The sequence below is a fragment of the Hyphomicrobium sp. genome (assembly GCF_019753045.1).
Taxonomy (GTDB): domain Bacteria; phylum Pseudomonadota; class Alphaproteobacteria; order Rhizobiales; family Hyphomicrobiaceae; genus Hyphomicrobium_B.
The window spans coordinates 115,343-212,923 of sequence record NZ_JAIELN010000014.1; the positions used below are offsets into that span (position 1 = coordinate 115,343).

Annotated in this window: 156 protein-coding genes, 2 tRNA genes and 1 pseudogene (2 of these 159 only partly in view); 38 read left to right on the forward strand and 121 right to left on the reverse strand. The window is 60.1% G+C overall.

What is annotated here, in order from left to right:
* The 3 genes from K2Q04_RS16210 to K2Q04_RS16220 form a co-directional block, all read right to left on the reverse strand.
* A protein-coding gene (locus K2Q04_RS16210) for a PDR/VanB family oxidoreductase (RefSeq protein WP_291165735.1) crosses the window boundary here: on the reverse strand, window positions 1-219 show its 5' end (the start). Its footprint begins 744 nt before the window's first position; 219 of the gene's 963 nt are visible here — the first part of the coding sequence; the start codon lies at window positions 217-219; its stop codon lies beyond the left edge, outside the window.
* The gene (locus K2Q04_RS16215; protein ID WP_291165736.1) at window positions 216-818 is read right to left on the reverse strand and encodes a dimethylamine monooxygenase subunit DmmA family protein; all 603 of its coding nucleotides are present in this window, start codon (window positions 816-818) and stop codon (window positions 216-218) included. Before K2Q04_RS16215 ends, K2Q04_RS16210 begins: the two co-directional genes overlap by 4 nt.
* A gap of 101 nt (window positions 819-919) precedes the next feature.
* On the reverse strand, window positions 920-2,713 hold the full coding sequence (locus tag K2Q04_RS16220; protein ID WP_291165737.1) for an APC family permease: 1,794 nt from the start codon (window positions 2,711-2,713) through the stop codon (window positions 920-922).
* A gap of 443 nt (window positions 2,714-3,156) precedes the next feature.
* On the opposite strand from K2Q04_RS16220, the gene K2Q04_RS16225 reads away from it, so the two are divergent.
* Window positions 3,157-3,900 carry a hypothetical protein gene (locus K2Q04_RS16225; protein WP_291165738.1) on the forward strand — a complete coding sequence of 248 codons (744 nt, stop codon included), beginning with the start codon at window positions 3,157-3,159 and terminating at the stop codon, window positions 3,898-3,900.
* A gap of 14 nt (window positions 3,901-3,914) precedes the next feature.
* Window positions 3,915-4,685 (forward strand): GntR family transcriptional regulator, encoded by a 771-nt coding sequence (locus K2Q04_RS16230; RefSeq protein WP_291165739.1) that lies wholly within the window; start codon window positions 3,915-3,917, stop codon window positions 4,683-4,685.
* On the opposite strand, the gene K2Q04_RS16235 is transcribed toward K2Q04_RS16230, so the two are convergent.
* From K2Q04_RS16235 to K2Q04_RS16250, 4 genes are all read right to left on the reverse strand, one after another.
* Complete coding sequence (locus K2Q04_RS16235) at window positions 4,673-5,935, reverse strand: ABC transporter substrate-binding protein (protein ID WP_366935762.1); 1,263 nt, start codon at window positions 5,933-5,935, stop codon at window positions 4,673-4,675. The genes K2Q04_RS16230 and K2Q04_RS16235 overlap by 13 nt on opposite strands.
* Before the next feature lie 265 nt (window positions 5,936-6,200).
* Window positions 6,201-7,157: a dienelactone hydrolase family protein gene (locus tag K2Q04_RS16240; RefSeq protein ID WP_291165741.1), complete on the reverse strand. Its 957-nt coding sequence runs from the start codon at window positions 7,155-7,157 to the stop codon at window positions 6,201-6,203.
* 345 nt (window positions 7,158-7,502) lie between these two features.
* Window positions 7,503-7,892, reverse strand: coding sequence for a hypothetical protein (locus K2Q04_RS16245; protein ID WP_291165742.1), 390 nt, complete (start codon window positions 7,890-7,892; stop codon window positions 7,503-7,505).
* A gap of 215 nt (window positions 7,893-8,107) precedes the next feature.
* Window positions 8,108-10,408 (reverse strand): tetratricopeptide repeat protein, encoded by a 2,301-nt coding sequence (locus K2Q04_RS16250; protein ID WP_291165743.1) that lies wholly within the window; start codon window positions 10,406-10,408, stop codon window positions 8,108-8,110.
* A 380-nt stretch (window positions 10,409-10,788) separates the two neighbouring features.
* On the opposite strand from K2Q04_RS16250, the gene K2Q04_RS16255 reads away from it, so the two are divergent.
* The gene (locus K2Q04_RS16255; protein ID WP_291165917.1) at window positions 10,789-12,399 is read left to right on the forward strand and encodes an arylsulfatase; all 1,611 of its coding nucleotides are present in this window, start codon (window positions 10,789-10,791) and stop codon (window positions 12,397-12,399) included.
* A 42-nt stretch (window positions 12,400-12,441) separates the two neighbouring features.
* Here the strand turns inward: K2Q04_RS16255 and K2Q04_RS16260 are convergent, their stop codons facing one another.
* Window positions 12,442-13,356 (reverse strand): LysR family transcriptional regulator, encoded by a 915-nt coding sequence (locus tag K2Q04_RS16260; protein ID WP_291165744.1) that lies wholly within the window; start codon window positions 13,354-13,356, stop codon window positions 12,442-12,444.
* 128 nt (window positions 13,357-13,484) lie between these two features.
* Here K2Q04_RS16260 and K2Q04_RS16265 point away from each other — a divergent pair, with 128 nt between their 5' ends.
* The 7 genes and pseudogenes from K2Q04_RS16265 (at window position 13,485) to K2Q04_RS16295 (ending at window position 17,499) form a co-directional block, all read left to right on the forward strand.
* Window positions 13,485-14,084 (forward strand): glutathione S-transferase, encoded by a 600-nt coding sequence (locus K2Q04_RS16265; protein ID WP_291165745.1) that lies wholly within the window; start codon window positions 13,485-13,487, stop codon window positions 14,082-14,084.
* 29 nt (window positions 14,085-14,113) lie between these two features.
* Window positions 14,114-14,728, forward strand: coding sequence for a pyridoxamine 5'-phosphate oxidase family protein (locus K2Q04_RS16270; RefSeq protein ID WP_291165746.1), 615 nt, complete (start codon window positions 14,114-14,116; stop codon window positions 14,726-14,728).
* 768 nt (window positions 14,729-15,496) lie between these two features.
* Window positions 15,497-15,742: a hypothetical protein gene (locus K2Q04_RS16275; RefSeq protein ID WP_291165747.1), complete on the forward strand. Its 246-nt coding sequence runs from the start codon at window positions 15,497-15,499 to the stop codon at window positions 15,740-15,742.
* A pseudogene (locus K2Q04_RS16280) lies at window positions 15,739-15,921 on the forward strand (hypothetical protein); the annotation flags it as partial. The gene K2Q04_RS16275 and the pseudogene K2Q04_RS16280, both read left to right, overlap by 4 nt.
* Window positions 15,922-15,997: 76 nt before the next feature.
* Complete coding sequence (locus tag K2Q04_RS16285; protein ID WP_291165748.1) at window positions 15,998-16,273, forward strand: XRE family transcriptional regulator; 276 nt, start codon at window positions 15,998-16,000, stop codon at window positions 16,271-16,273.
* Window positions 16,274-16,277: 4 nt separating this feature from the next.
* On the forward strand, window positions 16,278-16,553 hold the full coding sequence (locus tag K2Q04_RS16290) for a hypothetical protein (protein WP_291165749.1): 276 nt from the start codon (window positions 16,278-16,280) through the stop codon (window positions 16,551-16,553).
* Window positions 16,554-16,593: 40 nt separating this feature from the next.
* On the forward strand, window positions 16,594-17,499 hold the full coding sequence (locus K2Q04_RS16295) for an alpha/beta hydrolase (RefSeq protein WP_291165750.1): 906 nt from the start codon (window positions 16,594-16,596) through the stop codon (window positions 17,497-17,499).
* Between the two features lie 40 nt (window positions 17,500-17,539).
* Here K2Q04_RS16295 and K2Q04_RS16300 read toward each other — a convergent pair whose 3' ends face one another.
* The 5 genes from K2Q04_RS16300 to K2Q04_RS16320 form a co-directional block, all read right to left on the reverse strand.
* Entirely contained in the window at window positions 17,540-18,424 is an 885-nt protein-coding gene (locus K2Q04_RS16300) for an alpha/beta hydrolase (protein WP_291165751.1), read from the reverse strand.
* A gap of 213 nt (window positions 18,425-18,637) precedes the next feature.
* Entirely contained in the window at window positions 18,638-19,672 is a 1,035-nt protein-coding gene (locus K2Q04_RS16305; RefSeq protein ID WP_291165752.1) for a 2-oxoglutarate and iron-dependent oxygenase domain-containing protein, read from the reverse strand.
* A 45-nt stretch (window positions 19,673-19,717) separates the two neighbouring features.
* Window positions 19,718-20,785 (reverse strand): putative urea ABC transporter substrate-binding protein, encoded by a 1,068-nt coding sequence (locus tag K2Q04_RS16310; protein WP_291165753.1) that lies wholly within the window; start codon window positions 20,783-20,785, stop codon window positions 19,718-19,720.
* The gene (locus K2Q04_RS16315) at window positions 20,785-21,621 is read right to left on the reverse strand and encodes a hypothetical protein (RefSeq protein ID WP_291165754.1); all 837 of its coding nucleotides are present in this window, start codon (window positions 21,619-21,621) and stop codon (window positions 20,785-20,787) included. Before K2Q04_RS16315 ends, K2Q04_RS16310 begins: the two co-directional genes overlap by 1 nt.
* Before the next feature lie 86 nt (window positions 21,622-21,707).
* Complete coding sequence (locus tag K2Q04_RS16320) at window positions 21,708-22,673, reverse strand: LysR family transcriptional regulator (protein ID WP_291165755.1); 966 nt, start codon at window positions 22,671-22,673, stop codon at window positions 21,708-21,710.
* A 429-nt stretch (window positions 22,674-23,102) separates the two neighbouring features.
* Between K2Q04_RS16320 and K2Q04_RS16325 the strand changes: the two genes are divergently transcribed.
* Window positions 23,103-23,537: a DUF992 domain-containing protein gene (locus K2Q04_RS16325; protein ID WP_291165756.1), complete on the forward strand. Its 435-nt coding sequence runs from the start codon at window positions 23,103-23,105 to the stop codon at window positions 23,535-23,537.
* Window positions 23,538-23,682: 145 nt separating this feature from the next.
* On the opposite strand, the gene K2Q04_RS16330 is transcribed toward K2Q04_RS16325, so the two are convergent.
* Window positions 23,683-23,871 carry a hypothetical protein gene (locus K2Q04_RS16330; protein ID WP_291165757.1) on the reverse strand — a complete coding sequence of 63 codons (189 nt, stop codon included), beginning with the start codon at window positions 23,869-23,871 and terminating at the stop codon, window positions 23,683-23,685.
* 403 nt (window positions 23,872-24,274) lie between these two features.
* Between K2Q04_RS16330 and K2Q04_RS16335 the strand changes: the two genes are divergently transcribed.
* From K2Q04_RS16335 to K2Q04_RS16350, 4 genes are all read left to right on the forward strand, one after another.
* A tRNA-Pro gene (locus K2Q04_RS16335) sits at window positions 24,275-24,350 on the forward strand.
* A gap of 102 nt (window positions 24,351-24,452) precedes the next feature.
* On the forward strand, window positions 24,453-25,808 hold the full coding sequence (locus K2Q04_RS16340) for an RtcB family protein (RefSeq protein ID WP_291165758.1): 1,356 nt from the start codon (window positions 24,453-24,455) through the stop codon (window positions 25,806-25,808).
* Window positions 25,809-25,949: 141 nt separating this feature from the next.
* Window positions 25,950-26,333, forward strand: coding sequence for a VOC family protein (locus K2Q04_RS16345; protein ID WP_291165759.1), 384 nt, complete (start codon window positions 25,950-25,952; stop codon window positions 26,331-26,333).
* A 69-nt stretch (window positions 26,334-26,402) separates the two neighbouring features.
* Window positions 26,403-26,714: a hypothetical protein gene (locus K2Q04_RS16350; protein WP_291165760.1), complete on the forward strand. Its 312-nt coding sequence runs from the start codon at window positions 26,403-26,405 to the stop codon at window positions 26,712-26,714.
* A 139-nt stretch (window positions 26,715-26,853) separates the two neighbouring features.
* Here the strand turns inward: K2Q04_RS16350 and K2Q04_RS16355 are convergent, their stop codons facing one another.
* On the reverse strand, window positions 26,854-27,213 hold the full coding sequence (locus K2Q04_RS16355; protein ID WP_291165761.1) for an SPW repeat protein: 360 nt from the start codon (window positions 27,211-27,213) through the stop codon (window positions 26,854-26,856).
* 367 nt (window positions 27,214-27,580) lie between these two features.
* Here K2Q04_RS16355 and K2Q04_RS16360 point away from each other — a divergent pair, with 367 nt between their 5' ends.
* The 3 genes from K2Q04_RS16360 (at window position 27,581) to K2Q04_RS16370 (ending at window position 29,689) form a co-directional block, all read left to right on the forward strand.
* Entirely contained in the window at window positions 27,581-28,411 is an 831-nt protein-coding gene (locus K2Q04_RS16360) for a cytidylate kinase-like family protein (protein ID WP_291165762.1), read from the forward strand.
* 49 nt (window positions 28,412-28,460) lie between these two features.
* Window positions 28,461-29,183: an SDR family NAD(P)-dependent oxidoreductase gene (locus K2Q04_RS16365; protein WP_291165763.1), complete on the forward strand. Its 723-nt coding sequence runs from the start codon at window positions 28,461-28,463 to the stop codon at window positions 29,181-29,183.
* Between the two features lie 71 nt (window positions 29,184-29,254).
* The gene (locus tag K2Q04_RS16370; RefSeq protein ID WP_291165764.1) at window positions 29,255-29,689 is read left to right on the forward strand and encodes a CBS domain-containing protein; all 435 of its coding nucleotides are present in this window, start codon (window positions 29,255-29,257) and stop codon (window positions 29,687-29,689) included.
* Between the two features lie 554 nt (window positions 29,690-30,243).
* Here the strand turns inward: K2Q04_RS16370 and K2Q04_RS16375 are convergent.
* A tRNA-Asn gene (locus tag K2Q04_RS16375) sits at window positions 30,244-30,318 on the reverse strand.
* A gap of 378 nt (window positions 30,319-30,696) precedes the next feature.
* Here K2Q04_RS16375 and K2Q04_RS16380 point away from each other — a divergent pair.
* Entirely contained in the window at window positions 30,697-31,446 is a 750-nt protein-coding gene (locus tag K2Q04_RS16380; RefSeq protein ID WP_291165765.1) for a TMEM165/GDT1 family protein, read from the forward strand.
* A complete protein-coding gene (locus K2Q04_RS16385) occupies window positions 31,443-31,664 on the forward strand; it encodes a hypothetical protein (protein WP_291165766.1) in 222 nt (73 codons plus the stop codon). The genes K2Q04_RS16380 and K2Q04_RS16385 overlap by 4 nt, the downstream gene beginning before the upstream one ends.
* Before the next feature lie 165 nt (window positions 31,665-31,829).
* Here the strand turns inward: K2Q04_RS16385 and K2Q04_RS16390 are convergent, their stop codons facing one another.
* The 49 genes from K2Q04_RS16390 to K2Q04_RS16630 form a co-directional block, all read right to left on the reverse strand.
* Entirely contained in the window at window positions 31,830-33,047 is a 1,218-nt protein-coding gene (locus tag K2Q04_RS16390) for a site-specific integrase (protein WP_291165767.1), read from the reverse strand.
* A 295-nt stretch (window positions 33,048-33,342) separates the two neighbouring features.
* The gene (locus K2Q04_RS16395) at window positions 33,343-33,747 is read right to left on the reverse strand and encodes a hypothetical protein (RefSeq protein WP_291165768.1); all 405 of its coding nucleotides are present in this window, start codon (window positions 33,745-33,747) and stop codon (window positions 33,343-33,345) included.
* Between the two features lie 303 nt (window positions 33,748-34,050).
* On the reverse strand, window positions 34,051-35,322 hold the full coding sequence (locus tag K2Q04_RS16400; protein WP_291165769.1) for a hypothetical protein: 1,272 nt from the start codon (window positions 35,320-35,322) through the stop codon (window positions 34,051-34,053).
* A 253-nt stretch (window positions 35,323-35,575) separates the two neighbouring features.
* Entirely contained in the window at window positions 35,576-35,776 is a 201-nt protein-coding gene (locus K2Q04_RS16405) for a DUF2158 domain-containing protein (RefSeq protein WP_291165770.1), read from the reverse strand.
* Between the two features lie 11 nt (window positions 35,777-35,787).
* Window positions 35,788-36,084 (reverse strand): hypothetical protein, encoded by a 297-nt coding sequence (locus K2Q04_RS16410; protein ID WP_291165771.1) that lies wholly within the window; start codon window positions 36,082-36,084, stop codon window positions 35,788-35,790.
* A complete protein-coding gene (locus K2Q04_RS16415; RefSeq protein ID WP_291165772.1) occupies window positions 36,081-36,320 on the reverse strand; it encodes a hypothetical protein in 240 nt (79 codons plus the stop codon). Before K2Q04_RS16415 ends, K2Q04_RS16410 begins: the two co-directional genes overlap by 4 nt.
* Entirely contained in the window at window positions 36,320-36,478 is a 159-nt protein-coding gene (locus tag K2Q04_RS16420; protein ID WP_291165773.1) for a hypothetical protein, read from the reverse strand. Before K2Q04_RS16420 ends, K2Q04_RS16415 begins: the two co-directional genes overlap by 1 nt.
* Before the next feature lie 82 nt (window positions 36,479-36,560).
* Entirely contained in the window at window positions 36,561-37,364 is an 804-nt protein-coding gene (locus tag K2Q04_RS16425; protein ID WP_291165774.1) for a thymidylate synthase, read from the reverse strand.
* A complete protein-coding gene (locus K2Q04_RS16430) occupies window positions 37,364-37,618 on the reverse strand; it encodes a hypothetical protein (RefSeq protein WP_291165775.1) in 255 nt (84 codons plus the stop codon). Before K2Q04_RS16430 ends, K2Q04_RS16425 begins: the two co-directional genes overlap by 1 nt.
* Entirely contained in the window at window positions 37,618-37,950 is a 333-nt protein-coding gene (locus K2Q04_RS16435; RefSeq protein WP_291165776.1) for a DUF3310 domain-containing protein, read from the reverse strand. Before K2Q04_RS16435 ends, K2Q04_RS16430 begins: the two co-directional genes overlap by 1 nt.
* Window positions 37,856-38,179, reverse strand: a complete 324-nt coding sequence (locus K2Q04_RS16440) for a hypothetical protein (RefSeq protein WP_291165777.1) — start codon at window positions 38,177-38,179, stop codon at window positions 37,856-37,858. The genes K2Q04_RS16435 and K2Q04_RS16440 overlap by 95 nt, the downstream gene beginning before the upstream one ends.
* The gene (locus K2Q04_RS16445; RefSeq protein ID WP_291165778.1) at window positions 38,176-38,490 is read right to left on the reverse strand and encodes a hypothetical protein; all 315 of its coding nucleotides are present in this window, start codon (window positions 38,488-38,490) and stop codon (window positions 38,176-38,178) included. The genes K2Q04_RS16440 and K2Q04_RS16445 overlap by 4 nt, the downstream gene beginning before the upstream one ends.
* Window positions 38,490-38,813 carry a hypothetical protein gene (locus tag K2Q04_RS16450; protein ID WP_291165779.1) on the reverse strand — a complete coding sequence of 108 codons (324 nt, stop codon included), beginning with the start codon at window positions 38,811-38,813 and terminating at the stop codon, window positions 38,490-38,492. Before K2Q04_RS16450 ends, K2Q04_RS16445 begins: the two co-directional genes overlap by 1 nt.
* A complete protein-coding gene (locus K2Q04_RS16455; RefSeq protein ID WP_291165780.1) occupies window positions 38,810-39,085 on the reverse strand; it encodes a hypothetical protein in 276 nt (91 codons plus the stop codon). The genes K2Q04_RS16450 and K2Q04_RS16455 overlap by 4 nt, the downstream gene beginning before the upstream one ends.
* Window positions 39,082-40,074: an ATP-binding protein gene (locus tag K2Q04_RS16460; RefSeq protein ID WP_291165781.1), complete on the reverse strand. Its 993-nt coding sequence runs from the start codon at window positions 40,072-40,074 to the stop codon at window positions 39,082-39,084. Before K2Q04_RS16460 ends, K2Q04_RS16455 begins: the two co-directional genes overlap by 4 nt.
* Window positions 40,061-40,312, reverse strand: coding sequence for a hypothetical protein (locus tag K2Q04_RS16465; protein WP_291165782.1), 252 nt, complete (start codon window positions 40,310-40,312; stop codon window positions 40,061-40,063). The genes K2Q04_RS16460 and K2Q04_RS16465 overlap by 14 nt, the downstream gene beginning before the upstream one ends.
* A 22-nt stretch (window positions 40,313-40,334) precedes the next feature.
* A complete protein-coding gene (locus K2Q04_RS16470) occupies window positions 40,335-41,105 on the reverse strand; it encodes a DUF2312 domain-containing protein (protein ID WP_291165783.1) in 771 nt (256 codons plus the stop codon).
* Window positions 41,106-41,233: 128 nt separating this feature from the next.
* Window positions 41,234-42,433: a hypothetical protein gene (locus K2Q04_RS16475; RefSeq protein WP_291165784.1), complete on the reverse strand. Its 1,200-nt coding sequence runs from the start codon at window positions 42,431-42,433 to the stop codon at window positions 41,234-41,236.
* The gene (locus tag K2Q04_RS16480; protein ID WP_291165785.1) at window positions 42,430-42,657 is read right to left on the reverse strand and encodes a hypothetical protein; all 228 of its coding nucleotides are present in this window, start codon (window positions 42,655-42,657) and stop codon (window positions 42,430-42,432) included. Before K2Q04_RS16480 ends, K2Q04_RS16475 begins: the two co-directional genes overlap by 4 nt.
* A 10-nt stretch (window positions 42,658-42,667) precedes the next feature.
* The gene (locus K2Q04_RS16485; protein ID WP_291165786.1) at window positions 42,668-43,138 is read right to left on the reverse strand and encodes a hypothetical protein; all 471 of its coding nucleotides are present in this window, start codon (window positions 43,136-43,138) and stop codon (window positions 42,668-42,670) included.
* Window positions 43,125-43,388 carry a hypothetical protein gene (locus tag K2Q04_RS16490; RefSeq protein WP_291165787.1) on the reverse strand — a complete coding sequence of 88 codons (264 nt, stop codon included), beginning with the start codon at window positions 43,386-43,388 and terminating at the stop codon, window positions 43,125-43,127. Before K2Q04_RS16490 ends, K2Q04_RS16485 begins: the two co-directional genes overlap by 14 nt.
* A 1-nt stretch (window position 43,389) precedes the next feature.
* The gene (locus K2Q04_RS16495; protein ID WP_291165788.1) at window positions 43,390-43,887 is read right to left on the reverse strand and encodes a hypothetical protein; all 498 of its coding nucleotides are present in this window, start codon (window positions 43,885-43,887) and stop codon (window positions 43,390-43,392) included.
* 146 nt (window positions 43,888-44,033) lie between these two features.
* The gene (locus tag K2Q04_RS16500) at window positions 44,034-44,279 is read right to left on the reverse strand and encodes a hypothetical protein (protein WP_291165789.1); all 246 of its coding nucleotides are present in this window, start codon (window positions 44,277-44,279) and stop codon (window positions 44,034-44,036) included.
* Window positions 44,276-44,605 carry a hypothetical protein gene (locus K2Q04_RS16505; protein WP_291165790.1) on the reverse strand — a complete coding sequence of 110 codons (330 nt, stop codon included), beginning with the start codon at window positions 44,603-44,605 and terminating at the stop codon, window positions 44,276-44,278. Before K2Q04_RS16505 ends, K2Q04_RS16500 begins: the two co-directional genes overlap by 4 nt.
* 118 nt (window positions 44,606-44,723) lie before the next feature.
* The gene (locus tag K2Q04_RS16510) at window positions 44,724-45,416 is read right to left on the reverse strand and encodes an outer membrane beta-barrel protein (RefSeq protein ID WP_291165791.1); all 693 of its coding nucleotides are present in this window, start codon (window positions 45,414-45,416) and stop codon (window positions 44,724-44,726) included.
* Window positions 45,417-45,441: 25 nt separating this feature from the next.
* Entirely contained in the window at window positions 45,442-45,759 is a 318-nt protein-coding gene (locus tag K2Q04_RS16515; protein WP_291165792.1) for a hypothetical protein, read from the reverse strand.
* An 8-nt stretch (window positions 45,760-45,767) separates the two neighbouring features.
* The gene (ssb, locus tag K2Q04_RS16520; RefSeq protein ID WP_291165793.1) at window positions 45,768-46,262 is read right to left on the reverse strand and encodes a single-stranded DNA-binding protein; all 495 of its coding nucleotides are present in this window, start codon (window positions 46,260-46,262) and stop codon (window positions 45,768-45,770) included.
* Between the two features lie 13 nt (window positions 46,263-46,275).
* Entirely contained in the window at window positions 46,276-46,464 is a 189-nt protein-coding gene (locus K2Q04_RS16525; protein ID WP_291165794.1) for a hypothetical protein, read from the reverse strand.
* A complete protein-coding gene (locus K2Q04_RS16530) occupies window positions 46,461-46,742 on the reverse strand; it encodes a hypothetical protein (protein WP_291165795.1) in 282 nt (93 codons plus the stop codon). Before K2Q04_RS16530 ends, K2Q04_RS16525 begins: the two co-directional genes overlap by 4 nt.
* Window positions 46,739-47,251, reverse strand: coding sequence for a hypothetical protein (locus K2Q04_RS16535; RefSeq protein WP_291165796.1), 513 nt, complete (start codon window positions 47,249-47,251; stop codon window positions 46,739-46,741). Before K2Q04_RS16535 ends, K2Q04_RS16530 begins: the two co-directional genes overlap by 4 nt.
* Window positions 47,238-47,672, reverse strand: coding sequence for a hypothetical protein (locus K2Q04_RS16540; protein ID WP_291165797.1), 435 nt, complete (start codon window positions 47,670-47,672; stop codon window positions 47,238-47,240). The genes K2Q04_RS16535 and K2Q04_RS16540 overlap by 14 nt, the downstream gene beginning before the upstream one ends.
* Before the next feature lie 49 nt (window positions 47,673-47,721).
* Window positions 47,722-48,243 (reverse strand): macro domain-containing protein, encoded by a 522-nt coding sequence (locus K2Q04_RS16545; RefSeq protein ID WP_291165798.1) that lies wholly within the window; start codon window positions 48,241-48,243, stop codon window positions 47,722-47,724.
* Window positions 48,244-48,248: 5 nt separating this feature from the next.
* A complete protein-coding gene (locus K2Q04_RS16550) occupies window positions 48,249-48,545 on the reverse strand; it encodes a hypothetical protein (RefSeq protein ID WP_291165799.1) in 297 nt (98 codons plus the stop codon).
* A 7-nt stretch (window positions 48,546-48,552) separates the two neighbouring features.
* On the reverse strand, window positions 48,553-48,969 hold the full coding sequence (locus K2Q04_RS16555) for a hypothetical protein (RefSeq protein WP_291165800.1): 417 nt from the start codon (window positions 48,967-48,969) through the stop codon (window positions 48,553-48,555).
* Between the two features lie 25 nt (window positions 48,970-48,994).
* The gene (locus K2Q04_RS16560; RefSeq protein WP_291165801.1) at window positions 48,995-49,687 is read right to left on the reverse strand and encodes an exonuclease domain-containing protein; all 693 of its coding nucleotides are present in this window, start codon (window positions 49,685-49,687) and stop codon (window positions 48,995-48,997) included.
* 102 nt (window positions 49,688-49,789) lie between these two features.
* Window positions 49,790-50,440: a hypothetical protein gene (locus K2Q04_RS16565; RefSeq protein ID WP_291165802.1), complete on the reverse strand. Its 651-nt coding sequence runs from the start codon at window positions 50,438-50,440 to the stop codon at window positions 49,790-49,792.
* Window positions 50,437-50,631 (reverse strand): hypothetical protein, encoded by a 195-nt coding sequence (locus tag K2Q04_RS16570; protein WP_291165803.1) that lies wholly within the window; start codon window positions 50,629-50,631, stop codon window positions 50,437-50,439. Before K2Q04_RS16570 ends, K2Q04_RS16565 begins: the two co-directional genes overlap by 4 nt.
* Entirely contained in the window at window positions 50,628-51,023 is a 396-nt protein-coding gene (locus K2Q04_RS16575; protein ID WP_291165804.1) for a hypothetical protein, read from the reverse strand. The genes K2Q04_RS16570 and K2Q04_RS16575 overlap by 4 nt, the downstream gene beginning before the upstream one ends.
* On the reverse strand, window positions 51,016-51,252 hold the full coding sequence (locus K2Q04_RS16580; RefSeq protein WP_291165805.1) for a hypothetical protein: 237 nt from the start codon (window positions 51,250-51,252) through the stop codon (window positions 51,016-51,018). Before K2Q04_RS16580 ends, K2Q04_RS16575 begins: the two co-directional genes overlap by 8 nt.
* Window positions 51,245-51,415, reverse strand: coding sequence for a hypothetical protein (locus K2Q04_RS16585; protein WP_291165806.1), 171 nt, complete (start codon window positions 51,413-51,415; stop codon window positions 51,245-51,247). The genes K2Q04_RS16580 and K2Q04_RS16585 overlap by 8 nt, the downstream gene beginning before the upstream one ends.
* Window positions 51,416-51,607 (reverse strand): hypothetical protein, encoded by a 192-nt coding sequence (locus K2Q04_RS16590; RefSeq protein ID WP_291165807.1) that lies wholly within the window; start codon window positions 51,605-51,607, stop codon window positions 51,416-51,418.
* Complete coding sequence (locus K2Q04_RS16595; protein ID WP_291165808.1) at window positions 51,604-52,020, reverse strand: hypothetical protein; 417 nt, start codon at window positions 52,018-52,020, stop codon at window positions 51,604-51,606. Before K2Q04_RS16595 ends, K2Q04_RS16590 begins: the two co-directional genes overlap by 4 nt.
* Window positions 52,017-52,223, reverse strand: a complete 207-nt coding sequence (locus K2Q04_RS16600) for a hypothetical protein (RefSeq protein ID WP_291165809.1) — start codon at window positions 52,221-52,223, stop codon at window positions 52,017-52,019. The genes K2Q04_RS16595 and K2Q04_RS16600 overlap by 4 nt, the downstream gene beginning before the upstream one ends.
* Entirely contained in the window at window positions 52,220-52,558 is a 339-nt protein-coding gene (locus K2Q04_RS16605) for a hypothetical protein (protein ID WP_291165810.1), read from the reverse strand. Before K2Q04_RS16605 ends, K2Q04_RS16600 begins: the two co-directional genes overlap by 4 nt.
* A complete protein-coding gene (locus K2Q04_RS16610; RefSeq protein ID WP_291165811.1) occupies window positions 52,558-53,697 on the reverse strand; it encodes a RecT family recombinase in 1,140 nt (379 codons plus the stop codon). Before K2Q04_RS16610 ends, K2Q04_RS16605 begins: the two co-directional genes overlap by 1 nt.
* Window positions 53,697-54,086, reverse strand: coding sequence for a hypothetical protein (locus tag K2Q04_RS16615; protein ID WP_291165812.1), 390 nt, complete (start codon window positions 54,084-54,086; stop codon window positions 53,697-53,699). Before K2Q04_RS16615 ends, K2Q04_RS16610 begins: the two co-directional genes overlap by 1 nt.
* A gap of 34 nt (window positions 54,087-54,120) precedes the next feature.
* Window positions 54,121-54,297, reverse strand: a complete 177-nt coding sequence (locus tag K2Q04_RS16620) for a hypothetical protein (protein WP_291165813.1) — start codon at window positions 54,295-54,297, stop codon at window positions 54,121-54,123.
* Complete coding sequence (locus K2Q04_RS16625; protein ID WP_291165814.1) at window positions 54,294-55,382, reverse strand: PD-(D/E)XK nuclease-like domain-containing protein; 1,089 nt, start codon at window positions 55,380-55,382, stop codon at window positions 54,294-54,296. The genes K2Q04_RS16620 and K2Q04_RS16625 overlap by 4 nt, the downstream gene beginning before the upstream one ends.
* A gap of 264 nt (window positions 55,383-55,646) precedes the next feature.
* On the reverse strand, window positions 55,647-56,381 hold the full coding sequence (locus tag K2Q04_RS16630; RefSeq protein ID WP_291165815.1) for a LexA family transcriptional regulator: 735 nt from the start codon (window positions 56,379-56,381) through the stop codon (window positions 55,647-55,649).
* Window positions 56,382-56,548: 167 nt separating this feature from the next.
* Between K2Q04_RS16630 and K2Q04_RS16635 the strand changes: the two genes are divergently transcribed.
* The 17 genes from K2Q04_RS16635 to K2Q04_RS16715 all read left to right on the forward strand — a co-directional run bounded on the left by K2Q04_RS16635 (window position 56,549) and on the right by K2Q04_RS16715 (window position 69,156).
* Entirely contained in the window at window positions 56,549-56,899 is a 351-nt protein-coding gene (locus K2Q04_RS16635; RefSeq protein WP_366935764.1) for a YdaS family helix-turn-helix protein, read from the forward strand.
* Between the two features lie 121 nt (window positions 56,900-57,020).
* Window positions 57,021-57,686, forward strand: coding sequence for a GcrA family cell cycle regulator (locus tag K2Q04_RS16640; protein ID WP_291165817.1), 666 nt, complete (start codon window positions 57,021-57,023; stop codon window positions 57,684-57,686).
* On the forward strand, window positions 57,644-58,036 hold the full coding sequence (locus K2Q04_RS16645; RefSeq protein ID WP_291165818.1) for a hypothetical protein: 393 nt from the start codon (window positions 57,644-57,646) through the stop codon (window positions 58,034-58,036). Before K2Q04_RS16640 ends, K2Q04_RS16645 begins: the two co-directional genes overlap by 43 nt.
* Window positions 58,037-58,173: 137 nt before the next feature.
* Window positions 58,174-59,520 carry a hypothetical protein gene (locus tag K2Q04_RS16650; RefSeq protein ID WP_291165819.1) on the forward strand — a complete coding sequence of 449 codons (1,347 nt, stop codon included), beginning with the start codon at window positions 58,174-58,176 and terminating at the stop codon, window positions 59,518-59,520.
* Between the two features lie 915 nt (window positions 59,521-60,435).
* Window positions 60,436-61,899 carry a DnaB-like helicase C-terminal domain-containing protein gene (locus tag K2Q04_RS16655; RefSeq protein ID WP_291165820.1) on the forward strand — a complete coding sequence of 488 codons (1,464 nt, stop codon included), beginning with the start codon at window positions 60,436-60,438 and terminating at the stop codon, window positions 61,897-61,899.
* A complete protein-coding gene (locus K2Q04_RS16660) occupies window positions 61,896-62,564 on the forward strand; it encodes a hypothetical protein (protein WP_291165821.1) in 669 nt (222 codons plus the stop codon). The genes K2Q04_RS16655 and K2Q04_RS16660 overlap by 4 nt, the downstream gene beginning before the upstream one ends.
* Complete coding sequence (locus K2Q04_RS16665) at window positions 62,561-62,812, forward strand: hypothetical protein (RefSeq protein WP_291165822.1); 252 nt, start codon at window positions 62,561-62,563, stop codon at window positions 62,810-62,812. Before K2Q04_RS16660 ends, K2Q04_RS16665 begins: the two co-directional genes overlap by 4 nt.
* Window positions 62,809-64,437, forward strand: coding sequence for a hypothetical protein (locus K2Q04_RS16670; RefSeq protein ID WP_291165823.1), 1,629 nt, complete (start codon window positions 62,809-62,811; stop codon window positions 64,435-64,437). The genes K2Q04_RS16665 and K2Q04_RS16670 overlap by 4 nt, the downstream gene beginning before the upstream one ends.
* Window position 64,438: 1 nt before the next feature.
* The gene (locus K2Q04_RS16675; protein ID WP_291165824.1) at window positions 64,439-64,960 is read left to right on the forward strand and encodes a hypothetical protein; all 522 of its coding nucleotides are present in this window, start codon (window positions 64,439-64,441) and stop codon (window positions 64,958-64,960) included.
* Between the two features lie 8 nt (window positions 64,961-64,968).
* A complete protein-coding gene (locus K2Q04_RS16680) occupies window positions 64,969-65,427 on the forward strand; it encodes a hypothetical protein (protein ID WP_291165825.1) in 459 nt (152 codons plus the stop codon).
* Window positions 65,428-65,429: 2 nt separating this feature from the next.
* Window positions 65,430-66,353, forward strand: a complete 924-nt coding sequence (locus tag K2Q04_RS16685; protein WP_291165826.1) for a bifunctional DNA primase/polymerase — start codon at window positions 65,430-65,432, stop codon at window positions 66,351-66,353.
* 69 nt (window positions 66,354-66,422) lie between these two features.
* Window positions 66,423-66,665, forward strand: a complete 243-nt coding sequence (locus K2Q04_RS16690) for a hypothetical protein (protein ID WP_291165827.1) — start codon at window positions 66,423-66,425, stop codon at window positions 66,663-66,665.
* The gene (locus K2Q04_RS16695; protein WP_291165828.1) at window positions 66,662-67,111 is read left to right on the forward strand and encodes a VRR-NUC domain-containing protein; all 450 of its coding nucleotides are present in this window, start codon (window positions 66,662-66,664) and stop codon (window positions 67,109-67,111) included. The genes K2Q04_RS16690 and K2Q04_RS16695 overlap by 4 nt, the downstream gene beginning before the upstream one ends.
* 32 nt (window positions 67,112-67,143) lie before the next feature.
* Entirely contained in the window at window positions 67,144-67,455 is a 312-nt protein-coding gene (locus tag K2Q04_RS16700; protein WP_291165829.1) for a hypothetical protein, read from the forward strand.
* 70 nt (window positions 67,456-67,525) lie between these two features.
* On the forward strand, window positions 67,526-67,705 hold the full coding sequence (locus K2Q04_RS16705; RefSeq protein ID WP_291165830.1) for a hypothetical protein: 180 nt from the start codon (window positions 67,526-67,528) through the stop codon (window positions 67,703-67,705).
* 70 nt (window positions 67,706-67,775) lie between these two features.
* Complete coding sequence (locus K2Q04_RS16710; RefSeq protein WP_291165831.1) at window positions 67,776-68,720, forward strand: site-specific integrase; 945 nt, start codon at window positions 67,776-67,778, stop codon at window positions 68,718-68,720.
* Window positions 68,671-69,156, forward strand: a complete 486-nt coding sequence (locus K2Q04_RS16715; protein ID WP_291165832.1) for a hypothetical protein — start codon at window positions 68,671-68,673, stop codon at window positions 69,154-69,156. The genes K2Q04_RS16710 and K2Q04_RS16715 overlap by 50 nt, the downstream gene beginning before the upstream one ends.
* A gap of 380 nt (window positions 69,157-69,536) precedes the next feature.
* Here K2Q04_RS16715 and K2Q04_RS16720 read toward each other — a convergent pair whose 3' ends face one another.
* The 26 genes from K2Q04_RS16720 to K2Q04_RS16845 form a co-directional block, all read right to left on the reverse strand.
* Window positions 69,537-69,722 (reverse strand): hypothetical protein, encoded by a 186-nt coding sequence (locus tag K2Q04_RS16720; protein WP_291165833.1) that lies wholly within the window; start codon window positions 69,720-69,722, stop codon window positions 69,537-69,539.
* A gap of 199 nt (window positions 69,723-69,921) precedes the next feature.
* Entirely contained in the window at window positions 69,922-70,404 is a 483-nt protein-coding gene (locus K2Q04_RS16725; protein WP_291165834.1) for a DUF6557 family protein, read from the reverse strand.
* Window positions 70,397-70,786, reverse strand: a complete 390-nt coding sequence (locus K2Q04_RS16730) for a hypothetical protein (protein WP_291165835.1) — start codon at window positions 70,784-70,786, stop codon at window positions 70,397-70,399. Before K2Q04_RS16730 ends, K2Q04_RS16725 begins: the two co-directional genes overlap by 8 nt.
* A complete protein-coding gene (locus K2Q04_RS16735; protein ID WP_291165836.1) occupies window positions 70,783-70,995 on the reverse strand; it encodes a hypothetical protein in 213 nt (70 codons plus the stop codon). Before K2Q04_RS16735 ends, K2Q04_RS16730 begins: the two co-directional genes overlap by 4 nt.
* Window positions 70,992-71,315 (reverse strand): hypothetical protein, encoded by a 324-nt coding sequence (locus K2Q04_RS16740; RefSeq protein WP_291165837.1) that lies wholly within the window; start codon window positions 71,313-71,315, stop codon window positions 70,992-70,994. Before K2Q04_RS16740 ends, K2Q04_RS16735 begins: the two co-directional genes overlap by 4 nt.
* A gap of 115 nt (window positions 71,316-71,430) precedes the next feature.
* Complete coding sequence (locus K2Q04_RS16745) at window positions 71,431-72,090, reverse strand: hypothetical protein (protein ID WP_291165838.1); 660 nt, start codon at window positions 72,088-72,090, stop codon at window positions 71,431-71,433.
* Between the two features lie 6 nt (window positions 72,091-72,096).
* On the reverse strand, window positions 72,097-72,411 hold the full coding sequence (locus tag K2Q04_RS16750; protein ID WP_291165839.1) for a hypothetical protein: 315 nt from the start codon (window positions 72,409-72,411) through the stop codon (window positions 72,097-72,099).
* On the reverse strand, window positions 72,380-73,792 hold the full coding sequence (locus K2Q04_RS16755; protein ID WP_291165840.1) for a hypothetical protein: 1,413 nt from the start codon (window positions 73,790-73,792) through the stop codon (window positions 72,380-72,382). The genes K2Q04_RS16750 and K2Q04_RS16755 overlap by 32 nt, the downstream gene beginning before the upstream one ends.
* Window positions 73,789-74,115: a hypothetical protein gene (locus tag K2Q04_RS16760; protein WP_291165841.1), complete on the reverse strand. Its 327-nt coding sequence runs from the start codon at window positions 74,113-74,115 to the stop codon at window positions 73,789-73,791. The genes K2Q04_RS16755 and K2Q04_RS16760 overlap by 4 nt, the downstream gene beginning before the upstream one ends.
* Window positions 74,102-74,254 (reverse strand): hypothetical protein, encoded by a 153-nt coding sequence (locus K2Q04_RS16765; protein WP_291165842.1) that lies wholly within the window; start codon window positions 74,252-74,254, stop codon window positions 74,102-74,104. Before K2Q04_RS16765 ends, K2Q04_RS16760 begins: the two co-directional genes overlap by 14 nt.
* A complete protein-coding gene (locus K2Q04_RS16770; protein WP_291165843.1) occupies window positions 74,254-74,625 on the reverse strand; it encodes a hypothetical protein in 372 nt (123 codons plus the stop codon). Before K2Q04_RS16770 ends, K2Q04_RS16765 begins: the two co-directional genes overlap by 1 nt.
* Window positions 74,626-74,695: 70 nt before the next feature.
* Window positions 74,696-74,953: a hypothetical protein gene (locus tag K2Q04_RS16775; protein WP_291165844.1), complete on the reverse strand. Its 258-nt coding sequence runs from the start codon at window positions 74,951-74,953 to the stop codon at window positions 74,696-74,698.
* A 279-nt stretch (window positions 74,954-75,232) separates the two neighbouring features.
* Window positions 75,233-75,535, reverse strand: coding sequence for a hypothetical protein (locus K2Q04_RS16780; RefSeq protein ID WP_291165845.1), 303 nt, complete (start codon window positions 75,533-75,535; stop codon window positions 75,233-75,235).
* 10 nt (window positions 75,536-75,545) lie between these two features.
* The gene (locus K2Q04_RS16785; protein ID WP_291165846.1) at window positions 75,546-75,695 is read right to left on the reverse strand and encodes a hypothetical protein; all 150 of its coding nucleotides are present in this window, start codon (window positions 75,693-75,695) and stop codon (window positions 75,546-75,548) included.
* A gap of 12 nt (window positions 75,696-75,707) precedes the next feature.
* Entirely contained in the window at window positions 75,708-77,174 is a 1,467-nt protein-coding gene (locus K2Q04_RS16790) for an AAA family ATPase (protein ID WP_291165847.1), read from the reverse strand.
* 163 nt (window positions 77,175-77,337) lie between these two features.
* Window positions 77,338-79,041: an ATP-binding protein gene (locus tag K2Q04_RS16795; RefSeq protein ID WP_291165848.1), complete on the reverse strand. Its 1,704-nt coding sequence runs from the start codon at window positions 79,039-79,041 to the stop codon at window positions 77,338-77,340.
* A 100-nt stretch (window positions 79,042-79,141) separates the two neighbouring features.
* Entirely contained in the window at window positions 79,142-79,771 is a 630-nt protein-coding gene (locus K2Q04_RS16800; protein WP_291165849.1) for a hypothetical protein, read from the reverse strand.
* Window positions 79,772-79,922: 151 nt separating this feature from the next.
* Window positions 79,923-80,141 carry a hypothetical protein gene (locus K2Q04_RS16805; protein WP_291165850.1) on the reverse strand — a complete coding sequence of 73 codons (219 nt, stop codon included), beginning with the start codon at window positions 80,139-80,141 and terminating at the stop codon, window positions 79,923-79,925.
* A gap of 120 nt (window positions 80,142-80,261) precedes the next feature.
* Window positions 80,262-80,474, reverse strand: a complete 213-nt coding sequence (locus tag K2Q04_RS16810; RefSeq protein WP_291165851.1) for a hypothetical protein — start codon at window positions 80,472-80,474, stop codon at window positions 80,262-80,264.
* Entirely contained in the window at window positions 80,471-80,755 is a 285-nt protein-coding gene (locus tag K2Q04_RS16815; protein ID WP_291165852.1) for a hypothetical protein, read from the reverse strand. Before K2Q04_RS16815 ends, K2Q04_RS16810 begins: the two co-directional genes overlap by 4 nt.
* A complete protein-coding gene (locus K2Q04_RS16820) occupies window positions 80,752-81,132 on the reverse strand; it encodes a hypothetical protein (RefSeq protein ID WP_291165853.1) in 381 nt (126 codons plus the stop codon). The genes K2Q04_RS16815 and K2Q04_RS16820 overlap by 4 nt, the downstream gene beginning before the upstream one ends.
* Window positions 81,133-81,135: 3 nt before the next feature.
* Window positions 81,136-81,492: a hypothetical protein gene (locus tag K2Q04_RS16825; protein ID WP_291165854.1), complete on the reverse strand. Its 357-nt coding sequence runs from the start codon at window positions 81,490-81,492 to the stop codon at window positions 81,136-81,138.
* The gene (locus K2Q04_RS16830) at window positions 81,489-81,749 is read right to left on the reverse strand and encodes a hypothetical protein (RefSeq protein ID WP_291165855.1); all 261 of its coding nucleotides are present in this window, start codon (window positions 81,747-81,749) and stop codon (window positions 81,489-81,491) included. The genes K2Q04_RS16825 and K2Q04_RS16830 overlap by 4 nt, the downstream gene beginning before the upstream one ends.
* A complete protein-coding gene (locus tag K2Q04_RS16835) occupies window positions 81,749-82,303 on the reverse strand; it encodes an HD domain-containing protein (RefSeq protein WP_291165856.1) in 555 nt (184 codons plus the stop codon). Before K2Q04_RS16835 ends, K2Q04_RS16830 begins: the two co-directional genes overlap by 1 nt.
* 14 nt (window positions 82,304-82,317) lie before the next feature.
* Window positions 82,318-82,632 (reverse strand): hypothetical protein, encoded by a 315-nt coding sequence (locus K2Q04_RS16840; RefSeq protein WP_291165857.1) that lies wholly within the window; start codon window positions 82,630-82,632, stop codon window positions 82,318-82,320.
* A 92-nt stretch (window positions 82,633-82,724) separates the two neighbouring features.
* On the reverse strand, window positions 82,725-82,967 hold the full coding sequence (locus tag K2Q04_RS16845; RefSeq protein ID WP_291165858.1) for a hypothetical protein: 243 nt from the start codon (window positions 82,965-82,967) through the stop codon (window positions 82,725-82,727).
* A 232-nt stretch (window positions 82,968-83,199) separates the two neighbouring features.
* On the opposite strand from K2Q04_RS16845, the gene K2Q04_RS16850 reads away from it, so the two are divergent.
* Window positions 83,200-83,604, forward strand: a complete 405-nt coding sequence (locus tag K2Q04_RS16850) for an aspartate 1-decarboxylase (RefSeq protein WP_291165859.1) — start codon at window positions 83,200-83,202, stop codon at window positions 83,602-83,604.
* Here K2Q04_RS16850 and K2Q04_RS16855 read toward each other — a convergent pair.
* The 30 genes from K2Q04_RS16855 to K2Q04_RS17000 form a co-directional block, all read right to left on the reverse strand.
* Window positions 83,577-83,777, reverse strand: a complete 201-nt coding sequence (locus K2Q04_RS16855) for a hypothetical protein (protein WP_291165860.1) — start codon at window positions 83,775-83,777, stop codon at window positions 83,577-83,579. The two genes, K2Q04_RS16850 and K2Q04_RS16855, sit on opposite strands and share 28 nt — an antisense overlap.
* Window positions 83,777-84,223, reverse strand: coding sequence for a hypothetical protein (locus tag K2Q04_RS16860; RefSeq protein ID WP_291165861.1), 447 nt, complete (start codon window positions 84,221-84,223; stop codon window positions 83,777-83,779). The genes K2Q04_RS16855 and K2Q04_RS16860 overlap by 1 nt, the downstream gene beginning before the upstream one ends.
* 11 nt (window positions 84,224-84,234) lie before the next feature.
* Window positions 84,235-84,474, reverse strand: coding sequence for a hypothetical protein (locus tag K2Q04_RS16865; RefSeq protein WP_291165862.1), 240 nt, complete (start codon window positions 84,472-84,474; stop codon window positions 84,235-84,237).
* Complete coding sequence (locus K2Q04_RS16870) at window positions 84,471-85,037, reverse strand: hypothetical protein (RefSeq protein WP_291165863.1); 567 nt, start codon at window positions 85,035-85,037, stop codon at window positions 84,471-84,473. The genes K2Q04_RS16865 and K2Q04_RS16870 overlap by 4 nt, the downstream gene beginning before the upstream one ends.
* A 148-nt stretch (window positions 85,038-85,185) precedes the next feature.
* A complete protein-coding gene (locus K2Q04_RS16875; protein WP_291165864.1) occupies window positions 85,186-85,422 on the reverse strand; it encodes a hypothetical protein in 237 nt (78 codons plus the stop codon).
* Between the two features lie 11 nt (window positions 85,423-85,433).
* Window positions 85,434-85,841 (reverse strand): hypothetical protein, encoded by a 408-nt coding sequence (locus K2Q04_RS16880; protein ID WP_291165865.1) that lies wholly within the window; start codon window positions 85,839-85,841, stop codon window positions 85,434-85,436.
* A 191-nt stretch (window positions 85,842-86,032) separates the two neighbouring features.
* Window positions 86,033-86,407, reverse strand: coding sequence for a DUF3085 domain-containing protein (locus K2Q04_RS16885; RefSeq protein ID WP_291165866.1), 375 nt, complete (start codon window positions 86,405-86,407; stop codon window positions 86,033-86,035).
* 101 nt (window positions 86,408-86,508) lie between these two features.
* Complete coding sequence (locus tag K2Q04_RS16890; protein WP_291165867.1) at window positions 86,509-87,411, reverse strand: ParB/RepB/Spo0J family partition protein; 903 nt, start codon at window positions 87,409-87,411, stop codon at window positions 86,509-86,511.
* A gap of 157 nt (window positions 87,412-87,568) precedes the next feature.
* Window positions 87,569-88,537: a DUF932 domain-containing protein gene (locus K2Q04_RS16895; protein WP_291165868.1), complete on the reverse strand. Its 969-nt coding sequence runs from the start codon at window positions 88,535-88,537 to the stop codon at window positions 87,569-87,571.
* An 80-nt stretch (window positions 88,538-88,617) separates the two neighbouring features.
* Window positions 88,618-89,022, reverse strand: coding sequence for a hypothetical protein (locus K2Q04_RS16900; RefSeq protein ID WP_291165869.1), 405 nt, complete (start codon window positions 89,020-89,022; stop codon window positions 88,618-88,620).
* 4 nt (window positions 89,023-89,026) lie between these two features.
* Window positions 89,027-89,581 carry a hypothetical protein gene (locus tag K2Q04_RS16905; RefSeq protein WP_291165870.1) on the reverse strand — a complete coding sequence of 185 codons (555 nt, stop codon included), beginning with the start codon at window positions 89,579-89,581 and terminating at the stop codon, window positions 89,027-89,029.
* Window positions 89,582-89,641: 60 nt separating this feature from the next.
* A complete protein-coding gene (locus tag K2Q04_RS16910) occupies window positions 89,642-90,034 on the reverse strand; it encodes a hypothetical protein (RefSeq protein ID WP_291165871.1) in 393 nt (130 codons plus the stop codon).
* 51 nt (window positions 90,035-90,085) lie between these two features.
* Window positions 90,086-90,460, reverse strand: coding sequence for a hypothetical protein (locus K2Q04_RS16915; RefSeq protein WP_291165872.1), 375 nt, complete (start codon window positions 90,458-90,460; stop codon window positions 90,086-90,088).
* Between the two features lie 151 nt (window positions 90,461-90,611).
* Window positions 90,612-91,064, reverse strand: a complete 453-nt coding sequence (locus tag K2Q04_RS16920; RefSeq protein ID WP_291165873.1) for a hypothetical protein — start codon at window positions 91,062-91,064, stop codon at window positions 90,612-90,614.
* 189 nt (window positions 91,065-91,253) lie between these two features.
* On the reverse strand, window positions 91,254-92,165 hold the full coding sequence (locus K2Q04_RS16925) for a hypothetical protein (RefSeq protein ID WP_291165874.1): 912 nt from the start codon (window positions 92,163-92,165) through the stop codon (window positions 91,254-91,256).
* An 81-nt stretch (window positions 92,166-92,246) separates the two neighbouring features.
* Window positions 92,247-92,801, reverse strand: a complete 555-nt coding sequence (locus tag K2Q04_RS16930; protein ID WP_291165875.1) for a hypothetical protein — start codon at window positions 92,799-92,801, stop codon at window positions 92,247-92,249.
* Window positions 92,798-93,199 carry a hypothetical protein gene (locus K2Q04_RS16935; RefSeq protein WP_291165876.1) on the reverse strand — a complete coding sequence of 134 codons (402 nt, stop codon included), beginning with the start codon at window positions 93,197-93,199 and terminating at the stop codon, window positions 92,798-92,800. The genes K2Q04_RS16930 and K2Q04_RS16935 overlap by 4 nt, the downstream gene beginning before the upstream one ends.
* Entirely contained in the window at window positions 93,196-93,342 is a 147-nt protein-coding gene (locus tag K2Q04_RS16940; protein WP_291165877.1) for a hypothetical protein, read from the reverse strand. The genes K2Q04_RS16935 and K2Q04_RS16940 overlap by 4 nt, the downstream gene beginning before the upstream one ends.
* 105 nt (window positions 93,343-93,447) lie before the next feature.
* Window positions 93,448-93,585: a hypothetical protein gene (locus tag K2Q04_RS16945; RefSeq protein ID WP_291165878.1), complete on the reverse strand. Its 138-nt coding sequence runs from the start codon at window positions 93,583-93,585 to the stop codon at window positions 93,448-93,450.
* Window positions 93,578-93,871: a hypothetical protein gene (locus K2Q04_RS16950; RefSeq protein WP_291165879.1), complete on the reverse strand. Its 294-nt coding sequence runs from the start codon at window positions 93,869-93,871 to the stop codon at window positions 93,578-93,580. Before K2Q04_RS16950 ends, K2Q04_RS16945 begins: the two co-directional genes overlap by 8 nt.
* A gap of 337 nt (window positions 93,872-94,208) precedes the next feature.
* Window positions 94,209-94,466 carry a hypothetical protein gene (locus tag K2Q04_RS16955; RefSeq protein WP_291165880.1) on the reverse strand — a complete coding sequence of 86 codons (258 nt, stop codon included), beginning with the start codon at window positions 94,464-94,466 and terminating at the stop codon, window positions 94,209-94,211.
* Window positions 94,459-94,698: a hypothetical protein gene (locus tag K2Q04_RS16960; protein WP_291165881.1), complete on the reverse strand. Its 240-nt coding sequence runs from the start codon at window positions 94,696-94,698 to the stop codon at window positions 94,459-94,461. The genes K2Q04_RS16955 and K2Q04_RS16960 overlap by 8 nt, the downstream gene beginning before the upstream one ends.
* Window positions 94,695-94,958 (reverse strand): hypothetical protein, encoded by a 264-nt coding sequence (locus K2Q04_RS16965; RefSeq protein ID WP_291165882.1) that lies wholly within the window; start codon window positions 94,956-94,958, stop codon window positions 94,695-94,697. Before K2Q04_RS16965 ends, K2Q04_RS16960 begins: the two co-directional genes overlap by 4 nt.
* Window positions 94,955-96,076, reverse strand: a complete 1,122-nt coding sequence (locus tag K2Q04_RS16970; RefSeq protein ID WP_291165883.1) for a DUF6878 family protein — start codon at window positions 96,074-96,076, stop codon at window positions 94,955-94,957. Before K2Q04_RS16970 ends, K2Q04_RS16965 begins: the two co-directional genes overlap by 4 nt.
* Window positions 96,069-96,428 carry a hypothetical protein gene (locus K2Q04_RS16975; RefSeq protein ID WP_291165884.1) on the reverse strand — a complete coding sequence of 120 codons (360 nt, stop codon included), beginning with the start codon at window positions 96,426-96,428 and terminating at the stop codon, window positions 96,069-96,071. Before K2Q04_RS16975 ends, K2Q04_RS16970 begins: the two co-directional genes overlap by 8 nt.
* Before the next feature lie 11 nt (window positions 96,429-96,439).
* Window positions 96,440-96,667: a hypothetical protein gene (locus tag K2Q04_RS16980; RefSeq protein WP_291165885.1), complete on the reverse strand. Its 228-nt coding sequence runs from the start codon at window positions 96,665-96,667 to the stop codon at window positions 96,440-96,442.
* An 11-nt stretch (window positions 96,668-96,678) separates the two neighbouring features.
* Window positions 96,679-96,897, reverse strand: coding sequence for a hypothetical protein (locus K2Q04_RS16985; protein WP_291165886.1), 219 nt, complete (start codon window positions 96,895-96,897; stop codon window positions 96,679-96,681).
* Between the two features lie 163 nt (window positions 96,898-97,060).
* Window positions 97,061-97,288: a hypothetical protein gene (locus K2Q04_RS16990; protein ID WP_291165887.1), complete on the reverse strand. Its 228-nt coding sequence runs from the start codon at window positions 97,286-97,288 to the stop codon at window positions 97,061-97,063.
* Between the two features lie 32 nt (window positions 97,289-97,320).
* Window positions 97,321-97,527, reverse strand: a complete 207-nt coding sequence (locus K2Q04_RS16995) for a hypothetical protein (RefSeq protein WP_291165888.1) — start codon at window positions 97,525-97,527, stop codon at window positions 97,321-97,323.
* A gap of 9 nt (window positions 97,528-97,536) precedes the next feature.
* Window positions 97,537-97,581 carry the 3' end of a hypothetical protein gene (locus K2Q04_RS17000; protein ID WP_291165889.1) on the reverse strand. It continues 174 nt past the right edge of the window, so 45 of the gene's 219 nt are visible here — the last part of the coding sequence; its start codon lies off the right edge, out of view; its stop codon occupies window positions 97,537-97,539.

Below are 97,581 nucleotides of genomic sequence, written 5' to 3' on the forward strand. Positions count from 1 at the left end.
GCTGATTTGATAGCTCGACGTATCCGAGGGCGCTCCCATGAGCGAATAGGGATTACGCAAGAGACGGTCGCCAGCGTGCATGACGACCGAAATGTGAGATCCACCCGAAAACTCCGACAGCGGAGCATTGTCAACATCGACGAAGCGAAAGCGCTTGATGCGGTTCGCCACACGTTCCACCTCGGCGACCCGAACGCGCCGTAGAAGAGATCCACTCATTGGTACAGCGCCTCCGTCGGCGGGATTTCACCAGGAACTTCCGCGTCGATGCACACGCCTTGGAACGCGGCAAGCCGACGGGAGTAGTGGTCGCGCACCAGCAGTGTGAGGCCGCAATGGGTGCATTTCACCGGGTTCGTCGTGACGTTCTCGATGTAACCCTTGCAATGGACGCATTGAACGCGCCGCATGAGCGAGCCGCGATGCTCGGTGCGGATAGACAAGTGGTCGATCGAGAAATCGAGGCCCGCCTGCACGACGAGGCCGATGAGAGGTTCGGAACCGGCCGCGTAAAGGCGCAGGCCCATGGGTGCCGTTTCAAGAAGTTGCCGCAGACGTGCGATGCCATCGGCAAGAGTTGGCTGAATTTCGACTGCAGCCGGCGCAAGATCGCGACTGAGCGTTTGGGTTTCGGTAGCAGACAGGCTGTCCGCCAGAATGATGGTCGTCCGCTCCGCAAAGGCGCTGTCGGCGCGCGAAAACAACTCGGTGACTGCCGCCGCACCCGCTTTGTCACAGACGATGATGTTGCGTCGCGCGTTGAGATCCGGGCTGAGACCCGGATAGATTGGCCGGCTTTTGATAGTGCTTACCGTCATCAATTGCTCCCTGAATCCATCAGGCCACATGCCCGGGACCTGCGGAAAGTGATCAGAGCAGATCGGAGCGGAGGAGGAAACCGCCCCGATCTGCAATTTCTCTAGGCAGGCAGCTGGAAGAACCAGTTCGACACCAGGACTACGAGCAAGCCAGCCACGAGAACAAGATAGGGAAGCACCCCGGCCTTCCGCGTTTTCAAGTCGCCCTGCGTCAGGCCCAGATCCTCCAGCATGTGGGCAGGAAAGACGCCTTTATCCTGCACGTAATGGCGGAAGCAGAACACCGGAATGATCAGCGATGCGGTGAACAGGCCGGCCCACAATGCGACGGGATTCCAGACCTTCGCTCCCGCGCCCATGAAGACGGCATTGACGAACGCGAACACCGCGCCGATGGCAAGCACGAAGCTCGGTGCGCGCCACGGACGATGGACGCCGGCGTTATCGATGCGGTGGATCCAACCTGAATTGAGGTTCAGGAAGTTGAAGATGATGTAACCGCAGTTCGAAACGGCGAGGATGAAGAAGAAGCTCGTAGCGTCTGCACAGGCGATCGCGAGGACCGCGAGGTTGATCACGAGATCGGTCCACATCGCGCGCGTCGGTGCACCGTGTTCATTAACGTGGCTGAGGTAGCGAGGCAGCCAGCCATCGCGCGAGCCCTGATAAAGGGTGCGCGATGATCCGGCCATCGCGGTCATCAGGCACAACATGAGCGCCAGGATCATGAGCATGACGAGCAGGCTCGTGAGCATTCCGCCGTGGCCGACCATGTTGGCCATGGCCGCAGCGACACCGGAACCATCGACGATCGACGGCTCGAGCATACCCTCGAGACCCAAAACCCCTTGGAAGGTGAAGGGCACGAGCGTGAAGAGTACGAGGCAAAGCAGACCCGAATAGAAGATCGCCTTGAACGTATCGCGGCCCGGATCGCGGAATTCGCTCGTGTAGCAAATCGCCGTTTCAAATCCGTACGTGGACCACGCGGCGATGAACATGGCGCCGAGAATGAGCGTCCAGCCCGCGATATCCCAATGGCCCATTTCCGGAGCATAGGCCGCTTTCAGCGGCTCGAGCGGCGTGAAGTTCGACCAGTTGATCTGGCCCGTGATGATCGGCACGATGCCGACGATGAACATCGGAATGATCACCGCGAGGCCGATATATTTCTGAACGCTGGCGGTGCCGAGAATGCCTCGGTGCTGAATGGCGAACGTGATCAGCATGAGCACCGCGCCGATGAAGAACGCGGCGTTGAAAGAGAACGACACGGGTCCGAGAGTTCCGTGGAAGAGGGACCAGTTGCGGATCTCCGGCGTCAGCGCAGCAATGGCATCCGTTGAAAGGAGAGCTGCGACCGCGTCCGCTGCCGTCTTGCCGTGATTTGCTGCGAGCCACTCGGCGACGCGAGGAGAATCGAGCGGGATCGACGCGGCGTGGGCACTGACCCAAGCGGCGACTTGCGGCGCATCAGCCGGTGGGACGGCTGCCAGAGAGTTCAGGATGTAGGCGGCTGCGATCGAGCACCCGAGCGAGAGCACGGGCGACCACGCGAACCAGTTGCACCAGACGGACAACGGCGCGATCAGCTTGGAATATCTCACCCATGCCGCTGCGCCATAGACCGAGGCGCCGCCCGATTTGTTCGGGAAGAGTCCGGCTATTTCTGCGTATGTGAAGGACTGGATAAGCCCCATGAGCATCGAGACGAACCAAACGAGAAAGGCAACCTTTCCCGCTACGCCCGCGATGCCGCCGATGGAAAACAGGACAAGAGCTGGGACGCCGCTGGCGACCCAAAACGCTCCCCTCCAGTCGATGGCTCGGACGAGTTTGCCGGACGACGCGTCAAACGCGCTACCCGCAGTATGCACTCCAGTATCTATGGCCATGATCGCTCCAGCTGAGCCTGCTCATTGATAAATCTTCGTGCAGTGATCGATCCCCGAGCTAGGCGCAGAAGCGCGGCCGCCGCGTGAAGCAAAAAAGCACGATCCCCCGTCGGGCCCGGCATTGGCGTGACGCAAGCAGATGGTTTTGCGACATAAACCAATTTAAACCAGTAATTACCGCAATTAGCCCAACACGACCATGTTACGGAGTGACGAATTACCCGCAAGTCAAAAAAATCACCAAAAAGAAACGACACTGATCATTTCGCAGGCACAAAATCCAGATTTCATCGATATTAAACGCAGTTAGCCGCAATATCGCAGGTGCGAACCTACTTTGGCTGGCATTGGTTGAATTCGGTTGCATTCTGGTTTCGAGGAAGGCATCTTTTTTCCCAATTGGGGATGGGCAATTTCCTCCGAAATCTGAATTGCAGGCGCGCGTGGCTGAGATTGAGATGTGGACGGATCAGAGCCTGCAGGCCTTCGCGGCAATGGCACGCTTACAGATCAATGATGCTGCACGCTTGTGGCTTCGCGCAGCGGCAATCGTCGAGGCTGCCCCGTCTCCGGCGTCATCGCTCGCTGCGAGCCGTTCGAACGTCGGCGTCGCGCACACCATCCTCGGCAACGCAAACGAAGCCCGCCACGCCTTTCGCGAAGCGGAGAAGGGTTGGCGGCTGGTTGTTGCCGGCATCGCGACGCTCGACATCCCAATGACCGGCGCGACCTCGTTTCACTTCCGGCTCGCAACGAAGGTCCCGCACGCGCTGATCGAAGCGCGCCGCCAGCGATATCGTCAGCTTGCGGAAGCAGCACTCTCCATCACCCGCTTCAATCGTCTCCTCATCGATGCTGGCGATCCGGCGTCCGAAATAGTGACGCTTCAGGCGCGCGACCTGAGGGCGATGCTGAGGGAGATCCTGGGCGCAAGTTCGCCCGAAGTTCGCCTGCTCGCGACGGCTGCTGAGCAGGCAGCGGACGCATCTGTCTTTTCGAGCTACGCGGCGAAAGCTGCGGATTTCGCGAATCGACAGCATACGCTTTCGACGGCGCTCTCCGAGGATTGTGCGGCTTTGGAAACCGCCGTCGCGCTTACCGCACTGCTCGGGCCCCAGACATTTTCCGCAGTGCGTCATCTGCGGGAAACCGAAAAGGCCCGTTCTGAAATTGGAATGCAACATTAGCTTGAGCTGCAATCATGTCTGATACCTACGACTTCGAAGCGCCTCCCTGGATCGACGATGTCACGCGCCATCCGCTCGTCACGCCGCGGGTGAAGGAAATCGCCACGAGGCTGTTCGCTCGCTTTGCGTCGGGGGAATATCCGTTCGGAACGCGAATTCCGGCCGAGCGGGACTTGGCCGATGCGTTCGGTGACAGCCGGGCGACGATACGTCAGGCGCTTGAGTTCTTGGCCACATACGGGATCGTCGCCCGCCGTCCGGGAAGCGGCACGTTCGTTTCATATCAACGAAAGCGCTCGTCTCACGACAGCAGGGATGAGCGCACCTCGTCGTTTCCTGGCGTCGACCAACTCGTCGAGACCGCGTCGCCGTTCGCGATGAATATAGCGAGTTCCATCCTGGCGCCTGAGATGACGCGCCTCGCAACCATTTACATGTCGGCGCGAGACGTCGCCGATCTCCAAAATCAGCTCATCCAACTCGAAGCGATCGTCACCGAATCCGACACGTTCGCGATATTGGAAGAAGAATTCATGATGGCCATCGCCCGCGGCACGCATAACTCGCTGGTCGTCGCGATGTACGCAATTCTGCATGAGGTACGGCGCCATCCGCAGTGGGCGTCAGCCCGTCGGCAGGCACTGACGCCGGCGAAAATCAAGAGCATCCAGCTGATGTTCAGGTCGCTCTACGATGCGATCGAGCGGCGAAACGTCGAGACGGCCGTCGAGATCATCAGACTCTACTTCGCCAACGCGCACGAAGACATGATCTACGAGTCCTGAGCCGTCAAACGATCGAGTGTCTCGGCAGACGCGGCGAGGTGTTCGCGCTGATCCCACATCAGGTTCATTGACCGCATGTGCTTTACGAGGGTCGACCGGTGTTTTGACCACCAGTCCGCGATCGAGCCGAACTCTTGAATCCGCGCCTTGCCATTGACGATCGCGACGACGGGCCATTCTCCGACGAGCGCGTTATCGATCCCGAACAGATCTTTTCCCCACCATCGGGCTTCGCCGAAAGCGTGCGGACCGATGCCGCCGACCTTCATCGCCGCGAGAACGGAGAACGGCTCGAAGGTGCGCGCACGCTGCACGGCTGATTTCCAAAGTTCCAGCGTCGAGGCGTATTCCCACGACACCGCGCTCCATGTTCCCGGGAAGCGGCGGCAAAACTCGTCGTAGAATTTGCCGGGATCTTCGAAGTTCGTATGGCCATCGTTGAGGCGAGGATCGTCGAAGTCCGGAAACTGGAAGATGAAGCCTTCCATGAATTCGACGCTCGTGCGCCGGATGAGCTCCGGATAGTTGTCGCACGTGCACGACAAAAGGCGGCCGCGGAAGCCGCGTTTGAATGCTTCGATCGTAAGCGAATGGACAAACGGCTCATACGCCGTATCCCAACAGAGGATATCCGGCCTTTTCGCCATCAGTTCGTCGACGATCGGCCCGAAATCGCTCGTTTCCGGGTCGAATACGCGCTCGGCGACAAGCTCGATGCCGGCCGCTTCGAAGGCCGCTCTGTAGGTGGCGATGGACGGCAGGCCGAGAAGATCGCGCTGCGCACACAACGCCGCCGTCTTGAGTTCCGGATGGTTCCGCCTCAGCCATTCGACGCCGGTCACGTTGTAGATTGGATGGACTTCGCTCGGCGCAACAAGCGTCGGCACGTCCGGCGACAGATCGCTCGGCAGAAGCGTCGCGACGAGCATGCGATGCTGGCTGATGAGCCGTCGGACTTCAGCCGTCAGGTCGTTGCCGCCGATCATGAGGATGAGCTTCACGCCATCCTCCATGATTAGCTTCCGTGCGCCTTGAAGCGCCAGGTCGGGCTGATAGTTGGTGTCGAACTGGACGAGTTCGAGCTTGTACTTCCGGCTGCCGATCTTCAGGCCGCCGGTCGCGTTGATCCGCTCGACCCAAATGAGACTGCCGTTGAATCCCGGCAGTGCCCAGGCTTTGAGTGGTCCTGTCAGCGGAGCGAGGATGCCGATCTTCAGAACCGTTTGTGAACCGAGTCCGAAGTCCCTCATTGCAACCGCCAGAGCCGATGCGACGGCGCTCCTGGGTCTAACGGCCATGGCCTGGCTTTACCGGGCTAGAAAACTGTCGAAACACTGGGTCAACTTCTTGGCGGCTTGCCGGAGCCGTGCGCTGCCGCGCCGGCGTTCACGGAATTTCACGAACGAACGGTCAGGCTAAGGCCGGAGCTACAGCTTGTCGATAGGTCCAGATGCCCAACCCCCCACCGGACCGCATCGTCGTTGCAGCGAACAAACAGGGGAGCGGGGCGCGCCGCTAGCGTGTCGCCCCGGTGGTGGCGATTGCCGAAGTCTCGACCGGCGGTGACGACGGCTGATGCTCTGCTGCGACTTCCAGCTGACCGCCACGAACTTTCGTTAGGAAAGCATCGAGACTTGGACCCCAGATGTCCCAGCCTTGGCGATCGTCGGCGATGGAATGGCCGTCGTTGCCATAGGCGGGAAGAATATGCTCTTCCGCGTTGCCGCCCGCGCCGTTCCAGGCTTGCGCCAGTTCCTGCGCGAGGGCCGGGCCGAAATAGCTATCGTTCTCGGAATAAAACCAGATGCTCGGCTCGCGCGCCGTGCCTCCGTATTTGTGCGCCGCCGCGACCAGGTCCGGCTTGCCGCAAATGGCGTTGGACCGTCCGTACGCGTGACCGCCGCGGCCCCCGGCGAAATTCACGACGGCCTGCACCTGCGGAAGATTGCGTGCAGCCAGAGCCAACGACGCCCATCCGCCGGTCGAGATACCGGCAACAATCGTCGCCTTCTGCGCGATGAACGGCTGTTGGGTCATGTAATTGACGGTCGCGGCGATATCGTCGGCAGCGATGTTCCCGGACGCGTAATGGTTCGGTTGCTGGCAGGTGCCGATGGATTCCGAGAGAGCGCCGCCGGTGGCGCCGTGACCGCGACGCTGCGGAAGGACGACGACGTAGCCGCGTTCGACGAACCAACGGGACAGCCAGTAGTAAACCGGCATGGCGACGGCAAGGCGCGTCGCTTCGTCGGTACCGTGATTGATGACAACGAGCGGATGTTTCTTATTGGGCTCCGACGCTTCGTCGTCGGGGCGGAACACAGTCGCGCGCAGCGAGCGGCCTTCTTCACCGCTCGGCAAGATCCAAAGCTGCTCGCGCATCCGCGAACCCTCGGGCCCGAAAGCGCCGAATTGCTGCTCGGCCGCGTTCGCCGATCCGCAGAGTGCGAGGGCCAACATCATTGCGGCCATCAAAATTTTTTGCGTATTCACAAGTTGGCCCGATCTGTCCGGCAAGCGGGACAGAAAAATTCCCCTTACGAAAGTCATTAAAAGTTCCCCGCGCCACCGCGTCTTTGTGTTGGCATTGGAAAGCCGTATGACGCGCGCGTCAAGAGCACAGGCGACACACCCCGATGTCATGCACCGAAGCCCGTATTTGCTGATCATTTTTGATCTGCGGCGTTGCTGACGCGGCGACGGACGGTCGCACAATCTCCTCATTTCGCCGCCGCTTGCGAACGCGGCCGATCACACAAAAAGGAAGCGCCGGGACATGGCCCGGCGCTCGTGATCGCTATTCGCTAGACGACCGGTTTACCACCAGCACACGCCGATGCAGTAGCCGTACCGCGGATGGCGCCGGTAAGCCGGCTGATACGAGTTGTAATAATAGTGCCGGCGATACTGCTGGTGATGGCGATAGTAATAACGGTGGCGCCAATACCGGTCGCGCCAATGCCGATGCCGCCAGCCGCGATGATAGCCGTATCCATTGTCCCAACGGCGATGGTGCCTGTAACCGCAGTGGCGATACCCGTTACGCCACCAGCAGCGATAACGGGCCTGTTGAACAGTCGCAGATTGCTCTGCCTTCAGCGCCGAAATGTTGGTCGTAAGTATCGCGGCGCGCGCCTGCGGGGCATTAGCCCCAAATGCAATGGCCATCGCGCAGCTCAGCGCGATGAGCGAAAGCAATTTTCTCATATGCTGCTCCCCTCCCAATCGTCAGAAGATAGCCACGCGGACCTTTGTGCCCGCTCCGTGGATAGATCGTCCTCGATACTGCATTTGGGACATGTCCGTACAACCCCAATCCGCCCAAACCGATGCCGGTCGAAGCTGCTTGTCGGAACGGTGTGGCATGTTCGCGTCACCACGGAAGTTCAGCGCAGCGCGGGAAGGGGGGCTCGACAGCCCAACTAGCGAGTCCGTTGCCTCAGTTCTCCGAGCAGCTGCATGACATCTGAACGGTCCGGTTCGAGGTGATTTAGGAGTTCGGTGCGGGCGAGCGCCGATGCATTGTCGCCGTCCTCGATCTCGTAGGTCGCGAGAGCCCATAAGATATCGCGATCGTACGGGTGACGCGTGAGAGCGCTCTTCAGCGTCTCTACTGCTTCTCGCGGCTTGCCGGTATCGTGAAGTGCGACCCCATAGACGTAGCTGAAGCGCGGTTCTTCGGGAGCAAGCTCAGCGGCCTTCGCAAGAGCGGCCATCGCTTCGGGCAGGCGCTTCTGACGAATGAGACTAAGACCGAGGGCATGCCACAGCCCGCCGGAACGGGGATTTCCGCCGAGCGATTTGCGTAACACCGCTTCAGCACCATTCTCGTCAGCCCGCTCTCTCTTCAGCTCGGCCGATGCGATGACTGCCGGGACGAAGGTCGGATCGATCTCGATCGCCTTTGCGTAGGCAGCTCGGGCGTCGTCGGGCTTGCCGCGATCGCGATAAAGTGTGCCGAGATTGGTTTGCGACTCTGGCCGTTCCGCATTGAACAATTGGGCATCGATATATTCGGCGAGCGCCTTCTCGAACGAGGCGCGATCATCGGTCGACAAATTCTGTTCCGCTTCTCCGGCAATGGCTCGAGCGGCATCCATACGAACCAGGCGGGTCTCATCCCTCAGCAAAGGCGCGAGTAGCGACCGGCGCGTCTCTGGGGGCGCCCCGGCAATCACCGACACGGCCGCCGCTCGAATTTGGGGATCATCGATTTTCAAGGAGCTCGCCGCGAAGTCCAACACCTGAGGCGAGGGAAATCGTCGAAGCCTCGCAATCGCGCTTGCGCGCGCGATGGGCGCCTCCGAGCTGGCTTTGGCAATTCCGATCAAGCCGAGTTGAGCGCCAGGAGCTCCCCAGTCGCCGCGATCGAACGCTTCAGCGAAATCTTGGAAGCCCGGTTTCGGCGAACGATACCATGCCTTGACGGCATCCATGGCCCATTTGGCGTTTTTGTCGGTATGACATTGATTGCACGCGTTGGGCGTTCCGAGCTGCACCGTTCGATCGGGTCGAGGAATGCGGATTGAATGATCGGGGCGCCTGTCGATACCCATGTATGTGGTGGCCGGCATATGGCATGAGGCACATTCAGCGCCCTTTGAATTCGGCGCGTGGTGATGATGCGCACTAACGTCAAATCGTTCGGGCGCATGGCACTGCCCGCAAAGCGCATTTCCGGTTTGGCGTAGCTTCCCCGTGTGGGGATTGTGACAGTCGGAGCAGGTGACGCCTGCGGAATGCATGCGACTCTCGAGAAACGATCCGTAATTGTAGACCTCGTCGCGCTGTTGGCCGTCGACATGATAGAGCCCGTCTTCCAGCAGCGACGGCCGGAAGGCGTCGAACAAGCGGCCAACGCTTCCAGGATCATCCGAGAACTGTTGGCGCCGCGAATGGCAGCCCGCGCAAACATGAATCTCATTGGCCGATGTACGAGGCACCGAGCGTTTAGCCTGCCCGGTGGCATCCATTGGCCACGTCACGCCTTTGCGCTCGTCGAAGTTTTGCGCAAATCCCTTGCCGCGCTGATCGGACTGCTCCCATCCGTTTGACTTCGTCGCCCAAGCCACATGGTCCGAGCCGGGCCCGTGGCAGGCTTCGCAACCCACGCTGATCTCGGACCAGGTTGTGTGAAAATCACCGCTCGCCTGATCGTAGTTTTTCTTGAGATTGGTCGAGTGGCACCACGCACACTGGTAGTTCCAATTCTGATCGATGCCGGTCCAATGGAGCGGATCGCCGGCCTTCAACTTGCGGTCTGGATAGAGCTGAAACCAGCGCTGGCCTCCGGCTTCCTTCGAGCGCGCATCCCACGCAATGCCGAGCGCTTGAATGCGCCCTCCTGGAAGCTTGATGAGGTACTGCTGTAGCGGCCAGACGCCAAATGTGTAGCTGATCTCGAAATCGCCGAGCGCCCCGTCAGGCCCGTCGGTCCGTACCCAAAACTTGCCGTCAGTTTTGTAAAATTTGCTCGTGACGTTTTCATTGCTGAACGTAGTGCCGTCGAAGCGTCCAAGAACGGTATGCTCCGTCGCCTCCTGCATAGCCACTGCGTGTTGCGAGCTGAGCCAGTCTTTGTGCTCTGCTGCATGACATTGCGCGCATCGGTCCGATCCGACGAAATCGGGATGCGCAACCGGATCGGCCGGTTTCGCCAGCGCTTCTTCCGCATGTGAACCCGGCGATTCAAGGCTGAAACTCACCGCCGCAAATAATGCCATGCAGGTCAGGATCGGCCATGAAATTCTTGCAGCGCATCGCCACTGAATAGAACACGCCGAGTGGTTCATATCGCATCCGAGCATAAGACTACGGCCACGCCTGGCTGCACCATTGCCGCCGACAGATATGATAATCAGCACACTGTATAGAACCTATTTACGAACTAAATCGGCGTCGATTGCGCGCGTGCGTGAACTTGGGCAGCTTCGACTCTCGGTGTGCGGGCAGGTGCGTTGCATCCTCGGTTGAAGGAGCGCCAGACATGCATATCTCTCAAAAAATCGGGATCGGTTTCGTCACGCTACTGTGTGCGCTGCCAGTGGTAGGCTCGCAGGCCCCGGCACAGCAGATCTCGGTGCCAGTGAGCAAGCCCAACATCATGTTCATCATGGGCGATGACATCGGCTGGATGCAGCCGAGCATCTACCATCGCGGCGTGATGGTTGGCGAAACGCCGAACATCGACCGCATCGGCAAGGAAGGTGCGATGTTCACCGACTATGTGGCCATGCAGAGCTGCACCTCCGGTCGCAACGCCTTCTTCACCGGCATGTATCCGCTGCGAACAGGCATGATCCCTCCACAACTGCCCGGCAGCCCATCCTTTCTGCAGCCCGGCACGCCGGCGTTGGCCAAGTTCCTGATCGACCTTGGCTACACGACAGGCGAATTCGGCAAAAACCATCTGGGCGATCACACAGCAGCGCTTCCAACAGCACATGGCTTTCAGGAGTATTGGGGCTATCTCTATCACCTCGATGCCATGCAGCAGGTGAGCTTCCCGGACATCAACAAGAATCCAGAAACCCAGACCGTCGCGCCGCCTTGCCGCAACACGCCGATCCCCGGCATCGCGGAGGTCCCGGGCGCAGTGGACCCCAAGACCACGACCTGTCTGACGCCGCCGCGGAATGTGCTGTCGTGCAAATCTGCCGACGGCACGGAGCGCAACCAGATGTGTGCCGATGAGGGGCCGCTGACGCTCGAGCGTTCCAAGACGGTGGACGAGGAAATCTCGGACAAGGTGGTCGACTTCCTCGACCGCAACGACCCGAAGAAGACCAACAAGCCCTTCTTCGTCTGGTACAACCCGGCCCGCATGCATGTCGTGACCGTGCTGTCGCCGAAATATGAAGCCATGGTGGGCGAGCGCGGCGGCAGGGACTGGGGCGTGAACGAAGCCGGCATGAAGCAGCTCGATGACAACATCGGCGTTGTCCTCAAGAAGCTTCAGGACATGGGCCAGCTCGACAACACCATCGTGGTCTTCACCACCGACAACGGTGCTGAAGCCATCAGCTTCCCGGATGGCGGCGTTACTCCCTTCAAGGGCCAGAAAGGTGAGGCTTGGGAGGGCGGCTATCGCGCGCCGATGGTGATCCGCTGGCCGGGCGTGATCAAGCCGGGCACGGTCAACAACCAATTGTTCGCGGCCCTCGACTGGGTGCCGACGTTGGTCGACATTGCAGGCGGGCCCAAAGGGGATGGGCTGAAGCAGCAGATCGAGGCGGGGCAGTATCCCGGAATCGTCAAGACGACACTCGACGGCTTCGACCAGACCAACATGCTCGAAGGCAAATCCGCAAAATCGGCACGTGACTTCTTCTTCTACTATTCAGGGGCGACGCCGTCGGCGGTGCGCTACAAGAATTGGAAGATGTACTACACCATGTCTCAGCCCGGCCCGGCCGGCTGGATCATGCCGTTGATCCCGTTTCACTTCACCTTGGTCCAGAACATCAAACGCGATCCGTTCGAACAGGCGGTTGGCGTCGACCAGAAAACGGCGATGAGCCTCGGCGGCGCATTGGGCGCTCCGGCAACCGCATTCCAGTACGATTGGAACATGCTGCCGATCGGCCAACAGCTGTGGCTGCACCACCTTGAGTCCTACGACAAGTTCCCGCCGCTGCAGGCACCCGAGTCCTACAACCTCAGTGGAATTCTGGATCAGGTTAAGAAAGCTCACGCGAGCCATCCGAGCGACTAGCTGATTGACACGAGCGCGATGTGACGAAGAGGGCGCTCCGGCTTAGCGGACAGGGCGTCCTTGCGTCTTGCGCAATGAGGCGCCCGGCAATAGCCGCAGCTTCTCGGCTGCAAACGTCACGAATGACCGCACACGAGCGTTGCTTGAAGACGTCGGGCTATAAACGAGCTGCACCGGGATTTCGGTGTCCTCGAAGCGATCCAGGATGGGCAGCAAACGCCCCTCGCGCAACGCGTCCTCTGCCTGATAGGAGAGAACGCGCGTGATGCCGATGCCCGCAGTCGCCGCAGCAACGGCCGCGTCGGCTGTATTTACCGACAACCGGGAGCGTACGCGTATAGCCTTGCGTCCATTGCGGCGGCTTCTGAAAATCCAGCGCGTTCCACCAGGAAGATTGGCAAACGTTACGCAATCGTGCTGGGTGAGGGCTGCAGGTGCCGATGGCGTGCCGCAACGCTCCAAGTAGGCCGGCGACGCGCAGGTCACGAGGCGCAACGAGCCCACGCGCGTCGCAAGAAGCGCGGAGTCAGGCAACTCGCCAATGCGAAGCGCAGTATCGATTCCCTCCTCGAGAAGGTCGACCACGCGATCAACCAGCAAAAGACGTGCATTGATGCGCGGATACTCAGCCAAGAACTGCGCGAGCAGCGGCACCACATACATCCGTCCGAAGAGTACGGGCGCCGTCAAGGCCAGGTCGCCCGATAGCTCGTCTGCTTGGCCGGCAATGCGTCGCTCCGCCATTGCGATCGTATCGAGGACACTGCGGCATGTATCCAGGTATTCGCTGCCGGCTGGCGTCAGCACCATCTGCCGCGTCGACCGACGAAGCAAAGTGCAGCCGAGGTGTGCTTCGAGCTGAGAGATCATTCGGCTGAGGTTTGTGAGCGGTTCGCCGAGCGCTCGCGCCGCAGCCGACAGACTACCGGCCTCCGTCACCGCTACGAACGCAGCCATGGCACGTAGTCGATCCACGTCAATTCTTCCGAAAAATGGAAATATCCTTACTGAACTTACCCACTAGCAGAAATAGCCAGGATGCGGGAGTCTATGTGGAGTGACTTCCGGCGGGAGGATTTTGGGCCATGACGACGAAACTCTACGACCTCGAGCTTTCGGGGAACTGCTACAAAGTTCGCCTTCTCGCCAGCCTGCTCGGTGTTCCGTTGCAGATTGTGCCAGTCGATTTCCTTGCCGGCGAACACAAGAAGCCGCCATTGGTCTTGCTCAATCCATTCGGCGAAATCCCCATCTTCCAGGATGGAGACGTGGTCCTGCGCGACAGCCAAGCCATTCTCGTCTACATCGCACGCAAGTGGGGCGGAGAAAGCTGGCTGCCGATCGATCCGGCCGGACTGGCGCGTGTTTGTCAGTGGCTGATGACCGCCGCGAATGAAATCGCGCGCGGGCCGAATGACGCGCGCCTGCATGATAAGTTCGGCTACGATCTCGACGTCGATCTCGCTCGCAAGAAGGCGCGTCGAGTTCTCGCTCTTTTGGAAGCGCACTTGTCGAACCAGCAGTGGTTGGCCATGGGCCGTCCGACCGTCGCCGATATCGCATGCATGCCTTACGTCGCCTTGGGCCACGAGGGAGGTGTGCCGCTCGACGACTTCCCCGCGATCCGCGCCTGGGTCGACCGCATAAAGGCACTTCCGGGTTTCATAGGAATGCCTGCCATCTGATTTCTGCACGCATTTGAATGGGTGTGAGGATGATCAGCCACGCGTCCGATGTTGCGTTTACTTCCGCCGTGAAAGCCGAGCAGGTGAAGCGAGGCTCGCGCGAACAATACGAGGCGGTGGAGAGAGGCCGGGGTTGGCCGAGTACAGTCACGCCTGATCTGGCTGCGTTCCTAACGACCGCGCGCTCATTTTACCTTGGGACGGCAAGCGCGGCCGGCCAGCCCTACATCCAGCACCGCGGTGGACCGCCAGGTTTTTTGAAAGTCATCGATGACCGCACGCTGGGGTTCGCCGACTTCTCCGGCAACCGCCAATATATTACCGCAGGGAACCTCGCGGAGAATCCGCGCGCCTTCATCTTTCTCATGGACTACGCACGCCGTCGGCGAGTTAAAATCTGGGGCAGCGCGCGGATCGTCGAGGATGATGATGCCCTGTTGGCGCAGCTGCGTCCGGCTGAGGGGAATGCGACTGCTGAATGGGTCATTTTGTTCACGATCGAGGCGTGGGACCGCAATTGCCCGCAGCACATCCCGCAACTCATTCCGATAGAGGAGGCAGCGGCGGTGGTGCAGCAGCTCCGGCAGCGCATCGAAGAGCTCGAGAGCGAACTCGCGCGTGCAAATGGTAAGCGGGGCGAATAGATCTTCGATGATCTCTGCAGCGAGTCGGTTGAGAAAGATTGTCGGTAGCCGTCAATGAAATTGGCAATAAGCGTCAATTAAGTTGACGCCAGTCGTCAATGTCGCCGAACCGATAGTGGCCTGAAATAAATAGGCCCGCGTCAAATGAAGCACGAGCCAGCTTTCTGCGATTGCTCTTTTGCGATCGACTTGACTTCGCCACCATCAGAAACCAATTTTCCGCCAATGAACGGTTCGACACAGGGCATCGATCGACTTACACGCGGCGTGCGTCATGCCCGTGCGCGTGTCGGCATGCGGTCCCGCGCGGTCCCGCGCGGGTCAGTTCGTGAAAGTGCTTTTGGCCGCGTTGATCTTGGTTGCGGGCGTTCCGATTTCGGCTTTGTACGCGAGACCTCACTTCGACGGCCAGAAATCCCACGTCGGAGAGAGCGCTGCAAAATCCGTTGATGTCGCGGCGCAAAGCAGCTCCGACGCCGACACCTCACCAATTGGTGGGTTGGAGGATCACCCTTGTAGTTGCCCGTGTCTCCTCCATGCATTGCCGACGCGGTCTTGTTATGAGTCCGCTTACTTTGCCGGTACGCGCGTCAGCTATGCGGCTTACTTCGATACGCTCGGGGCGTCCTGCGAGCCGGATCCCCTTCACAAACCACTTCGGTTTGGCATCAGCGCGTAAGCGCTTACATATCCTCCGTCATCTGAAAAAATTGAAGCTTGGGCGTTCGCTCTGAAATCAGCGCGGCGTTCGGCATGGATTGTCTCGTTATGAAGCGACTTGGTCTCGTCGCCGGCGGCATTCTCGTCGGCACGTTCGTCGTCGGTGTGTTCTTCTTTCCTAAGGGCGCTTTTCAGCTCGGTTTGAAGAATGTCGTCGGATCGGAATCACAAGCTCAACCCGCACATGCGGCGAAAGAGGATGACCACGGGCATGATCACTCGTCGGCGCATGAGAGCAGTGGTGAGCCAGAGGGCGCCCATGAGAGCGGGCACGGGAGCGGCCACGAGAAATAGTCGTCCGCTTGCCTGACGGCATGCGAGAGGATCTGGAGAAGCTGAAGCATTTGCCGGTGTCGCTGCCACCCGACAGCTCCGGCAAGACAGCCTCCGTCCTTCTCGAACAGGTCGCGAGCTTCGCCTTCACCGAAGGTCCCAATCAGATCAGTCGCGAGAACGGGAAAAGGCGCGTCGTCGATGATGAGTAAAGCACAAATTTCAGCGGCTCGATTTAACGCCCGACGATCCGCATTCGAACCTGAGGAGCGCACATTGCTCGAGGCAAACATCGATGAAAGGTGGAACTCGCGCCTCGATGACGCGAGGAAGCTGGTGGCGGCGCAAATTGTGGAGTCGGTCAAGACCAAGTGGGGAACGGCCGTTGCGCTAGAGGCAGCAACGGGAATTTGCCAGACGGAGATTTCTCGCATCCGTCACGGAAAATTCGATCGGTTCTCGCTTGAGCGATTGGTTCGTCTGCTTTGGATCGTCGATCCCGATGTGGACGTGGAACTGGAGCTGAAGGTCGTCCCCAAAGCGGACGGTTGACACTGTGGACTGGCGCGTCAGCCTCTGCGCTCCCATTCCCGTCCCCCTTTACAGTCCACCGGCTTCGCCGCCTCCGGTTCGCGACGTACGCTCTCTGTTCTTCCTCGTAGCCATCATCATCGTGCGTCTCAGAAAGCTTGCGACAATGTTGGATGCGCGCGAGATTGAGACCAACATCGGCACGATGTTGCTGCTCGGGGAGGCCAGAGCGGACCACGAGATGATCGACGGAATGCGCTCACGTCCGCGCCGCAAGATCGTTCTGCGGCTCGACACATGATTGCGCGCGATAGCTCCAGACGGTTCACACAAGGTGATACATGCGCCCATTCTTTCTCACCCTCTTCCTTGGCCTGCTCGCAACCTCGGCCGCCGCTGAGAGCCTATCCTATCCGTCGAATTTCACGACCCAGGAGATTACGACCAATGGGGTCACAATCCATGTCCGAACCGGTGGTGCCGGTCCCGCAGTGCTGCTTGTGCACGGTTACGGCGAGACCGGGGACATGTGGGTGCCGATGGCAACCGATCTCGCGCACGATCACACGGTCATCGTTCCCGACCTGCGCGGTCTCGGACTATCATCGAAGCCGGCCGGGGGCTTCGACAAGAAGACGCAAGCCGGGGACCTCGCAGGCGTCCTCGATCAGCTTCACATCGAGCGAGCCGAGGTCGTTGCGCACGACATCGGCAACATGGTCTCCTACGCGTTCGCTGCCCAGTATCCAGCCCGCGTGACGAAGCTGGTCGTCATCGACGCGCCGCTGCCCGGTGTCGGTCCTTGGGAGGAAGTTCTCAAGAATCCCTTGCTTTGGCACTTTCGCTTTGGCGGACCAGACATGGAGCGGCTGGTTGCGGGACGGGAGCGAATCTATCTCGATCGCTTCTGGAACGAGTTCTCCGCGACGCCCGCACGCTTTACCGAGGCGGCGCGTGAGCATTACGCAAAGCTCTACGCGTTGCCTGGGGCCATGCATTCTGGCTTCGCCCAGTTTGCGGCCTTCGACCAGGACGCCATCGACAACAAAGCGTTCCTGGCAAAAGGCAAGCTCGATATGCCGGTTCTGGCTGTCGGAGGCGAGAAGTCGTTCGGGCCGATGATGGCGACCGTCATGCGATTTGCGGCCCTCGACGTTCGCGAGGCCGTAGTGCCGAACTCCGGTCATTGGATCATGGAGGAAAATCCCGACGCAACCATTCGCATCGTCCGCGAATTCCTACAATGACAGCCGTCGCCTAACGCCCGGGTGCTCCGTTGCGACGATGTCAATCGGTGAAGAACTGCAGAAGAGCCGCGAGCGTCGCCTGAGGCGCCTCCTCGGGAATGAAGTATCCGCAATCGAACGCTTCGCCCTCGAGGAGGCCGCGCGTTTTATCTCGCCAGCATGCGAGTACATCGAACTGGCGTCCCACTGTACCGCGGCTTCCCCACAGCAGGAGCATGGGCGCCATGATCCGATGCGATGCGAGGTCGTCTGAGCGGTCGTGCTCCAGATCGATGGTCGCCGCCGCGCGATAGTCCTCACACGCAGCATGGACAGCGCCCGGCGCGGTGAACGCCGCTACGTAGGCAGCCATAGCTTCATCGGTAATCGCCCCGTCGCTTTTGCACCAGCTGCTCAAGGTTCTGCGCAGGTAGAATGCGGCGTCCGCGCCGATGAGGCGTTCGGGCAGATCAAAGGGCTGAATGAGAAAAAACCAATGGTAGTAGGCCTCGGCGAAGTCGCGGTTCGCGTTCGCGTACATGGTTGCCGTCGGTGCGATGTCGAGGACAGCAAGCCGGAGGATGCGCTCGGGATGATCGAGCGCAAGACGGTGTGCGACGCGACCGCCGCGGTCGTGCCCAGCAAGGCAAAAGCGCTCGAAGCCGAGTGCCGACATCGCACGTACCTGGTCTACGGCCATCGAGCGTTTCGAATAATTAAGATGGTTTGGTCCCTCCACGGGTCGGCTCGAGGCGCCATAGCCTCTGAGATCAGTGGCAACCACGGTGAAGCGCTCTGCCAGAGGTTCAGCGATCTTGTGCCAGCAAACGTGCGTCTGCGGATAACCGTGCAGCAATAGAAGCGGCGGTCCGGAGCCCTTGTAGCGCGCGAATATTCTCACGTCGTCGCCGACGTCGATCAGTTCTGATTTGAAGCCGTCAAACATGGCTGCTCGATAATATTCCGGCCGGCAGGACAACATTAGTCCACGGACCGCACATGACCCAGCCCTATTTGCCATAAGCTCGTCTATTGCGACGCGCGAAGGCGGCGCTGATCTTCCGCCGCACCCGAAATTCGCGCGTAGTCTTGCTCTTGCCTAGTCATCCGAAGATTGAGAGCGCCGCTACGACTTTTGATGAACCCTTGACGTCTTCGGTCAATATTTCTGCCGGGCTTCCTGTCCGAAGGACGACAACGGCGCCGATCCTTCGGGCAACACGATCTCACCGCGCGCACGACGCTCTTTCAAATAGGTGAAGCTCTGCATGGTCTGAGCAAAGAGGTGTTCACCTGCCTTCAGAGAAGCGCGCAGCGGTTTGTCTCCGGTCGCGTAACGCAGCAATGGAGCGACAACCGTGTCATAGTCGGCCGCGAAAAATAGCGGAAACGAATAGCGCTCTTCTGACACTTTTCGAACGCGATGCGAAGTTGCGGTGAACTCGCCATTCGTCCAGATCTCCATCATATCGCCGATATTGACGACGTAGGCGCCCGGGAGGGGAGGAGCATCGATCCATTCGCCGGCGCCGTTCATGACTTCGAGTCCGGGGCTCGTCGATCTCAACAGCGTAAAGCACTCGTAGTCGGTATGAGCTCCGATTCCGGGGCGATCTTCAGCGCTCGTGTCGAAAGGATAATGAATAAGCCGCAACTGACTTGGCGGCTTGGTAACGTATTGATCGAAGAACGTCGGCTCTTCGCCGATTGCCATCGAGAAGCCCCGCAGTAGGACGCGGCCCAAAGCGAAGACCGCTCTGTAGTAGTCGTCGACCGCCTTGGCGAAACCCGGCAGTTCCGGCCATTGATTAGGTCCGAGAAGCGGATTGCCTGAAACAAAGTCCGGATCGTCGGCCGGCAAATCCATCGAAAGATCGTAAGCCTCTTTCTTGTCTTTCGTTCCGGATGCGAAGACCTCTTCGCCCTCCGGAACGTAGCCGCGATGACAACGCGAGTTGCCGATGTAGACTTTCATTTTCTCGTCGTGCGGTAACGCAAAGAAGCGCTTGGTCGCATCGAGAACACCGTCAAAAAGCGATTCATCAATGCCACCACCGGCGATGTAGACGAAGCCGACTTCGCGAGCCGCCTTTCCAAGCTCTTCGGCAACCGCCTTCTGCTCGGCAAGCGTACCGATGCGGAGCTTGGTGATATCGACGATGGGGATACTCGAGAAGTTTTCCGACGTGCTCATCTCTTGCCTCGTAAATCCTTTGGATAAGAAACCTGATCGCTGTCCCTAAAGCTTGTTGTCGGCGGCGAGCTGCATGAACGTATCGTCAAGCCGGAGCTTTACGTTCGAGGCGTCGCCGAGCGTCTTCCCTGGAAGCGCGATGCCGATCGCATCCTTGGACTTGGCGCCATTGCCCATGAGCTGATGATCGAAACTGAAGCTGCGGATGAGATCCATCGCTGTCGTCATTTCCGGCGAGCGGATCGACTTCGCGCCAATGGCGGGATCGTAATAGAACGCTGTCGTCTCGATTTGCGAGTTGAGGCTCTCGACCGTCGTTCCAGAGAGGTCGGCCATGAACTTGCGAGCTTCCTTGCTCTTCTCGTCATTGCCATTGATGACGGCGAGCGTCTCGAACCAAGCCCCTGTGAGCGCCTTGCCGAATTCGGGATGGTCGTTCAGGACCTTGGTGTTGACGAGTAGCGCGTCGACAAGTTCGCCGGGCATTTCGGTTGACTGATAGACGATGCTGACATTGGGCTGTTTCTTCAGCTCAATGAAAGCTGGATTCCAAGCAACGACAGCATCAACGTCTGACGTCTGAAAGGCCGCGACAAAGTCCGCGTCTGAAACATTCTGCAGCTTCGCGTCGTCGATATTCATGTGATGCGCCGAGAACGCGCGGGCCAACATGTAATGCGAAATGGAGAATTGGACTAAATTGATCTTCTTGCCCTTGAGATCGGCAAATGTCTTATTCGCACCCTTGAGGACTATCCCGTCATTTCCGTTCGAATAATCGCCCAGGATCGGAATGGTCGTGTCGACACCTCCGGCGGCGGGTATGGTGAGGGCGTCCATCGTTGTCGCAGCGACGGCATCGGCTTTGCCGCCGGTGAATTGATTGATCGACTCGATGTAGTCGTTGACCTGCACCAGCTCGATATTGATGCCGTATTTCTTCGCCCACTTTTGAAGAATGCCGGCATGTTGTGCGTAGGGCCAGGGAAGGTATCCGGTATAAATAGACCACGCGACCTTGAAGGTCGGCTCGGCGCGCGCCGGATGCGCTGAACCGGCAAAAACAAGTACAGACGCGCAAAAGATGAGACGAAGGATCGAACGGATTGTCATCAGGCTCTCCCTGCCATTGATCGAAAAAAGGAAGGCGCCCCTTCGTCGTGTTCCTGCCCTGATGAATTTTGTTGTGGAGTGTCGACTTCGAGGTCGATGATCTTCCAGTTTCGCACTGACGCTTTTCCGGCTCCGGTGATGTCCGCAATCGCGATACTTTCACCGTCGATCGAGAACGATGGCGCGAGATCCGCATTGACGCGGAATGGGAGGCTGGATCGATCGATCAGCCACGAATCGCCACGCACGCGGCCCAACGAGATTTCGCAATCCAGCAGTATCCGCGCTTCTTCAGGCGAGCAGGCACTCACGAGCTCGACGAGCGAACTTCCGTGGGGAAGCGCTATCGCGCGGTTGCGCGCGTACATGAAAACATCGCCGATCTGGACAAGAAATCCTTCGATGCCCTTCAAGTCTTGCATTCGCGCAGCGAAGTGCGGACGAGTGCGTGGCGATGTTTGATGCCAGTGCTCGATGTAGGGAATGTCTCGGCCGCGCTCGACGAGAACGCTGTCGGAAAAACTCAGGTAGCCGGCATCCGCTGTGTCGCTCGCGCACTGATAATCCATCATGCGGCGCCATTCAAAGGCGTCGCCAGCCCTCGCAAACCGGCCCGCGAAGCCCTCTTGCCGCGCCAGCCATTTGAAATGATCGGGCTGCAAGTCATCGAGGCAAGCGACGCCATCAAACGATGGCGGATTGTGCGGTTGCCGCAGATCGGCGAACAGGCTCGGGCCTTGCAGCCATGCGACGAACGTTGTCGTATCTTTTCGACCGTCCGGCCAGGCGATCAGCGAGCGCTCCCACAAGCCGAGCGTATCTTTGACTTCAACCATCTGCGCCCCACGAAAGATAAGGCAGCATGACATCGGTAGGGGATCGTCAGAAGCCGCCGCATATCGATGCGAGCCATAGATGAAATCTATGGCTCGACGTGCCCCGCTTCATATTCCGGAGTCGTCGGCTTCAAATTCGCGTCTGTCATGTCGAGAAGCGCGCGTGCCGGCGCACTAAGCTTTGCGTCGCGCGTGATCAGGAATACATGATACGTCGGCAAAATAGCCGGATCGAGCATCGGCCAAAGTTCGCGGGCCTCGACGGCCTCAGCCGCAACCGCCGTCGGTAGAAAGCCGATCCCGATGCCGATTTGAATAAGACGCTTCACCTCGTACAGCGTCTCCGCAGACGCGCCTGCGCGTTCACCGAGCCCATACCGTTGGCGAAAGTCGGTGAGTTCCGCGGGCTCATCCTTTCCCGTTAGAACGAAAATCTCGTCGGCCAGAATTTCCGGTTCGAATATCCCTTTGCCGAATGCGGGATGTCCTCTGCCACAATAAAGCTGCTGCCATTCACGCGTCAGCGGACGATAGCAAAGCTCCGGACTAGCGACTGCGGCGCAAGCAATTCCGATATCCGCGCTGCCGTCCTTGACCGACAGCACCACATCGCGCCACGGCGCAATATCGAGACGAATCTCAACGTCAGGATTGATTTGATGGAAGGCGACCATCGCCTGGTCGAATTCGGGCGAGACGAGATCTGAAATTACGCGCACGTTTACAAGCCCCTGCAGATTCGCCGAAGTCCTCGCAACTTCGCCGGGGAGGCCCGATATCAAAACCTCGATTTCCTCGGCAGACTTGAGGAAGGAGCGCGCGGCAGGCGTCAACGCGACACCCCTTGCCGTTCTGACAAAAAGCTTGGCTCCGACGTGATCTTCGAGGCGTTTGAGGCCCGCACTTATTGTCGGCTGCTGCTTGTTGAGCGCGCGTGCCGCGGTGCTGATACCGCCGGACCGCACGATGCCGAGGAACAACTTGACGAGGTTCCAATCGAGGTTACGGGCGAAGAGCTGACCGTTCTTTGATACGCGTAGTCCGTCGGCCATGTAGGACAGCTTATCCTGTGCGTTAGCGCATCCGAGCAGCTCGGATCATGTGCGGCCAGATGCTCTCATCGTGGTCGAGCGCCCACGCAGAGTGACGCGAGCAAACGCTCAAGTGAATGCTCCAACTTTTGGCAATTGATGGATCACGTCAAGCTCAATGCTTGTGCAAAGGACGCCTGATTTTCATGCATCAAATCTGCTTCATTGGGTTCGCCGGAAGCTCGAAAATAAATTCGGGATTTAATTCGGCGTGGCTATTTCATTCGTGTGCACCATAGCTGCGGTAAGCGCTTCCGGAACGTCGCTATCATTAACGCTCAAGCCGCAGCGAAACAAAAAGAGAGATCAGACTCGATTCTTGGGAACGACGACGTGCCGGGGCCGTTGACCGACCATCACCCAAGGAGAGGACAAATGAAAACCGCGATAATGCTGGCGCTGTCGCTTTCAATCGGCACAACCGCGGGCTTGGCAGCGGCCTCGAAGCTGGAGCATGTCGGTGATTTGATCTGTACCGTTGGCGACCAAACCCCAAAAGCCGGCATGATCTGCGTCTTCCGGAACAAGAACACGGGTCTGGAAGAAACCTATCAAGGCAGTCTATCCAATGCAGGCGGCGCAAAGTCAGTAACGCCCAAACGCACTTTGCTTTGGTCCGTAAATGCAAAGCCTACGGTCGAACTCAAGCCGGGCGTCCTTGCACAGCGTTATGAAGCGCCAGAGAGCGAGCAGAACAACGCAAAGTCTGTCGAAGGAGAAGTGAAGCCGGGCGTGTCTCTGAGTTTGATTACGGATAAGAACGACGATCTGTCGGCGCTGGCGACGCTTAGCATGGAGCTGAAACTTATTTCCGCGCCGACTTGAGGCCGCAATTTATGCATGGCCGCCGTCGCAATGGGCCACGTTGATAATCACCGTATAGCGGTCGCGATGTCCGCTCTCAATCGAAAGCGGACGCAGTCGACCCACGTGATAAGCGAAGGGCACACTCAAGGTTCGCTCTTGAAGTTCATCTGACGAGAAAGAAATACATTCCCAGCAGGAGTACCGCCATGAATGCTAGGAACATTCTCGCGATCCGCAGCGCGCTTTGGTAGAAGCGCACATGCTCGTCAAAGTCTTGGGTGTCGGGAAAATGACCCGTAGCACCACGCCGCTCACCCTCACGTTGCAAAATACCCAGAGCAGAATCAGCCATGAAATCACCTCCCAAAAAATTGGTCTGAATTTTCCGTGCCGTTTCGCGCAGGTGAAGGCTAGGAGTTCACAGGGCGGAGTAAGCAAGTTCAGATTTGGGAAATATGAATTTCGGCAGTGCAGTGAGCAATGTCTTCGCCCCGTCTCTGATGGCGAGATTGCCAGTTTCCGGGTCGTTATTCAATGCACTCAGTAGACGCTCGAAAGAAAAACTCAGACCAAGATCTCGCACGCGTTGTGCGCGTCATGGGTCGATCGATATCGCAGGTCGTTCGGAAAAAATAAAAAGTCCGGTTGCGAAATTCTTTGAACTAGTTTATCCGCTCACGCCATGAATCGCCGACCCATACATCCGACGAGTAGACCGGCACGCTACCAAGCGTGATCGGTTAATTGCGTTTCGTCGGGATGTAGCTCAGGGCGTAGAGCATCCGGTTTGGGACCGGAGGGTCGCAGGTTCAAATCCTGTCATCCCGACCAATTGCTTCCGTAACTCCAACTGTGGAACAGCCGTTTTGTACGAGCTGTTTGCGCGTTCGAGTCATGCCGGAAGCCCACTTTTTTGATCGTGGAGACCTTCGTATGACTGAGAGAGCAGATCCTTATAAGGCCCGAGCGCGAGAGCTTGCCATCGCAGCAGGTTATGCGGACCCCGACATCAAAGTCGATCGCGGCCCAGAGCTGAAGCCGTGGCCCGCATGGTGCGCCTTTCGCAAGGCTGCGCGCGATGAACAGTTGGCACGCGAAGCTGCCGACGCAGCGAAGTCGATTGCAAATCTTCGCCCTCAGGACGCCAAGTATCGTGATGCGCCGATGCGGATCATCGGCACGCATGATGATGCGACGGTCGCTCAGATGACCAACTGTATGAGCGTCGGTAACGTCGTCGCCGGCGTCGTCTGCGCTGATGGCCATCTTGGCTATGCCCAACCGGTGGGTGGTGTTATCGCCTACGAAAAGCAAATTTCGATCTCGGGTGTCGGTTTCGACATCGGGTGCGGAAACATGGCAGTTCGTCTCGATACGCCCTTTGCGGCGATTGAGGACAAGATTGGCGACATCGCTCGGGATATTGCGAAGGTGATCTCGTTTGGCGTCGGTCGCACCAATGCAGATCGCGTTGAACATGATCTTTTCGACGATGGCGACGCGTGGAAGACGTCGGATATGGGTGCGTATCGGCAGAAGGCTGTTGCTCAACTTGGCACGGTCGGGTCGGGAAACCACTATGTCGATCTTTTGCGCGACGAAGACGGCTTCGTTTGGATTGGCGTTCACTTCGGCTCGCGCGGCCTCGGCCACACGAGCGCGACGCGCTACCTGAAGGCCGCTGGCGGACAGGATGGCATCAACGTGCCACCCGCGATCGTCGACGAAGATTCCGAGCTCGGGACGCGCTACATCGCGGCCATGGAACTCGCGGGCCGGTATTCGTACGCAGGCCGGGAGTGGGTCGTTGAGCGCGTGCGTCAGATCATCGGCGGCCACGTCACCGATCTCGTTCACAACCATCACAATTATGCTTGGCGCGAGACGCACGACGGCAAGGATCTCTGGGTTGTCCGCAAGGGCGCCACCCCGGCGTTCCCCGGCCAGCGCGGCTTTGTCGGTGGCTCGATGGGTGATGATGCCGTAATCCTCGAAGGCATCGACAGCTCCGAAGCAAAGGCGTCGCTTTACTCCACGGTCCATGGCGCCGGACGCGTCTTCGGGCGCAAGGAAGCAAAACGGCGGTTTTCGCGTCAGCAAATGGATGAATGGTTGCGGTCGCGCGGTGTCACGCTCGTCGGAGCCGATTTGGACGAGAGCCCGATGGCCTATCGCCGGTTGGATGAGGTGCTTGCGCATCACACCGATAGCGTCCGCGTGCTGCACAGGCTCACACCGTTCGTCGTCGTCATGGCCGGAGACGGCGAGTTTGATCCGTGGAAAGATTAGAAGCGAAAAGCCCTCGGCGCTTCGGCGCCGGGGCTCGATTGCAGGCCCGCAGGGCGTCGCCGTGCTCGCAACCACTGGCGATTGAAACGGACTACCTCCGCGCCCAGATGACTCTCGTCGCCTGCCGAAGGAGCCCCCGTGATGGCTGCTCAATTCAATCACACCATCGTCTGGTCTTCGAACCAGGGAGCCTCAGCCAAGTTTCTGGCCGAGATGCTGGGGCGACCGGCGCCGACCCGCTTCGGCCGCTTCGACGTCGTCGAGCTAGACAATGGCGTCTCGCTCGACTTTGCCGACGCCGAGGACCCGATCCGGCCACAGCACTACGCCTTCCTGATTGGCGAAGCTGACTTCGACGCTGTCTTTGACCGCATCAAGGATCGCGGCCTCGACTACTGGGCCGATCCAAGGGGCAATCGGACCGGCGAGATCAACAACAACGATGGCGGACGCGGCGTCTATTTCCGCGATCCGGACGGTCACGTCCTCGAAGTGCTCACGCGGCCTTACGGCAGCGGTGGCTGAGCGAAGGGGGCCAACCGCATCGGCTATGACGCCGATATCAACGCAATCACTTTCCAAGTTCGCGGTGCAATGTTGAGCAAACGCAGCTGCGAGAAAGCCCGGCTGACCAAAGGCCGGGTGCCGGGTATCTTTCCAGCGTTACTCGTTTCTTTGCGTCGTCGCCGCGATGCGTGGCGAATTGGAGGAGTTTTCATGCTGGGTAAAATGTTGGTCGTCGCCGGTGCGTTAAGCGTGCTGGTCGTATCCGCTGGTCCAATCGTGGCGAAGGAGAAAGCGAAGAAAACACCGGCCAAGCCACATATCTATTCGCAAGTGGAATGCACAGGCATGAAAAAAATGCATTGGGATGATGCAACGCAGACGTGCCAGAAAAACAAGTGACAGGTCGGCAGCGGAGTAGTCCGTGCCGCATAAATTTTTTAAACGCGCCTCATGTTTCCAGAGGCGCGTTGTCTCCGTTCAGCAGGAGAGGCATCCACGGGGTTGGCTCGCGAACAGGCCGCTCCCTCGTTCTCTGATGTCAGGCACTCAAATGCCCGGAGGCGTGTTCGTTCGCCGACCACAGTGACAGCACAATCGCGGCGATGCCGATCACGACGCTCGTTCGCGTCGCTGTTGCATTGCCGCTGAAGCCTAACACCCATGGTGCTATGATCAGCCAAGCGCCCAAGACGGCACTGATCCATTCCTCCCAAACGCGAAAGGCAAACAAAGCCGCTAGAGCTAGCAACGCGATAACAGCCCCGACGATGTGTGCATTCAGTGCAGCGTTGGTGTCCGCTGCATAGTTTAGCGCCCAAGGCGAGATGAACAGTGCTATTCCGAGCAGGACGTTGACCGAGTCCTGCCAGTCGTTTGTGATGTTTTGCCTTGTATCCATTGCCAACTCCTCTGGTTGACGTCGCGAGTCCCACCAGGGGAATTCGCGTCTTTGTATTTGAAGTAATTGGCCGTCTAACGCCTTCAAGGACACGGCAGCCGGAACCGCAAAATTTGATCGATCGCGCCGGCGTTACCGCACTGCAATACGCTCGCTATGTACGATGCGGTCTACTCGGGTGAGGTGTCAGTAACCTTGTCAAAGACACTCCGTACGCGTTGCGATGGAGGAAACAACGGCCTAAAATTTCCCCGATTGGATTCATTGGGCGGCGAGCGCGAGCTCTAAGTACCCGTAATGCTGTTTGGGAGGCCGTTGGGTCGACCAGGCACATCCTCCGGCACGCGATGCCGCAAAGGAGGATACAATGGCTGTCATTGCCATGACGCGCGAAATGGCGACGCGCGGAAGTGAAGTTTCTGTGAGCCTCGCAAAGCGATTGGGGCTTTCTATTGTTCACCATGAGATCGTCGAGCACGACATCGCCGAACGAGCCGGCATGCCGGAAAGCGAGGTGCATCGATTTCTCGAAGGCGAGACATCGTTGCTGGAGCGGTGGACTCTCGATCGCAAGCGAATGTCCCGGTATACGGCTCAAGAGATTTTGGAGCTGGCGCTAAAGGGAAACGTGCTGATCAGGGGCTGGGGCGCCACTTATCTCCTGAAATCCGTTCCGCATGTCATTTGCGTACGTATCTGCGCGCCGATGCTATTTCGCGAAAGAGTGCTCATCGAGCGGCTCGGCGTTGGTATCGCCGAAAGCGCACGGCGTGAAATCGAGCGCAGCGATGCTGCTCACAACGGAACAATGCAAAAGCTTTTTGGCATCGACTGGGAGGATCCGTCGCTCTATGCGATCGTGCTCAATACCGAACGGGTCCCGGTGGAAGACTGCGTCGAACATATCGTTCGCCTGGCAGAGAGTTCTGCATTTCAGGAGACCGCGCGATCTCGCAATATCCTAATGGACCAGGTTATCCTGTTTCGCGCGCGGGCCGCCATGGATCGACAGTTCGGCACCAAGTCCGTTCAAAATTGCTTTGACGTGCATGTTTTCAGCGGCAAGGTGCTGCTCACGGGAGCAACGATGGATGAACAGATGATCGTCGATGCGGTGCGTTTACTGCAAGGCGTCGAAGGTGTGACAACGGTCGAGAGCAGGGTTGCCCACGTTGCTTTCGTTCCGCATGCCGACTGACAGCTGATCTGCTGGCCGAGCAAGAAACATAACGTCAAAGGAGATGGCCATGGCGAGCAGGTTGGACGGCAAATTTGCTCTTGTCACCGGGGTTAGTAAGAACGGACAGATTGGGTTTGCCGCATGCCAAGCGCTTGCTGACCTTGGCGCGAGTCTCGCAATCGCGGCCCGCAATCGAACTAATGTCGAGGCACGGGCGGCCGAGCTAGGCTCAGGTGGTACTCGCGTTCTGGCGCTGGCCGCAGATCTCACCAACGAGCAAGAAGTGAACGAGGCGATCGATCAGATGATCCGGGAGTACGGTCGCATCGATATTCTGGTGAACTTGGCGGGTGGTCTCACGCGTTACAAGCCGGCTGTGGAGCACTCCTTGGATGACTGGCAGTATGAGATGAACAACAATCTTTTGTCGTCATTCTTGTGCTCGCGAGCCGCCTTTTTGCGCATGCGGGATAGCGGGGGCGGAACCATCATCAACTTCGCGCGTGCCGGGCTGCCGCAGGCCAATATGGTCGCCTACAATTGCGCCAAGGCGGGCATCGAGGCGCTTACAAGAACGCTCGCACTCGAAGGCCGTGACGTTGATATCCGGGTCAACGCTGTGGCGCCAGGACTCGTAGATACGGAATCCAACATCGCCGCAATGAAGCCCAAAGACCTTAAGCATTGGGCGAAACGCGGTGATGTTGCCCAAGCCGTGGTGTTTCTGGCGAGTGACGCATCCGCCGGAGTGACAGGACAAGTCCTGGCAGTCACTGGATGGGGCATTTGAGCCGCCGTAACGGCTGCAGTTTTTGAGATACCCGTTGTCGGTTGCCGCAAGATGTCGAGAGGTGACGCACGATGGCAACCGTTCGCGATGTGCTCGATCAGAAAGGGCGCGGAGTCTATCATATTCATCCAGATGCTTCCGTGCTGGCCGCACTCGAGATGATGGCGGAACATCAGATTGGCGCGTTAGTTGTCATCGACGGTGGCGATCTCACAGGGATCATCACCGAACGAGACTACGCTCGAAAGATTGTGTTGAAGGGACGGACCTCTCCTCGGACGCTGGTACGGGAGATCATGGCGACGACCGTCATCTGCACCCGGCTGGATCAAACCGTCGAGGAGTGCATGGCTATCATGACCGCGAAGGCCGTTCGCCATCTCCCCGTCCTTGAGCACGCGACGGTTATCGGATTGGTTTCGATCGGCGATCTGGTCAAAAGCGTCATTGCAGATCAAAAGTTCATTATCGAGCAGCTCGAACTTTACATTAAAGGCGGCCGCTGAAACGACGAGCGGGTGCGCAAGGGAGGCGGCCCGATCGGCAGCCGTCACGTAAATGCGGGCCGATGTCGAGCCGAAGGCATACCGGCCGGTTCGTCGGAAGCGTGTGGTGCGTGTGGGAGAGCCGAGATGCAAATCGAAGAAACAAAAGGTCGGTTTGGGTTTCACTTTTCAGCAGGCGATGACGACGCCCATCCGGCAGCGGCTTTCGTCCAAATCTATGTGAAATCCAGCGCCATGAGCCGTGTGGCTGACCTACCCATTTCTCCGCATATGAGGACGGCAGCCGAGATTGATCGTTTTGTCGACGATGCGATATTGGCTCTGGAAGCGGTCCGAAACGATGCGAAAAGTGCGCTCGCGACGAGCCCGCCGTGACAGGGATCCGGTTCGGATCATTGGCAGTCGATCGATGGACCCGTTCGAAGTTTGTGCTTCACCGGGCCAAAAATCCTCTCGCTTTCGAACGCTTGGTGGCGCTGGCGCAATCTTAGACGAGGAGAGGGAGAGCGCTTCAGGAATGAAGCCTTAACTGGCGGCCCGTCAGTACGAGCTATTGGCTCCGCGGGTAGGATTCGAACCTACGACCATCCGATTAACAGTCGGACGCTCTACCACTGAGCTACCGCGGAATGCCGAGAAGCGCCCCGCATAGCAGAACGTATCCGCGCTGGCGAGGCCTCAAGGCTATTTTCTTTAGTGCCTTCAACGGCGCCAAGCGGCGACAAGAGGAAGCACATAGGTGGAAGGCGACGACCAAGCGGAAAGTAGTGGCACGCGCTGGTCTTCAGTCCATCCGACTGGGCGGGTTGGTAGCCTTCTTTGATGGGGTGCGCAAGGGGCGAACGACGCATCCAAAGGGAATTCACGAGCGAACTCCGCGACCTGCGCAACTTTGCCTGCGACAGCTCGACGGGTGGCTTTCATGCTAGGATCGTTCGCGCACCGAGGCGGGCCAACGGCAGATGCTCGCCGGCATCCGGGGCCACTAGTGATGGAATGCTTTTTCGATGAGTAGTTTCTCGATTGTCTGGCCCGCGGTCGCCACGGCCTTTCTAGCCTCGCTGGTGGAAGCGGTTGAAGCCTTCACCATCGTCCTCGCGGCCAGCACGTTCCAAGGTTGGCGTCCTGCAATACTCGGGTCCGTCGCAGGATTGGCAACGCTTGCGGCCATCGTGATCGCGCTGGGACCGGTGCTCAGCGTCTTTCCCATTCACGCGCTGCAGTTCGTGATCGGTGTGCTGCTTCTATTGTTCGGCATGCGATGGTTGAGGAAGGCTATCCTGCGTGCCGCGGGCATCATCCCGCTGCACGACGAAGCCATCGCCTTCACCAAGGAAACATCACTCATTCGCGACGAAGCCGCGCGCCAAAAATCCCGGCTCGATTGGATTGCGGGCGTGACGTCGTTCAAGGCGGTCTTGCTCGAAGGTCTCGAGGTCGTTTTCATCGTCATCGCGGTCGGCTCGGTCCGTGACATGCTTTGGCCGGCGAGCGTCGGCGCGTTGGCAGCCTGCGGCCTCGTCCTTCTGATCGGGCTCGCCGTTCACAAGCCGCTGTCGCGCGTGCCCGAGAACGCGCTGAAATTCGGCGTCGGAGTCATGCTGTCGGCGTTCGGCGTGTTTTGGACGGGAGAAGGGCTCGGCATCGCGTGGCCCGGAGAAGATCTGGTGATCGTCGAATTCGTGGCCGTGTTTTTGATCACCGGCCTTGCGCTCGCGGCAGTGCTCCGACGCGCAACAGGAAGGGTTTCCCAATGAAGACGATCGGCGAAATTTTCCGCAGCCTCATCGGCCTTTTCCTGGACGACGAATTCCTCGCCATCGCAATCCTCGGCGTCGTTGCGTTAACGGCCTTCCTGGCCATCGGGCTTGAAATCCAGCCGAGGTGGGCAGGGTCATTCCTGCTGATCGCAATCGTTCTGGTTCTGGTTGGAAGCGTGTTGCGAACGGCCTGGAACAACGCGCGGCGCGACTGATCCGCGAATTGCGGTCGAGCAGCGATGAAACCGCCAGTTTCCGTCAGGAGACAGCACGTCCCCGTCCGTTGAAACTTATCAATTTTCTATGAAGATTTTTGGAGGCCACGCCCGGAATTGAACCGGGGTACGCGGATTTGCAGTTCGTTTCGGTAAAAAGCATAACTATTTGCTTTTTAACGATTTTTTGTGTTTTTCAGAACGCCCCTGTCGGACATTTTGTCGGACATTTGAAAGGCGATCGCCAGCGGGTACGGCCACCTTGGCCTCAGCTGGGGCGGCCAAGCGCACCTTGCGACGGCCGCCGTTGGTCGGAATATGCACGGCCTCGCTCTGGGCGAGGCGTTGATGCAACGCATCCTTGGCGAGGAAAGCATAGCAGCGTTCGGTGACCTTGACGGACGAATGCCCAAGCCACTTGGCGACCTCCTCCATGGGCATCTTGCGATCCTGCAGCAGGCGGCAGCCGCAGGTGCGGCGGAGATCATGCCACTCAAGGTGGTTGGTGATGTTCGAGCGCTGGGCGGCGACCTGCAGGCCTTCCCAGAACGTGCTGCTGTTGGGCGAGAAGCGCTCGCCGAGCTGGGTTGTGAAAACGTACGGGGAGTTGCGCCGGGCAGCCCAGAGGCGCTTCAGGATGGCCAGGGAGCGGTCCTGCAGGGGCACGAAGCGGGCGCGACGGCCTTTGGCCACCTCCGCCCGTACATGCACCTCACGGGCCTTGAAATCGACATCCGTCCATTCCAGCGCGCACTGCTCCTCTTTCCGTAGCCCGGTGTCGATCGCCACCGCAATCGCATCGTGAACGCCAGGGCGGCAGTTGTTGAGGATGAGGAACTCTTCATCGTGCGTCAGATAGCGCTCGCGCGGCGCCCCGTTCTTGAGGCCGGCCTTGGAGCGGGCCTTGATGAATTCGGTGACCGGATTGACGAGCGTCCATTTCCACTGGACGGCATAACCGAAGAGGACGCTAAGGCAGGCGAGGTCGCGCCGGATGGTGGAATTGGTGACCTCATCCTCCTCGCGCCGGTGAACCTCGAACTCCATCAGCTTGGCGCTGTCGATCTTGCGGATCTCGAGGCCGTCGAAGACGGCGAGGAGGTTGTCGAGGGAGCAGAGGTAGCGCTTGGCGGATTTGGGCTTCAGCGTCGGGAAATGCTCGCGCCCGAACCGCAGGACGGCGGCATTGAAGGAATGACTTTGAATTTCGCCCCAGTTGCTGGCCTCGAGCTCCTCTAGGAGCTTGTCACGACGCTTTTGAGCTGTTCGATAATCTCGCGTCTCGAGAGGCCGCTGAATCTTTTTGCCCTTGACCCTCTTCTCGAACCAGTAATGGTCGCCCCTTTTGTAGATATAGGCTGAAGGACGAGGCTTGTGTGGCATGGTGTGAGCTCTTTCTGGCGCTCTGCCCACCAGGGGAAGAACGACTCGCTCGCGACCACGTAATAGACCCGCTCCCCGATTTTCAGTTGTCGAGCGCCGGGGATTTTGCCGTTCGCGATCTGCTGCTGCCAGAATCGCTTACTGAAGGGCGTCAGTTTGGCAAGCTCCGCTGGCCGCAGATCTCGGCCCGCACGTTCGGGGTTTGGCTCATACATATCCATGGCGGAGCTCTGAAAGTTAAAAATCCTGAAACTTTTCGCGGCCAAAAAGGTCCAGGCACAAAGTCTAGCAGGACTTAACTTTTGGATCTAGCCTCAACCGCAGCTTGTCCCTCGGGCGTATGCTTCAGGACCCGGTTCCAGCGGCTGACGACGGCATTTTTCGTGAACGGCTGGTGAAAGCGGCGGCGCAGGTTCTTGGCGATGCGGGAGCCAGCCATCCGGCCATAGTTGCGGATGACGTAGGCGTCGGCCTCGGGGCTCCAGGTCAGCCGGGAGGTGCCGCCGTAAAGGCGCTTGTGCGCGGCCTTGAGGGCGGCGGCGACCGTTTGGCGTTCCCAGTAGAGCAGGCGGTTTTCGCTGCCGTCATCGTAGCTGAGGACAACGACGACGCGGGCCTTGGCGATGTGATCGAGCTTGAGCGGCCGGCCTTGGCCGTAGCGGCGGCTATCGAAAAAGGAAACCTTTTCATGCCGACCCATGTCGTCCTCGAAGCTTCAGAAAAAAGCCCGCCCGAGCTTCCTGACCGGTGGCTCGGGCGGGCAAATCAAGACCCCTAAAGAACAGGTCATCTTGCGGGTCCTGAATTTCGAGCCTTCAGGTGCTAGGGAGCGTCCGTCTGTTGCTCGAAATGGAAAAGTGGGGCTACTGACCTTTGACCCGCCCCGAGGCCATTCTTTCCTGTGTCAGCTCAGTTTCGAGGGATCGGACGGTTCCCCTCTCTTGCACTCGTCACCCTCCACGTCGCGCGCCGCTTCATCGGATGCCGTCCCGTGCCCAAGCTCTTAGAACTGGATCTTCAGGCCGCCCATGAAGAAGTCGGCATTCGATCCAGCAATGTCGTAGCGGCGATAGTCGACGTAGAGATCGGCCGCTGCTCCATCGAGATGCTGGACGGCAGCGAAGCCCCAATATTTGAGACCAAGGTCGATGTTGCCGAAATCGCTGTCGGCGTATTCGGCAAAGACCGTGGTGGCGCCAACCGGCAACCACTGCTCTTCCGCACCCGCCTGCACCGTCCAGGCCGTGATGTCGCCGATGGCGTCACCGGTGACGCCCCCGAGATCGAGCTTGCCGGCGGCGCCGTTGACGAAGAGGCCGGAGGCAACGTGCTTGATCGAGGCCGAACCCGAGAGGATCTTGGGATCAACGTACTGCGTGCCGGAGAAGGACACCGAGCCGAGGTTGCCGAACGGCGTCAGGGCGATGCCGTTGCGATAACCGATGCCAGCGAGGGCCTGGAAGCCGTTGAATTCGCCCTTCCAGCGCAGTGCGACGTCCCAGATGTCGCCGGTCGACCGATACTCAAGGCCGCCGGCAGCATAGGACGCTGACAGAACGGCGCCGAACATCGTGGGCGAGTCGTAGCGGACGAGGTTGGCGCGGCCGCCGTCGAAGATGTCGAGGGCGTCAGCGAAGTCGCCGCCGACGAGCGGCCTGAGGCTCAGCATGCGGGCCGCGACTTGCGTATTGGCGACAGAGAGTTCGGCGACGCCGTCGGTCGCTTGTCCGGCGAGACCAACGGTGACCTTACCGAATTGATCGCTGTCGACGTAGCCATACGAACGGCGTGTGTAGACGCCGTTGCCCGTCCCATAGGCGAACGGCGAGTTGAGCTCATCGCCCATGGCGATCTCGAGCACGTATCCGGCCTTAAGATGCGGCATGACGACGGCTTCGCCCTTGACGCCGATAAGCGTCTCGGCATTGGAGTTCTGTCCGACCGCCCAATTGCCGGAAAAGCCATCACCGGAAATATGCATGATGGCTTCATCGACGACGCCGAAAACCGTCAGCGAGATTTTACGGTTGCCCTTGCGCGCCGCCGTGGCTTCGAGTTCGGCTACGCGCTCTTCGAGATCGGCGCAGCAATCGCTACCGACGCCTTTGTCGGCAGCAAGGGCCTTGCTGGGTCCGATGACGGAGCCGCCATCGAAGATAAACGCGGCGGCCGCGAGGCCGGCAATAATGACGGCACGGCGGAAACCACCGGTGCCTTCGTTAAAGCTTCTGAGACTTCCGTGTCGCCCAGTGGGCGAGCCAAGCGTGCCTTCCATGAGGGCTTCCTTTGCGTTTCGTTTTTGAGGGCAGAGGACAAATACGCTTACGCAACAAGGCCTTCTCTGGAAGGCGATACGCACCGCACCGGAATTTTAGCGGCCGATCCGGGGCTCTCTGGGCCCCACGGTGACTTTCGTCAGCGTCGTGATAAATACGACCGCCGAAAACGAACGCAAGCAATAAGTCTAGGCGTGCTTGACTTTCCACACACGTTCGTTGCCGTTCCGTCACAATTTTAGCCGCTCGGCGCTACTGCGTGCCGGTGAACTTCGTAATGCACGGCAGCGGGAAGCAGTGCGCGTGCCCTTCCCCGTTACTACCGATCCACGAGCACCAGGCCTGATCGCAGTCGCTATCTTCGTTCGGCGGCTCAATGCCGATAATGGTCATCGGTGGACCGCCGGAATTCAAGACCACAAGGCCGCCAATTTCGGCGTCTTCCTTCTGCATGGCGTTTCCTTTCAGAATGGCGAGTCGGGAAGATTGGTGTTGAAAACGACGTTGACGTTGGTTTCGGCTTTGGCGAGACCAGCATCGTTGGCGGTCGTGAGGCGCGCGATCGTGGCCTCGAGCTGGCGATAGGCGTCGCGCGCAATCTTGACATCGCCCATCGTCAGTTGCCGGCGCGCCATCGGCGACCCCATGGTGATGACCATGGATGGCGGCGTATGATCGGCCATCGTGCCGGCAAAATCGTGGAACGGCCGCAGGGCCGTCAGTGCCACTTCGATGTCGGCGACCAGGGCGGGATCGATCACGCCGTCGTCTCCGATTTCTGCTTGGCCTCAATATCGTCTTTGAGCATGAACATGGCCGCCCGGTTGGCGGACGCCAGCTTTTTGATCAAAGACTCGATATGTACCGCGCCGAGAGTGAGCGTGAGGCCGTAGCTGTTTTCACTGCCAAAGCGTAGCTTGACGAGGCCCGGCTGCGCCGAGATCTCGACGATCTCGTCGAGCGACTTGCCTTCGATCGTTTCCTTGTGCTGCCACATCAACGCGCGCCTCCGAAAACGTCGATGTCCATGGCAGCCACCGATTTGCATCCGAGCGCCTCCCTGGCGGCGTCGACATTGTCAGCCATGGACCGGGTGCGAATGAGCAGTTCCTGCAGCTGGTAAAACTTACCGGTCTCCCGATCGCGAAAGCTCATGCCGAATTGCGAGGGGCGTCGCGCGCGATGCACTTCAGCTGCTTGGCCACCGCAACGAGCAAATCCGTTTCATCATCCAGCGTCATACGGCCACCGGCGCCTTGATCGCCGGGTGCGGCAGGTAACCCTCGATGAAGATGTCCTTGGCCGTGAAGTCGAAGATCGATGTGACGTGCGGGTTGAGCATGAGCTTCGGCAGCGGCCGGGGCTCGCGGTAGAGCTGCTGCTTCACCTGCTCGAGGTGATTGAGATAGATGTGGACGTCACCGAAGGTATGGATGAATTCGCCGGGCTTCAGACCCGTGACATGCGCCACCATGTGCGTCAGCAGCGCGTAGGAGGCGATGTTGAACGGCACGCCGAGGAACACGTCCGCCGAGCGTTGATAGAGCTGGCAGGACAGGCGCCCCTCGGCGACGTAGAACTGGAACAGGCAGTGGCACGGCGCCAGCCGCATATAGGGGAGATCAGCGACGTTCCAGGCCGAAACGACGAGTCGGCGCGAGTTGGGATTTTTCTTGATCTCGGCGATGACATCGCCGATCTGGTCGATTGGATGCTCGCGGCCAGCGTCGACCGCCATCCACGAGCGCCATTGCTCGCCATAGATCGGGCCGAGATTGCCGTGTTCGTCGGCCCATTCGTCCCAGATCGTGACGCCGTTGTCGTTCAGATATTTGACGTTGGTGTCACCGGCGAGGAACCACAAGAGTTCGTGTACGACCGATGGCCAGTGGATGCGCTTCGTCGTCACCAGCGGAAAGCCTTGTGCGAGATCGAAGCGCATCTGGTGGCCGAAGACGGAGAGAGTCCCCGTGCCGGTGCGATCGCCTTTCTGGGTGCCCTCAAGGCTGATGCGGGAGAGGAGTTCGAGATATTGCTGCATCAGGCGGCCTCCTCCGTGACTTCAACGCCAATGTCGCGCAGCTCCTGGAGGACGTTTTCGTAGTCCGCCTTGAGCAACGCCAAGTACTCGTCGAACGCCGGACCCCGCTCGCGATAGTAGCCGACGCCGGCGCAGACGATGTGCACATACGCTGGGTGAGGGCGATTGCTGCTGATCATATCGAGCACGTAGGCGAGCTCTTTGCGGCGGCGAATAAGCTCTCCGGCGCGTTCGTAGTTCTCTGGTTTGAGCATTACGCGATCCCCTTTCGCTGCTTGTACCCGGTCAGATAATTGCCGTACCAGGCGGCCTTCTTTTCATCCTCAAGGCCGTTCTTGGCGCGAGCGCGGGCCTGGTACTTGATGATGTTGCCCCGGCAGAAGCCGATGAATTCTTCCGGCGTCATCCACTGCTCGAGCACCTTGATCACTTCATAGGGATTGTCGCCGCCGCCGTAGTGCGCCGGGTTGTTGACGGCTTCCTTGACAGGCTTACGTGTGACGGCGTCGAACTCCTCCTCGAGGCCGGATGGAATGTTCGGACTGTCTTCGAGGCGCTGTGGCAGTGCAGTTGTTAGCGACGGCATTGTTTCCCTCCATTTCCGTCAGTTCGATAAGCTTCCTGACCGCCACGATCTCAACGGCCTCGAGATCGCGCGGCGTCATCATGCGGTCCCGGCGCTTGATGGCATCGCGGATGGTATGGATGCCGATCGGTCCGATGAGGTGAGCGCGGGATTTGGCGATCAGCTCCTCTGCGATGGCGATGCCGAGCTCTCGAAGGCCCGGTTCGAGAGCGTAGGCGGCTCGGATCATGCAACGTCCTTGGCATTGGCTTGGGCCTCGAATTCACATCCGGGGCAAACGTGGTGCGTGGTGCCTCCGAACTCGAATTTGGCGGAGCGCGGGTCTCTGGCGTCGAAGAGCCGGCCGCAGTCCGATATCGAACAACTTTCGAGATGGTCGAGATCGGTGAAGATCTCCTCGGCGGCGCGCAGGGCGGGGCGCAGGTGATCGTCGATGATGATGCCAAGATAGCCGCGCTCGGCGATCGTGCGCGGCCGCTTCTGCAACCTGTCGCGGCGATATTTGCCATTGAGGAGGGCGCCGGAAGATTTGCCAGCCATCAGTCCGGCGCCTTCTTCAGGGGATGATCGTACGCGCGTCGCGCGAGCTCAAAGACTTGCCCAGCGTATTCGGGATCGTGAGGCAGCGCTTCGTTGGCGTAGGCGTTGAGCGCTTGCTCCGCATAGCGATCTTTCAGCTTGATCAGAAAGAATTCGTCCTTCTCGCCGACGGCGCTCTCAAGGAGCACGGCATGCTTTTTCAACACGTCGAGCGCCAGTTTGACGTCCCAGAAGCTCAGCGGGTCGAGCTCTTTCATGACACGGCGCATATTGATGGCTCCGTACTTGCCGATGCCGCTTTCGCCGTAGCGATCGAGCCTCATGCCGCCTCCGTCGCCATCTTCGGCGCAATGGTGACCTCGCCAAAGAGCAGTCCCGGGAAACTTCCGACATTGTACCGAGCTTCACAGGTCTCGTTGGAACAGAGCACGTTGATCGTCGCTCCGCCTTCTGGCCCAGCAAGCAGCTCGGCGTCACAGAACAGGCATTTGCCTGTCTCTTGGATCTGGCGCACGTATGTCTCGTCGAGCAGTCCGACGATTGGTGGCGGCCGTTGCGGCTTGCGATTGAACGGCCAAAAGCGAAACAAGGTCATGCAGCCTCCTCTTTCGGGTAGCGGTTCGGCGGCCACTTCATCGTCGACAGATTGGAAATGTTGATGGCGGCCTTGCTGTCGTTGATCCAGAGCGCCGGCCGGTCCATTTCTGGCGGCGGCTCGATCGCGTCCTTGACGGTTCGAAAGGCGAAAACCGGGTCGGCGGCGGCGCGTGACTTGCCGTCGGAAAGGACGATCGTCCGCTTCATGCCTTCCATCAGCTGACGTAGCAGCGACGGTGACGCCCCGGCGGTCAGCTCGGTCAGCGTTTCGACCTCGCTATCGGCAAGATCGAACGGGTAGGCGTAGCGCTTGATGATTGCGAAGCGCTCGTTTTCGCTGGGCAGATCGATATTGATCTGCAGCGAAAACCGCCGCCACAACGCGCTGTCGATGGCAGCCTTGCGATTGGTGGCGCCAAACAGCACACCATGGAAACGCTCGACCCGGCGCAACAACACGTTGAGCGAGGCGGCGCGCTCCTGATCGGCGCCCGAGCCTTCGGTGCGCTTCGAGCCGAGGCTGTCGATCTCATCCATCAACACCACGACTTGCGCGACGCCGTTTTCATCGATGCAGTCGTCGAGGGCGTCGAACAACCGGCCGATGTTTTTGCCGGTCGCGCCGAGATACATATCGATGATGCTCTCGCTCTTCACCGCCACGAGCGGCAGCCCGAGACGCGCCGCAAAGTGATGCGCAAACGTCGTTTTGCCGGTGCCCGGGGGGCCGTAGAGGAGGGCGGTGTTACGCGGCTTGAGACCAACGTCCGCCAGCTTGTCGCTGTTGCGGATCTCGATCAGCCAGTGATGGAGCGCGGCGCGCGCTCCCGGCGCCAGGATCGGCTCCTCGCAGTCTTCCGGCTCATGGATGAAGGCATAGTCGCGTAGCACCGCCATCGCCGTCTGCAATTTGTCGTCGCGGCGCTTTCGAGGTTCGGCGCCCGAGAGCTTGCGCGCTTGGCCAAGCAGACCGTTATTTCTGGACATTTGCCACCCGCTGCTCAAGCCAACGAGACGCGCCGATGAAAGCAACGAGCAAGGACACAGCGACGCCGCCGGATATCACCGCCGCCATCCCCCAGCCAAGGTCGTAATCGAGCCAGGCCGCCACCTCTGTCAGAGGTCCCATCAGCGCAACAGTGATGGAGAGGAGGCCGAACGCAGTGACAGAAACCGCCGCCGCGACCCATAACCCCCACACCAAACTTTTGAGAAAAGCTTTCACTGATCAGGCTCCCGCTCTCAATTTATGGATGCGCCTCTGGGCCACCTTCATCTTCCGGCGGCGGCATGAAATCGGGCTGGTGGACGCCATCCGAATTTTCGTCCTCGTCCTTCGGCTTCTTGACCTTGTCGTCCTTGCGGCGCAGGAACCACGGCACCTCCATGCCGTCCTCGGAACCCGCTTCCGACATCCAGCCCTCTTCCCAGGAGGCACGCTCCTTGGACGCCGGCGGATAGGTGTTCTCGGTGATCTTCTTGCCGGCACGCTGATCGGCGCGGCCTTTTTCGAAGGCGGCCTTGAGATCGTCTGGCAAAGGACCTTTCGGAACATCATCAATGACGTCCTCGAGGCTGTCATCTTCGGGCGGCATCGGCGCGCCACCCTTCATCGGCTTTTTCTTCGGCGACGCCGGCGATCGTGTTTTCGACTGCTTGAGCTGCTCCTTCTCTTCGTCGAGCTCCTCCATCATCTTCTTGATGGCGGCGTTGCCGAGCGGCGTGCCCCCGAGGTCGCCGATGCGGGCCAGATAGAGATCGATCTTGGCGGCGTAGTCTTCGCGTTCCTCCGGCGTCATCTTGCGGAGCTTAATGACGGCACGGACGATCTTCGGCTCGTAGCCGGCAGCCGTCAGCTCCTGGTAGATGGAGGTCTTGAACTTGGCGAGATCGGCCTGCTCTTCTTCGACCTTCTCGATGCGCTGAATGTAGGACTTGAGGTGAGCAGCGGCCTGGGCGCCCGGGTCCTTGCTTTCGAGTTCGTCCGGCTTGCTATTGAAGCCACCCGCACCGTCCATTACTCCCCCAAAGGTCCCGGCCTGAAACACGGCTCAGGGACAGCTGACGCGCACGCGGCCGCCCGACTGAGGAACGGCCACGTGTTAAGTACGGCTTAACTTTCGAATGGTCAAGCAAGGCTAGACTTTTAATTCACAGCTGCGATGGCATGAGCCTGACCATTAGCTTCGTGGCTCTCGGTCGTCGTCTCGAGCAGCCGCTTGGCAACATCAGGGGCCGCTTCGATTTTGTTGAGCAACGTCGCGATGCGGCCCTCGAGATTGGCGGCGGCATCGAGCACGTTCTTGGTGAAGAACGACAAGTCCTTCTTGAGTGCGTGCAATTCGCGGACGATGTCGCGGCGCGACGAGTCGGCCACACTTGGTCCAAAAAATTCTTCGCGCCGCGCCGCGACTTCCTCGACCTTAACATTGAACCGCTTGGCGATCTTCTCGTCGCTCTCGCCAGCCGCGTAGCCGGTGTCGGCATCGATGTAGGCCTTGTCGATGGCGCGGTGGATCCTACGCCAGAGCGCCGTGTAGCGGAGCTCGGCCTGCCTCTCTTCTTCCAAGAAATCTTCGCGGGCGCGGTGTGCCTGCATGTTGATCGCCACGACTTTTTCGCTCAACGACTGACGGCCGACCGGAATACTGGTCAGCGGCATATGCGATGGCGTCATCGTCACCGGGGCCGCCATGTGCGGGGCGGGCAAAGCCTCGGTCGGCTGGCAAAGCTCCATCTTTTCAGGCGGCTTGCCGTCCATGATCGAAACGCACGATGGACAGACGTCTTCGGTTCGCGTCCGGCCGATAAGCCAGCCCTTGCCACGGAAATTCATCGTCAGGATCCAGAGCGACGGTGGCGTTGCCTTGCGCGAGTGGATGACGGCGCTCTCCGGGCAAAGGCAACATTGCACCCGGCTGACCGCCTGCAGCGCACCAGACTTTCCCGGCTCGATCGTCATCGGGAATGGTTCTGAATTTTTGATACTGCGGCGCTTCTTCTCCTCTACCGGCTCAGCGGCGGTTTCAGCGTCATCGAGGTCGAGGAGATTATCCTCCGAAGGCGTTGCGAGCACGGTCCTCAGTGGCGCCAGGGCCGCAAACGGATTGCCGTCGCTCTCGACCTTAACCATGTGTTCGCTGGTATGGCGAATACCGGCTTGCGTTTCGGCTCGGCGGATTTCGGATTTGAACCTTAATAGCTCTTCGGTGTGATTGGAGCCGGTCGTTTTAACGGGTCGCGCGATTTGTGGATGCGTGAACCGATAGCCGAATTTTTTGTCCGGTTCGCCCATCCAGCCCCGCTCCTCGGCGAAACGATGCATTTCCCGCAAGTTGCTATTCATTCCTTGGTCTCCTCTGTTTTGGCCCCTCTGGCCCTTCCCATCACTGCTATGAAATTGTGGACCAACGCTCCTAAGCTGACGCCGATCGTCAGCCCGAAGACCATTGTCGGCAACATTGGCACGCTGGCGAGCTCGTGCCGGCCATGGACGAGCAGGACGACCTGCAGGATCGTCAATGCCAAGAATGCCAGCGCCCAAAGGCCGTGGTCGCGACGACTCATCATGGCGCAACTCCTATCGATCAAGGGCGCGATAGATCGCGTCGTTTTGGAAAGACTTCGCCTGGCTGGCGAGAATTTGCTCGGCGATATAGGCGGCAACGTCATCGCGAATGGCCCGCCAGAAGATCTGCATCCGTTGATAGCTTGCCATCTTCACCCACTCGGGCGAGCGCTGCTGCCAAGGCTTGAAGGTGGTCCTGACCCGATGCTGCCGACCATTGAGGTCGAATGCGACAACGGCATTGAGGTCCTGCATGACCGGCTCAAGGAAGATCACCAGTTCGGCTTTGAGATCGTTGACCTCGAAGGGGCCGCGAAAGACCACCTTCTCGAGGATTTTCTCCTCCATCTCCTTGAGGAGCTTCACGCTCTCATCCGTCGGCGCCCGCTGGATCGTCACGTCGATATTGCGATCGACGTATTCGGTGCGCGTGCCGGAGCCAGTGAGCATACTTAGTGCCAGAAGATCATCAGTCGTCAGCATGGCGCTCCTGCTTGGGTTTCTTCTTGCGTTTACTGGCGACCGGGCGGTCAGCCACGCTATCGGCGTGGGCGCGTAGCGCCGCTCGTTTGTCGGGATCTGTCTCGATCTCGGGATAGCTGAAGGTGTGGGGAACATCGTTGCGCCACACCGAGCAGCCCGTCTCGTAGAGACCGACGTTGATGAAGCCATCGCCCTCCAAGAGAGCGATCAACGACGTCGACCGGCGCTTATGAGCCTCGGGCGAACTCAACTCACCCTCCGTTGAGGAAGTAGGTGGCGGGCCTAGGGCCGGCGGCCTGGTTGACGATGACGAGTTCGCCGCTCTCGACCAAGCTGTCGATGTAGCGGGCGGTGGCGCCGTGCGAAATGCCGATGACTTTGGCGAGTTTTTCGATGGAGATAACAACTTCGCCCTTCTTGTCGGCGAGCTGCATCATCTTCGACAGCATGCGCTGAATGGCTTTTTGCCGGGCCTTCTCGCGGTCCGTGAGGATGACCTTATCGTTGCCGGAACCATTGACGGCACGAGGACTGGGAAGGATCGGAAAGCGATGCGATTTCGAAGGACCGTCGTCGATTTCAATAGCCGTGCCGTCGATCACGCCCTCTTTGGCATTTTCAAATTCGACGTAGCGGCGGGCTTTGTCGTGATCGCCGAACTCGGCGATGAATTCGTAGATCTTGCCGACGCCTGAGTATTCAAACACCCAGCTTTTATCGTCGTCCGTGGTGAGCCTGAAGAACGGCATGATGCCCTCACTGAAAAGAGGGCCCGCGAAAGGTGACTGGTACAAGAGTTCACGGGCACGAGACTTCTATTACGCTTACAAAGTTAAGCTAACCGATACTTTATCGAAATAGTGGGAGTGGCAACCCACAAATTGATGCTTATCCACTAACCCCTGAGGCCATTGCCGACCTGCAGGCTAACCTCATCGTCCGTGCTCGGACCAAAACGCACCTCTTCCGTCGCGATATCGATGCTCTGGAGAAGCTCGCGCTTGATGGTGACGCGGCCGCCGACAGTCTTGAGAACGGCAATCAACAGGCGCCAAGCTTCATCGCGGGCGAGTTCGTCGCGCTTCAGCGTGTCGTCTAAATCGAAATTGGCCGTGACGGCATCGTTGGCATCATCAGTCATTGGCTGTCCCTCAAGAGCTGATGCAGGGTTTCGACGGTGAGACGCGGCTTGGTGGTGAAGCGCACCTTGCCATTCTCTTCGACAGGGATGACTTCGCCCCAGGGCAGGTACTGACCATCGACGGCGATGAAGCATCCCGTCGACCACGTCCATTGCGTGTCGACATTCATGATGCGGCCGGCTTCGCTGCAGCCTCTACCGCTGAAGAACCACTGGTAAGAGCCGACCAGGCCAACGATGAAAACGATGGCGCAGATGATCATGCCGAGAAACCACAGCAAGAAGCCGAGAAAGCTGTCGTCGACGTCGTAACGATGTGAATACATGTCGCCTCCAAAAGCGCTCGGGCTTGGTGCAGGCCTCCCGGCCGCGAAGAAGAGAGTGCGTTTTACCCCGTCGCTGCTCGCCAGGCGCAGCTCGCCTCTCTCCACCCGCACCAAGGTCTCAGAAATGATAATTGATACCGAATTTCACGGTGTCGACGTTGAGATCGGTCGTGTTGTGGAACTTGTAGCCGGCCGGCGTTGGATCATCGGCGACGAGCGACGTTTGATAGGCGTCCTGGTCGCCGAAATCGAAGTGTAGATATTCGGCCTTGATCGAGAGGCTCTCCGTCAGCGCATACTCGATGCCGCCGCCGGCAACCCAGCCGGTGAACGTGTCGGTGCCTGTCGGTGCGTAACCTGGGTTCGTCGTCGCCTGGCTGGCTTCGCCGCTATAAAACGCCAAGCCGCCTTTGCCGTAGACGAGGGCGCGACCAAGGGCAATGCCGGCGCGGCCGGTGATGTCACCGTAGGCGCCGCCGTCGAGTGTCAGATCCTGGTGATGGTCGGCATGCGTCGAGCCGATGATCCCCGAGCCCGCGACGTCCATGTAACCGATATCGCCTTCGATACCGAGCACAACGCGATCGAGTTGCAGATTGTAACCGAGCGTGCCGCCGGCCAGAACGCCATCGGGCGAATAGCCGAACGGTCCCGGATTGACGCCATCCTTTGCATTGTCGGTGACGGTGGCATCGCCCCAGCCATAGCCGACGCTGGCGCCCCCATAAAGTCCAGTCCAATGATACTCTTGAGACATAGCTGTAGAGCTAGCGGCCATGACGATGGCCGCCGCGATAAGAAGTGCTCGCATAACTTTCTTCCTCCTCCGTTAAACGCTAGTGCAGGCGCTCCCCCGATGCGGGCTGATTGAGAGCCTGCACCTCCTGCACGCCGAGCGCGGCCGCATGCAGAAATTCCTGTGCCAAGGCGACGTCCTGCGTTGCCAGAAAATCGACGACGATCGGCAGCAGGGCGTTCGCCATGTAGTCGGCATCGTCGATACGCAAGATGGTGTCGCCGTATTCGTCCTCGCCGAGCGATTGCCCAAGCCCGTTGTCGATCATGTGCCGAGCGATCAGCTTGCACATTTCGCACTTCAGACAATCGCAACGCGACTTCTCGATCTTTGCGGGCTCGGATTGGGTGGTTGGCATGCTCGTCCCTAGAATGGAATTTCGGTATCGGCGTAATTGGTCGGCGGCGGCTCGGATGAAGGAAATGATTCCGATCCCGATCCCGATGGCGAAGACGTGCCGAAACGATTGGCGGTTTCTTCATCATACCCGCCCGCGTCGCGGTCATCACGACGGCCGTCGAGCAAAGTCAGTGTGCCATTAAAGCCCTGCAGAACGATCTCGGTGGTGAACCTTTCGACATTGTTCTTGTCGCTGTATTTGCGCGTCGCGAGCTGGCCCTCGACGTAGAGCTTTGAGCCCTTCTTGACGTACTGGTCGACGATCTTGGCGATGTTCTCATTATAAACGACGACGCGATGCCACTCGGTTTTTTCCTTCTTCTCGCCCGTCGCCTTGTCGCGCCAGGACTCGCTCGTCGCCAGCGAAAACATGGCAATTTGCTTGCCCGATTGCGTCGTCTTGATATCGGGGTCCTTGCCGACGTTGCCGACGACGATCGCCTTGTTGACACTTCCCGCCATGTCTCTTCCTCTCTTAAGACGCGACGCCGGGCGCAAGAGCGGTCGTGTGCTCCTGCGCGCGCCGTGCGGCTGCGTTGATCTTGCCTGCCAGCTGCAGGCCGATGTTCATTTTCGAGCCATCCGTCAGCACGACCTCCAGCCATTGGAAGCCTTTGCCGTCGCCGCAGATGTTGACGTCGCCATCAATGTAAAGCTTGCTCATGCCGCCTCCTGCTTCGCGGCCTCGATCGCAGCGTCGCCGAGTTCCTTTCGCTTGCTGGCCATCGCCAGGCCGATCTCGTAAGCGCGCTCTGCGATCGCCGCAGCGCTCCAGTGGGCAGGCACCATCGCGATGATTGGCGCGAGAGCATGGGCCGCGAAGAAGTCGGCTACCGACACGCCGGCGTAGATGATCTCCGAGTCCTCATCCCGGAACTGGCTCGGGAAGGCCGCATCAAATGTCTTGAACATCATGTCGGCCAAGTTTTCGCCCTTGCTCATAGGCCGATATCTCCCATGCCGCCGACGCGGCGCTCGAACTTCGGCGCCATCTCCGCGCCTTCCGATTTGCCGGTGCATTCGTGTACCGAGACCAGATCCGTCTCGGTACGCTGAAGCACTTCGTCGGCGAAGACCCAGATTTTGCGCGGCACCTTGAGGTCGCCGGTCAAGAACATTTTCCCCGCCTGCGTGATCTTCCAGGCCTGCTTCGTGCGGCCCTTGCCGACACTGACCTCCACTTTTTCAGCAAGGCTCCAGTGAGCGAGTCGCGGGTAATCACGCTGCTTGGCGACGCGATCGGGAAAATCCTTCGGGAAAACCGGCCCATGATCGCGCATGTAGCGGAGAGCATCGACCATAATGGCATTGATCGAACGCTCCGTACGCTGAACGACACGGTCGCAGCACGGACACATGATCGGCTGATCGGTAGCGAGCGCCAGCTGGATCTCGCGGCGGGCGAGGCCGACGCCGCGCCTGGCTTCTTCTGAGGTCTCAGGCGCTTCCATCGGCGGCTCCATTGAGGGTCGCCGCATTGGCATCCGTCGTCGTCGTGAAGTTAACGGACATGGCGACTTCGGAGAGTGTGATTGTATTGTTCGGCGGCAGGTTGCTCGCACCGCTGATGTCGTCCACGACAATCGGCGGTGCCACGTCCCCGGCCTTGTCGCCGTTTTTCAGAAACTCATAGAAGGCACGCGCCGCCTCGAGGACCTTTTCGTAGCCGAAGTGACCGCCGCAGGTTCGAACGGCATCGCCCAAGGCGATCTTGCGCAGCTCGCGCAATTCCATGACGTCATCCTCGATCCCGAGGGGATCGAGCTCCGCCTCGAGCTTCAGGCGAGCCGCCCAAGTGGGGTCCTGCTTCTCGATCGCCCACTGCTGCGTGAGGTTGCGCGTCGAGGTCCGGTACGGGTTCTTGAAGGCCATGGTCGTGTTCCTTTGTGCGAGTGTCGCCCAACCCAGAAGTCAAGGCAGGCTAGACTACTTTGGCGTCCTTGTTCCGCGAAGCCGGTTTCGGCAGCGGTTTCTTCACTTTTTCGTCCGTGTGCGGCGGATAAAGCTCAACTTCAACCTCGGGCGCGATCGTGCCGAAGGCTTTTTCGATCACCTTTTTGACGACCGGCCAAGCCAGCCCACCCTTGCCGCAACCAAGAGCTGGAATGGCGATCGACTTGATTTTCAGTTGCTTGCAGCGCTCAGCCAGGATCTCTGCGGCGGCAACGATCCACTCTATCTTCGACGGCCGCGACCAGTGATCCTTGGTGGCGACATGAAAGATGGTGCGCGGGGTGCGCCGGCCGTCGGCATGCGACAGCACGCGGCCGGGCTCCAGCGTGTGTTCCTGGCAGGCGTTCTTGTAGCCGATGCAGCGGTCGGGATAGCGCAACCAGAATTCCTTGGCGAGGCCCGCGCCCATCACGCCGAAACAGTTGACGGGATTGCAGTAGGCCTCCGCCTTGGACTCGAACATGTCGTCTTTGACGATCGTAACCGGCATTCCACCTACTCCACTTTCCGTCGCGACTTGGCATTGCCGCGCACGGTCGTTGCTTGTTTCCGGATGCGATCGAACTCCATCGGCCGAGATGGCTCCGGCACTTCCTGCGCCGCGTTACGATCGCGCACGAACGCCATGATTTCTTTCATGGCGTTCGAGGAATACGCGATCAGGAAACCGCCGACGAGGACCATACCAATGGCGCCGATCGCCGTGCCGACCAGCTGAAGGAAGGCTCCGATCAAGCCGAAGGAACCGATCACCCAGCCGACAAACAGGCAAAACCATTCGCGTTCAGTCATGTCGTCCTCAGGCGGGGACGGGCTCCCCGGGTTCCTCGATCTCATCGTCTTCCGTCAGATAAACGGCAAAAGGTCCGTCCTCGGAGTTGTTGCGCGCGACCAACTCCCAGCCAGGCATGGCCGGCGGTATCCACTCCGCCAACACCAGCTCGCCGCGCGCCCATGCCTCGTTCAAGGCTCCGGCTTCGATGTCGTCTTTCATCGAAACCACCAGCATTTTAAAGCCGTAAGCCTTGACGATGTTGGCCGCCGTCTCGTTGCCGACGGCATAATGAAACATCACCGGGCCGAACGAGCCGTCCTTGTAGTAAACGAGCATGGTGGGCGGCGGCATCTCATCGTCGAAGAAAAAATTGCGCTCAAGGTTACGCGCCTCTTCGTCGACCGCTTCGGCTGGTCTCTCTTCGGTTTGCGCTTCGCTCATCGTCCTCTCTTTTGGGTGGGTACGCTCACGCAGCTTTCGTACGCCGCCGCTCCAATTCGAAGCGGGCGGTGTAGAGGGCATCGGGGTCCATGTTCTTCTGCTTCAGGACCCACTGCAGGTAGTCGGCGGGCACCTGCTCGATTGGGGTGCCCTGGTGCATGCCGAAGAAAAAGCGCGGCAGATAAAGTGGTGCGTTCGTCCACTCGACGAGCGTCGCAAAGTTCGCGACCTTGAGGAGCTCGGTCATGATGGCGCCGGTGACGAGAATGTCGGAATGAGCGCGGTGCGGCACGATCTTGGCGCGGTCGACGCCGAGCGGATTGATGAGGCCCTTGGCGTAGCGAATGACTTCGTTCTTATAGGACGGCAGATCGCGCCAGGCGCGGACGGCGCAGCGGTAGGTGCAGACCCAGACCTTCTTGCCGATCAGCGGCTCGAGGAAGTCGCGCTCCATTTCGAAATTGTGGGCGACGTAGGCGTCGGCGCCGTCATAATCGCCGATGACCTCGCGCATCTTGGGCGATTGCACCACGTCGGCATCAATGATGCCATGCACGGCCGAGCTCTCTGGCGGAATGGGCCGGCCCGGATTGACCAGCGTCGACTGGGCGTTGACGAAGGTGCCGCCGGCCTTCAGATCGATACTGGCGATCTCGATAATGGCGTCGTTGACGGGGTCGAGGCCGGTGGTTTCGAGATCAATGACTTTGAGGACCATGCAGGCTCGCAGCTCGTTTTCGATTTTCCACTCAGACCAGCACGCTACGAGAGGTCTGGTCGTATCGGTTTCGCACTCAAAAGTCTAGCGCTGCTTGACTTTTTACGCATCGTTCTTACGCGGCAGGGGACGGACGCGCGACACCCGGGGTTTGAGCTTGCCGTCAACCCCCTTGACGATGGGGTTGTCTTTGTTTGTCGCCATCTTGCGGCCCTTGGCGAAGCCCGAGCGGGTGAAGGCGCCGCCCTTACCGAAACTGGGGCGCGGTGTTTCGGCCCTCCCAAGCCCCGGCTTTTCGTCGAGCTCGTCGATGACATCCGGCGCAAAGTGGCCGCGCGCACCAGAGCCTGTGGCACGGCTCACCGGCTCCGGCTCGGCGCGGCCGGCTTTCACCTCCATGCGCGCCTTGTGCTCGGCAGTGGCGGCGATGACGCGGCGATCCTTGTCGCGGGTCTTGATGTCCTTTTTCGTCTTCGTCTGATGGTGGACGATCGTCTTGGCGAAGATGTAGGCCGGATCGTTCGCCTCCGGAATCGTATCGCCGTTCCATTCGTCCCAGTCGCGATTGACAAGCGCCGGGTCGTGATCGAACTGGACGTTGTCCATGCTGCCGAGTTTTTCATTGCAGCCGCAGCCGCAGCGGCCCTCCTGACGGACGAGAACCTCCATCTTGATCTTCGGCGGCATCGGCGGCCGGTAATCCTTCGGCCGGGGGATCTTCTGCATGCCAGGGTCGGTTGTCGGTTTTTTCATCTTCTCCATCCTCCCTTGGCCGAGGCGTGACCATCTTCGAAGGCGCGCTTGAGGATCCTCATGGCGTGGTCGAACTTGCCGTGATCACCGTCGCAGACGCGATAGAGCAGCGTCGTCACGAGTGGCACGGGCTTACCATTGATCAGGAAATTCCCATCGCGAGCGTGAATGCACCATTCGTCAAAGGTCATCCGTCGCTACCCACGATTTTGCGCACCTCGAGGCTCGCTTTGGATGCCGCATCGAACAGCACCGCAAATTCGTTCCAGTCCTCAATTTCCGTCACCAACGCGCCGTCGCCGATAAATTGCGCGCGGAAATTATCCGCTGCTTTCAGGGCTTTTCGAAGCGTGTCGACCTGGGCTCTGAGTTTTCCGATCTCGGAAAGCTCATCCCGCCAGCCGGGGATGAGCTCATCCAACTCGCGGGTGCCAAAGCCGCCTCGGCAATTCTTGCCCTCGAGGTCGATCAACGCCTCTTGCTTGCCGTACTTCTTGCAGTAGGCATCGTAAGCGCGCAGATGCATTGACCACGGGATACCCGCACTGAAGCCCTGCACTGGGGCCCGCTTCTCACTAGCCATGATCGCTTCCGACGATTTTGCGCATCTGGATCGGATCGAGCGCCAGAACGCGGCAGAACGCCTTGAAGGCTTCGTCAGCTCGATAGCCGCCCATGACGAAATCTCTGTCATGCCAGCCGATGAACTTGATGACGGCCAAAATATCGCCGCTGAGTTGGTCCTTGCGCTCGCCGGCTTTGTAACCGCCGCGCTCGATGTATTTGTCAGCTATGTGCTTTGGATCAGTCATCGTTCCTCGCAAGAAGATCTGTGAGCGCGTCATCCGTTAGGAACTTTTGCAGCCGCGTGATTGTTGCCTCGGCATAGGGGTAGAGATCGCCTTCATCGACGCGCTTGTCGGTCGGCGTGATCGCCCACAGCCGCAACAGATCCATGATCAGTTCGTCGTGCATTTACTGCGGCACCCCCGGCGCAACAGAGGCGAGCAGACAGACATTCGTCAGCACGTAATGCTGGGACTCGAGCGCTTTCGACGCCGCGAGACATTCGGCAAGATCATCAAAACGCATGATTGCTGGACCACCCCAGGCAAAATTACCGACGCCACCGCCCACCAGAAGATAGAGAACATAGAAGGTCTTCATCGCGGAACCTCCTTGCAGCGACGCAAGTAGAGCGCCATCGGCCCATCTTCGGCGTCAAATTTCCCGACAAGATCCCAGCCGGCAACTTGGGGCGGCTGCCATCGCAGCAGGACGTCTGAGCAGCCCTTCTCGAAATAGTCGATGAAGATAGGGTCATCGTCCTCAACCACGTTTTCCATCGAGACGCCCTTGAGATCGAAGCCTTGCTCAAGAGCGATGGCGCGGAGATCAATGCCTTCGCCAGCAAAGTGAAACATCATCGGCAAGAACGATCCGTCAGCGTAGTGCACGATGTCGTCGGGCTTCGGCAACTCGTGGCCGTTCATGCCGAACTCGGCGCGGTAATCGGTCTGGCGCGTATGGTTCGACCAGCTGCGCTTGGAGAGGAGAGGGCCGGGGCCGTAGGCGCTCACGCTACGTTCCTCCGTATCTGCCGCTCCTCGATGATCTTCCAGAGCCGCTCGGCGACGTCGTCGCCGGTGCCGATGAAAAACAGGTAGGGATCTCTTCGGAAGGCCATCCAGAGCGCCTCGCTGGTTGAGACCTTTTCGGCAAACTCCCAGTGATCGATGCACCTGAGGATACGCAGCGCGTTGTGAAATTCCGGCAGGCTCATTGGACCACCTTCCCCTCTTTTTCGCGCATGGCTTCGCCGGCCCGGCGGCCGAGCTCGAAAATCTCCTCCGGCGACTTCTGTCCATCCTTGGCGGCGCCGAGGAACGGATGGACGGTGTCGTAGAGCTCTTCAACGCGCAGACGCGTGGCATGGTCGTAATAGCCCGCGAAATAGCCGACGTTGCGCTTGGCGATGACGGTCAGGAAGGCATCGCTGACGCCCTCCATCGCTTTGCGCAGCTGCACGATCATGGCATCGAGGCAGGCGTCGGCCTCCGCCCTCGTCTGGACCTCCATGGCCTGCTGCAACAGCTGAAATTGCGGCGAGTCGGTCATCACGCCCTCCTGCGCTGGGTCGATGTCGATTTTTTCGCCGTCTTCGAAGGCGACGACAGGCGCTGAACGGCCGCCTGCCACTGCTCGTTGGCGCGCAGCTTTTCTTCTCGCGTCCCGATGGCGTCCATGTCGGCCTTGAGCTCATGCGCGAGACGTTTCGCGTCGGCAAGCGTCTCGGCCTGCTCGAGGCCGCGCGCAAAGAGCTCGAAGATGCTTATCGTCGAGGGACCATCCTCCTCGTCGGTGACGCCGAAATCGAGCGAGACGTCCGGCTCGGCCGGCCGCGACGGCATGGCGATAACCTCGGCGTCGATCGTCTTGGCGTTTCGAGGCGGCGGCATCGGCTCTTCCGCCGGCGGATTGAGCGGATCGCCGTTTTCGTCGAAATCGTCGAGGCTGTGGTCTTTGAGCGGATTGTCGCCGGCGGCGCGCGGGCCGAGCAGGTTCTGGCCTTCGAGAACGGGCGCAAAAGCGTCTTCGCGCGTGATGATGCGGCGACCTTCGTCCGACAGCGGCACCATCTTGGCGCCACGGTGAATGACGCTCTTCTTGGCCATTTCGCCGTACCAGTCGCGCCAGGCCTCGCCGTTGGGGTTCTGGCTCTTGCGGCGCACGTCCTCGATGTCGTTCCGGAGCATCACGGCGGTGTGGATGATCTGGTCGTTGAGGCCCTTGAAGTGCACGTAGGCGGCGCGCACAAGGCCACGGTCCTCAACCTCGGTGTTGGGGCGCCAATCGACAATCAGCTTGTTGTCGCGCGTGTAGACCTCGAAGAAATCCGCCTGGTAGACAGCCTGGCAGTCGATGCCGGTGACGTCGCCGAGGTCCTTCAGGCGCTCGAGGATGCCCTGGTACATGGGCATGTACTGCGCCAGGTACTGCTTGGTCTTTCGCTCGAAGAACGGCACCAGGATGGCGCGACGGCCATCGAAGATCATGCCGTCGTTGACGGCCTTCTGGCATTCGGCGACGACCGAGACCGGATCGCAGCGGAGCAGCTCGGGATGGCTTGCCACCCAGACATCAAGAGAGGAGAGGAAGCGGTCGAGCCGGTAGCCCTTCGGCATCAGCTCCTTGAAGCTGTCCTCGTGTCCGCGAACATCCTCACGCAGCGCAAGCGCAGTCGAATAGCGCGACATCAGGCGGCCTCCTGCTTAGCAAAATCCGGCAGCCGCTCCTTGACGAGCTTGAGCGCTTCATCGGCGTTGAAGGCCTCCGCCTTGCCGTCGATGGCGGCCAGCAACTGATGCCGGGATTTGAGGCCCAACTGCACGGCGCGGAGCGCGGCGATCGTCTTCACAGTCGATGAACCGCACACGTATTTATAGAGCATCCAGATTTTCTCCTCGTAGATCTCGAGGGTGTCGAGGAACAGCACCGCGCCGATGCCGCCCATGACGTTGTCGGGATCGATGCTCGCGGTTTCCTTGAGGATGTTGGTCAGCACGATCGCGGCGCCTGGATTGCCGCCGGCGAGCTTGACGATGACGTCCATGGTGCTCAGGTCGAGTGAGTGAATACGGGTCATTTGGCCCCTCTATTGCGAGCAGCTTGATGTTTCATCACCTCAACCCCGCGAAGACGTCGTCCATCAGCTTCACCGCCTTGAGGACCTTCTTCTTGGCCTTCGCCAGCTTGCGCTTGTCGGCAGCGCCGTAGGTCTCAAGCTCGGCGATGCGCCGGAGCATCGGTTGGGCGTCGTCTTGAAAGATGGTTTCGGGACCTTCGACCTTCGTCATGCGGCGTTCCCGAGCCATGAGGGCAGGTCCTGTCCGGTGACGAGCTCGACCGGGTCCATGACGAGCCACATTTCGCGGCCGAAGCGTTCGTAGAACTCGGTGTAGGTTTTGAGACCACGCTTCCTGTCATCGCAGGCGAGATCGAAGGCTGGATCATCGCGGCGGAACTCATAGCCTTTGGCGAGCGGTGGCCCGCCCTTGCCGAACATGACCCACACCCAGGTAAAATCCGTAGTCTTCGCAAAGACGTTGAGCCACTTCTGCGTCGGCATCGTCGGCCGCTGCACGATCTCGCCGGTGTCTTCGTCGTAATGCTCGAGCGTGCGGCCGCCCGTCATGTCGAAGACCTTGCCCTCAGTGACGAACTGGCGTGCCATGTCGCGCGCCGTCTGATAGTGCGCGCACTGCATATCGTAGCGGTACATGGCGATGGCGCGATGGACGAGGCGATCGAAGGTCAAGTCATCGCGGTTGGTCAGGATCGACTTCAAGTCGACGGTGGCCTTGAGCTTCAGGTAATCGATGCGCGCCTTGCACGGCACGCCGTCCTCGACCCAGAAGACCGAAACTTCCGAAAAACCGTCGCGGAACGACGGCTGCAGGTGCGGGTTTTTGGAGATCATGGCGCCGGAGAGCAGGATTTCGGCATGCATGCCGGGCTTGAGCAAGGTTTTACCGCCAGCCTCGGCGGCAGCGACGATTTCATCCCAAAAGGTCGCCTCGGGGTCGGCAGCCTTGAGGCGCTCGATAAGAACGGCCTTATTGCCGGAGACGGGGAGGCCGAGGGCGGCCAGCTTTGCCTTGATGTCGTCGACGATGCGGCAGCAGCCCGGGTATTCATCGATGACCGGCGCCCGCGCGAAGCTTTCATCGAACGCGCTACGGCCCTCGAGCGTCAGCTTATGGAAGGCGCGGCCCCAGATGTAGGCATCGCTCTCCTTTTTCTCCTCCCGGAGCGGGTTCATCCAGCTTTCCCACCAGTAGTGTGGGCCGGAATAGCGAAGCCGCGCCACCGAATGCGAGCCGAGCGACGGGTCGGCGTGGTAGACGTCATCGGCCAGCCCGAAATAGATCCCAGGCGCCATAGGCTGACGCTCAGGCAAGGCGCCAGCCCCTGACGGCTCTGGCGGCGGTTCGGGCGCGAAACTCTCTGGGGAAACGGACTCGTCCAAGAGATGACCTCATTAACACTCTGCAACGGGACTCAATCGGCCTTCGGCTGTTGAGCTATTGTCAGAGTATCATCACATTTAACCTCCATAAGGTCAATGAAGGCTAGACTTTATGCGCAACAAAAGACCGCAACGGCGAATCGCCGGCGGTCTTTCTCGGAATACCAGATGTCAGGGTTAGCGGCGGATCAGGCGCACATGCTCCACGAGAGTGCCAAGAAAAACAAACTCGGTGTCGGCGGCAATTTCAATATCGTCGTAACCCGGATTGTCGGCGCTCAGCTTGAAGGGTGCAGTCAGTTTTTTGGTGAGGCCGGAAGCTTTGTAGCGGCGGAAAAAGAGGTCGCCGGATTTGGGTACGCCAATCAAAAAACAATCGCCAGGGTCGGGCTGGACGGCCGGGTCGATCGTAATAACGTCGCCCTGCATGATCGGGTGTCTGCCGCCGTCCATCGCATTGTCGAAAATCTCAACCGAAATGGCCTTATTCGAACAGTCGGCATAGCACTGCCGCCGTTCTTGCACTTCTTCCGGCGCGACGTCCCCGATGGCAAATTTGATGATATCGTCGTAGCGGATCTTGGGAACGAAGCGGCCGCGCGTGACCTTCAATTTGCCAACGGAGCCGCCCTCTTTGGAGCCCCTGTTGCCCGTTAGAATGTAATCGATGGAGCAGCCATAGATCACAGCCAGTCGCGACATGTCAGTAATAGACAGTTCGGCACGCGCGAGTTCGTAGTGACAGATGCTCTGCTTGGACAGCCCAAGCACCCGTGCAACCTGTTGCTGGGTCATGTCGGCTTGTTTGCGGGCCTCCTTGAGGCGCTTGCCGATCGCAATTAACTCGTTCTGCATGCTGTTTTTTCGGGGGTCCCTGAGACGCTTGCCGATCGCCGTGATGTTATTTTTCATCCGGCTTCCATTACAATGAGGGGATAAGGGGTCAAGCAGTCAAGTTCGACTAGACTATAGCGATTGACAAAAAATATCATGGTGCTTAACTTCCGTTGGCGTAAGTTGCTTGGTCAAAATAGAGAACCTGTATGTCAGCTTTTTTCGACATTGCCCCAAAGTCCGGAATGGGACGAACGTCGAGCAACGACTTGGTTAAGGAAGAGACAAAGCTATCGCCTCCCAAGTCGCGGAAATTGAACCTGAAGGGCGGTCCTCGCCGTGACGCGCATTCCCGCGACCTCCTCCGTGATGAGGCGCTTCTGCGGGCCTTTCGCGCCGTTGGCGGCCAATCGGCCCTGGCCCTGCTTCTCAACCGCAGCAAGCAGGCCACCTGGCACTGGCTGCGCGTGCCATCGCAATACGTGCTGAAAGTCGAAGAACTCACGGGCATCTCTCGCTACGAGCTGCGACCGGATCTCTACCCCCGCGAAGAGGTTCGCAAGGGCGCCGGCAAGGAGGTTTCACGGGCGCATTAGTTTCGTTGGATGTCAACAGTATCACCCTCCTTTATCCCTAGTGCCAGTTCGGCCCAAGGCCCTAGTTCGAGTGGCGTAGCGGCAATAGTCGCAGAGAAATAACGCAACCGAACAGGGACCCATGGCCCAGAAGCCTCCGCAACCGAAAGCGACGTACGCCAGCGTTAATCCGCCGTGGTCGGAGCGCGACGAACAACACCTGATTGCCGGCTGGAACAAGGGCAAAAACTCAACCCAACTCGGCTTTGAGCTCAACCGTAGCGCCAGCGCCATCGTCGGCAAAGTCATCCGCCTACGGAAGAGTGGTGTCAATCTCGTTGACCACGAACGGCCGCTGATCACGCCCAACAGCCCAAGACCGGCGTCGGCGCGTCGGGAGAAAAATTCTCCAGAGCCGCAATCGTCGAGCCAGGCGCTGGTCACACCACGATGCACGCCCTCGCCCATAGCACGCAAGCATCTGCAAGTACGTCGAAAAAAATGCACCACCGGTGTCTGGCCGGAGGATCTCGCCGATCATCATTGCCGGTGGCCGAAGGGCGACCCGCAGGACAAGGAGTTCCATCATTGCGGCAAACAAAGAGCTCCTGGGATCTCGTACTGTCCCTCGCACGCAAAGCTTGCCTTTCCGCAGCTGACTTCTTCGCAGATGTCGGCGATGACGACGATCGCCGACGCGATGGAGGCGGCACGCAAGAAAGGTCAGCCGCAACCCTTTCGCAATCCCGTCGCGGCGCTGAAAGATTGCCAAGAGTCGTTGAAGCGCAAAGAGCTCTCAACCAGCTGAAGTCGCCTGCCGACGACGGAGATCTTTCGTCCGACCTCGCGATCGACGTCGAGCTGCCGCTGCCCCGTAGCATCCAACCGGAGTCGATCGCCTCGTGGGTCATCGACGCCTTGACGATCATCTCCAATTCGGGTGCACGCGTCGTCGAAGGCCCAGCGGCTTTGCTGATCGAATTGCCACACCGCATCGTTCACGGCACTCCATCCGGCGTCCTTTACTCGGTTGAACTTGTCAAAGCGCTTCTGATGCGCGAGAAATTCGTCGAAGGTCCAGAGGCTCTTGCCGACGTGTGTATTCGGCAAGGCGAACGCCCTGGCATCTATGTTGCGCTGAAGCCGTTCGCGGTCTGACGCCGATCTTCTAGTCCAGTCGGTATAGTCGGTAATCAGCGCGCCTCTCGCTTTGCGAGATCGCCCCCAGTCGATCCAATTCAAGTTCATTTGCAGCGGTGCGCAACGGCGTCCCGCTCACGAGGGGACTTTGCCAAATGCCAACCAAAGATGAAATTCTGCGGGGAGGCGACGCTGCGATCGGCAGCGCGTTGATCCTTGTTTTTCTGTCGGCGTCGTTCATGGCCGATCTCTACGGCGTCTCCGCCGTCATGGACAACCAGCTCTCGATCTGGAACCAGTGTCTGATCGCCGGCGGGTGCGTCATGGTCAAGGCTTGCGGCCTGATCAAGACGCGCTCCGCCTGGCGTGACGGCTTCTGGCCCTCCGCCATCGCCATGGGCTTTCTAACGGTCATGGCGCTCGTCGTCTCGATCACCAACGAGATGACCTACTACAACACCAACTACTCCGGGAAATCGGCGCGCCTCGCTGGCGACGTCACGGTGTCGATGGATACCGCCAAGGAAAAATCCGAGATCGAGGATCGCCTTGCCAAGGCCGGCAGCCTTCGCCCGCGCGGCACCATCGAAGGCGAAATCACGGAAGCACTGGCGTCGCCCGTTAAAGGCGACCGCGCCGAACGCTCGCTCGGCATGCTGACGAAGAACTGCACGGCGGCGAAGAGTCCGCATTACGATCAGTGCCGCGATGTTCTCTCGCTGCGCTCCGAACTTGCCAATGCCATCGAGCTCGCGCCGCAGGTCGAAAAGGATCAGGCGCGGCTCGAAGTCATTCGCGCCTCCAAGGCCTGGGTGACCACGATCGGCGAGGTCAATCCCGGCGCCGGCTTCTGGGTGCGCTCCTACAATCGCTTCGTTGATTGGAAGGGCTGGGGCAAGGAGCATTACATCACCAACCAGGACGGCCAGGATGCACTCGTCGTCGTGCTCATGCTGGTGCTGCAGAGCTTGAATTTGTTCCTGCCCTTCGCCTGGTTCTACAAGAAGGCAGACAGCGTTGCCGTCAAGAAGGCCATCGCCGGCCTCGTCGATCGCGCGAGCGACATGCCGTTGGCCGTCGAGAAGATCTCCAACGACAACGCGCGTATCGAAACCAAGAAGGCGGTCAAAAGGCTGGAGGCTGCAGCGACGGAGATTTCCGTCGCCAAGCCGAAGCCGATTGCGCTTCTGAAGAACAACGACATCAAGGGATTTGCCGATCGGTGCTGCGTTTTCAACCCTGGCTTTGCAGTACATCAGGGCGATGCGTACGCCGCATATCTGCAGGCCATCGGTGACAAGAACCCGCTGAGCTCGAAAGCCTTCCGCCAGCAACTCATGCTTCTGCCTGAGGCGCTGGGCGTGACGGAGTTCACCGGCTCGACGGGACAGAAGAGCTACAAGGGTTTCAAGCTGACACCGGTTGGCCTGCAGCTCCTTGGCAATGATCCCATGATTACGGCCGCCGACGCGGTGAAGGACAGGTTCGCCGACGCCGCCTGACCCGCCGGCGCTTTTCTGTTTGCGCCGAGCGGGCACGTGCGTTGCGTTGGTTCGCGTCTGTTCGCGTTGGAGTGAGTGAGCGTTTCACCAGGATGATTGAATGACAGTGAAAACTCGCAAATCGCATGAGCCCGGCAGCCGTTCACGGCCGCCGTAGGAAGAGGGAGAAACTTCCACATGCTCACACGGCCTCGGAAGCCTGGAGCAACCGGCGACATCCCCAATGTCTGAGCCGCGTACAGTCTTCCGAGGATCTGACTTCCGACCCAAGCACTAGCGTAAGGCGTCCGCCAGTCTCCCGTTCCGCAACCATCAGGGCTCCCTGGATTTGATCCACACCCTCCGGTCTCCGGTTCGAGTTGCATCAGGAGAGGCAATTGGGACACGGGTCGACCCGATTGCGGCGGAACGATCCTAGAACTCCTGGCAAGCCCATTGCGAAGCGATGCGAGGGCATGTCAGTTTCGGCGAGTTAAATTTGCTGAAACCTTCTTGGCCGCTTGGCCACATCGTTCCAGCAGCCTTAATCGACGGTGCGATGGCGTAGCTCGGGCCCCGGCTACGCAAGCGACGAAAGGGGCTCCTTCCTTCCAGTAAACGTGCGTAAGGTTCGCGCTTTTGCCTGTGTTTTCGGGCAAAAGTTTAACCCGGTCACTCTTGCGAGCAACCGGGCCAAGTCGCGAATTTAGGAGAACCCCCTAGACGCTGGAAATCCAGTCCAACGGAAACAGCATCACGGGAACGCACCATGAGTATCAGCTTGCTTGACCTCTCGCAATGGCGAGACGCGCAAATCGAGTCGGTGCTCAAGCGGGCTGGGGATGAACCCGGCTGAATTTCTCCAGTGGCGTGCAGCGTGTGCGTGACGGTGACGGCCAGGCATCGGGCCCGGCTTGAGCAGATGGGGAAATTCTCTTGGCCGACGGCACCTTCGCACCATTCCAGCCACGCTCCCTCGAGCCGCACAACGCCGAAGCCGAGGGCGCCATCGTCGGCGCCTGCCTCGGTTCTCCCAAGGCTTTCCACCGCATTTCCGGCTTGCTTGAGGGCATCGACTTCTTCGATCCGCTCTATGCCGACTGCTGGAAGGCGATGCGCGATCTCGGCGCCCAGGACCGCCGCGCCGATCTCGTGACGCTGGCGCCGGTCTTTGCCGAGCGCAAGGTCGGCGACATGGCGGCCCGCGATCACCTCGATCTCCTCGTCGCCTCCTACTCCGGTCACAACCTGCCGCCCGACGAAACGCTCGACGCCTACGTCAACGAGCTCCGCCGCTATTCGGCGCAACGCCTGCTCGCCAAGGCCGCCAAGGATCTGGGTCATAACGCCCTCGCGCCCGACCCGGTCATCACCGACGTCGCCGCCAAGGCGCTGAATGAGATCGACAACGCCCTGATGAAGGCGCGCGGCGCCGACGACTCCGGCGCCTACCTCGGCAAGTACGCCAAGGACGCCATCGAGCTCTTCCTCGACGAGAACGCGCCGCGCGGCCTGCCGACGGGGCTCAAAGAGCTCGACGCCATGACCGGCGGCCTCTATCGCGGCGACCTGTCGATCGTTGGCGGCCGTCCCGGCTCCGGCAAAACCACCGTCGGCGCCCAGCTGATGATGAACGTCGCCAAGCGTGGCTTCGGCACGCTGATGGTATCGATGGAAATGGGCGGCATCCCGGTCGCCGAGCGCTGCCTCGTCTCGGACGCCTTCTCGACCGACTTTCCGATCCCCTACACGCTCTTCCGTACCGATAAACTCGCCAAGCCCGAGGACCGTCGCATCGGGGCCCGCGAGCTCGCCCGCCTGCGCGACGCTCAGGACCGGCTCAAGACCTATCCGCTCTATATCGAGCAGCGCCCCGGCCTGACCATCGCCGAGATCGGCTCGCTCTGCAGGAAGCTCAAGGCGCAGTATCAGAACCATGGCCGCGACCTCGACTTCGTCGTCGTCGACTATCTTGGACTTGTGTCGGCAACCAACCGCTACGCCGGACAGAAGGTCAACGAGGTCGGTGAAATCTCCAACGGCCTGAAGCAGCTCGCCAAGAACCTGAACGTCCACGTCATGGCGCTGCACCAGCTCTCCCGTGGAGTCGAGAGCCGCGACGACAAGCGTCCCCAGCTGCAAGATCTCCGTGACAGCGGCAACATCGAGCAGGACGCCGACCTGGTGCTGTTTGCCTACCGGGAAAGTTACTATCTCGAGCGCGCCCACTATGACGACGCCGAGCAGGAGAATGCCCGGCTCGAGGCGCTCGAGAAGTGCAAATACAAGATGGAGCTGAACATCGCCAAGCAGCGCGCTGGCATGGTCGGCTCGGCCGAATACTTCTGCCGCATCGATTGCAACGTCGTTCGTGACAGCGGCTTCGGAGGCTGGGCATGACGGCGGAAACTTATCCCCACAACCGCGCCGCGCGTGCACAACTTCGGTTCGACCTGCAACGCTTCGAGAAGCTGTGCGGGATGCTGGCGTCACCGGCGGAAGGGGAGCGCGCCACCGCCGCCCTGATGGCGTCCGAGATGCTCAAAAGCGCCGGTTTGACGTGGTCCGATATAGTCTCGCATACCGAGACTTTTGTAGCTCTCGTCCAGCCCGTAAAACGGGCGACCGAGACTTTCGAGAACCCGTATTCGAAGCCCCAGAAAGCCTCAAATACCTTCTGGGAGAACGGCCGCAAGGCTCCGCCAAAGTCTCGGTCGCGCGCCGGCCGGTCTTTTGAACAGTCTCGGCCGATCTACAACCTGGAAGCCGAGGACCGCCGTCATCCACTGGGGCCCGACGGCAACCCCCGGTTTCGGACCTGGGCGGGCGTTATCGCTTTCGACGTCGTGATGGGGGTTTTCAACAGGCACCCGCCACTCTCCCCTTGGGAGGCCAGTTTCATGAGCAACCTGGAGGCGAAGGCGCTCGCTGGCCGCCCCAATCAATTCGGCGTCACCCAATCGCAGTGGAAGTCGCTGCTCGCCATCGCCACCCGCCTCGGCATCATCCGGCAGGTGTCGATCGTGCCTGAACGCTACGAGCTCATCGAAGAGGACGACGCATGACCAATGTTCTCGCCAGGAAACGCGCCACGTCTCACCCGGCCAAGCTCGCAATCGGCTTCGAGAACCTTTCTCTGAAGGAAATGCTGGCAGCCGAGAAGAAGCTGAAGGCGGTCCTCGATCGCCCCGACATCTCCGGCGCCCAGGCCCTGAGCGAGATCCGCAAGATCGTCCTCGGCTTGAAGACCCCAAAGGTGCGTACGCGTCGGTTGAAGCCAGCAAAAACCAAAGCGGAGAAGCAACGAACATGATGGCCGCAGAAATCCAGTCCATACAGACGAGGCACCCGATGACCCGACAATCGCCAAAGCCCGCCAAAGGTGCTCCTGAGGCCCTGGAGCTCGACGAGCGCCCGGAGGTCCCTCTGACGGCCTACGAGGACGCCCCACAGGCCTACGACGAGTGCGCCGCCCTGGTTTCCCGGACCAATGGCGTGGTCATCACCGGCCAGCAGCTGTTCAGCAAGTGGCAGGCCATCGACGCCGTCCTCGACAGCATGGCCTACAGCCAGACGCAGGCGCTGATCATGATTGGCCTGATCTGCCGCTCCGACAAGAACTACGGCAATGCCTACCCCTCCGCCTCGACGCTGCAGAAGTACGCCAAGATCCGCAAGGAGGAGACCATCCACGCCGCCATCCGCTCGCTGGAGGCGGCTCCTTTCGGCGTCATCACCAAGCGCAAGTCGGGACGCAAGAACATCTATCAAATTCTGCCCGAGGCGGTCATGCGCCTCGTGGTCAGCGAAGCCGAAGCCCACAAGGCGAGGAAATTCGCCGCCCTTCCCCTCAAACAACGAAACCGCGGAATAGGGGCTGTTGAACGGGAGTGGAGCAAAGGTCAGGAGCCACTCCCGTTGGAAGACCCCTTTTCAACCACCCCCGTTGAACGGGGAATTTTCGACGCCGATGACAGTCAACCCCGCTCAATAACCCCTGTTCAACGGGGGCTTTCCAACGGACACCGTTCAACCACCCCCGTTCAAAGGGGGGCTTTGGAGCCCAACCACCCCCACTCACCGGGGGTGAACGAAGCGATAACCCCCTCCCAGGGGGGGACTAACCTTACTGAGTCCAATAGATACATAGGTTCTAGGTCTACCAATCTTACACTAGCAGCTAGCTCTGTTACTGAAGCTGCGCGCGAAGACAGCTTGCTGCTGCTGCAACCTGGCCGACGCCGGGGGAGCTACTCGGTCGCCGAGTGGACCGCGATGGAAGCGGCGCTGCGTGAAGCTGCTGGCCCGCTGTTGGCCGTGACCAGTCCGTCACTGGCGGTGATGGCCGACGTCGAGGGCTGGATCGCCGATGGCGCCGATTGGAACCTCGATATTTTGCCCGCCCTCCGGCATGTGGCCGCCACTGAGGTCGACAAGCATGGTGGCCGTATCGGCTCGTGGAAATGGTTCGGCCGGTCGGTTGTGAGCTACGCGCAGCGCCGTCGGGCTGTCGAGGCGCGTGACGCCGGTCTCTCGGCCGACATGACCTTGGCCACCACCCGCGAGCCGCAACGGCCTCAGGGGCGCGCCTTGGCCGTGCAGGGCGCCCAGCCGCAGCCAGAGGCCTGGGACCCGAATGTCTTCACGGTTTCGGCGTCGGGGGCGCTTCGCGTCCACGGTGCTTTCCGCGACGAGCTGGCTGCCTCGTACCCAAAGGCCAACATCGACGCCGCCTGCGATCTGGTGGCGGGCGAAATCGCCCGTTTCCGCCGCAGCGGCGCCGGCAATCGCGAGGTTCAGCAGCTGATCCGCTCGAAGGTCGCGGAGGAACACCAGTCGAAGGTCAAGGCCGCCTCCTGGAGCAAGCGCCAGGCCGTACCCATCACCGGTGACCTGGACCAGGCCATGCGTAACATCTACGGCAGTGAGGAGAAGTAAAATGCTTGCAATATCAGGCAAAAAGAGCCTTTGCCGGCAGCCGGTCCTGGAGCTTGTCGAGCTTCTGAAGACGATGTTTCGGCCGGAATTGCCGGAAGGCGCCGACCCCCGGTCGTTCGGCGAGCACTACGTCGTTGCGCTCGGCGAGGACTTTGATCCGCGCGACATCCGCAGCGCCGCCAAAATCCTGATGCGCGATCGCCGCGAGGTACGCTTTCCGCTGCCAGCCGAAGTCATCGAGGCGGTGAAGCTGGCGGCAAAGCGGCGTGTCAACCACGAGGAGTACGTGCAGTTCCGTCTCTCGGTCGACTACCTCGATGAACTCCAGGGCCGGTTCTTCCGCATCAAGACCAGCTCGGAGGCGGAACGCGATGCCCTCAGTGCGGCGCTAGCGAAGACCGACGACCCGGTCGAGCGCCGCCGCATCGCCACCGCCGCGCTGATCAAGGCCGGGCAAAAAACGCCGGAGGACTTCGACAACGGCTACAGACTGCCGGTAAAACCGTCTTGGGACATCCAGTGAGGTAAGCGATGCTTGACCATCAGGAAGTAAAGCGGCCTACGCAACTTGTTTCACGTGAAATGTCGCCGGAAGGCCGTTCAGAACGCTTCAAACCGTCGCCGAAGGCCAAAAAAATCTATGATTTTCATGTGCCTAGCGCTCCGGCGTTCATTGCCGAGATGCGGCCGCCGCAGACCGGCAAGGACCAGCGCATCGAGTTCATTTTTGGCGCCTCGGCGCGTGTTTTCGGGATATCACGGGCTGAGATCTTCTACGGCTCGACAGCGGTCGGCCGACGGGCGCGACAGGTTGCCTGCCTATTGACCTACGTCTGGGCCGAAATCCCGCTCCCTGACCTCGCCCTGGCCTTGGGCTGCGATCTGTCGACGATCTCGTTGTCGAACGTCAAGCTGCGCGACGAGTTGCAAACCTCGAGCCGCATCCTGCCGCTGACGATGGACGCCATCGCCGCCGAGCTCGGAGGCTGACGATGGAGTTTCGCGACAAGGCGCAAGCTTATCTGCAACTCGGCTGGGCGGTCTTTCCAGTGCACTCGCTCGTCTTCGAGACGGACATGCGGACGGGCGAGGTTATTCCGCGCTGCACATGCGGCTGGGACGAGTGCCCGCGTCCGGGCAAGCATCCGCGCATTCCGAAAAAGCTCGGCGGCAACGGGGTGCTCGATGCGACCACCAACTCCGATCAGATCGACGCCTGGTCGGAGAGCTATCCCGACGCCAATCTCGCGGTAGCGACCGGCAGGCCGTCCGGCGTCATCGCCGTCGACATCGACGGCGCCGAAGGCGAGAATACCATCTCGGTGCTTGCCGCCAACAACTACCGCCTGCCGCAGACCGTCGAAGCCCGCTCGGGCTCGGGCGGTCGCCACCTCTACTACAAGTGGGCGCCGGGCATTAAAACCGTGGCGTCCGTCATCGGCCCCAAGGTCGACCTGCGCGGCGATGGCGGCCAGTGCGTGCTGCCGCCGTCGATGCACAAGTCCGGCAACGCCTACACCTGGATCCGGCCCCCAGAGACGACCTTCATGCCGCCGATGCCGATGTGGATCATCCGCCGCTTGAAGGAGGTCGAGCTCGCCAAGCAGGGTCTGAAGTACGAGGAGTATGCCGCCGATCGTCCGAAGCGCCTTGGCCGGCCGGCGATCGAGCGCATCATGGACCGAGCCCGCATCGTCGCGGCGCTGTCGCCGGAGTGCGGCCACCGCAACCACACGCTCAATCAGCAGGCCTTCATTGCTTTCCGCATCGCCGATGAGGGCCACATCCCCGACAGCGAGGTCGAGCACCACATGCTCGCCGCCGCGCGCGCCTGTGGCCTGACCCCAGGCGAAGCCCGTCCGACCATTCTCTCGGCGCGTCGCTCGGCGCGCTCGAAGCCCGCCATGTCGCGATAATGCGTCCGCGTAATCAGTCAGTGCTCGTAGCGTTCAGTCAGGGTCGAAAACCAATGAAGGAAGCACGAGATGACGAGCCGCGAGGGGCTAGCTGAATGGCCGCTGCGAACATCGCACAGGAACGAGAAGAAGCTGATCCAGGTGGTCTACCTGGTGCCGGAGGTGATGGAGTTTTCCCGCCAGGGTCTCGTCACCGAGATCTACGACTACGGCGACCCGCAACATCGCGCCATGATCGAGCGGGCGACGAAGAAACTTGGCTATGAGGTGATCTCGGTCACCAACTATGATGGAAAGACGTCGCCACGATGAGGTTTCGCACACGCAAGCTCACCAAGGCGCCGAAGGTGCCGCTGCCAAAGCTCACCGAGGCGCAGATCCAGAAGACGCTGCTCGATCATTTGCACCATCGCGCCAAGCCGGGTGTCGTCTACTGGCATACGCCGAACGGCGGCGTTCGCGATCGCATCACCGGCCGCCAATTGAAGGATCAGGGCGTCGTCTCCGGCGTTCCTGATCTTCTCCTCTTCTTTCGAGGCCAGCTCTATGGCCTCGAGCTCAAGACCGAGAAGGGGCGCTTGCAGCCGACGCAAGTAAAATTCCAGGCCGCTCTTGCAAAACAGGGTGCGATCCTCGCCACCGCCTACGGTCTCGATGAGGCACTGAAGATCCTGTTGGGCTGGGGCGTTCTGGTCACGGCGGCGATGTTTGAAGCGTTGGCAGCAAAAAACTTCGAGTCGGAAGTCAAGCAGGGCTAGACTTTAGTCGCGAACAAACTTAGCGACGAGGGATGGATCGCGCTGGCAACATTCCGAACCTTGAGCCTTTCGATCGCCTGAAGGCGGCGATTGATGCGCAATTGTCGGGAGCGGCGTTGCAAGGCAGGGCAACCACAAAGGCCGGCTGTCCGGCGCAAAACTTCTTTCCCTTCTTTTTAGGCTGCATCGCCAGAACCGATCCAGAAGCCGCACGCGGCATCATTTCAATCTTTGAGATGGCGCTGCTCGATCATGCCGAAGACCTGCATTTGATGGCGAAGTACGGCTCCTTCAGATCGGTCAATCCGGTGAGTAAGAAGGCGGGCAACACCCGTCGAACCTAAGCGTCCCAGTTGGTTCCCCAGTCGGTAACAGTCCCGTTTTGTCCGCCGCAAGATAGTCGGGGAACTCATCATGCTTAGCGATACGACACTCTCGCCTGTCCAGCGTGCTCTCCTGGCGCCACCTATGACCGCCAATGAGGTGCAGGAAATGCGCAAGCTGCGCCGCAAGGGCTGGACCATCACCTCGCTCGAGAAGCGCTATAGCCGAACGCCGGCCGAGGTCAAGAACGCGCTCGGCCCCGATTTCTAAAGCCTGAACCAAAAAGTCGTCGCGAATGCTTCGCGCAGAGGGATGCCTCCGCGCGTTTGGAGGGACCTTTATGTCTATCGTCAACGAGATCAGTTCCGGCACCGAACGCAAATATCGCCAGCAGTGGCGCCTGTGGCAGGAGTTCGCCGAAGTATCTGGTATCGCCCCGCTGCCGGCGGAGCCCAAGATGGTTGCGAAGTTCCTGAGCGATCGCGCCGAAGCGGGACAGGCGCAGTCAACGCTGCGCGTCGTGCTCGGCGCCATCAAGGCCATGCATGATGCGCAAGGCCTGTCGTTTGACTCCAAGGACGCAGCCATCGTTGCGGTGATGGCGCGCAATTTCGAAGCGCCGGTCCCGCGCGCCAACTACGCGCTGCCGTCACAGGACTGGCTGATCGCCAATTTCGTCACCATCGAGGATGTCGAGTGGCGGGTGCTACGCGCCCTGCAGACGATCCGTGCCGCCCCCGATCCCGATGCCAAGTTTCGCGGTGGTCTACGCGCCGTCTGGCCGAGCTTCACGCAGGATTGGACGGATCTTGCCTGGAACTGGAATTCCCGCGATGAGCGCACCGACATGGAAAAGCGCGCCACGCAGTTTCGCGCGACACCGCGCGACAATTCCGATTGCCTGACAGCGCTCGAGTGGCTGAGAGGCGTGCCGGTCTTCGTCAACGACGGCCTCGAGCGGCCGCAGCCGCGCATTCTATCCTACAGAGATCCGTTGACAAAAAAGCAAATCCAGCTGCTCGGCTGGATGGCCTCAGGCTATGGTCCGAGCTTCATCGCGTCGCGTTTGAACATTTCCAAGCAAGCCGTCCACCGTCGCTATAAAGACGTCATCCTCCAGGTCTTCAATGCCGCAATCCAGCACGCACTCGAAGCCGCCCGTCGCGCCGCCCGGCGATCGGAGATCTCGGGGCCGTCCCTCAAAGACGACCTCGACACATATAACGCAAAAGCGCATGAAGGAGGCGGAGCAGACCGGGGAGAAGAAGGGCCTATTCGCCTTTAGGGCCCTCTTCATTGCCGGTCCCGTCGAAGGACCCGTGCGCATCGGTGTCTCGAAAGCGCCGGAGGATCAGCTTCGGCTGATGAACCGCCATTGCCTGCTCACCTCGCACTTGGGCTTTGAGGGCTGGTCGACATCGAGCGGGCCGCCGCAGCGCGTGTTGCATGCCATGCTCGATGTTGCTCGCCGGCAGGGTCTTCTACATCCCGATCCCGAGAAGGCCGACACCATCATGGTGCCGATGGCGTCGGCGATCGAGACGGCGCTGAAGATCGCCAAGCGCTGCGGCGTCCAATTCATGACGGAAGCCGACAAGACGCAGGCGATCGCCGCCGTTGTCGACGATCTCTTCGATGAGGTCGGCAGCATTTTTGCCGGTGAACAGAAGCCGAAGCGCAATGGCAATTCCCGCGCCTTCAATCCCGGCCGCTTCAAGTAAGTCGCACCGAAAAGCGCGCAAGAAAAAAGCGCCGAGGAGCGGGGTCCTGGCGCTTTTTAGGGGGTCACTCAGTAAGTTTATCTCGACGCTAGCTCACCGACTCGGTACGCGACGCAATACAAACGACGGGCCTTCGCGAGAGCTGCCGGCGGATTACGCGACACAAAAGTCGCCGGCGAAACTCGGAGCCGAAAGGTCCTGATACGCAAACTGATACGCTACGCCACTCACTGTACGCACACACGATACGCACGGGATGCCACTCACTCTTTATGCATCCCGCTCACTCTCACGGGGGGTGTCTGAAAAACAGCCTACCCCGGGATCGGTTCCAAATCAGGGTCAAAAAAAGTAAATCTCGTGAAACCATTGCGGCGATTTCAGCCTGGCCGCAAGGCGATGGCCCTATACATCAGCGCGAGACGAACCGCTTCGACCTCGTCCTCTGGATCATCGAAGAGCTCGTCGTTGACGGCTTTTTTCAGCGCTTGCGCGGTGATGGCGGCCCCGCGCCGGCTCAGATCAAAGCGCGGCGTTGGGTCGAAGGGGACTGGATTTCCGATCATTGGGCTCTCCTCTTTTCGTCTGCGATAACATCGTCTAGGAACCGCTTGCACAGCGCGCAGTATCGGTTCTTGATATCCTCAGGGTGAAAGCTTCGCACTCGGCATGGGTAGAACGTGATGGCGTCGCCGTAGACGTCGTAACCGTGCCTCGGGGCAGCCATACAGGCGTCCTTGTCCTTTGGTCCTGGCGTGCCGTAACTCATGTCTCTGACCCTTCGTCATTGAGTTTGTCGATCGCGGCGAACGCCTCTTCGGCGGCATCCTTGATTTCATCTATGCGCTCGGTGATCTCGCTTTCCTCAAAGCCGCAGAACGTCATCTCGTAGAGAATGTTGGCGATGATCTCGGCGTCGCTGAGCTCCAGCGGCGGCTCGACATGGACATCCATCATCAACCACTCCGCCCACGGCTCGAACTCGATCGCATAGTGCAGCGCGTCGCCGGGACGGACGCCATAGACATCGACTGTCGGCAGCGGCGGCTCATCGAGCGAGAAGGTACGGGCGAGGCGGCAGCCCATCACCGTCGGCTTCGGTGTCATCGCTCTCAGTCGCGCGATCGTCTCGCGGTACTCCTCGCCATCCTGCTTATCGTAGAGCTCGCCCAGAGCCGTAACGATCGCCTCGGCATCGACGCCGGCGAGGATCGAGGCAACCGTGCGCACAGTGATCGCTTCAACCATGGACTGGACTGCCCTTGATGCCGAGGATTTCAGCCGCCTTTTCCATCGCCCGCGCCGTTGGCAAATGCGAGCGGATCGGCGCTATGCCCTGATTGAGCAGGGCGGCCGAGACGACGTTCGCCACCCATTCGATCTCGAGTTCGGCGCAGCGGAGCGCCCAATAATTTCCGTCCCGGCTCTTGCGCGCCTCGTGCGTCTGGTAAGTGGCGGCATCGAGCAACTTGCCGAGGTCGTCCGGATTGTTGGCCTTGAGGCAGCGCTCGAAACCATCGAGCGCGCCCTTGAGCTTCAGGGCGTCCTTTGGCGCCTTGTAGTCCCGGCGCGCCGCTGTCATGCCGTCGGCGCAGATGCGGGCGACAAAGGCGTGGAAGTTCATCGTCATGTCATCTCTCCGTCGATCTCAACGAGATCGTGCTCGCCGTCCGGCTCCGCGCCGCCAGCCTCAATGCGATTGTCGGCATTGACGTCGGCGGCGAATTCGAGCCGCAAATAGCCGAGCCGTTCATTGAGGAGTTTTTCCGCCTCGTCGGAGGTCGCCGCTTGCACGGTGAAGTGCGCGAAAAATTTGACATCGAATGTGAAGGCGCTCATGCGACGGCCTTTCTGCGGTTGTCTACTTCAAGAAAGGCCAGCACCCGAACCTGCAGATCGAGAATGCGGCGTTCGAGTTTCAGCGTCTCGAGGGGCGCCGGCGACAGCTGCTCAAGCCGTCTGATGAGAAGCTCGCTGTTGGCGACGGCATCGCGGCGGCTGACGAGCACATCGGCGAACGGCTCGAGGAAGCAGTCGCGGTCGAGGTTGGGCAAGAGGCGCTCGAGCGACCGGCGGTGGTAGCCGCGCATCAGTTCGGCCGCCTCGCGCCTGAGGTCGTTGAGGGAAGTCTCACCCGTCTTGCCCGTCGATTTGCTCATCGCCATGGTCCTCATCGCTCTCAAACATCGAGATCGTACGCAAACAATCGTATCACCATGGCAGGCGACGCAACATATAAAGTCTAGTTTCCCGAGACTTTATGAACAGGACAAATCAGTTCGCAAATTTCTTGCTGATGTCGATCGGCTGGAACGCTGCGAGCAGTTTTTGGCCGACCTCCTCTGGCAACGTCAGGCCCTCAGGCGGCAAGAGCTCGGTCAACAGCCCGCCGGTCTCCAAGACGTCCGGATACTTGTCGCCCTTCGCTTGGCGTTTTCCGAGCCAGTCGGCGTCGCGGGTAGCGCGATCGCCGTTCGCGTCGACAAAGAGTTCTTTCTGGATGGCGATCTTAAAGTTGCGACTGACGCCGACGCACATCAATATCTCGACGCGATACGGGTTGTCGGCGTTGCGGATCTCAGGGTCGTAGTGCTCCTCGCGGCAGCCCCAGGCTTCGGTGATATGAACGTAGTGCGTCGAGCCATTGGCGAGCAGGATGAGCCGCGCCATCGTCAGCATCTGCATTTTTTCTTCGTTGTCTTTCCAGCGCAGCGGGATGATGACGCCCTTCTTGTCGTCGGTGCCAGGTGCAAACATGAAACCCTGCGCCTCGTCGTTGCCCTCAACGATCTTGACGGCGTTATCCATGATCTCGCGCATGAACGTCAGCAGCTCCTGACCTTCCGGTGTATCGAGCCGCTCGTCGAGCGGCGCTTCATGCTGGCGTTGGCGTATCTCATCCTTGATCTGCTCACGTACTGAGGCAATGGTCATGTCCGGTCACTCCGATCGTTCCAGCTGCTTTAAAAGAGCCTTGCGGCGGGCCTCGAGGTTCCACGCCATCGTCTTCATTTTATACGGAGCCTTGCCGGATGACACGAAGGCGAGGAGCTCGGCGAGGTCGGCATTTCTGAGAAATGCGAGCGTTTGCGCCCTGAGGTTTGGCGCCGCGATCGCGGGCGTTGCCAGGAGCGACTGACCGCGACGCGCAAGGCGGCGTGCCGCCGCAATCTTGTCGGCGGTTACGGTATCGCCAAGATACGTCTCGTCAGTAACGCGGCGCTTAGGCCGCCCATCGTTCGTGTTGTCCTTCATCGTCCCTCACGCACGAGACTTCGCTTGCCGTCATGTCGGGTGGCGTCGGCTTGCCGCCACAGAGGATATGGGCGATGTTGCGGAAGCGCCCGGATGGCGTCGCGCGGTCGGAGATCGCCCTGCCGTAGACAGCCACCTCCACGGCTTCCCGCCAGATGTGCTGGGTGTCGTCGAAATAGGCCTGGTTACGCGCCCGCCGGTATTCCCAGATGGCATTGTCGAGCGCGGTGACGCCGGCGATGAGATCATCGGGGATCGCCGAGGCGATCTCGCGATAGCGCTTTTCAATTTCGGGATGTTTGTAGCCGATCGTGGTGATGTTGGAGAGATTGGCGGTTTTCAGAATTTCGAACTCGCCTTCGCCATCGCCCATATACATCTTGAGGAGCGCGCACTGTTCGAGCGCCGGCGTTTCGTCGATATAGACGCACATGTCGGCGAGCTTTTCTTGATGGTGGTTCTCGGCATGGACCTCGAGGCCACCATGGCCGAGCCAGAGCGGGTCGCGTTTGTTGCGGATGACGAAACGCACGTTGGGGCCGGAGATCGTCACCGGCTCGCCCTTGACGAAGGCGCGCACCTCATCGGTCTCGAGCACGCTTTCGGCGAGGCGAATGGTCTTTTTGAGGACACGGCGTCGGCGTCGTTCGAGCTGGCGCTGAACGTGCCGGGCGGTCCTGCTCGGACCGCGCAAATCGGTGTTGATCTGCTGAATGGCCCGGCCGACCAGCGAGCGATACGCTAAGCGTTGCTCGTCCATTGCCTTGTCGAACAAGTCATAGCGTTCGACGATCAGCTCCGACGGGACGAGAGGGCAGCGCCTGGCGATGCGCTGCCAAAGATTGCGGAGCTGCCCGATCTCTTCGTGGCGTTTGGCGGTGCGGCGGATGAAAGCCGGCGAGTAGAGGCGGCGGCGGATTTTCGCCGTCATTGGAGAATTGCCGATGAGGGGATCGCGGCTGACCTTGGTCTGGCCACGCCGAAAGCGCTTCCAGCTCTTACGCGAGCCGCCCTCGAGCGCGTCGGAAATGGCGGTGGTCGCGAAGTAGACCGCAAAACCCTTGAGCTGATGCTGAAACGCCGTCATCGAGGCGTAGATCAGCGCGCCCTGCCATTCGGGCTTGAGCTGAGCGATGAGTTCATCGGCGTAATCGATCAGCGCCGCCATCAGCGGCTTCCTCTGGCCGCGATAGACGCCGGCGTTGCCGTAGTCGGTGTCGACGATGGCTTTGAGCCGCGTGCGGTTGCCGAAGATCGACAGCGTGATGTGCGATCCCATATCGAGCTCGGTCTCTTCCAGCGAGCAATCGAGAATGTATTGCACGTCCGGCGGCAACTGCGAGCCCGCGACCGGCAGACCATAGGGCGCGACGACGGTCATGGGGCGGAAGGCCCCTGGGTTGCGTTGAGGAGAGCTCTGATTTTCTCGGCCGCAGTCACTCCCTCTTCGCTTCGGTTGCCGTGCTCAACCATCGCCAGCACAGTGTTGATCGCCTCGAGCGCACCATTGCCGTAGACATGCAGCATCTGCCGTAGCGTCGGTACGGCAATGTTGCCGACCAGCATGTTGACGTGCACGGAGTTCCGCGACTTGAGCAAGCGCATTTGCGCTTGGAATTTCTTGTGCTGATCAAGGAGGGCCTGCACAGCTTGAAGCTCGGTATCGAGATCAGCCGGTTGCGAGATCAGGTCAGCGTCCGCCATCAAAACCGTCCTCTTCCTCGAAGGCTTCACGGGCTGGGTCGCGAAACTTGTGCCGCACCCAGATCCAGGCCAGGCCAAGGAACCACTCACCGATGAGTGTGGCGATAACGGTCACGACAATGATAGCGCCCGTTGTCATCAGCCACCTGCAATCGGCCGCGCCGCAATGCTTTCATTCTGCACGACCTCGCGTGGGCTCTTGGCGCGGCGAACGGCACGCGCCTTCGTGTCGGGCGTCGGAATGGCGGCGCCCTTGCCGGCCGATACGAAGGCCGCCAAGTCTTCGTCCGGAATGACGACGGCGCGCTTGTCCTTCACCTGGTCAATGGCGGTGACCTTCACCTTGGCCGGCATGGCGCGGCCTTCGAGGCGCGGCTCGAGGATGAAGAAGGTGACGCCCTCCTTCATCTTCTTCTCGATGATCGGCAGCATGGCGTCATCGTTCTCGGCTTCCCAGACGATGGTGGTGTCGCCCTCGGCATTCGGTGTCGTCAACGCCCTGAGGCCCATGTTTCCCTCGCAACAGTCAAGCAATATGAGACTTTAGCGCAATCCCGTCGGCCGAGTCACGCCCCTCCGATTAGGGCAGCGCCTGCGCGGCCGGCACCATGTGGCGCGGGCCCTTCTTGCAGCTCATCCGCCCGCACGGACAGACCGAGACCATCAGATCGGCGTTGGTGGGAGCCTTTTTCGGTTGCGGCGCCTTGCTGACGCGCTCGCGGACCTGTCCCAGTGCGTCGGTCGGCGCGCTCGTCAGCACCGATGCCGCCGCCTTCGGTTTGAAGTCGAAGCCGCCGCCGCCAAAGGCGGGGACACCAGGTTTTCTGCGTTGTTCCATTCCGACGTTCCTTTCATATGAACACTATCTCTTGCGCGGCCTGTCAGGCAGCGGTTGCCACAGCGGCCAGTCTTCCAGAATAATTCTTCCACCGTTGCACGAGGCCTCAAACCCCGGCACATCTTGAAACTTGTGCCAGTAACCGACGCATACCGGAGCGCTATCCCAAATCCACCGCTCACTATCGCGGCCGAAAAGGATGTAAGAACCATCCATAGGTGGCGGCTCGGTTTTGACGCTGCGCCAGTTATCCAATGCCATCTCCTTTGGGCTGTCGTGCTAATTTCGGATCCGCGCCCGCTCTTCATCCATATTGACGAGCTGGACGTCGTAGCCGGAGGTCTCATACTCTTCGATCTGCTTGCGCACCGAGACCTCAGAGCCCCACCAGGTCTCGCACCCCCAGCACACCTGACCATCGTCCATGACGAGCTTCGGGTTAGGGACACCGAAGTTGAAACCCGCGATATGTTGTGGCGGTATCTCATCGCCGGCATAGACGCCGTAGCCGACGAACTTGACGACCTTGCCGCCGCCGCCACCGAGGATCACGCCGACGCGCTCACCAATCTGCCGTGCCATTGGTCTCTCCTTACTTGGCCAATCGTTCGAGCACGTCATGGGTGCCAGCAACATATCCCGCGACGCCAACAAGCATGGCCGAAATGCCATCGTAACCGCTCTGATGTGCCCACCACATGGCAGCGATGAGGGCGAGAAACAGCAGCTTCAGCACCCTCATGGGTTCGCTCTCCTACTCTGCCGCCATCAACTTCGGCGTCGCCGTCTGTTCGGCGAGCCAGTCGTTGATGGCATCGGTGTTGGAGAGCTGCGCGTTGGACGCCAGCGAGGCTTCGATGGCGCGAATGAAGTCGTCTTCGCAGGCGCCCGTTTTCGTCTTGGCCTCGAGATCGCGATGCAGCGCATTGGCGATGCCGGCCTGGATGATGCCGACCGCAATCGCTCCCGACGCCAGCGCCGAAAACGGTACATCGACGGCGCGGCCGGTGCGCTTGGTGGTCGCGAGCACGTGCTGCGGCGAGAAGAAGTTCATCGCCAGCTTGGCGGCGAGCGTCTTGGCTTTGAGGCCCTTCTGCAGCGGGCATTTGTTCAAGGCCAGGGCCATGATGTCGGCAAATGCTGCTTCATCGGGGCGCTGGACCTTGATCTTGATGTCGATACGGCCATCGCGGACGATCGCCGGATCGAGCGTGTCGGGGCGGTTGGTGGCAAGCACCACTGTCGCCGTCTTGTCCTCGAGGCCGTCCATTTCTGTGAGGAAAGCCGGCACGATGGTCTTGTCGAGCGGGTTCAGGTTATTGTCGCCGCGCCGGCCGAGAATGGCATCGGCCTCGTCGATAAAGATGATCGCCGGAAAGCCGAACTTCATTTTGTGCTTCTTGGCGCGGACGAACAGCGCGCGGATTTTCGCTTCGCTCTCGCCGACGAATTTGTCGAGGAGCTCGGTCGCCTTGACGTAGATGAAGGCCGACTGCAGCGCCGCATCATCGATGACGCCCTTCTTGGCGTAGATGTCGGCGAGTGCCGTGGCGATCGCTTTGCCGAGCATGGTCTTGCCGCAGCCTGGCGGCCCCCAGAGCAGAATGCCTGCTGGCGGCTCCTTGCCGTAGAAGGCGAAGAGCTCGGGCTGAGTGTGCGGGAACTCGATCGCCTCGCGGAGCTGCGCCTTGGTCTCCGCCATGCCGCCGAGACCATCGAATGAGATGCGCTTGGCGGGCTTCACGGCGCGGTGCGGCTTCGCCACTTTGGCGACGATGACCGAGCCGGTGCGATCAAGGATGACAGTGTCGGCTTCTTCGACCGCGATGCTGCCTTTGCGGACCGAGCGCTCGCCAGGCATGCCGGCGCCGGTGACAGCGACCGTCTTGTCGTCGAGGAGGCGCTGAACGGTGCAAGTTTCGCCGGTGGCGTCGATCTCGGCGATCTCGATGATGGCCATGGTCTCGCTGTTGCAGACCACCATCTGCCCGGATTTCACCTCGAACTCCGGCTTTGGAATTCGGATCAGGCCGCTGCCCATGGCGAGGAACGCCCACTTTTCATCAACATGATGGACGGTGGCGATGCCGTTAGGGGCGGTTTTGACGCGCTCGACCCAGTCGTTGATTTTTTCGATCGCGTTATGGGCTTGGTCGACGACCTCGAGCAACTCTGCGCGCGTGGCGTTCGCGTAGTCGGGACGTGGCGGCAAGGCAGTCATGGCTTTGGCTCCGTTAGGCTATCAATGATGCAAAAGTATCGTATCACTTGACTTCAGGGACACAACGCAGCCCCGCAAGGCACACGAGAAGGCCTGGGGCGCCGGAACTCGCCCCAGGCCGCCGCCGGCACGCATCCGCATGACATGCCGGCGGTAGTCGGTCTCAGTCGATTTCGAGGTCGCGATCTTCCGCGATGCGACGCACATTCCGCATCGTCGGCTCGGTCTGATTGACGATCTTCTTGGTGCGATCGGAGATCTCCCGCGCCATCCCACCAATACCGACGACCTTGTCGTTGGTCTCGTTGGCGCGACTGTGCACGGTATCCCGCGTCGCCTGCGCTTCTTCTTCAACAAGCTCCTTGACATCGTCGATCTCGATGCCGCCCGCCAATGCTTCCTTGATCATCTTTTGAAGCGCGGTGCCGACGGCTTCTGCGGCCGTCGGTTCCTTCTCGGCTGGACCCTCCAGAAGCTTGCGGTGACCGTCCATCGTCAGAGCGGCGGCGATGAGATCGCTTTCGAGGAGCTCATCACCACCCCGCGAGATCATCGCGAGCTTGGCGCGTTCGACCGCCTCGCGGATGACCGCCGCCGTCCAACCCGACATGACGTTACCGAGTTCGGAGAGGTCCTCGTTGATGGCGAGCAGCCCGTGAGAGTAGAGACGAACGAGGCGCTCGGCCGCCTTCGCATCGGGCGGCGTCACCTCGATCACCGCATCGAGGCGACCCGGGCGAAGCATTGCCGGGTGGATCGTCTCGATCTCGTTGGTGGTCAGGACGACCATCGTCTTCGAGTTCTTGGAGAGAATGCCGTCGAGCGTGTTGAGGAGATCGTTCGCCGGCTCATCCCGCGTTCCGGTGATCCTGTCGATGTCTTCGGCGAAGACGACGCACGGTTCATATCTCTTCGCAAATTCAAGGGCTTGCTTGAGGCTCTGCGGCTTGTCGAGGGTGATGAACGTCCACGCGTTATCGGTGCCGTACTTGGCTGTCACCAAGCTCGTCAGGGTCTTGCCGGTGCCGTACTTGCCCCACAGCAACACGCCGCGCTTGAGCGGAATGCCCGCCTTCACACACTGCTGAGTTTTGCGCAGGAGCGTGAAGACGTTGACGTCGATCAAGCGGCCGGTGACTTCCGACATGATCAAGTTGTCGGGATTGACGTGTTCGACATCGATGAAGGTCGGCGGGATCTCGACGTTGAGCATGCCGTTGTCATCGGTGGCCAAGCGGATCGCCCTGCCACGGTAGATCGAATGCTCGGCGGCGATGTCGCGGGCGAGATCCGCGAGCTCCTTGAGGACATGGCTTTCCTTCTTGCGAAGCTCGCCAATGACCGCGAACGCCGGACCTTTGTTGGTGTTGATCTGGATCGTTTTGATGGGGTTCTCGATGCCGGGCACCTTGAACTGACCCCACGGGATCTGGATCTTATCCTCGGGCTTCGGACCGACATCGACGGTGATCATGCGCGGCGGGATCGGACCGAACCACGTCATCTCCGGCACCGGCGAGGCCCAGCCGTAGATCGTTTTCATGGCCATCATGAAGGCCACGGCGCCATCCAGCGGATAGGCGTCGATGACCTCCTGGACGGCCATCATCTCTTCTTCTTCCGCCTTGCGAGCGATGAGCGCGTTGATGGCATCGTCGATCGGCATGTCGGCTGGATCGCCGGGCAGAATGATCTGCTTGCCCTGGCGGACGATCTCAGGCTCGAGGTGCTGCCAGTTGATGGTGCCATCCTCGTTCAGCGCCTTTTTGGGGATGCCAACCTTCGACTTCGCAATCTTATTGCGGCCGTTGAGCACGTCCTTTTTTGCCTGCTCGACGAGCGCGGCAGTACCATTTCCAAGTGTCATGCGGATGTTCCTTTTGTGGTTGACTTTTACGCTTCAGGTCGCAAAAGGGCGCGCGCCGACTCCGCAGTCACGCGTCCGAGTGCTCGGGGAATGGGGTCGGTCAGCTCGGCGGCTTGGCGAGCGGCGGCAGTGCGATCTTGCGCACCGGATCGAAACGCGCGCTCATCAGGAAGGTGAGGATGCGATTGCCGACCATTGTCGGCGTAGCCTCATTCGGATCATAGGCTTCCGGCTGAAACAGCTCCTCGGCACGCTTGTCGCTGATGTGGAAAAATTTCGCGATCGTAAGCCACGAAGGCTCCCTCAGGTCTGCTCCGGGCGCGATAACGCCAACGATATTCCGATCGTAGGTGCGGATTGTGAGACCGCGTTCGTTGAACCAAGGATCGGTCATCGCCCAGCCACAGGCGCAAGCAGTGGTGCCGCAATCGGTCTCTGCATCATTCAAACGCGCGATGAACTGCGCGACCGGCAAGAGGGGGTGCTCATACCGACCCCGATAAGTACCCCATTGGCTGAGATCGAATTTCCGATGCGGAATGGGACCCGCATCGGCATAAGGTCCGGTCCCGTGCAACTTTTCTGCGACGCGCAGCAAGCGCTCGAAGCTTTCGGCCAGGTCTTCATCCGAAATCAGCTCTTGCCGCTCAAGCGCATTCGCCTCCTTCGACCATTCGAGTCCGTGGACCGTCGACGAAGGGAGGAGACAGGGCGTTGGCTCATCAAGCATGATCGACAATCCTCTGACGGCGACGTTAGAGCGCTGGGTGGGCACGAAGCCATGGCCCACCCAGCAATCCTGCGGGCGACAGGATGAGAGAAAGGCCCGCAGAAGTTAAATTATATGAGACTTTCCAGACGCAAAACCTTGTTGGAAAGTCTCACGCGCGGCCCCGGAGGTTCTGCGCCTTCGAGAGTGTCTTGCGAAAAGACAACTCGAAATCGATGAGGTGGATCTCGCCCTGCAAGTCTTGGGCGAGGCGACGGCGATCGCCAGACGGACGGCCCTGGCGATGCCTGAGGTCATGGAGGCTGGTCAGGCGCTCTTCGCGCAGGACGGCAAGTTGATCATCGGCGTAGTAGGAAAGGGCTCCGCTCATTGTTTGCTCCGTTCGCTCCGTTGAAATCTCAGCGTGCTTGCCGCTGGGGCATCCCATAAAGTCTAGCACACCTTTACTTTATGCGAAACGGAACCCGCTGCAAAGCCGATTCTTCTGTCGTCAACGATCGCTCTTGCCATCGAGGATCAAGGCGATGAGCGCGGCATCGGTCGGTCGCGTCGCGATCAACATGAGTTCCACGGTTGTCAGCTTGCGGCCGAGTTTTTGCTCGAGCATCTTTTGTGTCGAGAGAATGAGGTAGCCCTGGAAGGCGCAGGCCCCGATGAGGCCTACACCAACGACGACAGCGATCTGGATTTGCTCCCAGGTCATGCGTTCTCCAGCTCGTCGACAACCTTGGCGCCCGAGGGATCATCCCATTTGAGCACGCCTATCGTTGTCTCGTTGACCGAGAACACGCGCGTCGGGAACTCGTCGTCGGCGATGCTGGCATCGTCGCCCTGATCGATGCCGCCTTCGGCATTGGTGTTCCAGTAGTCGCGCCAGTACTTGAGCACGGCCTCGCGATTATAGTTGCCGCCGTCGTCCTGACGAACGAAGAGGTCGAGCGAGTTGCCGTCGTCGTCATCGGCCTGCACGTAGTAGAGTGTCATGCGTTCTCCTTTGCTGCATCATCCTCCAACGCCACGACGTGCATGGCGTTATAGAGCTCTCGAAAATTGTCGCGCCCGAGGTGCGTCTTGAGCGCTCTGATGCAGGCTTCCGCGTCATTGGAAGCCGCTGCCCCGGCGCTCGCATCGACGCCGAGCTCGTGAAGCACGCGTCGCGTATGATCGATCCGCTTGGAGAGCACCCACGCCGCAAACTCTTGGACGATGAGAAGATCGCCATGCGTAAAGGCGGAGAGAGGTGTTCGGCTCGACCAGCTTTCCCAATTGCCAAGGTCGCAGACGAACGCATAGGCTTCGCTGCCACGCTCGAGTTCGCGCACCAATTTATTCGCCTGCGGGATGTTGCTGAGCTTCAGCACGGGCTAGTTCTCCGGTGGGTCCGAGCGACGGTAGTCGCCATCGCGGCGCGGTTCGTAAGCGCGCATCCGCTGCAGCGCTTCTTCGTCGAGCATTTCCCATTCCCCACCCTCGTCGTAATCGGCGAGCGGCCAGGGGATGTTCTTCTCCTGCTCCTTGGTCAGCGGCCAGAACGGCGTGCAGGTGCCGGCAACAGCCGCGCCTTGGAAGTCGGTGACGCCGTGGCCGACACCCAACTTGGCGGCGATCCGCTTGGCCATCACCTGGCCGACGCGCTCGATGATCGCCAGACATTTGTCATAGCCGTCGATGTCGAGCTGCTGCATGATCTCGAGGAGCTCGTCGTTGGAGAGGATCTTCATCCGCTTGCCTCCTCGGGATCAGGATAAGGGTAGGCGCTGTTGCGCCAGAAGTTGGAGGCCGCCTCGTCGATAATGAGGAGAGGCTCGTCGTCGTCGATGCTGGCGAAAATTTCCGTGAAGAACGGATTTTCGTTCGGGTCGTTAGCTTCGTGCAGAAAGACGCCGCTATTGGAATGCGCAGCGGCGTCAGCAGAATTCGCCTCGATCTCGTAGACGCGGCAGCCGACGTAGTAGCGATAGACGCGAAATTTCGGCATCAGCTTCCCACCATCTCCTGAGTTGCAAAATAGGCCTCGACCAAAGCGTTCGCGTCCTGCCACAACTTGACGTTACCCTTGCCAAGCACCACCAGCAGCTGGCGTTTTTCCAGCATGTAGGTTGCAGCAAAGTCGCCATCGTGCGCGACGATGGTGCGCGTGTTTGAGATCAGGTCGGCGAGCTTGATGGTCTGAGCTTCCTCAGAAGCCAGCGACAGGTGCACGCGATCCTTGAGTTTGCGTGCAGCGCGGTTGCCATCTTCCGGCTTCGAGACATCCGTCACTTGATCGACAAGGTTCGCAATGATACCGCCGAACTCCGCCTCAAGATCAGCTTTGGTGACGCCGGTGTCCTCAAGCACGTCATGCAGCAATGCGGCCGCGACGATATAGGGATTGCTCGTCACTTCGCTAACGATATCGGCGACCTCGCGCGGATGCACGATGTAGGGCTCGCCGGTGTATTTGCGCTTCTGCCTGACACCGGCGTGAGCGCCGGCTGCAAAGGCATCGGCTTTGCAGATCATCGGGTGGATGGAAGAGGTATACGGCATCTGGCCTTGCTCCGTCAGGCATCATCTGTTTCGCGAATTTTATCACGGGCGGCAGCGCGGAATACTTCAAGGCCCGGATCATCGAGTGGGCGGAAACGCTGTGCGCAGAAGGCCGGCTCGCCATGTTGCGACATCGGCAGCCGGACTTCGTTCAGCAGTACGACGCCATTGGCGATCTCCAAGGTCTCCGGGTCGATGCCGACGGGCGAGCAGTCGCGCACGTGATAGACCTCGCCCGCCGTCAGACCATTAAGACGGGCGACGGGATCTTCGTCGCCGAGCACGCTGGTGGAATCGATGCAGAGGATGCGCTGGCCAATATCGAACATCTTCCCTCCCTCCAAATAGAAGGCGGGAAGCACCCGGAGCAGAATGCTTCCCGCCACTCGACACCAGAGGTGACCAAACCTCGGTGGAGACCCTAAGCGAAGGCTTTCGCCTCGCTGTGCTTTGCAACCCGGCGCGATTTTCGACGCTGAACGCGGGTTGCCAATTCGGCTTCGATCTCGATGATGTCCGCGTCGATGTTATGGGCGCGGGTCAGTGTATGGCGTGGCAGACGATTGGGCCTCGGTGTCCTCCGTGGGTTCTGTTTCGCCCAGGCCAGGCACTCCGCATGCAGCTTGTTGAGTTCTCCGATCGACAGGGTCTTCAAAAGCTCCATGGGGCGGCTCCGATTTCAGTATCAGGCGGGTGACAGTCGCGTGCAAATAGAATCTAGGGCGGCTAGACTTTTCTTCAGGTTATGGTAGTGAGACTTCTCGTTCGCAGTGCGTCGCGTCTTGCGTTTGGTCGAAGCAATTCGTTTCGACATTTCAAATAGTAATCGACCGCCAAGGCCGCACAAGTGCCAGCTCGGTCGACAGTCAACGCAACCGAGACGGAGAGCATTTCCCATGAAGATGTGGGTCGCCGGCAAAATTCAACGCATCCGCGTCACCGACAAGAGCCTGAACTACAACGGCTCGGTGTCGATCGACGCCAAACTGATGGGGCTCGCCGGCATCGAGGCCTATGAACAGGTCGACATCGTCAATCTGTCCAACGGAGCGCGCTGGACGACGTACGCCATCCCAGCGGAGCAGGGCGTCTTCTCGCTCAACGGCGGCGGCGCGCGGCTCGGCGAGATCGGCGATCGCTGCGTGATCATGACCTACAAGATGGCGGAAAAGTTTGAGCCGGCGCCCGTCGTCTACATCCGTAGCGATACAGCCAACAACGAGGTCGACCGGCGCTTCTACTACGAGCAGGACAAGCCGATTGCCGCCAAGGATCAAGTTCTCGAGACCATCGAGGCATAGTCAGCGTTGTCGGCGCGCTTCTTGAGCACGTCGCGCGCCACCGTCTCGGGTTCCTTGTCCCAGAGATCGGCGACCATCATGACTGAGATCAGCGAGGCGATGACCTCGGGGTCCGTTTCCGCGTCTTCGTCATTTTCGGCGATCCAGCTGATCGCCTGCGAATAGGATGCCATCACACTGTCTCCATAGCGCGTTTTTTCCTCGCCCGCTTCGCCGGCTTTTCGGGCCTTTTCTTCGCTGTCTGTCTTTGCTCACGATAGCGTGCATTGTATTCGGCGACTCGCCGCTGAAGCATGATTGATTGCATGAGCGCGTAGGTTTGCGGCGCGCGACCGCCTTTCTTCCAGTCGATCCCGACTTCTTTTTTCATGGTAGTCTCGAGATCGTCCCATCGCTCCACAAGCGCTTTCCAGATGCGGCCGTACTTCTTCATTTCGCCGATGCGGGGCCTCCATTCCGGCACGCGCTTCAGAAGCCTGAGGCAGCGGCCAAGGTCGCTCGGGTCGAGCGGAAAGGCGCCGCTCGAAACGCCGCCGATCATGTGCTGCATGATCGCCTCGGAGGAGGCGCCGGTGTCCCGGCTGATCAGCCACTTCATGGCCCTCTTTTCAGGCGACATCCCGCTCTCCCTCAGTTCGACTGCTGTACGTCCTGTAAGGTCTCGACGGCTTTTTGCACGGCGTGCTTCCAGCGCCGCATGACACGCACCGGGTCATCTTCCATCGTGCAATTCAGCTCACTGAGCAGCTGCGTGAAGACGTCGAGCTCATCCAGAAGAGCCTTCGCCTTGCCTTCGGCGATTATCTTCTGGAAATACTCGGCCGCCTTGCGCTCATCATGGTCGCGCTGGAGATGGGGAAGCATGCTCATGCTGCACCAAGCTGCTGATCGACCCATGCCTCGAAGTGCTGATCGCGCGGCTCGACTTCGATGCGGCCCTCGGCGGTCGCAAAGACATATTCGTCGAAGCTTTTGTATTCGTCGTAGGCGGGGAAGGTGGAAATCATCGGCCCCGACTCGCCGTTGCCGCGATCTTCGAACTGAGCGTCGACGCGGCGATGGCGATAGCCAAGACGCGTCAGATGCTGGTGCAGCGCCACGTTGAAGGCGCCGAGTGGGGAGGAGCCTTGGCGCTCGATGACGGGACCCTCGGCTGGTGCGTTGAGGAATGCGCGAACGCGCGCAAAGCTTGCCGCGTCGAGCGTCCAGTCGCTCTCATGGCCGCACAGGCAAAGGCCATAGCGGGCGTCGTCGCCATTGGTCAGCGTATCGGCATAATAGCTGGAGACGAACTGGCCGAATTCCGGGTGGAAGTGGGGGCCATGGAAGCGGTCGTCGTAGAAGTCGACGAGCCAGTGGCCCTTGTCGTCCTGGTGGGCGACGACATTGAAGGGGATGCCCCGTGCGGTGGTGATCTTGAGCGTGTTGGTCATGGTCGCTGCTCCGGTGAAAGTCTAGTCTAGCTTGACTTTCACAACGTACAAGAGCCACGCGCCGTGCATAGTCGAGAGGTTAAAAAAAGATCAACCCAGGTCCCAAAAAGATGGGCCTGGGTGCTGGAGCTGCGGCAGATGCGATGCGCTATTTCCTCGTCTCCTTTGTGTAGATGAGGCGCTCGCAGGCCTCGCAATGTATCTCGATGGTGACCGAAGTTTCGGAGCCGTGGCCACACGTCGGGCAGCCTTCCGAGCACCACGCCTCGATTGCGATCATGCCGTCGGTCCAAGGCGCGGAGCAGAACGGGCAGAGCGGGCGCGCTACCCAACCGTTGTTCTTTGTTGCCGCCTCCCTGTCCTTCTCCTCCTGCGACTTGTCCATCGTGATCCTCCTTACGCGATCGGCTTCAGGACGTACTTCGTGGCCGGCGCCTGGATGTGGAAGCGGAAAGTGTCGACCTTGAACTTGAAGCCGAAGGGGCGCAGCGTCAATTGATCGAAGATGATGCCCTCGGGCAGCTTCGACTTGATGAGATCGGCGTAGGTGCTGCTGTCTTCGTACTCGCGCTCCTCGCGCCAGCGATCCGACAGATTGCAGACGAGGTTCTGCAGGCTTTCGTAGACCGCCTGGGCCTTGGCGCGGGCCGCGTCGTGCTCGGCATTCGCCTTGCCGGTGACGATGTCGAGCGCCTTCTTGCTGGCAGCATCGCGCCCCATGCCGTCGGCGATGAATTTGCGCATGAGCTCGGCGTGCTGGGCGACGCGGTGCTGGATTCTTTGGGCCTGTGCGAGAGTGGTCATGATTGTTTGCTCCGTAACTATCTGATAAATAAACAATAAATGAACCAAGCCCCGTGCATAGTCGCGGCGCAAAAAATTCATCCGCGCCCCAACTTTGTTTCCGGCCGGTTGAAAATGACTGTTGCGTAGCTTGTCACTGGCTGCGGGCGCGCCTTGCTGCTTGATGATTACATCGCTGGCCGAGTGCGCGTTTAGACGGAGCGGATGACGAGCGCATCGGGCCCGATCTCGATGACGATGTTGCCGTCCTCGGGAACGCTGGCAAGGGGCACGAATTCGACGCCGTCATCGCCGCCAAAGGATGCGCGCTTGGCATCCCACCAGTCGTCGAACGCCATCGTCTCCGGATTGCATTCATGGGCGTAGGCGACGAGGCTGCGCTTGGGCTGCTTCGGGTCGGGCAGCATCGGGTCGCCATTGCTCATCAGGTAGACACCCGTGTCGCCAACCAGCCAGAGGCCCGGCTCTTTGTGTCGCCCGCCATACATTTCCCGGTTCGCAGTGGCTTCCACTGTGTGCTGGCGCAGCTGCTTCACGAGCGCTGCATCGAAGGTCAACGTCATCATGGAGAGGCTCCTCTGGCTAACAAAAAAATGCCCGGCACCGTGGGGGTCGGTGCCGGGCCCCGGGGAGGGCAGGGCGTGGGGGGAACGCCCTGCTCGGGAACTTAGGCGGCGTCGTCGATCGCCTGGCGGGCGATCTGACGCTTGGCAGCGCGTTCCAGACGCGCCACGGTATTGCGGATGACGCTCAGCGCGTCGGCGACTTGCTGGGCGCCTTCCTCGTCGCACAGCGCCTCGATATCGATGCTGCTGAGCTCGGCGTTGGCGGCCTGGATCTTCGCCAGCTGGCTGTCATCTTCGTCGGCTTCGGGTGTCGCCTCGGGCTTGACCCGCTCGGGACGCGTCTGACTGTCGTCGGGATCGCCTTCCTCGTCGAGGCGGTGCTCTTCGAGGATCGCGGCGACGGCGTCGCGGACTTCTTCCGCCGTCCTGAGCTTGCCGGCCTTGATGAGCTTCAGGATCTTTGCCTGATCCTTGGCTTCGAGGCGACCCAGCTCGCAAGCCATCGACGGGCACAGCGTCCCCTCGGCGACCATCGCCTGGGCGTCGAGGATCAGCGTCAGCAGATTGAGCCGGTCCTGGACGCGGTTGCGCGACTTGAAGCCCATTTCGCGCACCACGTCGGCGACTGTCATCCCGTTCTGCATTAGCTTGCCGAAGGCGTGAGCTTCTTCCATCGGCGACAGGTTGCGGCGCTGGACGTTCTCGATGATAGCGCGGAGCGGCAGGTTCTGTTCGTCGGTGGTCGTGTCGACGATCGACTTGATGTGCTCCCAGCCCAGCTTCTGGTGGGCGAGCCAGCGGCATTCGCCGCCGACGATCATGTAGCGGCCGGCCTCGCCGATCTTGTGCGGCATCGGCCGTACGATGATCGGCTGCAGGAGGCCGTGGCGCTTGATGGAGGTGGCGAGCTCCTCGATGTAGGACTCGGGGAAGTCGGTGCGCGGCTGCTCGGGGTTGCGTTCGATCTGCGAGACGGCGATCTGGCGTACTTTCTGGTCAGACATTGGTTTGCTCCGTGGTTGTAAGCGTCTGTATTAACTTGACTTTCATACAATATGAGACCAGCGCGGCGTGCATAGTCGATCTTTAAAAAAAGATCACCCGGCCCCAACTTTTTTTTCGCTGGGGCCGGGTGCAGGCAGGGCGTCACGGAGCTAACGATCAGCCTGCCATATCGAGCGCGAAAGACAGCGCCTTGTTCTTGGTGTTGGTGCCGTTGCCGAACCAGGAGTTGGCGAGACGGCTTTCGCTGGTCTTGCCGATCACGTGGTCGACGGCGTAGGTGGCGGCGTTGAAGAGCTGGTAGTAGGAACCTTCGCCAAGCTCGGCGCCCGGCTGCTCGTCAACGGCCTTCAGAAGCTTCTGCATGGTGGGAACGACGCGCTCGGAGCCATCCTTGTTGGGCTTGGCATCCTCGAGATCGAACACGGCCTTGAAGTAGTCGACGATGTCCTCCTTGGCGTAGCGCTTGGAGATCAGGAATTCGGCCTTGGCCTTGAGCTCGACATTGCGCTGATGCTCGCGGCGGATCATCTCGGCGATGATCTCGGGGTCGAACTTCTGGTTGTGCCAGATGGCGATGGCTGCGACCGAGCTGCCGGACAAGGCTTCCTGCAGGGTGTTGTCGCACACGACCCGCGTCGAGGTGTGGCGCGCATTGCCCGAGTAGCCCTTCATGTGCGGATTGTGAAAGAGCCAATAGCTCTCGTAGACGTCGCGGCCGTTGAAGAGCTCGAAACCCTCTTTGGACTTAGCGAGACCGAAGACCGAACGGCCGCCCTTCAGCGATCCGCCGGAGTGCATTTCGAGCTCGCCGCGCTCGACGAACTCATGGAAGATGTCGAACCAGTCTTCGTTCTGGAAGGGTTGCCAACCCCCGGTCAAACCATCGTCGAGAACCGCATCGTCGATGTCGCGGACAAGGGCGGACTTGCCGGTCGGGATCATCTCGCCCTTGCGGTTGGTGGTATAGCCGGGGCGCTTTTCGACCCGCCAGTCGAGGCCGCATTCCTTCAAGAACTGATCGGGCGAGAGGCCGGCGGGGACGCGCTTGCCGAGCCCGTGCCAGGTATCTTCGCCGACATAGGCGAACTGATGCTTGCCGTCTCTGACTTCAATGTTGTGGCCCATGACACGCTCCTGTGACGCTGGAAGTTAAGTCTGATGAAACTCACAATATGAGACCAGCCCAGGATTACAAATCAGGGACATTAGGCGCGCGTCTTGAGGATCTGCTCGAACACCCGCCGGCCGCGTTGCAGTTTTTGATCTCGAATCTCTCGCGCTTTTCTCATCAAGCCACGCTCGAGGTTTTCGGAAATGACCATGCCGAACCCGTACGTCGTCAAGACGATGCCATCGACGGCGATGAAGATGTGCGTCGGGTTCTCGCAGACGTGACGAAAGGTTTTGCTGATCCGCCAACGCGGTCCGCACGGAATGGTCTGCACATTGCCTTTGATGTAGTGCGAGGCAAAGAAGGCAAGCTGCCCTTCGATTGCGATGCGGAGCTGTCCGGCAGAGCGTGTTCGCTCCGGACAACCCAGCACCCGTTCTCTATAGCGTTCGACCGCGTGATTGGTGATTTGCCACCCATGCGCAGGTCGTGTCGCCATGCACTCAATCCTCATCCCGGATGGGCAGTTCGCCACTCCAAGTCCAAATCCCCTGCGCACCCTTCTGGATGATGGGCACCTCGAGCATGTGGACGTTGTCGAAGTGCCAGAGCCAGCGACCGGCGCGATAGTCGCCGAACCACGCTTCACCCGTCATGAAGACGAAGGATGTGAGACCCTTCTCCGATCCTGGCAGCCGGACACCGACGTCGACATGGTCATCGTGGAGACGCGACGCCCGGTAGGCGCCGGCAAGTCTCGCGGTCGCAACAATGGCGCCGCGCGCCAATGTTCCCCAGTGCTCCATCGGCAGACCGATCGCTTTCTCGATGGCGAGCCTCTCGAGCGGCGAGCAATCGCTCGCGCGTGGTGGCCGGGCAGCAGCGTGGATCGCCCACTCCTTGCCGATCAGATTTTCCGGCGGCGGCCAGTGCCGCGTCTCGAGCCGCTTGGCGCCGCGCGCCAGCAACAGCGACCACGGCTGCCAGACGGTGATCGTCGGCAGCGACACGCGCCGCTTTGCGATCACGTCGCGCTCGTCAGTGAAGAGATCCGTCATGCATTCAATTCCAATCCCACACGCGCCCTGTCACTCTATATTAGACGTTTTTTCGCGCTTTCAGCTCAGCACCGGCGATCGGCGGGTCCCAGTCTGACGGCCCCGCCGGCGCCTCGAAATCGCCCGAGACTTCTTCTCGAAATCCCCCAGCCGCTCCAGGCGATAGCCTTCCCACTTGGCAGTCGTCGCATCGACGACCTTGGCGGCATGTGCGAGCAGGCACTCGGCCTCGCGGCCATTTTCGCAGGCGACGGTACGGGGCGTGTAGATCTTGTCGAGCACGGGCTTCTCGATGCCGAGCTTGCGCCAGGTGATGATCACGCAGGGCAAGACCTCGATGACGTTCCCGACGTCGTCGACAACGTTGCCATAAGCGGTATGGGCTTCAATGCGCATCGGCACGCCCTTTCCAGAGGTCGGGAAGCCGATGTAGCCATAGCCGTTGTACGTCATGCTGCGTTCTAGAGTTCGAGGGCAAAAAACGCGGCACTTGAAAGTCTCGGGTCAGAACCAGATGCGGCGCATCGCCAACACGGCGGGTCCGTAGATCGCCGGCAGCATCTCGGGATCGGTGTCCGAATACTGCGTCAGCCAGTTGTTGCGGTAGATGGAAGTCGCGACGTCGTTGCGCGGCAGCTCGTCGAGCGCGCTCATCTCATCGACGAACATGTCGAGCTGCTGACCCTCGTAGAGCACGGCGACTCGCTCGAGCGGCCTCAGGCCGAGCAATGGTTCGATCTGGGCCTTGATCTCCTTGAGGCTCGGCGCCGTGCGCATCGTGCGCTCGTAGAGGATCGGCATGCGTCCCGGCCTCAGGAGCATCAGCTTGGTCGCGACAAGCTCGTCCTGCGGATCGGGAACGGTATGAGCATCAGCCACGGTTTCACCTTTCTTGACGACTGATAGTCTAGCACGCCGAGACTTTCATGTCAGACGAAATTCAGCCGACTCCCACAGGAATGTGGCTTGTATGGCAGACAATCTCACGCCGCTATCCCGGTGCAGGTCAAGGATCGCGAGACTTTCTGGTTTAAGAAACCAGGGTGGCAAACGGGTTGAAATCGAAGCCCGAGATGACCAGCAGCGTCAGCCCGGCCGCCCGCTTCGACGCTTCGCCGTTGAAGTATGTGGCGGCTTCTACGCGCCAAATGCCAAGGGCTTGACCGACCGCCGAGAGGCGGAGTGCGATCTCATCGCTGCCGGTGATGTTCGCCAGGTCACGCGCCGTCGCGCGATTGTTTGGGAAGTGGAATTCCCGGTTGCCAAGGAGACCGAGGAGCTCAGTCTTGATGCCCACGGCACGCGCCTGATGCACGCCGACGATCAACGCGTCCTGCGCGGCGGCTTTCAGGAATTGGGCGAGGGAGGAAAGAGTTTGCGTGTCCAGATTGACGATCGTCAATTTGGTGTGGTCGCTCGTACTGCCGTCGCGCAGGATCTCAGTGGTATCTCGGACGACTTCGAGCAAGCGCTCCAAGTTCATTATGATGCCTCGTGGGTACGCTGATGCCTCATGGTACGTTTCTTCAAAGCAACGCAGATGGAACGGCCGTTTGTGACGGTTGTTCCCGATCTGACGTTTAGTGCTCGTCCAATTCCATCGTCAACTGAGTAGTTTTCACATCAGGGCCTGTGGCTCGCGCTGTTTTCGATCTGGCGAAAACAGTGGTCCTTATGCCGATGATCCCACATCGTCCTTTGATCTCAATCCCTTCCAGGTCGGATGGCGCGGTTTTCCCTTGCTGCCAATCCGCTGGTACTTAAAAGACACTAATTTTCCGTGCAATTCGGCGCGGGTGTCCCAGAGTTCCTGGGCGTACGCGTCGGTGCCGCCAACGGCGAGATCGAACACGACCTTATCGCGCCCATTATGCCAGAGCACATGGACGCCGCCGAGAGTCCCGGCCGGCACCATCCCCGCCTTTTTCGTTGAGCGCTTGGTTTTTCCAGTGGCCGAGGTTTCGGCGACATTGGTATTCTTGCGCTGCTCATAGCAGCCGACGATCACGCCCTCGCTGTCGTGCCAGCGCTTGAACTTCAAGAGCAGCTCTTCCTTCAGCGTCGACCGGCCGAATTTGTAGTGCCCCTCGGGGTCGCGCAGGATCAGGCCTTCGTAGCCGGCGGCGACGGCTTGATCCATCCAAGGCTCGATCTCCGCGTGGCCGTAGGCCGGACGCTGCGCCACGATCCTGAGCCACGGCAGGTCGACGCCGGCCAGTTTTTGTTTTAGCCGTTCGAGGCGCATCCGGAACGGTTCACCGGGAACCGAGAAATCGTCGAAGACCCAATAGGAAAAATCAGGCTGGCCGGCCTCGGTCGTGACGGCGCGCTGGGTTTTGTTGAAGACATCCGGATCCGTTGGTGCGCCGACGATCAGTTCACCGTCGGAGCCATCGGGCATCCCCTGCATGGCCTTGCGGATGTGGCGATTGCGGATGATCTTCAGTTCCCGCGTCATCGGCAGGCCGTTGCGGATCAGGCAGCGAAACCCATCGATCTTCAGAGAGACCAGTTTCGGGTAGGCGAGGGCCGTGAGATCGGGGTTCTCTTGATACGCTAACATGGGCTCGAATTGCCGGTTCAACTGTTAATCCTCCCTATAGCAAAACAGCGTTCTGACCATCCCCCTTTTTGGGGATAGTCGCCGGCGCTTGCGCCGCGCCCATCAGGCGGCGCCGTAGGTCGGACGGTAGGGAAAGTCCTGGGCGCGCCGCTGGACGTTATTTTCATCGAGCTCCCAGGCGGCGTCTGGATTGCCGTCGAAGAGGAAGACCACCCTCGGCTCGGCGTCGGGGTCGGAGGCTTTCCAATAGTTGAAGGCCAGCGCCGCGTTAACCGGCATCAGAAATTCGAGGAAGGTGACCTCGGCAATCAGCTGCTCGCGCGTCACCAGGGGCGCGATCGTCTCGCCCTCGCTGTTGGTGCCGAGCACCAGGCCCTTCTGGATGAGCGGCTGCCGGTAGCCGTTGATCAGGAAGAAGAACGGGCACATCGGCCGGTGCAAAAGCCCGTTGTCGTCGACGTAGAGGGTGTCGCCATGCGAGAGCTCGACGATGGTGAAGGTATCGACCGGCCAGCGTGCTTCCGAGATCAGCGGATAGATCGATTGGTAATTGCGGGCGCGGTACGTTCCCGGCACGATCTCGCGCTTGATCGGGTCGATGACCCAGCCGGTGATCGGTGTGTTGTACGGTGGGGCTTCTTCTCTGCGCTCACTCATTGTGCCGGGTCCCTTCCTTCTTGAATTTCAGCATTGACGGTCTCGAGCACGTAATCGGGAAAGGGGTAGCCGGCGGCGCGGAGTTCGAGCAGCAGGGCCTTGAATTCCTCAAGTGTCGGACTGTTGAAGGTCCGGCCATCGTAGGGCCCGCCGATCGACACGCGATCGGCCGTGTCCAGCCAGTCGTCCTGCGCCTTCATGGCGGCGGACATCGCTGCGGCCCAAGCCATGAGTTCGGGACTGCCCGGCTCCAGGCGTTTGTCGGGCCAATCCGGCGTCTTCGGGACGTCGCCGACGATGCGGTTTACGGCGACGTGCGTCGTCCACCCACCAGCGACATCCTCGTAGCAGTAGAGGTCGCAAGACCAGTCGGCACTCGACCAGCGGCAATAGCTCATTTCAACATGATCCCGAAACCAATGAGGCCGGCGGCGATAACGACCGCCGCCGGCCACGTCAGCGTGTTGAGTTGGGCGATCAAGCCCGTTGCTTGCGGACAGGAGGTGGCGCTCATCGCCGTTTCAGCCAGGAGAGACATCATCCGTCGGTGTCCTTGAGTTGAGTGGAGGCCCAGATGCCGACACCGATGAGTGCCGGCACCTTCGACCACGTCCACAGCAGCGCGATGATCTCGATCATCCGGCCCTCACAAGAGAAAGAGCCAGACGAGCGACAGCGCGAACCCGAGCAGCACCGCAGCCGCGATGGCGCCGGGCATGAGCTGGAGGATGGCCTGCAGCGCGAAGCCGAAGGCCAACAGCTCCTTGCGATGGTTCTCACTCATGCAGCACCAGCCAGGCGATGAGCGCCGCCAGCATGAGGATGAACCCCATGTGGACGTAGAGCTCGTGGTAGCCGAGCCAGAGAGAGCCGTAGGCGACCGCATGCGCGGCGTGATCCGCGCCATGGTAGATCTTGCCGATCTTCTCGCCCTTGCCGTGCAGGAAGTGGCGGGCCTCACCATGCGTGACGGTGAGGAAGCCCTTCGTCTGGCGCATCGCGCCGGCCATGTGCACCCGGGCCCGTCCCAAGTGTCGCCGCTGTGCTTCGTTCATCGTCAACGTCACCATGACGCCCTCCTTTCACTTGCTACAAAATCGTGATTGCCACTCCCGTACCGACGGCGATCGACGCGAGGAGGCCCCAAAGCCCGAAGATCAGAATCGCCATAGCTGCCGCTCCACGCTGACGTCAGTCAGCGTCGCTGGTTGCGCCCTAAGACCGTTGTCGTGAGAATGCGTTAGGTCCGCCTGCGCTGGACGCGAGACGGAGACGCAGCGATGTCGATCAGGTCAAGTTTCACGAACCGAGACTCCCTTGCTGCGCGTGACCCAAACACGAACCTTCGTTCGATCACTATATTAACAGACCGTAATTCGCGAGGTCAACCCACAAAGTCTAGCCTGACTAGACTTTGAAAACAAAGCTTTCGTAGGTATCGCCTTGCGGAAAAGTGGCGAGCATCAGGTCGCCGTTGGCGAGGCGCACCCACACCCAATTCGAACGGCCGTGACCACTGAAGGGATCGGCAGCGAGCATGCGGGCAACATCGTCTGCCGTGGCCGGCACCATATAGCCGAGCGTGACATGCTCTGGCAGTCGCTTGCCGTCGACGAGGTTCAAATCTTCCGGTGTCGCCGTCAGGTTTTCGCGCGGCTCACGCATCACCGTTATCCAGGACGAAGCAGGCAGTGCGCGCCCCGGTCGACCAGATGCGGCCGCCGACCTCGTGGCGGTAGCCATTCGCACACTTGATGAGGATAGCGTAATCCTTGCCGAAGTGATCGCGGTCGAAGACGAAGCGGGCACCCAAGGGCACGCTCTTGAAGAGGGTTTCTCCGAGCCCAAGCTCTTTGGCCCACAGACAGGCGTCAGCATCGCGGTCGTCGTTGTTCATGGCGAGACCATCCTCCAGAAGACATGCCAGACGTATCTGCCGTCAAAGACGGTGCCGAGGAATTTCCACGGCTCGGCCGGACAAGGATGCCCCGTGCCGACGATCTTGACGTAGACCTCGCTTTCGGTGGCGCCAGGCGTTACCGCCGCCCACAGCATCATCTCCTCGCCTTGCATGCCGACCGACAGGGGTTCCGGTGCCGGCAGGCGCAGCATCTTGTCCGGCGTGTCGATATGGTATTTGTAGATGGTGCGGCTCATTCTTCGAGGTTCTCGCCGGTTAGAATGTCGATCTCTCGCAGGAACGCGTTCTCCGAATTTGTCGTGCGTACCGAGATGTCGAGATTGACCGTGCCTCTGACGACGTCGATCGTCAGATAGCCATAGCCGCCGTCGTTGTTGTACCAATCGACGTCCGCCTCGTTCAGATAATTGTCGGTGAGGCTTCTGATGGCCTCAACGAGGCTTATCGTTGCCGGCGCCCGCACGGACACCCATCGTCCAGCAACGAACTGCCGCTCATTCTGCATGACTTCGATGGTGAGGTTTTGGGCGGCGCGCGCCGAGTCGGGCTTGAAATCGACGCTCTCGATTGAGCCACTGTCGCCTGAGCCGTCGAAATAGACCTCGACTTGCGTGACGCCGTTGGCGCGCAGGACCGGCAGCACACGGCGCAGGGTATCCATGTAGCCGTGGTCAGTCTCGGTCTCGACATCGGTCTTGAGGCTCTTGATGCCGAGCAGCTCTGCAATGGCGTCGCGCTGGGGCTTAGTCGGCAGGCGGTTGTCGCGGCCCTTGAGCTGCGCAATCGTCAGCGGCGCCTCTGGATTGCCGGTTTTCTTCAACTCGACTGTCCAGCGCTGGCCGTCGAGAAAGACGGCGGCGATGGCAGAGGCGCCTGAAAGGACGATGCGATGGTAGCTCGCCACGCAGTGGCGTTGTCTGAGCCCCTCCATGCCGAGGCGGCGGCTCGACTGGATGACGTAGCCCGGGAAGCGTTCCGGCAAGTGCTTCGTGAACTCCGACATGTCGTAGCGGAGATTTTCCGCCTGCAGATGCTTCATCGTGGCGAGGCGCGACAAGCGATTGTGCTCGTCCTTCCAGCGCGCCGGACTCCAGGCGAGATTGACGCGCCGGCCGTGCTGCTTCGCCATCTTGATGGTATCGGCGACCGGAATGTTTTGGCTTCGCATGCACAGGAAGCCGGCCGCGAAGCCAACGAGCCGGGTTTTGTCGCCGGCCAGCTCGCCGGCGTCGAGGACAATATTGACGACATCATCGGTCAGCTGACCGGTTTTCATCAGCTGCCGGATCGGTTCGGCGGTCTTCTGCGGCAGCAGCGCCAGGCGCTCGCCGATCGTCGCAACTGTTTCACTCATACTGCACGTTCTCCCGCTTAGCGCCGACCTTGGTGGCGCGGGCCATCCACGGCTCAGGGGTGATTTTCGACAGCCAGTCGGCGATGGTTGGGATCTGTCCCAAGTCTTCCATCACGTGCTGCTCGGCGACGTAGCGCACCGGCACGGTCTTGCCGTCGCTGTTGGTGAGCGTGACGCCGAACACGCGCTCGCACTCGAAGATGCCCTCGGCGTGATGGCGCAGCGCCCGGTGACGGAAATCAGCAAAACTTTCCTTGGTGGCGTCGAACCAGTTGTGGATCTCGAGGTAGTCCTCAGGCTTGCCACCGAACATGCGGGCGGAACTCACGGCATGAAAGTGCGGATGCGTCACCTCAACCCTCCTTACTTCCCTAGCGCCAAAGCGTGGCGCAGATTGCTGATGATCGCCGTCGGCGGCCCAGGATATTTGTCCTTTGGCAAGTCGCTGTACGATGCCTCAAGGGCGTTGGCGGCAAGCTCGATGGCCAGTTCGAGCTGCGCGATGCGCTTGTCGCGGATGGCAACCGCCTGAGCGGCGTCGCCTGTCGCGTCCGCGAGTTGCTGTTTTAGCATCTCTGTCTGCGTCGCCATCCTGCTCTCCCTTAGCTGACAACTTCTTCGTCAAGCTTTTGCTTCGCGATGCGAAACATTTCGCCCATCGTGCGCCGGATGCCTTTCGCTTCGTAAATCCGCCCACGCGCGAACGCGCCCGGTTTGCCTTCGGTGTCTCGGGCAGCCTCAGCGGCGCACTTTTCCTCCGTCTCTTCACACAGCGCACAGAGGTCTTTGCGAAGGTCTTCGATGATCTCCTTCGGCGTCATCCGCCTGCCTCCTTATTTCTCCAACGAGCAGCCGCCACTAGCTGGCTTCGGCTCTGTTTTGATCTTCGTTCCGCACTTCGCGCAAAACCAGTACGGCGGCTTCGTCCAAAGGTCCGTCGTGCGCGTAATTCTGATCCAAGAATGGTCGGGCACGTTGGCTCCGTTATTTTACACCGGCATCGATCAAGATGCGGGACACTTGGTGAATTTGCTTCTGCACTCGCTCTATCGTTTTGATGCAGACCGGATCGGCCTTCGTCCTCTTGAGATCGATGAGCGCACCCTCAAGATTATAGTAGGCGTCGCTATCGATGAGATGGCCGCCACGTTCTTTTCGAGGCGTCGGGAACAGCGCGCTGCTGATCTTTTCGAGTGCCTTTTCCGGTTTCATCCGCCTGCCTCGTTTCTTTGACAAATGGGTTTCTACTTATTCGATGCCACGAGCTTGCAAAGCTCGTCTGCGCGGTCTGCCCTGTCGATGATCTGTTGGCACGCCCATCGCGCGCCATCCGCGAACGATCCGGACATGTCCGGAAAATTTTCGCTTTCCAGCATCACGACACTCGCGATGCTTTGCGGCACGCCACGAGGCGGATGCGCCAGCACATTCTTGATTTCGTCAGGTGACATCCTGTTCTCCTATCTCTTACATTCCTCACGCGCCCATTCTTCGAAAGCTTTCGC

Bases quoted from the DNA above. Each gene is read 5' to 3' on its own strand.
- ssb (WP_291165793.1), bottom strand. From the start codon at position 46,262: ATGGCGGGAAGTGTCAACAAGGCGATCGTCGTCGGCAACGTCGGCAAG.
- K2Q04_RS16780 (WP_291165845.1), bottom strand. From the start codon at position 75,535: ATGGCACGGCAGATTGGTGAGCGCGTCGGCGTGATCCTCGGTGGCGGC.
- K2Q04_RS16640 (WP_291165817.1), top strand. From the start codon at position 57,021: ATGGCCCAGAAGCCTCCGCAACCGAAAGCGACGTACGCCAGCGTTAAT.
- K2Q04_RS16750 (WP_291165839.1), bottom strand. From the start codon at position 72,411: ATGAAGGACAACACGAACGATGGGCGGCCTAAGCGCCGCGTTACTGAC.
- K2Q04_RS16765 (WP_291165842.1), bottom strand. From the start codon at position 74,254: ATGACAACGGGCGCTATCATTGTCGTGACCGTTATCGCCACACTCATC.
- K2Q04_RS16805 (WP_291165850.1), bottom strand. From the start codon at position 80,141: ATGAGCGGAGCCCTTTCCTACTACGCCGATGATCAACTTGCCGTCCTG.
- K2Q04_RS16265 (WP_291165745.1), top strand. From the start codon at position 13,485: ATGACGACGAAACTCTACGACCTCGAGCTTTCGGGGAACTGCTACAAA.
- K2Q04_RS16350 (WP_291165760.1), top strand. From the start codon at position 26,403: ATGTTGAGCAAACGCAGCTGCGAGAAAGCCCGGCTGACCAAAGGCCGG.
- K2Q04_RS16635 (WP_366935764.1), top strand. From the start codon at position 56,549: ATGGGACGAACGTCGAGCAACGACTTGGTTAAGGAAGAGACAAAGCTA.
- K2Q04_RS16690 (WP_291165827.1), top strand. From the start codon at position 66,423: ATGACGAGCCGCGAGGGGCTAGCTGAATGGCCGCTGCGAACATCGCAC.
- K2Q04_RS16945 (WP_291165878.1), bottom strand. From the start codon at position 93,585: ATGAGTGAGAACCATCGCAAGGAGCTGTTGGCCTTCGGCTTCGCGCTG.
- K2Q04_RS16890 (WP_291165867.1), bottom strand. From the start codon at position 87,411: ATGTCTGACCAGAAAGTACGCCAGATCGCCGTCTCGCAGATCGAACGC.
- K2Q04_RS16470 (WP_291165783.1), bottom strand. From the start codon at position 41,105: ATGGACGGTGCGGGTGGCTTCAATAGCAAGCCGGACGAACTCGAAAGC.
- K2Q04_RS16795 (WP_291165848.1), bottom strand. From the start codon at position 79,041: ATGACACTTGGAAATGGTACTGCCGCGCTCGTCGAGCAGGCAAAAAAG.
- K2Q04_RS16235 (WP_366935762.1), bottom strand. From the start codon at position 5,935: ATGAGGGACTTCGGACTCGGTTCACAAACGGTTCTGAAGATCGGCATC.
- K2Q04_RS16815 (WP_291165852.1), bottom strand. From the start codon at position 80,755: ATGACACTCTACTACGTGCAGGCCGATGACGACGACGGCAACTCGCTC.
- K2Q04_RS16960 (WP_291165881.1), bottom strand. From the start codon at position 94,698: ATGAACAACGACGACCGCGATGCTGACGCCTGTCTGTGGGCCAAAGAG.
- K2Q04_RS16415 (WP_291165772.1), bottom strand. From the start codon at position 36,320: ATGTGGCAGCACAAGGAAACGATCGAAGGCAAGTCGCTCGACGAGATC.
- K2Q04_RS16950 (WP_291165879.1), bottom strand. From the start codon at position 93,871: ATGGTGACGTTGACGATGAACGAAGCACAGCGGCGACACTTGGGACGG.
- K2Q04_RS16755 (WP_291165840.1), bottom strand. From the start codon at position 73,792: ATGACCGTCGTCGCGCCCTATGGTCTGCCGGTCGCGGGCTCGCAGTTG.
- K2Q04_RS16850 (WP_291165859.1), top strand. From the start codon at position 83,200: ATGAAGATGTGGGTCGCCGGCAAAATTCAACGCATCCGCGTCACCGAC.
- K2Q04_RS16385 (WP_291165766.1), top strand. From the start codon at position 31,443: ATGAAGACGATCGGCGAAATTTTCCGCAGCCTCATCGGCCTTTTCCTG.
- K2Q04_RS16865 (WP_291165862.1), bottom strand. From the start codon at position 84,474: ATGAGCATGCTTCCCCATCTCCAGCGCGACCATGATGAGCGCAAGGCG.
- K2Q04_RS16440 (WP_291165777.1), bottom strand. From the start codon at position 38,179: ATGATCCGAGCCGCCTACGCTCTCGAACCGGGCCTTCGAGAGCTCGGC.
- K2Q04_RS16475 (WP_291165784.1), bottom strand. From the start codon at position 42,433: ATGAATAGCAACTTGCGGGAAATGCATCGTTTCGCCGAGGAGCGGGGC.
- K2Q04_RS16425 (WP_291165774.1), bottom strand. From the start codon at position 37,364: ATGCAGCAATATCTCGAACTCCTCTCCCGCATCAGCCTTGAGGGCACC.
- K2Q04_RS16760 (WP_291165841.1), bottom strand. From the start codon at position 74,115: ATGGCGGACGCTGACCTGATCTCGCAACCGGCTGATCTCGATACCGAG.
- K2Q04_RS16880 (WP_291165865.1), bottom strand. From the start codon at position 85,841: ATGACCACTCTCGCACAGGCCCAAAGAATCCAGCACCGCGTCGCCCAG.
- K2Q04_RS16220 (WP_291165737.1), bottom strand. From the start codon at position 2,713: ATGGCCATAGATACTGGAGTGCATACTGCGGGTAGCGCGTTTGACGCG.
- K2Q04_RS16315 (WP_291165754.1), bottom strand. From the start codon at position 21,621: ATGGTTGAAGTCAAAGATACGCTCGGCTTGTGGGAGCGCTCGCTGATC.
- K2Q04_RS16715 (WP_291165832.1), top strand. From the start codon at position 68,671: ATGAAGGAGGCGGAGCAGACCGGGGAGAAGAAGGGCCTATTCGCCTTT.
- K2Q04_RS16535 (WP_291165796.1), bottom strand. From the start codon at position 47,251: ATGGAAGCGCCTGAGACCTCAGAAGAAGCCAGGCGCGGCGTCGGCCTC.
- K2Q04_RS16680 (WP_291165825.1), top strand. From the start codon at position 64,969: ATGCTTGACCATCAGGAAGTAAAGCGGCCTACGCAACTTGTTTCACGT.
- K2Q04_RS16740 (WP_291165837.1), bottom strand. From the start codon at position 71,315: ATGAGCAAATCGACGGGCAAGACGGGTGAGACTTCCCTCAACGACCTC.
- K2Q04_RS16810 (WP_291165851.1), bottom strand. From the start codon at position 80,474: ATGACCTGGGAGCAAATCCAGATCGCTGTCGTCGTTGGTGTAGGCCTC.
- K2Q04_RS16320 (WP_291165755.1), bottom strand. From the start codon at position 22,673: ATGGCCGACGGACTACGCGTATCAAAGAACGGTCAGCTCTTCGCCCGT.
- K2Q04_RS16550 (WP_291165799.1), bottom strand. From the start codon at position 48,545: ATGACTGAACGCGAATGGTTTTGCCTGTTTGTCGGCTGGGTGATCGGT.
- K2Q04_RS16650 (WP_291165819.1), top strand. From the start codon at position 58,174: ATGCCAACCAAAGATGAAATTCTGCGGGGAGGCGACGCTGCGATCGGC.
- K2Q04_RS16910 (WP_291165871.1), bottom strand. From the start codon at position 90,034: ATGACGTACAACGGCTATGGCTACATCGGCTTCCCGACCTCTGGAAAG.
- K2Q04_RS16725 (WP_291165834.1), bottom strand. From the start codon at position 70,404: ATGGTTGAAGCGATCACTGTGCGCACGGTTGCCTCGATCCTCGCCGGC.
- K2Q04_RS16665 (WP_291165822.1), top strand. From the start codon at position 62,561: ATGACCAATGTTCTCGCCAGGAAACGCGCCACGTCTCACCCGGCCAAG.
- K2Q04_RS16230 (WP_291165739.1), top strand. From the start codon at position 3,915: ATGTCTGATACCTACGACTTCGAAGCGCCTCCCTGGATCGACGATGTC.
- K2Q04_RS16570 (WP_291165803.1), bottom strand. From the start codon at position 50,631: ATGACCTTTGACGAATGGTGCATTCACGCTCGCGATGGGAATTTCCTG.
- K2Q04_RS16895 (WP_291165868.1), bottom strand. From the start codon at position 88,537: ATGGGCCACAACATTGAAGTCAGAGACGGCAAGCATCAGTTCGCCTAT.
- K2Q04_RS16940 (WP_291165877.1), bottom strand. From the start codon at position 93,342: ATGATGTCTCTCCTGGCTGAAACGGCGATGAGCGCCACCTCCTGTCCG.
- K2Q04_RS16240 (WP_291165741.1), bottom strand. From the start codon at position 7,157: ATGGCCGCAATGATGTTGGCCCTCGCACTCTGCGGATCGGCGAACGCG.
- K2Q04_RS16355 (WP_291165761.1), bottom strand. From the start codon at position 27,213: ATGGATACAAGGCAAAACATCACAAACGACTGGCAGGACTCGGTCAAC.
- K2Q04_RS16530 (WP_291165795.1), bottom strand. From the start codon at position 46,742: ATGAGCAAGGGCGAAAACTTGGCCGACATGATGTTCAAGACATTTGAT.
- K2Q04_RS16600 (WP_291165809.1), bottom strand. From the start codon at position 52,223: ATGAGCCTGCCGGAATTTCACAACGCGCTGCGTATCCTCAGGTGCATC.
- K2Q04_RS16935 (WP_291165876.1), bottom strand. From the start codon at position 93,199: ATGAGCTATTGCCGCTGGTCGAGTGCCGACTGGTCTTGCGACCTCTAC.
- K2Q04_RS16395 (WP_291165768.1), bottom strand. From the start codon at position 33,747: ATGGGTCGGCATGAAAAGGTTTCCTTTTTCGATAGCCGCCGCTACGGC.
- K2Q04_RS16555 (WP_291165800.1), bottom strand. From the start codon at position 48,969: ATGAGCGAAGCGCAAACCGAAGAGAGACCAGCCGAAGCGGTCGACGAA.
- K2Q04_RS16525 (WP_291165794.1), bottom strand. From the start codon at position 46,464: ATGAGCAAGCTTTACATTGATGGCGACGTCAACATCTGCGGCGACGGC.
- K2Q04_RS16730 (WP_291165835.1), bottom strand. From the start codon at position 70,786: ATGACGATGAACTTCCACGCCTTTGTCGCCCGCATCTGCGCCGACGGC.
- K2Q04_RS16990 (WP_291165887.1), bottom strand. From the start codon at position 97,288: ATGAAACCGGAAAAGGCACTCGAAAAGATCAGCAGCGCGCTGTTCCCG.
- K2Q04_RS16390 (WP_291165767.1), bottom strand. From the start codon at position 33,047: ATGCCACACAAGCCTCGTCCTTCAGCCTATATCTACAAAAGGGGCGAC.
- K2Q04_RS16360 (WP_291165762.1), top strand. From the start codon at position 27,581: ATGGCTGTCATTGCCATGACGCGCGAAATGGCGACGCGCGGAAGTGAA.
- K2Q04_RS16625 (WP_291165814.1), bottom strand. From the start codon at position 55,382: ATGGCGCCTGGGATCTATTTCGGGCTGGCCGATGACGTCTACCACGCC.
- K2Q04_RS16455 (WP_291165780.1), bottom strand. From the start codon at position 39,085: ATGACCTTGTTTCGCTTTTGGCCGTTCAATCGCAAGCCGCAACGGCCG.
- K2Q04_RS16345 (WP_291165759.1), top strand. From the start codon at position 25,950: ATGGCTGCTCAATTCAATCACACCATCGTCTGGTCTTCGAACCAGGGA.
- K2Q04_RS16875 (WP_291165864.1), bottom strand. From the start codon at position 85,422: ATGGACAAGTCGCAGGAGGAGAAGGACAGGGAGGCGGCAACAAAGAAC.
- K2Q04_RS16970 (WP_291165883.1), bottom strand. From the start codon at position 96,076: ATGAGTGAAACAGTTGCGACGATCGGCGAGCGCCTGGCGCTGCTGCCG.
- K2Q04_RS16905 (WP_291165870.1), bottom strand. From the start codon at position 89,581: ATGACGGATCTCTTCACTGACGAGCGCGACGTGATCGCAAAGCGGCGC.
- K2Q04_RS16955 (WP_291165880.1), bottom strand. From the start codon at position 94,466: ATGCGTGAGCCGCGCGAAAACCTGACGGCGACACCGGAAGATTTGAAC.
- K2Q04_RS16825 (WP_291165854.1), bottom strand. From the start codon at position 81,492: ATGAAGATCCTCTCCAACGACGAGCTCCTCGAGATCATGCAGCAGCTC.
- K2Q04_RS16215 (WP_291165736.1), bottom strand. From the start codon at position 818: ATGACGGTAAGCACTATCAAAAGCCGGCCAATCTATCCGGGTCTCAGC.
- K2Q04_RS16575 (WP_291165804.1), bottom strand. From the start codon at position 51,023: ATGGCTAGTGAGAAGCGGGCCCCAGTGCAGGGCTTCAGTGCGGGTATC.
- K2Q04_RS16830 (WP_291165855.1), bottom strand. From the start codon at position 81,749: ATGCCGAAATTTCGCGTCTATCGCTACTACGTCGGCTGCCGCGTCTAC.
- K2Q04_RS16260 (WP_291165744.1), bottom strand. From the start codon at position 13,356: ATGGCTGCGTTCGTAGCGGTGACGGAGGCCGGTAGTCTGTCGGCTGCG.
- K2Q04_RS16705 (WP_291165830.1), top strand. From the start codon at position 67,526: ATGCTTAGCGATACGACACTCTCGCCTGTCCAGCGTGCTCTCCTGGCG.
- K2Q04_RS16605 (WP_291165810.1), bottom strand. From the start codon at position 52,558: ATGACCGACTCGCCGCAATTTCAGCTGTTGCAGCAGGCCATGGAGGTC.
- K2Q04_RS16310 (WP_291165753.1), bottom strand. From the start codon at position 20,785: ATGACAATCCGTTCGATCCTTCGTCTCATCTTTTGCGCGTCTGTACTT.
- K2Q04_RS16840 (WP_291165857.1), bottom strand. From the start codon at position 82,632: ATGTTCGATATTGGCCAGCGCATCCTCTGCATCGATTCCACCAGCGTG.
- K2Q04_RS16500 (WP_291165789.1), bottom strand. From the start codon at position 44,279: ATGACTGATGATGCCAACGATGCCGTCACGGCCAATTTCGATTTAGAC.
- K2Q04_RS16675 (WP_291165824.1), top strand. From the start codon at position 64,439: ATGCTTGCAATATCAGGCAAAAAGAGCCTTTGCCGGCAGCCGGTCCTG.
- K2Q04_RS16445 (WP_291165778.1), bottom strand. From the start codon at position 38,490: ATGGCTGGCAAATCTTCCGGCGCCCTCCTCAATGGCAAATATCGCCGC.
- K2Q04_RS16995 (WP_291165888.1), bottom strand. From the start codon at position 97,527: ATGTCACCTGACGAAATCAAGAATGTGCTGGCGCATCCGCCTCGTGGC.
- K2Q04_RS16580 (WP_291165805.1), bottom strand. From the start codon at position 51,252: ATGACTGATCCAAAGCACATAGCTGACAAATACATCGAGCGCGGCGGT.
- K2Q04_RS16405 (WP_291165770.1), bottom strand. From the start codon at position 35,776: ATGCAGAAGGAAGACGCCGAAATTGGCGGCCTTGTGGTCTTGAATTCC.
- K2Q04_RS16250 (WP_291165743.1), bottom strand. From the start codon at position 10,408: ATGGCATTATTTGCGGCGGTGAGTTTCAGCCTTGAATCGCCGGGTTCA.
- K2Q04_RS16920 (WP_291165873.1), bottom strand. From the start codon at position 91,064: ATGAACTTGGAGCGCTTGCTCGAAGTCGTCCGAGATACCACTGAGATC.
- K2Q04_RS16785 (WP_291165846.1), bottom strand. From the start codon at position 75,695: ATGAGGGTGCTGAAGCTGCTGTTTCTCGCCCTCATCGCTGCCATGTGG.
- K2Q04_RS16435 (WP_291165776.1), bottom strand. From the start codon at position 37,950: ATGCCGTCGCTAACAACTGCACTGCCACAGCGCCTCGAAGACAGTCCG.
- K2Q04_RS16860 (WP_291165861.1), bottom strand. From the start codon at position 84,223: ATGTCGCCTGAAAAGAGGGCCATGAAGTGGCTGATCAGCCGGGACACC.
- K2Q04_RS16365 (WP_291165763.1), top strand. From the start codon at position 28,461: ATGGCGAGCAGGTTGGACGGCAAATTTGCTCTTGTCACCGGGGTTAGT.
- K2Q04_RS16480 (WP_291165785.1), bottom strand. From the start codon at position 42,657: ATGATGAGTCGTCGCGACCACGGCCTTTGGGCGCTGGCATTCTTGGCA.
- K2Q04_RS16565 (WP_291165802.1), bottom strand. From the start codon at position 50,440: ATGAAAAAACCGACAACCGACCCTGGCATGCAGAAGATCCCCCGGCCG.
- K2Q04_RS16370 (WP_291165764.1), top strand. From the start codon at position 29,255: ATGGCAACCGTTCGCGATGTGCTCGATCAGAAAGGGCGCGGAGTCTAT.
- K2Q04_RS16505 (WP_291165790.1), bottom strand. From the start codon at position 44,605: ATGTATTCACATCGTTACGACGTCGACGACAGCTTTCTCGGCTTCTTG.
- K2Q04_RS16515 (WP_291165792.1), bottom strand. From the start codon at position 45,759: ATGCCAACCACCCAATCCGAGCCCGCAAAGATCGAGAAGTCGCGTTGC.
- K2Q04_RS16685 (WP_291165826.1), top strand. From the start codon at position 65,430: ATGGAGTTTCGCGACAAGGCGCAAGCTTATCTGCAACTCGGCTGGGCG.
- K2Q04_RS16495 (WP_291165788.1), bottom strand. From the start codon at position 43,887: ATGCCGTTCTTCAGGCTCACCACGGACGACGATAAAAGCTGGGTGTTT.
- K2Q04_RS16430 (WP_291165775.1), bottom strand. From the start codon at position 37,618: ATGCTCAAACCAGAGAACTACGAACGCGCCGGAGAGCTTATTCGCCGC.
- K2Q04_RS16255 (WP_291165917.1), top strand. From the start codon at position 10,789: ATGTTCATCATGGGCGATGACATCGGCTGGATGCAGCCGAGCATCTAC.
- K2Q04_RS16340 (WP_291165758.1), top strand. From the start codon at position 24,453: ATGACTGAGAGAGCAGATCCTTATAAGGCCCGAGCGCGAGAGCTTGCC.
- K2Q04_RS16540 (WP_291165797.1), bottom strand. From the start codon at position 47,672: ATGGCCTTCAAGAACCCGTACCGGACCTCGACGCGCAACCTCACGCAG.
- K2Q04_RS16885 (WP_291165866.1), bottom strand. From the start codon at position 86,407: ATGATGACGTTGACCTTCGATGCAGCGCTCGTGAAGCAGCTGCGCCAG.
- K2Q04_RS16450 (WP_291165779.1), bottom strand. From the start codon at position 38,813: ATGAGGCTCGATCGCTACGGCGAAAGCGGCATCGGCAAGTACGGAGCC.
- K2Q04_RS16590 (WP_291165807.1), bottom strand. From the start codon at position 51,607: ATGAAGACCTTCTATGTTCTCTATCTTCTGGTGGGCGGTGGCGTCGGT.
- K2Q04_RS16745 (WP_291165838.1), bottom strand. From the start codon at position 72,090: ATGACCATTGCCTCAGTACGTGAGCAGATCAAGGATGAGATACGCCAA.
- K2Q04_RS16790 (WP_291165847.1), bottom strand. From the start codon at position 77,174: ATGACTGCCTTGCCGCCACGTCCCGACTACGCGAACGCCACGCGCGCA.
- K2Q04_RS16245 (WP_291165742.1), bottom strand. From the start codon at position 7,892: ATGAGAAAATTGCTTTCGCTCATCGCGCTGAGCTGCGCGATGGCCATT.
- K2Q04_RS16330 (WP_291165757.1), bottom strand. From the start codon at position 23,871: ATGGCTGATTCTGCTCTGGGTATTTTGCAACGTGAGGGTGAGCGGCGT.
- K2Q04_RS16660 (WP_291165821.1), top strand. From the start codon at position 61,896: ATGACGGCGGAAACTTATCCCCACAACCGCGCCGCGCGTGCACAACTT.
- K2Q04_RS16710 (WP_291165831.1), top strand. From the start codon at position 67,776: ATGTCTATCGTCAACGAGATCAGTTCCGGCACCGAACGCAAATATCGC.
- K2Q04_RS16985 (WP_291165886.1), bottom strand. From the start codon at position 96,897: ATGACGCCGAAGGAGATCATCGAAGACCTTCGCAAAGACCTCTGTGCG.
- K2Q04_RS16630 (WP_291165815.1), bottom strand. From the start codon at position 56,381: ATGAAAAATAACATCACGGCGATCGGCAAGCGTCTCAGGGACCCCCGA.
- K2Q04_RS16585 (WP_291165806.1), bottom strand. From the start codon at position 51,415: ATGCACGACGAACTGATCATGGATCTGTTGCGGCTGTGGGCGATCACG.
- K2Q04_RS16700 (WP_291165829.1), top strand. From the start codon at position 67,144: ATGGATCGCGCTGGCAACATTCCGAACCTTGAGCCTTTCGATCGCCTG.
- K2Q04_RS16845 (WP_291165858.1), bottom strand. From the start codon at position 82,967: ATGGAGCTTTTGAAGACCCTGTCGATCGGAGAACTCAACAAGCTGCAT.
- K2Q04_RS16560 (WP_291165801.1), bottom strand. From the start codon at position 49,687: ATGGTCCTCAAAGTCATTGATCTCGAAACCACCGGCCTCGACCCCGTC.
- K2Q04_RS16770 (WP_291165843.1), bottom strand. From the start codon at position 74,625: ATGGGCCTCAGGGCGTTGACGACACCGAATGCCGAGGGCGACACCACC.
- K2Q04_RS16775 (WP_291165844.1), bottom strand. From the start codon at position 74,953: ATGGAACAACGCAGAAAACCTGGTGTCCCCGCCTTTGGCGGCGGCGGC.
- K2Q04_RS16900 (WP_291165869.1), bottom strand. From the start codon at position 89,022: ATGGCGACACGACCTGCGCATGGGTGGCAAATCACCAATCACGCGGTC.
- K2Q04_RS16800 (WP_291165849.1), bottom strand. From the start codon at position 79,771: ATGCTTGATGAGCCAACGCCCTGTCTCCTCCCTTCGTCGACGGTCCAC.
- K2Q04_RS16275 (WP_291165747.1), top strand. From the start codon at position 15,497: ATGAAGCGACTTGGTCTCGTCGCCGGCGGCATTCTCGTCGGCACGTTC.
- K2Q04_RS16855 (WP_291165860.1), bottom strand. From the start codon at position 83,777: ATGGCATCCTATTCGCAGGCGATCAGCTGGATCGCCGAAAATGACGAA.
- K2Q04_RS16615 (WP_291165812.1), bottom strand. From the start codon at position 54,086: ATGACCCGTATTCACTCACTCGACCTGAGCACCATGGACGTCATCGTC.
- K2Q04_RS16270 (WP_291165746.1), top strand. From the start codon at position 14,114: ATGATCAGCCACGCGTCCGATGTTGCGTTTACTTCCGCCGTGAAAGCC.
- K2Q04_RS16870 (WP_291165863.1), bottom strand. From the start codon at position 85,037: ATGACCAACACGCTCAAGATCACCACCGCACGGGGCATCCCCTTCAAT.
- K2Q04_RS16295 (WP_291165750.1), top strand. From the start codon at position 16,594: ATGCGCCCATTCTTTCTCACCCTCTTCCTTGGCCTGCTCGCAACCTCG.
- K2Q04_RS16420 (WP_291165773.1), bottom strand. From the start codon at position 36,478: ATGAGCTTTCGCGATCGGGAGACCGGTAAGTTTTACCAGCTGCAGGAA.
- K2Q04_RS16510 (WP_291165791.1), bottom strand. From the start codon at position 45,416: ATGCGAGCACTTCTTATCGCGGCGGCCATCGTCATGGCCGCTAGCTCT.
- K2Q04_RS16400 (WP_291165769.1), bottom strand. From the start codon at position 35,322: ATGGAAGGCACGCTTGGCTCGCCCACTGGGCGACACGGAAGTCTCAGA.
- K2Q04_RS16545 (WP_291165798.1), bottom strand. From the start codon at position 48,243: ATGCCGGTTACGATCGTCAAAGACGACATGTTCGAGTCCAAGGCGGAG.
- K2Q04_RS16720 (WP_291165833.1), bottom strand. From the start codon at position 69,722: ATGATCGGAAATCCAGTCCCCTTCGACCCAACGCCGCGCTTTGATCTG.
- K2Q04_RS16300 (WP_291165751.1), bottom strand. From the start codon at position 18,424: ATGTTTGACGGCTTCAAATCAGAACTGATCGACGTCGGCGACGACGTG.
- K2Q04_RS16380 (WP_291165765.1), top strand. From the start codon at position 30,697: ATGAGTAGTTTCTCGATTGTCTGGCCCGCGGTCGCCACGGCCTTTCTA.
- K2Q04_RS16305 (WP_291165752.1), bottom strand. From the start codon at position 19,672: ATGAGCACGTCGGAAAACTTCTCGAGTATCCCCATCGTCGATATCACC.
- K2Q04_RS16620 (WP_291165813.1), bottom strand. From the start codon at position 54,297: ATGACGAAGGTCGAAGGTCCCGAAACCATCTTTCAAGACGACGCCCAA.
- K2Q04_RS16735 (WP_291165836.1), bottom strand. From the start codon at position 70,995: ATGAGCGCCTTCACATTCGATGTCAAATTTTTCGCGCACTTCACCGTG.
- K2Q04_RS16980 (WP_291165885.1), bottom strand. From the start codon at position 96,667: ATGGCGACGCAGACAGAGATGCTAAAACAGCAACTCGCGGACGCGACA.
- K2Q04_RS16695 (WP_291165828.1), top strand. From the start codon at position 66,662: ATGAGGTTTCGCACACGCAAGCTCACCAAGGCGCCGAAGGTGCCGCTG.
- K2Q04_RS16325 (WP_291165756.1), top strand. From the start codon at position 23,103: ATGCTGGCGCTGTCGCTTTCAATCGGCACAACCGCGGGCTTGGCAGCG.
- K2Q04_RS16485 (WP_291165786.1), bottom strand. From the start codon at position 43,138: ATGCTGACGACTGATGATCTTCTGGCACTAAGTATGCTCACTGGCTCC.
- K2Q04_RS16610 (WP_291165811.1), bottom strand. From the start codon at position 53,697: ATGTCGCGCTATTCGACTGCGCTTGCGCTGCGTGAGGATGTTCGCGGA.
- K2Q04_RS16930 (WP_291165875.1), bottom strand. From the start codon at position 92,801: ATGAGTGAGCGCAGAGAAGAAGCCCCACCGTACAACACACCGATCACC.
- K2Q04_RS16460 (WP_291165781.1), bottom strand. From the start codon at position 40,074: ATGTCCAGAAATAACGGTCTGCTTGGCCAAGCGCGCAAGCTCTCGGGC.
- K2Q04_RS16670 (WP_291165823.1), top strand. From the start codon at position 62,809: ATGATGGCCGCAGAAATCCAGTCCATACAGACGAGGCACCCGATGACC.
- K2Q04_RS16835 (WP_291165856.1), bottom strand. From the start codon at position 82,303: ATGCCGTATACCTCTTCCATCCACCCGATGATCTGCAAAGCCGATGCC.
- K2Q04_RS16965 (WP_291165882.1), bottom strand. From the start codon at position 94,958: ATGAGCCGCACCATCTACAAATACCATATCGACACGCCGGACAAGATG.